Raw genomic sequence first — 115343 nt, 5'->3', positions numbered from 1 at the left:
CGAGGCTGTTTGGGGTATCCCGGGTATGGTGCTGGCCGTACCAATGCTTGGTATATTCAAGATCATTTGCGATAACTTTGAACCGCTGAATAATTACGGTTTCCTGATAGGGCCGCCGAGGGAAAAGAAGAATGAACAGGGTAACTTTATTACACGCTTGTTTAAGAGTAGTAAGTAAATCTTCTCAGCGCAGCCTGCAAAATTGATTTTTAGTAATATAAAACCTGTTTCAATATAGCTTCGTCCAAAAAATTGGGGATGATGGTTGCCTGCGTATGAACTATTTTATCAGGGTCTTCCAGGCGTTCCAGCATCTCATCGTATTTAGCCTGGCCGTGTTCATGTATTACATCTTGTTTTTTGTCTTCGCGCTGTAACATAACGCTCATACCGTGGGCATCTGCCTCTGGATGAAACTGAGTAGCAAAAAAATACTCGCTGAAGCGAATAGCCATCATGGCCCTGGGCAGGTCTACATAAGGTCGTTCTTTTTCTAAGGCCAGCAGCTGCATACCCAATTGCTCAAAACGTTTCATATCCGGGTTGATGACCTGCCAACTGCGCGAGTCGACCGCATAAAAGGGATCATTCAGGCCATTAAATACAATATCATTCCTGCCTTCATTTACAATATGTACCGGCAGCACTCCAAACGACGGAGAGCGGCGGGTATTAATATCGCCCAAGCGGTATTTACGGCACATCAGCTGGAAAGAATGACAAACAAAAAAAACATGCTTTTTATCTGTACCATTGCCCAAATTATGATCCTCAAGCTTATCTATCAGGTTAAAATACTGCTTTTCCCATTCGGTACCCTCGGTATCCAGCGGACTGCCCGGGCCGCCGCTTGATATATAAGCGTCAAAGCCAAGTCCCGGTACTTCGGCTTTGCTCCTAACGTCAAAAACCTGGTATGTTAAGTTAAGCTGATGCTGCAGTTTATAGCGTTCCAAAATTTCCCGGAAACCACGCATGCCCTCATTTGCCACGCCATCATACAAATCTAAAATAGCAACCTTTATTTCCGGTTTTTCTGTCTTCATTTAGCACTCTTTAAATCTCCAACAGTAATGGAGCTTAATATTATATTCCTTTTAGTGTTTGTGATGTAATGAAATCACATATATCTGCAGTATATGCTTTGAATTAGCTCTTATATAAGCTTCCTCTAAATCTCCCCCGTAAGGGGAGACTTTAAAACTTGTAACTCTTTCAAAGCCTTACTTCATGGGGAGGATTAGGTGAGGCTGATAGTAGACTTCAATTTATTTCATACCTAAATCACCCCAACATAAGCCCCCTCTAAATCTCAGACTTTCTTTAAAGCCCTCCCTTATGGAGAGGGTTGGTGGGCTACAATCTTATATTCCCTTTAATGTTTGTGATGTAATAAAGTCCACCACGTCTACAAAGTTATGGTTTTGATTGTAAACCGCCAGCTGCCTGTCGGCGCCAGTGCCATGTTCTAATATTTTATGCACGTATTGCAGGTCATCGCGACAGCCTAAATCGTCAACCACATCATCAATAAAATCCAGCAGTTCCAGCACCAACGATCGGGTGTTTACCTCCAGCTCTTTGCCAAAATCTATCATTTTACCATCAATGCCATAACGGGCTGCGCGCCATTTATTTTCGTTGATCAGTGCCCTTGTATAATTAATGAACTTCATATTCTGCGACCTTAGTTTATAAAGCTTGGCACATAATGCCTGGAAAAGAGCTGTAAACGCGATGGTCTCATCTATTAGCATGGGGCAGTCGCAAATGCGGAATTCGATGGTTTCAAAGAAAGGATGCACGCGGATATCCCACCATATTTTTTTAGCATTGTCTATACAGTTGGTTTTTACCAGCAGTTTGATATAGCGGTCATATTCTTCAATGCTACTGAAATAGTCTGGAATGCCGGTACGCGGGAACTTATCAAACACCTTGGTGCGAAATGATTTGAAACCTGTATTACGCCCTTCCCAAAAAGGCGAATTGGTTGACAGCGCATAAACATGCGGTAAAAAGTAACGCACCTGGTTAGCAATATGTATGGCCATATCGCGCGATTGAATGCCCACATGCACATGCAAACCAAATATAAGGTTTGAGCGCGCGGCCTCCTGCATCTCATCCACGATCTCAAAATACCTCGGGTGGTCTGTTATCAGCTGATGCTGCCAGTGCGAAAAGGGATGCGTACCGGCAGCGCCAATACGCAGGCCAATATCGCCGGCTAACTGGGCAACGGTGCCCCGCAATTTAGTAACCTCCGTACGGGCTTCCTGGGTGTTGCGGCAAATGTGTGTGCCTACCTCAACCACGGCCTGGAGCATTTCGGCCTTTACCTGGTCTTCATGTATCTTTTGCGCAGCGTCAACAATCTTTTGTTCATGCGAGGTAAGCTCCCGTGTCACCGGGTCAATTACCATAAACTCTTCTTCAACACCTAAGGTAAACTCGTTCATAATTGGTTAGTGTCTAAATATATATTTAGAAAGCTGTCATTCGAACGAGCGGTAGCGAAAGAAATCTTGTTAAACAATGCGTTTATATACTACTTCGCAGCATATCTATCAAGATTTCTCACTGTCGTTTCGAAATGACAAGGTTTTATTTTTTCGGCTTTTTCACAGCCGGTTCTTTCGCCGCCTTTTTATCAACAACTTCTTTAGCCGGTTTTTTTGGTGAAGCTCCCTTTTTCTTTGGCTTAGCCTCGTCCGTTATGGCATGATCAACCTCGCCTACGCTTACATCTGCGGCTTTAGCTGCCTTTGCCGGGGCAATTAACGCTTTACCTGCTACAGATGAACGCAGGTATTCGCCCCAGGTAAGGTTGTCAACACCGTCTTTCTGGGCTTTGGCGCGTTCAATAGCATAAGTAGCGGCAGTTTCTACCACCCATTCAAAGTTGTCCTGGCCAACACTGTTTACATCAGCATCAGGGGCAGGGTTGCAAAAATCAATGGCGTAAGGTATGCCATCCCTAACCGCAAACTCTACTGTATTAAAGTCATAGCCTAAATACTGGTTCAGTTTAAGCACATAATTGGTTATGGTATCCAGCAACTTTTGTGATGCCGGCGCTTTGCCATGCTCGTAACGCAGGTGGTGCGGGTTGCGCGGCTCGTATTGCATAATACGTACATGCTTGCCGCCAATGCAATAGCAGCGGAAATAATCGTCAAAAATTATCTCTTCCTGCAATAGCATCACCAGCTGACCGGTTTTATCAAACTTTTCCCAAAGGTCTTCAGCGCTGCTGATCTTGTAAACATCGCGCCAACCGCCGCCGTCAAAAGGTTTCATGTATGCCGGGAAGCCAACATAATTAAATATTCCCTCCCAATCCAGCGGGTAAGCTAAATTACGAAATGATTTATCAGTGGTGCTATCCGGATGATCTTTTGAAGGTAGCAATACTGTTTTAGGCACAGGTATACCCAGTTTTACAGCAAGTGCGTTGTTAAAAAACTTTTCGTCGGCACTCCACCAAAACGGGTTGTTAATCACTGCAGTCCCGGTAATAGCAGCATTTTTTAGCGCTGCGCGGTAGAAAGGCACATCCTGCGATATACGGTCGACTATCACGGAATAGCCCAACGGTTCGCCCTGCATTATTTTGTCGATACGTACAAACTCAGCGCTGATATCCTTTTCACCTTTTTGATTGATACGGTCTATAAATGCCTGCGGAAACGTATTTTCCTGCCCGAATAGAATGCCTATTTTTTTCATGTATGGTAGTGTGTTAAATTCTAAATCCTTAAATATTAAATACTAACTTTTTAAATTTTAAATCTTTAAATTCTGCATTAAATTCAGTTTTGATAAATCTAATGCCCAATTTACTTAATTGTGCTTAAATAATGTGGGAACATTTCGCGCCAGATGGGCCAGTCATGATCTGCAAAGGGCCTGATATCCAACCAGTGATTAATATTTTTCTGATTGAGCATGCCCGAAAGCTGAATATTATAATCTTTGCACATATCATGCTCTGATGTACCTAAAATGATATTCATGTTCCAAAGCGCTGGGTTATTGCTGCCTGGCAGATAATCAACCGGGTTGTTATAAAATATGTTGTCATCATAATACCCATCCGTAAACATTTTGATATCAAAAGCGCCACTCATTGTAAATAGGTGCCCTACCATATCCGGGTGTTTAAAAGCAAAGTTGGCGGCGTGGTAACCCCCAAAGCTGCATCCGGCAACGGCTACTTTGTCAACACCAGTTTCTTGCATGGCCCAGGGAGCCAGCTCATCCACCAGCATTTTATCGTACCAGGAGTAATTGCGGGCACGGTCGGCCGGGTGAATACCTTTATCGTACCAGCTTAACGCATCTATAGTATCGGGGCAGTAAATTTTAACAAGGCCTTCATCTATAAACCAGCGTACACTATCAATAAGGCCAAAATCTTTATTTTGATGATAACGGCCTTTGGTGGTAGGAAAAAGTAGTACCGGGTAACCCCTGTGGCCAAAAACCAGCATTTCCAGATCGAGGTTAAGGTTAGGCGAATGCCAACGATGATATTGCTCCTTCAAAATATATTGTTTGTACCTGTAAATTAATATGTTTGACCATAAATGTCAACATTAGGGCAAACATTCTGTTTTAGGCAATTTGTAATAATAACCTTACTTTTGCAGCCCTAATTAACGATACGATATGTACTACAGTACAGAGACAGAGATGAGAATAGAAGCCCAGGAACTGATAGTAAACTCAACCCTGCTTAACCGCGATGTTACCTGTACATTGCTGATGCCCGAAGCCGGCACAATTGCAGAACCGCTTAACCTGCTTTTACTTAACGACGGACAGGAGCTCGAAGCGCTTGGCTTAACCGATACTTTAGAAAACCTTTACGAACGAAATTGCCTTAAACCGCTGCTGGTTGCTGCTATACATGCAGGCGAGGAGCGTTTACAGGAATACGGCGTAGCCGGTAAGCCCGATTTTAAAAAACGCGGAGCAAAAGCCGGTTTATATACTCAATTTATTACGAAGGAGTTACTGCCATTTATAACAAAGCATACCGGTATTGAGCATTTTGAAAGTACGGCTTTTGCAGGTTTCTCGTTAGGCGGACTTTCGGCTTTTGATATTGCCTGGAATAACCCGCAGCTTTTTGATAAGGTAGGCGCATTCTCAGCTTCGTTCTGGTGGAGAAGTAAAGACCTTACCAAGGGCTATACTGATGACGACCGTATAATGCATAATGTTATAAAAGGCACATCAAACAAACCAGCGCTTAAGTTCTGGCTGCAAACAGGCACAAAAGACGAAATTGCTGACCGCAATAACAACGGCATTATTGATTCTATTGACGATACCATAGATATAATAAAAGAGCTGCTTGCCAAAGGTTACCATCGCCCTGCCGATATACAGTATCTTGAAATGCTTGGCGGCACGCATGATACAGCTACCTGGGGTAAGGCTATGCCTAAATTTTTATGCTGGGCGTTTGGAAAGTAATTAAAGAACAAGATAATTACTAAAATTTTTAGCAATTATCTTGTTAGATGTTTACCTTTGATGCAAATTCCCTGCATCATGAATACCATTGAAAAACTAAGCGAAGAACGCCTTAAACTATTACATGAAGCCATGGAAATGCTGGAAGATATGAAAGTTAAGATGGCTATGTTTGAGCGGCAACACTACAGCAAATTTAAAGCCCGGGTAGAAAGCCATAAACAACTGAATACCTGCCTGCATCAGGTTTTTAATGGTATTAAGGTAAGTGACGAATAAATTATTGGCTAATAAACAGTCTGTTAAAATTAAAACCTGATCTTAAAGTCTTCCTTAGCCTGGCCCGGTTTAAAAAAAACCAATCCTATCCAGAAAAGGTCGACAGTTGCGGTGACTTGTTGATGGGCCTTGATTTCTGCCCAGGCCCGTTTCATGCCGGCACTCCAGTAAATGTCATCAAAAATAAGCATAGTGCCCTCGTGTACCTTAGGCAGGCACCAGTTAAAATAGCGCATTGTAGCATCATATTGATGGTTACCATCCACATACACAAAGTCGAGTTTTGCATTTGAGGCAATAACATCCGGTAAGGTATCATCAAAATTTCCTGTTACTACATTAATATTATTTGCATCGGCTTTGCTAAACAGCTCCTGCGCCACACCGGCGGTTTGGGGGCATCCTTCCAGGGTATAAACTGTAGCTTCGGGAGCTGCACGGCGCAGGTATAAAGTAGTTATACCCAGGCAGGTGCCTAACTCAATAATGTTGTTTGGCCTGGTAAAAGCTGCTAACCGGTAAATAAGTTTGGCCAGTTTTGGCGTTTTAAGCGAGTTAAGGGCTATATCGCTGATTTTGCGCTGCCTGTTTTTGTTGACCTGAGATCCTGCCCCTAAATCGGTAACGGTTATTAAACGCTCATCAAGTAAAAGGCGGTCCCTCTCCTGTTCAATGGTTTCATACTCATGCTTTTCAGCGCTGTCGTAAATCACCTCATCTACCAATCGGTATACAAACGGCGAATGTAAACCATGACGGTTTTTTGACGTTAGGCGGTGCAACAGAAAATCTTTGGCAAACGTTATATTGAACATAGCTGTAAAAATATTAAAAGCATTAAGTATTTTAGCATAACAAGATATATGATCAACCCAACCGAAGTCAATTCGCTTATTAAACTATTGGACGATCCGGACGCAGAGATATACAATCATGTGCATCAAAAGTTGTTATCGTATGGTGCAGCAGCCATACAATACCTGGAAAACGCCTTTGGCGAAGCTTTTGACCCTATACAGCAGGAGCGTATTGCCAACCTTGTACATGAGATACAATTAGGCATCATCAAAAACGACCTGAAGCTTTGGTACCAGGGCGGCGCGTTCGATCTGCTGCAGGGTATCCTGATCATCAACCGGTACCAGTATCCCGACCTTGACGAGCAAAAGGTGATCAACCAGATCGAATCTATCAAGCGGGATATATGGATACAGATGAACAACGAGGCCAGCCCGGTGGAGCAAGTAAAGCTGATCAACCATATACTTTACAATATACATGGCTTCAGCGGCAATACCACTAACCACCGCGACCCGCAGAACAGCTACATCAGCCAGGTATTGGAAACAAAAAAAGGCAACCAGATATCACTGGCCATTATTTATTCTATCATTGCTCAAAAGCTGGATATCCCTGTTTATGGGGTTAACCTACCGCAGCACTTTATACTGGCTTATGTAGATGAAAGCCTGGAAACAGAGTTTGAAGGCGGGATATTGTTTTATATCAATGCTTTTAACAAGGGCTTTATATTTGGCCGCAGAGATGTAGATATGTTTTTAAAACAGCTTAACCTGCAATACGATAAGCAATTTTACGAGCCCTGTTCAAATACCGATATTATCAAACGCGTTATACGCAATCTGATCAGTGCCTATGAGCATCTGGGCTCGTCGGAAAAGGTAGATGAGCTGAATGAACTGCTGGAGATTGTTAACTCCTGAATTATTTACCTAACCATCCGTTATCCTGCATCCAGGTGTTAGCCCAATCAAACCACAAGCCTTTGCTTTTGGGGTTGATCAAACCAAAACCATGGCCGCCTTTAGGGAACAAGTGCATTTCTGCCGGTATCTTATTTTGCAGCAAAGCGCTATACATCATTAATCCGTTCTCTACCGGTACAACATCATCATCTTCAGCAAAAACGATAAAAGTTGGCGGCGTGTTAGCAGTCACCTGCTTTTCGTTGGAGTACAGATCTATCTGCTGCTGTGTGGCATCTTTCCCGATCAGGTTTTCGCGTGAACCTACGTGTGCTTTCTCCCCAAAAGTAATTACAGGGTAGATCAGCATCATAAAATCAGGCCGAAGGCTGATGTTATCTTTATTATCAATAACAACCTTATCAAAATGGGTACCGGCTGTTGATGCCAGATGCCCTCCGGCCGAAAAGCCTATGATACCTACCCTGTTAGCATCAATACCCCATTGTTTAGCATTTTGCCTTACTAGTTGTATGGCGCGTTGAGCATCCTGCAGTGGCCCAATGCTTTTATCAGCCATAATGCTGTCGCTTGGCAGGCGATATTTCAGCACAAAGGCAGTAACACCTATTTTGGTAAACTGCTGAGCCACCAAACTACCCTCATGCGCAGAGGCAAGGCCAACATAGCTGCCACCAGGGCAAATAATTATCGCCGTACCATTAGCTGTACCTTTTGCCGGGAAATAAGGTGTAATTGTTGGTATGCTGACTTTGGAAATCCATGAGGTTTCGTTTATGGTTTCTTTATACGTTACCGGTGTAGGTTTAGCATTCGGAACGGTTTTATAAAGTGGGATAGGTTGTTGCTGACTGTAGCTTTTAAGCGTGGCTGCTGCCACCACCAAAACAGTTAATAAAAGTTTCATAATATCAGTTATCGGCTCAGGCAATATACAATTTAGCGCATAAAAAAACGATACTGTGTACGCAGTATCGTTTTTTCTGAATGTTATGATGATGATTATTTATCGCCGCCAAACTCCATAAGGTAGGCTTTCAGGAAATCGTCCAGGTCGCCGTCTAACACGGCCTGCGCGTTAGAGGTTTCATGATCTGTACGCAGATCTTTCACCAGCTTATAGGGGTGCAAAACATAGTTACGGATCTGCGACCCCCACTCAATTTTCTTTTTGCTGCCTTCTATGGCATTGGTAGTTTCCTGGCGTTTGCGCATCTCAATTTCATACAGCTGCGATTTAAGCAAGCGCATGGCATTTTCCTTATTCTGCAACTGCGAACGCGACTCCTGGTTTTTGATGATAATACCCGATGGCTTGTGGTATAAACGCACGGCAGTTTCCACCTTGTTCACATTTTGGCCACCGGCACCGCCAGAACGGAAGGTTTCAAATTCTATATCGGCAGGATTAACTTCAATCTCAATAGTATCATCTACCAGCGGGTAAACATATACCGAGGCAAATGAAGTATGGCGTTTAGCGTTCGCATCAAACGGCGATACGCGTACCAGCCGGTGCACCCCATTTTCGCCTTTAAGGTAGCCGTAAGCAAACTCTCCCTCAAACTGAAGGGTAACTGTTTTTACACCGGCTACATCGCCTTCCTGGTAATCCTGTTCGGTTACTTTGTAGCCATTCTTCTCGCCCCACATAATATACATACGCATCAGCATGCTGGCCCAATCGCAGCTTTCGGTACCACCGGCACCGGCCGTGATTTGTAAAACAGCATTCAACTGATCCTCTTCGGCGCTGAGCATATTTTTAAACTCCAGCTCTTCAACCGCAGTAACGGCAGTATTATACTGCTCCTGCATCTCGGCCTCGGTAGCATCGCCGCTTTGATAAAATTCAAATAAAACGTTGGTATCTTCTACTATAGACGATACATGCTGAAAAGCATCCGTCCATACTTTTTTTGTTTTAATAGAAGCAAGCACTTTTTCTGCTTCTTTAGGATGATCCCAAAAGTTAGGTCCTATGGTTATATCCTGTTCTTTTTGCATCGCATCGAGTTTGGTATCGATGTCAAAGATGCCTCCTCAGGGACGTTACTCTGTCCCTTAAATCCTGGATGTTTTCTTTAGTCATATAATGGCAAATATATACAGCGCTGGGCTAAATAAAAAAGGGCTTAAATTACAAATGCAATTTAAGCCCTTTTAAAAATTTAATTTAAGCTATGCGCAGCTGGTTTAGCACCAAACTCATATCAAGGTTTCCGCTCAGCTTGCTTAAGATAGCATCAAGGCTGAATACGTTATTGTTTTCCTTTAGTTTGGACTGCTTTATCATTTCATGCATTACAGGCGGAATCAGCTCCTCGGCTATAGCGGTTGCTTCCGGTGTATTGATTTGATAATAATTATTTAATTTATTAGTAAACTTATTTACTGCACTTCCTATAAGCGGATTTTCATAAATATCCGGGTACTGAAAGTATTTAATAAGATCTTTGATTTTTCCGTTTTCCATCTGGTTTTTTAATACCTCTATGATAGAGCTGGAAGCATCATTCATCACTGCATCACGGTCTTTCTCCTGAATAACCGGATTTTCTATAACTGCCTTGCGGGAGTTATCTTTTACAAGCAAAAACAGTTTCTCAAACATAAAAAAATATGTATTAATGGCAGATTAAAATATTCTTGATAAGAAATTACTTTTATTACCAAGAAAACAAATATACTAACTAAAACTTTTGACTTTCAAAAAAATAACCAAAATATTTTATCAAAATGACAATTTTAAGGTGTAAAACAAACACTAAGTGATAACTGTTATTTTCACACTTAAGTCCTTTTTTTATTTTAATGAAAAGCGTAGGTTATAACTTGCTACTTTTGAAAAAACTCATTCAATTATGCTGCCAAATATCGATTTTACCACCACCCAGGCATACAAGTATCTTACAGATCATTTTATAGATATTGTAGCCAAAAGCTTGAAAGAATTATTTGATACTGATAATGAACGCTTTGAAAAGTTTTCGTTACAGTTTGAAGATATCTTGCTTGATTATTCAAAAAATCGCGTTGATGAAGAAACTATCGCCCTTTTGATACAACTGGCGCGAGAGTGTGGTGTAAACAAGGCAATTGAGGCGATGTTCTCTGGCGAGAAGATCAACGTAACTGAGGGCAGGCCGGTATTGCATATCGCTTTAAGAAACCAGAGCAACAGTCCTATTTTGGTTGACGGTAAGGATGTAATGCCCGATGTAAACCGGGTTTTGCAGCAGATGAAGGATTTTAGTGATAAGATCATCTCTGGTGAGTGGAAAGGCTATACAGGCAAAGCGATAACTGATGTAGTGAACATTGGCATAGGCGGCTCTGACCTTGGCCCCGTGATGGTGACTGAAGCTTTAAAGCCTTATAAAAACCACTTAAACCTGCATTTTGTATCAAATGTTGATGGTACGCATATTGTTGAAACCTTAAAAAAGGTTAATCCGGAAACTACTTTGTTCCTGATTGCCTCTAAAACTTTTACCACCCAGGAAACCATGGGCAACGCCCACAGCGCCCGCGACTGGTTCATTAATGCCGGTGCGCAACAAGAGGATGTGGCTAAACATTTCGCCGCCCTTTCTACCAACGCAGATGGTGTTGCCAAATTTGGCATTGATACCGCCAATATGTTTGAGTTTTGGGATTGGGTAGGCGGCCGTTATTCGCTGTGGAGCGCTATAGGCCTATCCATAGTATTAAGCATTGGTTTTGATAACTTTAAACAATTGCTTGCCGGTGCTCACGCCATGGACGAGCATTTCAAAACCGCGCCGTTTGAACAAAACCTGCCCTTGACTCTTGCATTAATAGGCATTTGGCACAATAACTTTTTCGAGGCCGAAACCCAGGCCATATTACCGTACGACCAATACCTGCACCGCTTTGCAGCTTATTTTCAGCAAGGTGATATGGAAAGCAACGGCAAACATGTAGACCGTAACGGCAAGCATGTTGAATACCAAACCGGCCCTGTTATATGGGGAGAGCCAGGCACCAACGGCCAGCATGCTTTTTACCAGCTGATACACCAGGGCACCAAGCTTATCCCCTGCGATTTTATTGCACCTGCACAATCGCATAATCCGCTTGGCGAACATCATCAGATGCTGCTATCAAACTTCTTCGCACAAACCGAGGCCTTAATGAATGGTAAAACCGAAGATGTTGTAATTGATGAATTGAAAAAGGCTGGCAAAAGTGATGAGGAAATTGCTAAAATAGCACCTTTCAAAGTATTTGAAGGCAACAGACCAACCAACTCTATATTGGTTAAAAAGATAACGCCATATACCTTAGGCAGCCTTATAGCCATGTATGAGCATAAGATATTTGTACAAGGCATCATCTGGAATATTTACAGCTTTGACCAATGGGGTGTTGAACTGGGCAAACAGCTCGCCGGTAAAATTTTGCCCGAGCTAAAAACTGATGCTGAAGTATCCAGCCATGATTCGTCAACCAATGGCCTGATCAATCAGTACAAAGCCTGGAGATAATAATATTAGAAAGACCTGTCATTTCCGAACGATTATCGTTAGAAATGACAGGTTTCTCATAACATATCAACACCACACCATTCCTAAATTTTGTGATACTGCAAGGCGCGAGTTGCAGTCGCTCACTTATTGGTTTAAATAAAGGCCTGCCTGCTTTTAACACTATAGGGTGTACCCACAGCCGGTATTCGTCAATCGCATTGAGCCGGGCCAGAGCTATAACCAATTTACCGCTGCCGTAAACCAGTATATCTTTCCCAACAGCACTTTTTAGTAACTGAACTTCGCGTGATATGGGTTTGCCGGCCAACCTGGAATTTAGCCAGTTGCCTGCACGTGTCAATGTTCTGGAAAAAACTATTTTTTCATGCCGCAGCATCAGGTCGGCAAACTCGGCATCATCACGTGCGGCCAGCGGATCAAACTGACGGTTTATCCAATAAGGCGCCATCGCCTCAAAGGTACGACGCCCAAGCAGTATAGTATCGGCCTGGGCCAATTGTGTGGTTACAGCGCGCGCAATCTCATCATTCCAAAACTGAGCATGCCAGGCAAGCCCTCCATTCACATCAGCCATATAGCCGTTAAGCGTTACATTCATGGATACAATGAGCCTGCGCATCGGGTTAAATCAAATGCCTGAGGTATATTTCAGCAGGCTGATGCCACATTCAAATTGTTGGGCTCTTTCCAGCTTAAGGGAAAGTTTCGTATCAAGCGCATTAAAAATACTCATGCCCTTGCCAATTACTGTTGGGTTGATAAAAAAATGATACTCGTCAATCAAGTTATACTTTATTAGCGATGCTGCAAAGCGGGCGCCCCCATAAGCTACTATGTCGCCGCCATCTGCATTCTTCAGTTTAGTCACCTCTTCAACAATATCACCGGTAGCAAGCGTGGTATTTTCCCATCCGTGAGCAGTCAGCGTTTTTGTAAACACAAGCTTGGGGGCGTTTACCATTTTATGCGTAAATGCATCGGCAGATGGGTCGGCACTGCGCTCTTTCCAAACCGGTATAAAGCCTTCGGCAAGTACCCGGCCAAGCAAAATTGTATCAACCGGTTCTGTTACCTCCTGCACATAGGCTTTGATATCGTCGCTCCAGTTCCAGGTTATCCAATCCATCTCGCCATTAGGGCCGGCCACAAAACCATCTACGCTTAGCTGCATCTGTAATTTAAGCTTCCTCATTTGTTTTACTTGCTTTGATAATACAAAGGTATCAACAGTACTTATCACACTTAAGGTGCAAAAAAGACTTTTTAGGGGTTGTTCACGACATTGCTTTTACCTACATTTATAACAGCCATCAACAGTACCTATAAACCAATCTACCTGGCATGAGACACATATCCATCCTTATTACCAACGAAGCCGTACTGGCCAGCATAGCCGACCCACGCATTATGTTTACCGGGGTAAATGATTTCCTGCAAGCTGCTGGCAAAACGCCGTTGTTTGATGTGCAATTGGTAGGCTTGCAAAAAGAGGTGAAGCTGCATGGCGGTTTATTTTCGGTACACACCGACGCGCTGCTCCACGAGGTAAAAAAAACGGACCTGATCATCATCCCGGCCATATCCGGCGATATCAAAACCACCCTTAAACGCAACGAGGAGTTTGTCCCCTGGATAGTTGAGCAGCACCACAAAGGAGCCGAAGCTGCGAGCCTTTGCATCGGCGCTTTCCTGCTGGCGTCTACCGGACTGCTTGACGGCAAAGAGTGCAGTAGCCACTGGCGCACGGCGAATGAATTCCGCGAGATGTTTCCGAAGGTTACACTGGTTGACGACCGGATTGTTACCGAGCAAAACGGCCTGTACAGTAGCGGCGGCGCAACCTCTTACTGGAATTTACTGCTCTACCTGGTAGAAAAATATGCCGGCCGGGATATGTCTATCATGGCGGCTAAGGTTTTTGCGCTGGAGATCGACCGTAAAAGCCAGTCGCCGTTTATTATGTTCAACGGGCAAAAAACGCATGAGGATGAGCCCATTAAAAAAGCGCAGGAGTTTATTGAAGCCAACATCACCGAACGGATATCGGTTGAAGACCTGGCCATGAAATATGCCATAGGCAAACGCCACTTTGAGCGCCGTTTCAAGAAAGCTACCAATAACAGTCCCTTAGAATATATTCAGCGTGTGAAGGTAGAAGCAGCAAAAAAACAATTGGAGTGCAGCCGTAAAAATATCAACGAAGTAATGTACGATTGCGGCTACTCGGACACCAAGGCTTTCCGCACGGTTTTTAAAAAAATCACGGGCCTTTCGCCTGTAGAGTATCGTAATAAGTACAATAAAGTGGGGTAAGCATACGATCGGTGATAACATTTTATAGCGTTCACGAACACACATATGAACTATGTGAACACATATAAATACTTAATAATCAGACCTGTGAAAATTCGGGTGACAGAACGCTGTCAGCAAGGAGTAGGAAGATGGTTCGACAGGCTCACCATGACAAATAAGCGTCAGTCTGAGCTTGTCGAAGACCTATACGCCATCCAATGGTTCGACAGGCTCACCATGACTCGGCTTTTGTGTCAGTCTGAGCTTGTCGAAGACTTATACACCCTCCAATGGTTCGACAGGCTCACCATGACTCGGCTTTTGTGTCAGTCTGAACTTGTCGAAGACCTATACACCCTCCAATGGTTCGACAGGCTCACCATAGCAAACTTCAGCGTATAAAAAATCAATTACTGCGCTTTGAACTTCACCTGGAAAAGCTTGTTCCATTTTTTACCGGTAACAAAAATGCGGCCTGTAGCTTTGTCGTAAGCAATACCATTTAGAACATCAGCTTCGGGGTTGCGCTGGTTTTTAGGGTACAGGTTACTCATATCAGCCCGCTGCACAACGGCGCCGGTTTTGGGGTCGATCACGATGATATCGTCCGAGCCGTAGATATTGGCGTATATTTTTCCGTCGATATACTCCAGCTCGTTGATCTTGTTTACAGCGCCTTTTTCGTCGTAAACATCTATGTAACCCATTTGCCGGTAAGTGTCCTTATTCAGGAACCAGATGCGGTTACTGCTATCATCCATGTAGATCTTGCTGCCGTCGTAGGTCATCCCCCAGCCTTCTATACCTACATTATTATTAAAAGTATCTTTCAGTTCAAACGTTTTTTTATCGTAAACATAACCTATCTTTTCCTTCCAGGTAAGCTGCATTATTTTATCACCGATAACTACTATGCCTTCTGCAAACACCTTGGGATCAACCAGCTTCTGCTGAACCACACGGCCTGTAGCCAGTTGTGTCTTTACCAGTTTCGATTGTCCATCCACCGGCACATCAGGGGGTGGCAACAGGTAGCCGCCGCTGCTTTCGTAAAAGCCGTTATCGCTGTATATCAATCCCTCGGTATACAAGCTGGTGTCATGCGGAAACACTTTCTCTACTGTGTACGTAAGTTGTTGAGGGGCTTTTGCAGGTAGTAATACAATGTTGGTAGTAACCTCCTGACTTGCACCTGCCTGGTAAATTTTTGCCGTTATCACTCTTGCTCCCAAAACCAGGCTATCTGTTTTTAAGGTGATGGCCGATGAATCTTTAGCAGCGCCTATACGGGTTGAATCTAAAAGGTAGACTACCGAATCAACCTTGTTACCTTGTGGTATGCTTAGTTTTACGGAGATGTTCTCGCCCGATTTATAGGTGGATCCCGCTTCGGGCGCCAGTGTAAAATCTTCTTGTTGTTTATTATTATTACAGCTCAGGGCAAAAATGGCCAGCAGGCCAAACAGGGCTAATCTTTTATTCATTTTTACATTGCCGAGGGCCAAAAGGCATCCTCAATATGTTTTAGTGTATGGTTATTATTACGATGGAAAAGTACAGATATTATATCAAACCGCACTTCACCTTTATGGTTCATTAAATAAATGTATTCGTCGGCAGCTTCGGCCAGCAGGCGCTGTTTACGTGCATCTACAAAATCTTCGGGAAGGCCAAAGCCGGTTCCGCTGCGCGTTTTAACTTCGGTAAAGATAATGATACCATCTTTATACGCAATCAGGTCAACCTCCGCTTTACCAAAAGTCCAGTTCTCGTCTATCACCTCATAACCCGATGCTTCCAGGTGTGCTTTGGCAAGGGCCTCACCCGTTCGGCCAAGATCGTTATGGTTTGCCATTATTTAAGAATTACCGAGCCTAAGTAATCAGAGATATGCTTTTCCACCTTTTTCATGTGCATGTACTGGTTCAGTATAATTTCCTGGTCGGCCGCCACGTTGGTTTCCTGCAATTGCTTACGCAGGTTTTCCAGTATCTTGCCTACCTTCTGCTTTTTAAGGTGAAATATGGCACCAAGTATGGTAGCCTTCATATTGGCCTGTTCATCGGGCACAAATATTTTGTGCATTTCGTACCAGTTTTCGCTAAGCATATATTTTGTAGCCAGTGATGTTACTACCAGGTCAACAATATCTTTATCCGGATGATGTATAAAATGCTGCTCCTCGGGTAGCACACCGTTTTCTATCTCCTGCCGGTATAGTTCTACAAATTGCCGGCAAACCGGCTGGTCAAACTCCACATCGCTCAACTCGGCAATCATAAACGGCCCGATATAGGTATTGGCAATACCATCCCAATCTATCATTTTGTTGCCATAGAGCAATAACAGGCGCACAATTTCTTTTTCCTGTGTATCTGGTTCCTTTACGGCTTTTTCTTCCGGCTCATCAAAAAATAACAGGTCTTCAGGCGCAGGTTCAGGGCGGTAGCTTTTTTCGCTATCCTTTTTTGCCTTTGCCTGGCGCATTTTGTTAAGCTCGGATAACAAGGCGCGTTCATCTATCTGTAGCTGCGTACTGCATTCTTTAATAAAAACTGATGCCTTTATCGAATCTGGAATCTTAGCGATACTTTCTACGATCTCGCGTATTACACCCGCTTTCTTTATCGGATCGTTACCGGCATCCTTTAGCAGGATATCGGTTTTATAAAGGATAAAATCCTTCTTGTTATCATCTACATGTTTTTTGAAAACACTGGTGCCAAATTTCTGCACAAAGGAATCCGGATCATGTCCATCCGGAAAAAGTACCACCTTAACGTTAAGGCCCTCCTCCAGTATCATGTCCAGTCCACGGAGTGATGCCTTTATCCCCGCCGCGTCACCATCATAAAGTATCGTGATGTTTTTGGTCAGTCGGCCAATCAGCCGGATCTGCTCAACAGTTAATGATGTACCCGACGAAGCTACCACGTTCTCTATCCCGGCCTGGTGCACCGATATCACATCGGCATAACCTTCTACCAGGTAACAGTTATCTTCCTCGCGTATGGCACGCTTGGCAAAGTATAAACCATAAAGCACGTTTGATTTATGGTAGATCTCCGACTCGGGCGAGTTGACATACTTAGGTACATTCTTATCGCTTTTTAGCGTACGCCCGCCAAAAGCTATTACCCTGCCGGTAAAGCTATGGATAGGGAACATTACCCGGCCACGGTACCTGTCGTACAAAGAGCCGTTATCACGTTTAACCGAAAGCCCGCTCTCCACCAGAAACTCTTCCTGATAACCTTCCTTTAAAGCCTGCCCGGTAAACGCTTCCCATTGGTCGGGCGAGTAACCCAATTCAAACTTTTTGATGGTTTCGGTACTAAAGCCTCGTTCTTTAAAGTAACTTAAACCAATACTTTGGCCTTCCTCAATCTCCAACAGGCTCTCATGAAAAAACTTAGCCGCATAGTTAGATACGATCATCAGGCTTTCGCGCCGGTTATCTTCCTCGCGGTTTTCCTTGCTTTCAACCGTTTCCTCAACCTCTATGCTATACTTTTTGGCCAGCCATTTTAGTGCCTCCGGATAAGTAAACTTTTCCAGCTCCATTAAAAAAGTAACGGCGCTTCCTCCCTTGCCTGATGAAAAGTCTTTAAAAATGCCTTTTGCAGGCGATACGGTAAATGACGGGGTTTTTTCGTTGGCAAACGGCGAAAGCCCGATGTAATTAGCGCCGCGTTTTTTGAGCTGTACAAACTCACCTATCACCTCCACAATATCTGTGGCTTCCATTATACGGTCGATGGTAGGCTTGGTGATCATACAGTGTTGAATATGGGGCTACAAAAGTAGCGTTTGCCTGTTAGATAAAGATAGAAAATTCTAATTAAATGACCCACCCCGACATCGCTCCGCTCGCCGACCCTCTCTCCTGAAGCGGAAAGAGGGTAAAAAAGAACTTTTATAAAAATCAAGAAATAAAAGTCCCTGTCCGAGGAAAGGGATTGAGGCGAGGCTAATTTCCCTCCCTGGGGAGGGGTGCGATTGGTGGCGCGATGGCAGGGAGGGGTTGTCCGCATTGCCGTTAACCTAATCGCAGATTACCCCTTCCTCCTCCTTCCCCGGGGAAGGAATCGCGCAGGTCCACCTCTTTTTTATCTTTAAATTTTTTGATTAAAACACCAAACCAGGCAAAGCCCCTCTCCCCTCGGAGAGGGGTTGGGGAGAGGCTAAACATCCCCCGCATTTCCGTTGGCCTAATCGCAGATTAACCCTACCTCCTCCTTCCCCAGGGAAGGAATCGCACAGGCCCACCTCTTTTTATCTTTCAAATCTTGTGATTAAAACACCTAACCAGGCAAAGCCCCTCTCCCTCGGAGAGGGGGTTGGGGAGAGGCTAAACATCCCCCGCATTTCCGTTAGCCTAATCGCAGATTAACCCTACCTCCTCCTTCCCCAGGGAAGGAATCGCACAGGCCCACCTCTTTTTTATCTTTCAAATTTTGTGATTAAAACACCTAACCAGGCAAAGCCCCTCTCCCTCGGAGAGGGGGTTGGGGAGAGGCTAAACATCCCCCGCATTTCCGTTAGCCTAATCGCAGATTAACCCCTTCCTCCTCCTTCCCCAGGGAAGGAATCGCACAGGCCCACCTCTTTTTTATCTTTCAAATTTTGTGATTAAAACACCTAACCAGGCAAAGCCCCTCTCCCTCGGAGAGGGGTTGGGGAGAGGCTAAACTGCAAATTGCTGTTAAAACCGTATCTTTGCCGTAATGGAAACAGCTGTTGCACAATGGGAGAAGGGTTATAACAATTACGGGCCATGGCTACGTGAAAAGTATAAAGGGGCACGTGTATTTAAAGTGATTGTAGACGGAGGCTTTACCTGCCCCAACCGTGACGGCAGCAAGGGTTACGGCGGCTGCACCTATTGCAATGTCGACTCTTTTACGCCCAGCGTTAGCCGTAATGCCCCTACTGTGCGCCAGCAGGTAATGGAAGGTATAGAACGCGCCCGCAAAGGCAACAAAGCGGATAAATTCATTATTTATTTTCAACCGAATACCAATACTTATGCTCCTGCACATTATCTTAAAATGTTGTATGACGAGGCCCTGAGCTATGGCACTGAAGATATAGTGGGCCTCTCTGTTGGTACCCGGCCGGATTGTATCGACTTTGAGAAGATAGCCTTGTTAGAAAGCTATACCGACCGCTTTGACGTCGACCTGGAGATGGGGATGGAAAGTATTTATAACGATACCCTTGCACAGATCAATAGGGGTTGTACACATGATGAATTGCTAAAAGCGCTGAAGCTGGTAGAAAACAGCCCGCTGGATATTTGCGTGCATACCATTTTTGGCCTTCCCGGCGAAACCCGCGAAATGATGCTGGCCTACGCGGATGAGATCAACCGCCATAAGCAGATCAAATTTGTAAAATTTCATCACCTGCATATTGTAGAGGGCAGCGTTATGGGCGTTAAATACAAGCGCGAGCCTTTTAAACTTTTCGGGTTGGATGAGTACGCCGATTTTTTATGCGACCTGCTCCCGAGGGTAAGGCCGGATATTATCATACAACGCCTGTTTGGCCTTAGCGACCGCGAATTACTCATAGCCCCCAACTGGGGATTAAAAAAAAGCGAGATACAATACCGTATTGATCAGCGCATACTGCAAAGAGGTGTTGTGCAGGGAAGCGCTTTGTAAATGTGCAAATTTCAGATGTGCAGATTACAAATGCTGCTTTAGATATACAGATTACAAATTCTTCTGATTCTTAAATTTCGTAAATTCTGATTCAGACACTTTGTACATGTGCAAATTTCAGATGTGCAGATTACAAATTCTGTAAATTCTTAAATTTTGTAAATTCTGATTCAGACACTTTGTACATGTGCAAATTTCAGATGTGCAGATTACAAATTCTGTAAATTCTTAAATTTTGTAAATTCTGATTCAGACGCCCTCTTTACTCCTGTCTTCTCTAAGCTTATATAAACAAAACACTACTGTTAATTTTTATTGCAAAGGTACCGTTATAGCCAATGGTATTTGGTTTGCATAACTTATACGAACAATTTCCGTAAAAATTAATTTAAAGTATCTGTTTTGGCTCAAAAACCTTTACAAAACTACATCCCGGCGTTAACAGGCGTGCGCGCGTTGGCAGCTTATCTGGTATTTATATCGCATTATGCCTACGCGTTTGATGAAAATTTTCCACATGCTGTGCAACGTTTTCTTAACGAGTTCCATATTGGGGTAACCATCTTCTTTGTGCTGTCGGGTTTTTTAATTGCGTTCAGGTATTTTGATAATTTTAAGTTAACCGGTAATTGGTTTAGGCAGTATCTTAAAAACCGTGTGGCGCGCATATACCCCATGTATTTTCTACTGACGGCCGGTGCTTTTATTGCTTATTATTTCACCCATGATCAAAAAGTAACCAACGGCTTTGGCAGCCCTACAGGTTTGTTTTTAATGAACGTAACCTTTGTGCGCGGTTTTTTCGACCAGCTTAAGTTTACAGGCATAGCCCAGGGATGGAGCCTGACTGTTGAGGAATGCTTTTACTTTTCGGCGCCATTTATATTCTACTTCGCAAAAAAATATAATAAGTTCTGGCTGCAGTGGGCTGTTATAACGCTGTTTGGGGTATTGCTGGTGTTGCTGTTCAGAAACGTAAACTGGTACGGCTTTTTCGGCAATTTTACTTTTATGTTCCTGTATACTTTTTTAGGGCGTTGCTTTGAGTTCTTTGCCGGGATAAAACTGGGCATGATAGTAAAAAAACGTCAGGCTCAAATAGATGGGCAAGCCAAAACATGGTATACTTATCTTGGCTTTCTGATGATTTTTATTTGCGCGGGCATTATGTCGGTACTGTCCATACCCAAAGGAGAAGTAGCCGGCCTGCATCATCCAATGGGTATTTTTACTAATAATTATTTGCTGGCAGCCTCCATCGCGTTGTTTTTTTATGGCCTGCTTACCGAGGGCACTATCCTTAAAAAGATTCTGAGCAACAACTTTGTGCAGTTGTTAGGAAAAAGTTCATATATATTTTACCTGATCCACCTGGGCTATATGTATAATTTCCTGCTACATTACTTTAACAAATGGAACGATGATATATTTGAGCTTTACGATAAATGGGGTAAGGACTGGAACTCCCCTTTTCAGTATGATAACCTGAACGTTCTGTATGCTTTTATCATACTGAACGGCGTGGCCATACTGTTGTTCAAGCTGGTTGAAGAACCGCTTAATCATTATATTCGGCAGTCGGATTTCTTAATAAAGAACAGCCGCCGCAATCCCGAAAACAAATCTGAGGCAATAAAAGCATAGCTATAATAAATAATGCTGATTAAACTACATAAGATATTCACAACCGTTTTTATATTGATATTATCTGCCGGTTTCAACCATGCCGCTGCGCAGGACGAGGCAGACAAGGACATTTCAACTGTGCTTACTGCAGGCAGTAAAAACGCCATTTTTAATGATCATGCCAGCTATACCTTCGAGGTAAAAAACCCTACAAATACCCCACAAACCGGTACGGTATCGTACATCATTACACAACGTGGCAAAACGTTGAAGACAGCTTCCCAAAAGGTTAATATGGGTAAGCAGTCGTCGCAAAAATACAGCTTCGATCTGCCATCGCTTAAAAGTGGTTTTTACAAGGTGAACTTTATGGTAAATATCACCGAGTATGACGATACTACCCGCCGCGTGTTTGGCATACGCCCTGAAGAGATACGCTCACCTTATCAAAAGCCTGTAGATTTCGACGCTTTCTGGAACAAAGCTAAGGCAGAGCTGGCACAAGTGAAGCCTAATTTTAAGGTAACGCCAATGCCAAGGATGAATACTGATAACCGCAATGTTTACTTGATCGAAATGCAGTCGTTAAGCAATTATACGGTGCGCGGATGGATGACAGTACCTAAAACTAATGATAAGGGCCGCAAATTTTCGGTATTGCTGGGCTTGCCGGGTTACCAGGTAAACCTTTTGCCCATTACAGGTTTAGACGAAGACCTGGCTATAATAACACTGAACGTACGCGGGCAGGGCAACAGTCGTGGTCCTATAGATACTCGCCGTGACGAGTTTATCTTCTACCGTATTGAAGACCGCGACAATTACGTAATGCGCGGCGTAATAATGGATTGCGTAAGGGCTATCGACTTTATTTACGCTCAACCAAACCTGAAACACGATAATATACTGGTATCTGGGGGTAGTATGGGCGGTTATCTTGCGCTGGCCACCGCCAGTTTAGATAGAAGGGTGAATTTGTGCTCGGCACAAAATCCTATCCTTTGTGATGTAAATAACCTCGACGGAGAAGTTACCTGGCCGGTTAACGACATGAAAAAGTATGTACGCACACAGCCCGGGCTTACTTTCGATAAGGTGCTTGGCAACCTCAATTACTATGATGGTAAAAACTTTGCGCAGGGCGTAAAATGTTCCACTATTATGGGCATCGGGTTGTTAGACCCTTATGCCCCGCCTTATAATGAATATGCTACCTATAATGTAATTCCGGGTAAAAAAAGGCTGCTGGTATTTAAAGATCTTGGTCACGAGGTAAGCCAGGTTTATAAAGACCTGGAAGGGCGTTGGATGCGCGATGCGTTTGCATTATTTTAAACAGATGAAATGATTGTACTTAAAACCTATTTAAAGTTTTTACTCCTTTCCCTTGGCATATCGGCGATGGCTTACGGCCACAGTTACGCCGGCGGCTTTCCCGTGCGGCCAAAACGACTGCTGTTATCGCCATCGTTCAGCTATTTTTCGGCCAATAAGGGATGGGATTCGCTACGTCGTAAAAATCCTTTCCCCGAGAACGGAAAGTTCACTTCTTTAGGCTTTTCATTATACGCCGAATACGGCCTTAGCCGCAGGTGGACATTAGCTGTATTACTGCCTTATGTACAGAATACTTATGAAGATAACAAAGCAAAAACCATCAGTTCGGGGTTGACCGACCTGGAGATAGGCCTGCGTTATTACCTTGCCAACATTAATTATATCTATTACTTTACAGTACAAGGCACTTACATAACGCCGCTTTATAAAGACTTAAGCCTTGGGTACCGCGAACAAGGCGCGGAAATAAAGTTTGCCTTTGCCGGAAGCGGAAAAGTGTTAGGCAAAAATTACTATTTCACCTTAGAGAATGGCGTACGCCAGTATTTTGGCCCGGATGGCCCCACGCAGGATAGGTATACCGGTACGTTCGGATTAACTTTAGACAGGAAGTTCCGGCACCAGGTATCTGTTTCTTTAGGGGGATTTTATTCGTCGAGTACGTTTACCAAATTTTCGCCTATACAGGCAACAAATAAAAACTTTGCCTTTAACCAGGCATCCATAACTTATGGTCTTACCATGAGCCGGCGTTTTTCGCTTTTCCTGACCGGTGGCCACTTTATAAACGGGCGTAACACCGGTGATGGTACCACAGCTTCGGCATCAATATTAATTAAGCCTTTCAGATAATCATTATCATGACCAGATTAGTCATAGCATTTCTGTTTTTACCTTTCTTTTGTTTCGCCCAGAATGCAGAAACCTACATCGGCGTAGGCAATACTGAAGCCAACCTAAAAAATTACAAACAGGCCATTACAGATTTTAGCAAGGCCATCCAATTGGAGCCCAATAATGCCCGGGCGTATTTTTACCGCGCCAACGCTTATAACAATATTAAAGAAAGGGATAATGCCGTAGCCGATTATACCAAGGCTATTCAGTACGACCCGCAAAATGCAGCGGCTTATTTATACCGGGCAAATATCTATAGCGAACAAGGCAAATACAGCCAGGCCATTGCTGATTTTGATAAGGCCACTGCCATGAAACCATCGGCTGACGCCTATCATTACCGGGCCAATGCCAAAGCTAATATGGGCGACCATCAGGGTGCTGTTGATGATTTTATCAAAGCCATAGCTTTAGACCCCAAAGACGCTTCGCTGTATGAATATCGTGGGGTGGCTAAAAGCAACCTAAAAGATAACGAGGGCGCTATTGCTGATTATGACATTGCTGTACGGCTCGACCCAAAAAACTCCGACCTGATTTATTACCGTGCCAATTCCAAGGGCAACATAGGCGATTATAAAGGAGCTATCACCGATTACACCGCAGCACTGGCCTTAAATCCTAAAAATGCCGAGGCTGTATTTTATCGCGGAAACGCATATAATAATATCAGGAATTACAACGCTGCTATCACCGACTATAAAAAAGCCATTACACTTAACCCCAAGCTGCCTAATTTGTACAGGTACCTGGCTAATGCCTTAAGCAATGTAAACGATAAAAAAGGCGCTTTAGGCTACTTTGGAGAAGCCATAAAACAGGACCCTGATAATGCCGACCTTTATTTATATGATGGTTTGGTTAAATATAACCTGGGCGATAAAGAAGGCGCTATGGCCGATTTTGATAAGTCAATTGAGTTGAAGGAAAGCTCAGAGGCCTATCAGAACCGCGCCGACCTGAAGCTTAGTGCTAAAAACTTTGACGAAGCCCGGGAAGATGCCGACCGCGCTATTGAGCTGGATAGTAAAAATCCTTACGCCTATGTAAGCCGTGCCCGTGCCGAATTGGAGTTGAAAGATACAACCGCTGCACTGGCCGATCTGGATCAGGGTATCAAGATGAATCCTTCTAATGATTATTCTTACGTGTTGTTGGGTAATATTGCCGCCGGCAGGCATAATTATGATAGCGCACTGGGTTATTACAACAAGGCTTTGAGCTACAGCCCGGCCGACCCTGAAACTTTACTGAAACGAGCAGAAGTACGTATCAAAGTGAATGACCGTGATGGAGCCCTGGCCGACTATAAAAAGATAGCTGCCATTGACAAGGATGATGACAACCTGCGCGACAGGTACGTGAAATCATTGATAAGGGCTGGTTTTTATGCCGAGAGTATCCCCCTGTTTAATTCACTGATTGCAAAGAACGGCAAAAATGCCAACTTCTATGTTGGCCGCGGTGTAGCCAAACAACATACGGGCGACTTGCAGGGCGCTATGCTTGATTATAATACTGCTTTAAAGGTCGACACAACATCATCTTTAGCCTATTTTAACCGTGGCAGCGCAAAATTTGATCAAAAGGATTACAACGGTGCCTTGGCAGATATCGCTAAGGGTATAAAAATAAACGACGGACAGGAAGACGCCTATTTTATTCGAGGGCAGATACGCCTTGCGATGAATAATTATCAAGGCGCGGTAGACGATTTTAACAGCGTAGTATTCATCAACCTTGAAAATACCATTGCTTTTGCATGGCGTGGTTATGCCCGCAGTTTTTTAGGCGATACCGAACGTATGAATGCCGATTTTAACTACGCTGTACACATCGAACCAAAAAATCCTGAAATATACCTGTTACGTGGTAAAGCACGCATCAATATCAAGGATGCAACCAATGCCTGTACAGATTTTAAACAAGCGGCAACGATGGGATCTAAAGCAGCAATAACGCAAATGCAGCAGTACTGTAAATAAGTTATTTAACTTAAATCCTCCCTTGGGAGGGATGCTGCGGATCTTGTGATGGCAGGGAGGGTCGTCAACTTTCTGTTGAACTAATCGCTGATTTGCCCCTACCTCCTCCTTCCCCGAGGAAGGAATCGCACAAGTTCCAGGTTTATAGGCCTTATTTCATTTTACCAAACATCTTTTCAATTGCTATGGTTCGGTAAGTGAAAATATTCCGGACTTTTTTACCAACAAAAACGTTGTTAGCTATGGTGCCAATCACACTGTACGGAATGGCGTAATGCAGTATATCGGTCATCTCGATACCTCCGGGAATTTCTTTGAAATGATGCTGATGATGCCACAGCGCATACGGGCCAAACCGCTGCTCATCTACAAAATACTGCTTATCGGCTACGTGGGTTATTTCGGTCATCCAGTTCATTTTGATGCCAAGCAGGGGCGATATCTTATAGGTAATGATCATCCCTGCGTACATTTTGGTCTCGGTGGTGTAGTCGGATGTTACCACAAAACGCATATCCGGCGGGGTGATCTTCGCTAAGTTAAGTGGCGACGAAAAGAAATCCCAGGCCTCATCAATGCTGATGGGAATGTTTTGCTTAAACTTTAAGGCGTATGTTTTCACGAAGAGATAACAGATGGTACAGGTAATTGTTATATTGTTTAATGGCTGTAACCCGTTGGCGGAATTAATTTAAATTATTAAATATATTATAAATAAATTACAGATAAATTATAAATAATTTATAAAAAGTTTATTTTATTAGCGTTTTAATAAAAATTTCGCAATTACTATATTTAGCGTTTAAACTTTAAACGAAATAGATATGGTATAGATACAATCATTATACCTGTTAAGAAATAAAAAAAGCTACTGGTGGAACAGTAGCTTTTAATTCTTTACGAGGTGATCGCTTTTTAACTAACACGGTTTCCAGACCAATTAAACACCGACTTTTTAGCCGGACGGCCACCTCTTTGCCTTTGTCACAAAATAAAGGAAAAGTTTGGGTACGTCCAAATTTTTCTTCATGCATTGTATCAAAGCAACTTTTGATAAAATAATGCGTGTCCTAAAAGAACATTGGGGCAATAGCCTGGCTATTGAAGAAAATATTTTAAGACCAGGTCCAAAACCTAAATTTTCAGACCTTGAAGTTGTAGTTTTAAATTTAACAGCCGAATGCCTGTCAATAGATAGCGAGAACTTATTATTCAATAAGTTAAACGCAAATTATAAAGAGAGCTTTCCTCACCTGATTAGCAGGCGGCAGTATAATGATCGCCGCAAAAATTTATTTAAGTACATAGAGAATGTAAGGCAGACATTAACGAACGAATTTAATGCTATCAATGAGGTCTATGCTGTTGATTCTATGCCTTTAGAATTATGTAAACTTTCACGTATGTCGCGTAACAAGATGGCGGCAGACGGACAGTATTTTGCCCCTGATAAGGGCTACTGTGCCTCTCAAAGTAAATATTACTTTGGCTATAAGCTTCATGCTGTTTGTAACCCATCAGGGGTTATTCATGTCGTAGATCTGACCAAGGCATCGGTGCATGACATACATTTTCTAAAAGACATAAGCAATATATTGCAGAACTGTTTAATAACTGGAGACAGGGGGTATATAAATAGCAAACTAAAAACAGAACTTTTTGAAAAGTCTGCTATTTGCCTTGAAACACCTTTACGCAGTAATCAAAGAGATAAAACCAAACTAATCTATCAGCTAAGAAAAATTCGCAAGCGTATTGAAACTGTGTTTTCCCAGCTGTGCGATCAGTTTATGATACAGCGCAATTATGCAAAGAGCTTCTATGGGTATAGAACTCGAATACTATCAAAGATTACGGGCCTTACGCTGCTGCAGTACATCAATAAAATCAACGGTAAACCGATTGGTCAAGTTAAATATGCATTAAAGTAGCCACTTGCTGTCGAGTCATTTAATTCATTGCTTCGAATAAATAATGCAACCAAAGATCAAATAGGTTCGTTTAAGCAGTATAAATCAGTAATTTGTTTTGGTATGAATAACCTTCCTAAGACTCAATCATTAAGTAAAGCAAAAGCCCATAAAGCAGTTTTGATTGCCTCAAAAGTTGCTCCTATAATTTCAGGATTAACAGAATCTGAATTTGATGATGTGTTTAATTTATTAAAAAGATCGATCTTAGAAACAAAAAATCCAATTGCAATAAACTTTGTGCCTGGCATTGAAAAACTAAAAGCCAAAATGAGTTTATAAGACTTTCTTTTTTACTGATTTTTTAGATATTCGTCTATTTGCTCTAAGATAGAATTTGCATCTTCTGCTAAAGCTCCAAATGAATCTGAATAATGTGCTTCAACGCTATTATCATCTTCCAATCTTTTCAGGTGTCTAAAAACTTTGACTTGATTAGCTAAAATTAGTTCTAATAACTCTCTATCAGTGAAGTCATTTAGTGAGCTTTTGGTGATTAAATTTTCCATGCTACTAATATATAAAACGCACGTGCATTTGCCCGGGTGTTTTATATATTTGGTACAATTTTAATAAGCGAACTCGTTCAGGACACCGAACCCGCCAAAATCGAATCCCTGAAATCATACGAGCCGAGATTTGCCATACGCAACAGCGTGGGGTTATCACTCGTATGTGGGCTCTTGGCGGGGCCTGGTGTCCGGTGAGGCCCCGCGCTTCTTATTATAAAACCGCCAAATAGGGGCTATGGCAATAACCCTTATTACAATGAAACGAATAATTGCTACTCTCCTTCTTTGTTTACTTTTTATCAACAACGTTAGCGCACATTATACTCAAACTTGTAAAATAAAATATCGTCTTTCAAACGGTTATTGGTCTAAATACTATCGCGTTGATGTTAAATTCATGACAGGAAGCGAATTGAATATCCAACTCGGAGGACCAACCTTTTCAATTTTTGATAAATTTGCTTGTATTTTCTGGGCTGATAACAAAATCACTATAATAAAGTTATCTACCACGATAATAGGTGAACTTGATCACGATTCTATCAATAATAGATTAACTAAACTCGAGGGAGTTGATGAAGAAAACAGGTTTTGGGAAATATGCCCAAGTGGAACTTGTTTTTAATTATTTTAATTCCGCCAACAGGTGGCTGTATTACTTTATTATTTCGGTAATCCTTATCATCAACAATACTACACTTAACAATCAAACAATTATTTTTCCGTTGCAATAGGCAAGTCGCGGCGGCTCCATTCGCTCCATGATCCAACATAAAGCTTAGGGCCTGTTATGCCGGCGTGCTCCATCCCTAAAAGCGTATGGCAGGCCGTAACACCCGATCCGCAATGAACGATAACATCTTCCGGATCTGCCTTGCCAATAGTGTCATTATATAATGTTTTAAGTGCTTCGGCTGTCAGATACTTCCCTTCAGGGGACAGGGTGTTGCTATAGAAAAGATTAACCGCGCCGGGAATGTGCCCTGCAATCAGGTCTAATGGCTCGGTATGGCCAAGGTAACGTGCGCCCTCGCGTACATCTATCACCACGCGGCCTTCGGCCTTGGCAGCTGTTTTTACTTCCTCAATATCTACGGTATTTTTATACTCGCTTGCTACAGGGTAAGGCTGGGTTGCAGGTACAGGTTTATATTCTTCGGTACTTAGCTCAATACCTTCGTCTGTAGCTGCCTTTAAGCCACCGTTAATAACCTGTACGTTAGTATGGCCTACCGAGCGGAGCATCCACCATAACCTGGCGCCGCCCATCGCTGCATTTTTATCGTCGTATATTACTACATGGCTGTCGGGTGTAATGCCCCAGCGCTGTAAGGTTTGCGCAAAATCTTCAAGAGACGGCAGCGGATGCCTGCCGCCAATGGCCGGGTTGGCCGGGTGGGCAGCAAGGTCATCATCAAGGGTAGCAAAAATGGCATTAGGCAAATGGCCCTGTAAATAACGTTCGTGCGCATTTGCACCTGCACGTACATCAATCAATATGGTCGATGGGTCAAAAACCCGCGCATCGGTAATTTCAATCAGCGGAGACATAGGCTTGTTGGGTTATAAGCCAAATATAAGATGAAGAAGCAAAATACACTAATGTTGAACACCGAATTACCAATATTGAACACAGAAGTTATTCTGCATTCATCATTCAATATCCGTTATTCGAATTTAGTTATCACTATTGCACCATCTTATTTGCGCAGCATGAACTGGCAAACGCTTCTGGTTTGGCTTTAAATACAAAGCCCATACTTAGTATGTACCCCATAGCTTCGTGCAGGGCCTGGTTGCTTTTAAACATAGGGTTGGTGTTGATGTCGGCGTGTACTTCAAGGTCAACATCATAAAGATCCAGCAGGTCGCAAAGTTTATAGGCAATGTCGATAGATTTTTGCACCTCGTGCAGCATACGTTCTTTAATAGACATCTTTTGCGAGGTACGCTCCTGGTGTATAAACATAAAAGCCCCGCGCTGCTCGCGTATAAAAACAATTACGGTAGCAAAATCTGTAAATGCGCCCTTTACCTGCGAATCAGTACCGATGCAAACTTTTAGTTTGTTACCCAGGTTGGTTTCCCGTTCAATGGCAGCTTCAACTTCTTCCAGGATTGGTGTCTGGATCACCTCTCCGCTAAATTTTCTCCAGGTCATAAAAAATAGGTTTTAGTTAATTTTTATTAATGACCCGTAACAGGTCTATAAAAATAAGCGATTAATTATTTTAATAACGTTAAAGAGCGGTGATTTATTTGTTAACATTTAATTGATTATTAACAGGTTATGCGGAAATTATAAAACTGAAAAAACAAAAAAGCCGCTCCCTTTTACGGAGCGGCTATATAGGTTTGTAATTAATTCTGATTATCGGGCCTTGTAAGGTTTGGCTTTTTTAACCGGTAAATGCGGTTTTCCTTCCGGATGGATCTCTGGGGCACCCACCATGGTCATGGCGCAGCGGAAACCCACCTCGGCACTTGACTGGTCCTGATCCATGTAGCGACGGGTTGAAGGGTTTAGCCAGTAGGCCATATCGTTCCATGAGCCGCCTTTGTATACCTTTGAGCGGTCATGAACCAGCGTTGTAGTACCGTAAAGGCTGGTGTTAACCGTGTCATTATACCCTCTGTAATCGGCAGTATATGCTTTACCTGCCAGCGGATCTTTTGTACCAGGCAACGCGGCAGATGCCCCAGGCTGGGCCGCGCCATTGGCATTATCTGTTTGCGGGGCTTGCTGGTTACCCCCGGCGGCCTGTGCTTGCTGCTGTGCAATCATTTCGCTGTACGATAGTTTTTTATTAGAACGTGCAGGGTCTTTAATTGGCCTGCCGTATTTATCCTTTGCATACAAGCCTTTCTCAGGGTCGGCCATACGTTTGTTTGTAAACTCATTACCGCGGAAAGGGTTAAAATCTTCCACTTCTTCAAAAGAAGTCTGGCGGTAAGTATCAGCCACCCACTCGTTAACATTACCTGCCATGTTATACAAACCAAAATCATTAGGTTCATAAGAACGTACAGGAGCTGTAATGTCGGCCTTATCGTTAAGGCCGCCGCCAACACCGGCGTTATCACCGCTTCCGCGTTTAAAGTTGGCTAATATTAAACCACGGGTTTTGCTTTTTGGTGAGCGTACGCCCAGGCCATTCCATGGATATACTTTACCATCGTTAATGTTTTCAAACTGGGTATTGCCTGCAAGCGCAAGTGCGGCGTACTCCCATTCAGCTTCAGATGGCAAGCGGTAACCCTGTTTAAGTACACCATCTTCCATACGTATGGGCCTTACCGCGCGTCCGTTTTTACCGGTTCCGGTAGCCTTGGCATTAGGGTTAAGGTCGGGCTTCATATTTTTACCGTCTATCCCCTGTCCGCGTATCTGCCCATTAAGGTACATATCGGTATTAAAAGGCTGGTCGGCCCCTGTTCCGGCGGTTGCCGTAGCAGCGCCCTGGCCGTTTTTACCGGCTTTATCTTTCCAGGTAACCATGTACCCGCGTTCGCGCAAAATATTTTCGTTGGTACGGTCGGTACGCCATTGGCAATACTCCTGCGCCTGGTCCCAGGTAACACCCACTACAGGGTAATCCTGAAATGCGGGGTGACGAAGGTAATTATCTACATAAGGCTCATTGTATGACAAAGGCCTGCGCCATACCAGCGTATCCGGCAGTGCGTTATAATAAAGTTCGCGGTCTGTAGGGAAAGTAATATTTATCCAGTGCAGGTAATCCAGCCAGTCCTGGTTAGATACTTCTGTTTCATCCATGTAAAATGAAGGTACGGTTACCCTGCGACGAACGTTGTTATATTCATACATTACGTCCTGATCGGCACTGCCACCCAATACAAACGTACCGCCTTCAATAGGTACAAGACCGGGGCCCGGCGTAGGATGAGTTTGCTTAAACCGCAGATATCCGCCATTGCTCCTGTCGTTATAGGTCATGCCGGTTTTTTGCGATTGCTCTTTTTTACTGCAGCTGCTAAGCATAACACCTAAACCCAACACCACTAAAGCAGTATTAGTAAGTACTCTCATATATTGCAAAAACTATTTGGAGGTAAATTTAAAAAAATCAATTAAAAAACAACGTTAATAAAGCAATTGTGACAGGTACACTCTTTAAACCTATTTAAACGGACATGCTTGCGTTTAAGTTACAATAAATTATACTATACCAACCCTGCGTTTAATACACTGTTAAAAGCTAATTATTAGGGAGCATATTTATAATACTTTTGAATAATAAGAGTAAATTGCACCTTAAATGAAGCTCTTTATCCGTAAAAAGTTTACTTTATATGCTTTACTTGCTACTCCCTTATTTGCAGTAGCACAGAGCAATACAACCACAAGTGGCGGCGGCGTAAATTCCATACCAACGGCCGTTCCATTTTTGAACATCACGCCCGACTCGCGCTCTGGTGCTATGGGCGATGCCGGTGTTGCACTATCGCCGGATGTAAATGCCAATTACTGGAACCCTGCCAAGCTTGCGTTTTTGCAAAACAACCATGAGCTATCGGCATCTTACAGCCCCTGGTTAAGGCATTTGGTGCCCGACGTGAGCCTTTCTTATTTAAGCTACGCCTATAAGATAGACGAGCGCAATACTTTGGGTGCATCATTGCGGTACTTTAACCTTGGGTCGATACAGCTGATAGATGATAACCAAACAGACCAGGGTTCATATAATCCTAATGAGTTTGCATTGGATGTTTCCTTCGCCCGTAAGTTTGGCGACAACCTTTCATTGGGATTACAGGCGCGCTATATTTATTCTAACTTTAGCAATGGCGGCTTTGTTGCGGGCAGCAGGCAAACCAATAAAGCCGGCAATGCCGTTGCAGCAGGCGTATCATTATATTATACCAAGCCATATGCGGACAATTCAACATTTGCCTTTGGCGCCAACATTTCTAACATTGGTACTAAAATAAGCTACTCTGATAACGGGCCAAGCTATTTTTTACCTGCCAACCTTAAACTGGGTGTGGCAAATACCTGGGGTATTGATGATCTGAATAAGTTTAGCCTTGCCTTTGATGTTAATAAGTTGCTGGTACCCACACCACCAATACGCAACAGCGACGGAGATATCACCAGCGGGCACGACGATAATGTATCTGTACCGGCAGGTATTTTTCAGTCATTTGGTGATGCGCCGGGAGGGTTCAGCGAAGAACTGAAAGAATTTACACTTTCGCCTGGTGCGGAATACATGTATAATAATTTACTGGCTATACGCGCGGGTTACTTTTATGAGAATGCGCAAAAAGGCGGCCGCCATTATGCCACAACCGGCTTTGGTGTGGTTTACAAAGATTTCCGGTTTGATTTTTCATACCTTATTGCCAGCCAGCAAAACAGCCCGCTGGCAAACACCCTGCGTTTTACCTTGTCGGCCTCATTTGGCGGTACAACAAATGCTGATATCAGATAATGACAAAAATTAAAGTAGGCTTTGGCTTTGATGTACATCAGCTAAGGCAGAACCATCCTTTTATACTTGGCGGTGTAAACCTTGAGCACACCAGCGGCGCATACGGCCACTCTGATGCCGACGTGATGTTGCATGCGATATGCGATGCATTATTAGGCGCTGCAAACCTGCGCGATATAGGTTATCATTTTTCAAATAAAGACGACCGCTGGAAAGGCATAAGCAGCCATGTACTGTTACAGCATGTTGTTACCATGCTTGCCGAAAAGGGTTGGCAGATAGGCAATATAGATGCCATGGTATGCCTGGAGGCGCCAAAGATCAATCCGCATATACCGGCAATGCAGGCTAACATAGCACAAGCCGCAGGCATCAGCACAGATGATATTTCTATCAAAGCCACCACTAATGAGCAGCTTGGCTTTATTGGCCGCGAGGAAGGCGTAGTAGCTTATGCAGTTTGCCTTATTGAGCGCAAAGCCGACTGATTGCAGCTTAGTTACTGGTAAGTAAGCGCTTCATCAGGAAATCCGGATGTTCGTCGCTTTTATCTTTGATGGTATTCACATAAACCCATCCCTGCCGTGCCATATAGTTAAGCGCATCAGCAAGGCTGTTAAAACGTATCTCGCTACCATTTTCATCGCGCAAGCGCTTATCAAAGCCGGGGCCTTCGCCCCTGTCTATATCAATGCACAGCGTACGCTCAAATATACCGCTATGAGTTTTTACAATACAGTATTCTTCTGCCGCATTAGTATTTTTAGAAGGAGTAAGGTGTGGCGTTTGTGCCATGACCAGGCAAGGTAAAAATGCTATGGACATCCATAATAGCAGCGCTTTCATAATTTGTAATTTGGTTAAGTGTTATAGGTGTAGGATAACAAATGGCGCACGAGGTTTAATGTATACACCAATTGTAAGCGTCTTGTTACAAAGCCTTCAACATCGCAATAATATTATGCTTGCATAGAAAAATATTACTTTTGTTAAATCAACTATTTGTTTGCATGGAAAGCACTGCCCCTTATAAATCTCTACACAAAATCCGCCTGGTTACCGCTGCCTCTTTGTTTGACGGGCATGATGCTACTATCAACATCATGCGGCGTATATTGCAAAGCACCGGTGCAGAAGTGATACACCTTGGCCATAACCGCAGTGTGGACGAGGTAGTGAACTGTGCAATACAGGAGGATGTGCAGGGTATAGCTATCACCAGCTACCAGGGTGGGCATATAGAGTACTTTAAGTACATGCATGATCTGCTGCAAGAGCGCGGCGCAGGACATATCAAAATTTTTGGCGGCGGCGGCGGGGTCTTCCTTCCTGATGAGATTGAAGAACTGCAGGCTTATGGCATCTGCAAAATATATTCACCCGACGATGGCCGGCGCATGGGGCTGCAGGGCATGATCAACCACATTATGCAGGAATGCGACTTTTTACCGCCTGGTGTATCCGATGATAAAGAACGGATAAAAGATAAGGGACACATTGCCAGCCTCATCACTGCTGCCGAGTTGGGTAATCATTCACCACTCACTATCCCACACTCTCAACACCCCATTCCCGTTCTTGGTATTACCGGCACAGGCGGCTCTGGTAAATCAAGCCTGGTTGATGAGATAGTGAGAAGGTATTTAAGGAAAACTGATAAAACCCTCGCCATCATATCTGTCGACCCAAGTAAACGCAAAACTGGCGGTGCCTTACTGGGCGACCGTATCCGCATGAATGCCATCAATGATCCGCGGGTATATATGCGATCGCTGGCCACCCGCCAGGCCAACCTTGCCTTAAGCAAACACGTGCATGAAGCTATAGATATATGTAAGGCAGCCGGCTACGACATGGTTATTGTTGAAACATCAGGCATTGGCCAGTCGGACACCATGATAACCGATTATTGCGACCTGTCGCTATACGTGATGACCCCGGAGTTTGGTGCCGCCACACAACTGGAAAAGATAGACATGCTTGACTTTGCCGACCTCGTGGCCCTTAATAAGTTTGATAAACGCGGCGCTTTAGATGCTCTTCGGGATGTGCGCAAACAATACAAACGCAATCACCGGTTGTTTGATGCCCCTGACGAAGCTTTGCCCGTTTATGGCACCATGGCATCCCAATTTAATGACCCGGGCATGAATACTTTGTTCGCTGCATTAATGCAGCAAATAAAAGAAAAAACCGGTATTGATTTAATGCCGGATAACAGTTACGGGCCCCATGAAACAAATGCTGACAATCCGGAAAAGATATATATCATACCGCCTGACCGGGTGCGTTACCTGGCAGAAATTACAGAAAGCAGCAAGGCTTATACCGACTGGATGAACGAGCAGTGCAGAATTGCGCAGCAAATGTACCAGGTAAAGGGAGCTATTGATATCGTAACCGAACAATCTGACGCATCAACTGATCAGAAATCTGAAAAGATGCGGAACATTGCGTCTTTACAGGACATTTATGATCACCTGGAACAACATCTGCATCCAGATTGCAAAAAGCTGCTGAAACAATGGCCCGAAACTGTGGCCAGGTATAAAGCCGATGATTTTATATATAAGGTGCGTGATAAAGAGATTAAACAGCCGCTGCATTACACATCCTTATCGCAACTAAAAGTACCCAAAATCGCATTGCCAAAGTACGAGGCCTGGGGCGATGTTTTAAGGTGGTTGTTAACAGAAAATGTACCCGGTGAGTTTCCGTATGCCGCAGGGGTATTCCCGCTTAAGCGCGAAGGTGAAGACCCTACACGCATGTTTGCCGGCGAGGGTGGCCCCGAGCGTACAAACAGACGCTTCCATTACGTATCACTTGGACAACCGGCGCATAGGCTGTCAACCGCGTTCGACTCGGTGACGCTTTATGGGGAAGACCCTGATACCCGGCCGGATATTTATGGAAAGATCGGCAATTCTGGCGTAAGCATCGCCACGCTTGATGATGCCAAAAAGCTGTATTCAGGCTTTGATCTGTGCCACCCGTCTACATCCGTATCCATGACCATCAATGGACCGGCCCCTATACTGCTCGGCTTTTTTATGAATGCCGCCATTGACCAGCAATGCGAAAAATACATTATCGAACACAACCTTGAGCACCTTGTAGAAGCCAAGTTTAAAGAATTGTATGACGATAAAGGATTAAACAGGCCGATGTATGGTAAAAAGCTTTACTCTACACTCTCTGGAGATAGCCTCTCCCCAACCCTCTCCAGAGGAAAGGGAGTAAGAGAAGTCTCCCCTAACGTGAGAGATTTAGAGAGGGCTAAAAGTCCGGGGTTTCATACCGCAGACCTTAGACTATGGGATATTTTAAAAGTTAATTCAGCGGAAAACCGTAAAAATCCTAACCTGGCCGAAGATTTGTTATGGCAAAAACTTCGCAATAAACAAACTGGTTTTAAAATAAGGCGACAACATGCGATTGACGGCTATATTGCAGATTTTGTTGCACTATCAAAAGGCCTGGTTATTGAAGTAGACGGCGACTATCACATATTCACTACTGAGCAGGATGAAGTGCGTACTCGCGTACTTAAAGAATATGGCTTTGATGTAGTTCGTTTCACCAACGCTGAAGTTTTAACTGACACAGACAAAGTATTAAAAAAGATTGTTCAGACTCTTCAAGCGCAGCCTGAAAGGAATATTTATGGGAAGGATAGCCTCTCCCCAACCCTCTCCAGAGGAGAGGGAGTAAGAGAAGTCTCCCCTAACGGGGGAGATTTAGAGGGGGCTTCATTCCAAGAGAGCCTCTCCCCAGCCCTCTCCAGAGGAGAGGGAGCAAACCAAGTCTCCCCTAACGGGGGAGATTTAGAGGGGGCTGCACTGCCCCCCGGCAACAGCGGCCTTGGCCTGATGCTTCTTGGCTTAACGGGCGATCAGGTGCTGCCGCTGGATGTATATCAGCAGATAAAACAACAGGCTATAAGCACCGTACGTGGTACTGTACAGGCCGATATATTAAAAGAGGACCAGGCACAAAACACCTGCATCTTTAGTACTGAATTTGCCCTGCGCATGATGGGCGATATACAGCAGTACTTTATTAATAACAAAGTGCGCAATTTCTACTCTGTTTCCATATCCGGCTACCATATTGCCGAGGCCGGGGCCAATCCTATTACTCAGTTAGCCTTTACACTGGCTAATGGTTTTACTTATGTAGAGTACTATTTAAGCCGTGGCATGCATATAGATGAGTTTGCGCCAAACTTGTCATTTTTCTTCAGTAACGGTATCGACCCGGAATACGCTGTAATAGGAAGGGTAGCAAGGCGTATATGGGCCAAGGCTATCAAAAACAAATATAAAGGCAATGATCGGTCGCAAAAGCTTAAATACCATATACAAACCAGCGGCCGTTCGTTACACGCACAAGAAATTGATTTCAATGATATCCGCACAACGCTGCAGGCTTTATATGCCATTTACGATAACTGTAACTCGTTGCATACAAACGCTTATGACGAAGCCATTACTACCCCTACAGAAGAGTCGGTACGCCGGGCGATGGCCATCCAACTTATCATCAACCGCGAATTAGGGCTGGCCAAAAATGAAAATCCGGTTCAGGGAGCCTTTATTATTGAGGAATTGACCGATCTGGTTGAACATGCAGTGCTTGCCGAGTTCAGGGCTATTAATGAACGAGGCGGGGTGTTGGGCGCCATGGAAACCATGTATCAGCGAGGTAAAATTCAGGAAGAATCGCTTTACTACGAAACACTTAAACATAATGGCAAATATCCTATTATCGGTGTAAATACTTTTTTAAATAAAAAGGGCTCTCCTACGATCATCCCTTCTGAAGTGATAAGGGCCACCGAAGAAGAAAAGCAGGTACAAATAAGTAATCTTTCTGATTTCAAGCAACGTAACCAGGATAAAGCTGCCGGACTTTTAAAGCAGTTACAGCAAAAAGCTATAGCCGGCGATAACATTTTTGAAAGCCTGATGGAGATTTGTAAATACTGTTCTCTTGGCCAGATAACCCATGCTTTATATGATGTTGGCGGCCAGTATCGAAGGAATATGTAAATGGAGTAGATTTATACGGTTTAATTTAATGTAGTTCAAATGGCTGCAATGTAAAAAACTGTGTTATAATTTCACATTTTGATACACAACCAATAGATTCAGCTAACTATAAATCAGATAATTAGATAGTTTCATGCTACTATTTGATTATGAAACCTGGTTATTTAAGCTTATTACTTGTTATTGTTGCCGTCCAACTACACGCCCAACCATTAACAAAACTAATATCTGCTGAAAAGACAACAGAAGCGCATAAGGTATTACATCATACGCACTTGCCAGATTCAGCTGCTAATGCGATTGTAAAAACAGAAATGCAATCGTTATCTGCCTTCTTTTTTAAATGGCCTGTTTGCTGGTATACCGATGGACCTGATGTTATTCCCGAAAACAATATGTTGCCAAACAGTAAGGCCGACAATATTTTTATTGATGTTAACCTGTTAGGTACTAATTGCGAGGCAGGTACCCAACATATTAATATAGTAAGCATACTTGCACATCAGTTTGCTGCTATGATGCTTACTAAATACCAGTTAACCCTATCCGAGTCAAAAAAACGCATCTTTACCGATTATGTAGCCGGATACTATTTAAGCTGCAGGTTTGTAAATGATACCAAAGGCAACAATTTAGGATGGCTGTCAGATTATCTTGATCAATATTACAACACCTCTGCTGATAATATGGCAACATCCAGAGGGTTTATAACAGGAGCAAATGATTTTCTGAACCATTACCGGAAGCGGCAGATGTTCACGCTTCAGGATATTATTTATGCCGGTTTGGAAGTAGCGTCAAATTCAGATATGCAGGCAAATCAACTTTCAGCAGAGTAGATGTTATGATACCATCAACTGTTTAATAATGGATATAAAGGTGTTAAACCTATGTCTAATAAATATTACATTGATACAACCAGGCATTAGCTGGTAATTATTTAACTTTATAAAAAAGTTGACACCACATGAAAAAAATTTTAGTAATTGCAGCATTGCTTGCTTTTTCAATTACAACGAAAGCACAGGATGCAACTAAGCCCGAAAGCCCTAAGATCTACAATCCGGCTGCAGATGCTAAGGCAGATATTACTGCCGCCGTGAAAAAGGCTGGTTCCGAACATAAAAATGTACTCCTTCAGATTGGTGGTAACTGGTGCGTATGGTGCCTTAGGTTTAATAATTTAGTTACAACAGATGCCGAGCTCAGCAAATACCTTACTGATAATTACGTTGTACAGCACGTTAACTGGAGCCCTGAAAATAAAAATGAAAAAGTACTGGCCGCTTTAGGATATCCGCAACGCTTTGGCTTCCCGGTATTTGTGATACTTGATGGTAAAGGCAATCGCCTGCATACTCAAAACTCCGGATACCTCGAAGAAGGTAAGGGACACAGCAAAGCAAAGGTGATGGAATTTTTGCAGGGATGGTCGCCTGCCGCGCTTGATCCTAAGAGCTACGAAGAAAAAACGAAGGCTAAGTAAATAGTAGTGAATGGTTAATAGTGAGTATTATCAATACTCGCTATTTTTATATAATAAAAGGGTTATGCAAAACATAACCCTTTTTCTATTTCTAAATCTTCGGACTTCCGACCTTAGACTTCCAGACTCATAAACTATTCAATAATGCTTACTCTAAGCATATTGGTTTTACCTTGCTGGTTAATCGGTACAGCTGCAGTATTGATAACTACATCGCCCGGCCTTAATAACTGTTCAGATTTAAGGATGGCGTTAACATCACTGATTGTTTGGTCGGTGCTTTCCAGCTTATCGTAATAAAATGCCCTTACACCCCATACAAGGCTTAGTGCATTTAATAACTGCCTGTTTGAAGTAAAGATATAGGTACCTGCCTTAGGTCGATAGCTCGAAATTTCAAAAGCGGTATATCCAGATGTGGTCATAGATACTATACCAACAGCATTGGTATGTTCTGCCAGGTAAACCGCCGAACCGCAAAGAGCGTCGCTAAGATAGTTTGTGGAACCGGTATCTTTATTTTCAGCTTTCTCGGCATTGAAAGGATAGCCAAGGTCTTCTACATTACGCACTATCTTAGCCATAGTTTCAATAACTATAACCGGAAACTCACCTACGGATGTTTCACCGCTAAGCATTACGGCATCGGCGCCGTCAAGTACCGAGTTAGCTACGTCGTTCACCTCGGCACGGGTTGGGCGCGGGGTGGTGATCATTGATTCCAGCATCTGGGTAGCAACAATAACCGGCTTTGAAGCGTCGCGGCATTTGCGGGCAATCATTTTCTGCAGCAAAGGCACTTCTTCAAGCGGGCACTCAACACCAAGGTCGCCGCGGGCAATCATCACCGCATCGGTAGCAGCAATAATTTCATCTATATTTTCAATCGCTTCAGGCTTTTCAACCTTGGCCACTACACGCGCAGCCTTACCGCTTTCGCGGATGATGCGTTTCAGGTCAATAATATCATGACCGGTACGTACAAAAGAAAGGCCTATCCAATCAACATCCTGCTCTAAAGCAAAATGCAGGTTTTCAAGATCATCGGGCGTTAAACTTGGTATAGATACTTTAGTATTTGGCAGGTTAACACCTTTGCGCGATGTTAATATACCGCCGTGCACTACTTCGCAAACAACGGTATCTTTACGGTTGGTTTCAATAACCCTCAGTTGTAGTTTACCATCATCAAGTAAAATAATCTCATTGGGTTGCACATCCTGCGGGAAGGTTTCATAAGTAATGTAAATCTGGTTATCATCACCTATTGACTCATGGGTAGTTATATTAATGCGGCTCCCATTAATAAGGTGTATCCCGCCGTCTTTTACCAGCCCTATACGAATTTTAGGGCCTTGTAAATCGGCCAGTATCCCAACATTGGTTTTATATTCTTCGTTTATCTCGCGAATGAGGTCAATAACCTTTTTGTGATCTTCGGGCTTACCATGCGAAAAATTGAGGCGGCATACATTAAGTCCTGCCCTAATCATTGCAAGTAATACATCTTTTTTGGCCGAGGCCGGGCCCATTGTAGCAACGATTTTGGTGCGATTATAATAAAAGTTCATATTCTCAGATTAATTCAGGATATATTATACAATGTGTAGTTGATACACATTTAAATTTTGGCTAAAATAACAGATTTTCCCGTGATTTTATTTTTTTTGGGTCAATCTTTACAGCTGCGACAATATCTGGTATTTTATTTAATGCCGAAATGATGTTGTCAAGGTCCTCTTCATCAATATAATTTTTGATCATTATAAAATAGTCTGCCTCGCGCATTTCAGGCACCAGGTAACCTTCTGTGCCTTTATTACTGATGAAATAAAAATCGGTCTCGGTATTATCCCAGCTGTAATGATATAATGAAAACAGCATTTCAGCACCGTTTAAAGCATTATCAAGCCTTAGGTCATCGGTACGGATAAAGTTAAAATTTAAATGCCTGTTTACATAATAGCATATACGGTAATCTTTTAAAGATGTCGTAATAGCTATTAAAACAAAGTCCAGATCGATCTCAAACCTTAAAACTTTTCTGTTCAAAATCATTAAAATTTTGGCTGGTAAAAATACAAACACCTGCACTTACTATAAAGTTTTTATTGATTATCCTGTATTTTTTAATGGATGCTTGTATTTATATGCCTGTATTAAGAAACTCGCATGAGTATGATATATAATTACAAAAGGTTAAAACAGCCTTAATTTACGCACAACTGTTAATCAGGGGCAATCACAATCAGGAAGCTATTATTACAAAATTTACCCTTTCTAACTCTAAGCAAAATCATTACTTTTAGCCCGTTAAAAAATGCAGTTAAAAAACCTTTTGATATAATTAGGTGTTGCCTATTTATTGTCAAAGTTTTTAGATTTGATATTTAACATAAATTATTTTTCTTTGCACTGAATTTATTAATCATTAAACTAAAAAGACTATGTCTGATATCGCTTCAAGAGTAAAAGCTATTATCGTGGAAAAACTGGGTGTTGACGAAAGTGAAGTTACACCAGAAGCAAGCTTCACCAACGATCTTGGTGCTGACTCTTTAGACACCGTGGAATTAATCATGGAGTTTGAAAAAGAATTTAACGTTGCTATCCCTGACGATCAGGCTGAAACCATTGGCACTGTTGGCCAGGCTGTTGCTTATTTAGAAAAAAACGTTAAAGCTTAATTTGCTCCCTAAAACTGTTAAATGGAGTTTAAAAGAGTTGTTGTAACCGGGCTTGGAGCGCTTACTCCAATTGGTAACACTGTTGCAGAATACTGGGACAGCCTTATTAATGGGGTAAGCGGCGCTGCCTTTATTAAGAGTTTTGATGTAACTAACTTCAAAACCAAATTTGCCTGCGAAGTAAAGAATTTTGATGCCGACGGCTTTTTGGGCAGGAAAGATGCCCGTAAGCTGGATCCGTTTGTTCAATACGCTTTATTCTCTACAGAAGAAGCTGTTAAGGATGCCGGTTTAGATTTCGAAAAACTTGATACCAGCCGCATTGGCGTTATCTGGGGCTCGGGCATTGGTGGTTTAAAAACGTTTTTGGATGAAGTTACCAACTTTGCAAAGGGTGATGGTACTCCTAAATTCAATCCGTTCTTTATTCCTAAAATGATCGCCGATATCGCACCCGGCCATATCTCAATCAAATATGGTTTACGCGGGCCAAACTTTACTACGGTTTCTGCGTGTGCATCGTCAAACAATTCGCTTATTGATGCTTTTAATTACCTGCGCCTTGGTAAAGCCAACATGTTTATCACGGGTGGGTCTGAAGCTATTATAAACGAAGCTGGTATTGGCGGTTTTAATGCTATGCACGCGCTTAGTACCCGTAATGACGACCCTGCAACTGCATCGCGCCCGTTTGACCTGGACCGTGACGGCTTTGTTGCCGGTGAAGGCGCCGGTACCATTATTCTGGAAGAATTGGAACATGCTAAGGCACGCGGCGCTAAAATTTATGCAGAAATGGTGGGTGGCGGCATGAGTGCCGATGCATACCACATGACTGCACCGCACCCCGAAGGCCTTGGCGCATGCCTGGTTATGAAAGCTGCACTTGAAGATGCCGGTTTAACACCTGCCGACATTGACTACGTTAACGTGCACGGTACCTCTACACCAATTGGCGACCCGCAGGAAGTTAAAGCAATTACTGATGCATTTGGCGATCGTATATACGACATCAATATCAGCTCGACAAAATCCATGACAGGCCACCTGCTTGGTGCTGCCGGCGCTGTTGAAGCAATCGCATCTATACTTGCAATAAAGCATGATATCATTCCGCCTACCATCAATCACTTCAATGATGATCCGGCGTTTGACCCTAAAATCAATTTTACATTCAACAAGGCGCAAAAGCGAGTAGTTAATGTAGCACAAAGCAATGGCTTTGGTTTTGGCGGCCATAATGCTTCAGTTATATTTAAAAAATACCAGGATTAATCTTATTGGATGCCAATTAGCCGATTTTATAAGCTATACCTTTCACCCAATAGAAAATATGTCAAGGTTTTAAAAAATTTGCTCGGCTTTGTGCCGGGCAATTTGTCGTTATACCGTCTCGCTTTTCGGCATAAATCTGTTGCCCAAAACATCAAAAAAGGGGTAAAAAACAGTAACGAACGCCTTGAATTTTTGGGAGATGCAGTGCTTGGCAGTGTAGTAGCCGAAGTATTGTTTAAGCTATATCCTTATGAAAACGAAGGTTTTTTAACCGAGCTGCGCTCAAAAATAGTAAGCCGTAATAACCTTAATCAACTGGCCCGTAAACTGGGTTTTGATAAACTGGTTGAGTTTGATGCAAAAATACTGGTGAACGGCCGGCAAGGCTCATTGCTGGGCGATGCCTTTGAGGCATTGATAGGCGCCGTTTACCTTGACAAAGGATATGATTTTACACGCAATTTTTTAGTTAATCATATCATCAAATCGCATATTGATATACATACCCTTGAGCAGACTGAAACCAATTTCAAGAGTAAATTGATTGAATGGTGCCAGCGCCATGGCAAAGACATAACCTTTGAGCTGATAACTAATCAGGAAGGTGAAAGCGCCAAACTGTTTACTATAAAGGTAAGTGTAGACGGCGAAACGGTAGGATCTGGCAAGGAGTTTAGCAAGAAGAACGCTGAAAAGCTTGCTGCTGAAAAAGCCTGTACAGCTTTAGGGATTTGAACCCTGCTGTGTTGATAGTTTTGGCAATTTAGGCAAACTACCCCTATCTCCATTTTTCTTGAAATAATCGTATTGAGATTTGGTATGCCGGATAAGATCGTACTCGGCCCAGGTTTTTAGGTCCTCGTACGAAGGACGATAGAATTCCATAAACTTTTGCACTGTTGCAGTATCTGTTTCGCCGGTTACACGCATAATAAAGGGTTTATTATAACGCTTATCCACTTCGGTAGCTTCCAGCTCACGCTTTTGAAATTCTGCGAATCTTTTTGCACGCCCCGGGGTTTTGCCAAATAACTCATAAATGCCGGTTATTGGATTGGTGAGCATTGATAATACGGGCGGCTTGCCGTTATAAAAGGTGCCTTGCTTGCGATAATCGCTCATTATCTCGTTTAGTTCCTGCTTTTTGGTTTGGCCGGTTATACGAACTTCATTAAGCTGCACCTCCGGCTGCATATACACCACCATACCGTAGGTTGAAGCCTGCTGCTTTTGTGGAGTAAAACCTTGCTTACTAAATACCAGGGTATCGCCAGGGGCTGCGGTAATACTAAACCCTCCTTGTATATCACTCATCACAAAAACATCCGTCCGGGTATTGGTAATAGCTACGCCTGCAAGCCGCTCAGAAGATATCCGCTTATAAATAGCGCCCTTGATAATTACCTGCTGCGCAAAAACGCCGGTAACAGGTATCATTAAAGCTAAAACTATAACAGTGAAAAATTTGAAGGGCATAGTTTAAAAACGTAGTAAATGTAAAAAATGTATAGCAGAGTGAAGTGTGAAAAAATGTTAAAGTACTTTAAGATTGAGATAACAAATTACACTTGCAACTTCCCAAAAAGCGTAATTTTCTGAGTTTGCGACTAAAAACTTATCTTTGCACATGATAAAATCAATGACAGGGTATGGTATTGCCACCTCCGACTCGGGCAATGTAAAGTATACCGTCGAGATAAAATCCCTCAACAGCAAATTTCTTGAGCTTTCCCTGCGCCTTCCAAAAATGTTTTCTGAAAAAGAATTTCAGTTACGTAACGATTGCAGTAAACAAATAGAGCGCGGCAAAGTCAACCTTTCTATTAACGTTGAACAGGCCGGTTCAAATGTAAAAGCCGCCGGTATAGATCGTGATCTTCTGAAACATTATTTTAACCAGCTTAAAAACGTAAGCGATGAATTGAACGAGCCGGGCGGCAACCTGCTGCAACTGGCCCTTAGTTTACCGGAAGTTGTAAAATACGAAGAAGATACCATAAACGAGGAAGAGTGGAAACTTGTTGAGAAAACCTTTCAACAAGCGCTTTCGGCGTTTCAGAAATTCAGGAGCGATGAAGGAGAAGTGTTGGAGCAGGACATAAAGCAACGCATTGGTATTATTCTTAAAAACCTGGAACTTGTTGAAGTTGAAGAACCCAAAAGGGTACCGGCTATCCGCGAGCGCCTGAACCAGTTTTTAAGCGAAGCGGTTGGTGCAGAAAGCATAGATAAAAACCGTTTTGAACAGGAACTGATCTATTACATAGACAAGCTGGATATTACAGAAGAAAAGATACGTTTAAAAAGCCACTGTGAGTATTTTTTAGAAACGCTGAAAAATGCTGACGCCAATGGTAAAAAGTTAGGTTTTATTTCCCAGGAGATTGGCCGCGAAATAAACACACTTGGTTCAAAAGCCAACGATGCAAATATGCAGAAGCTGGTTGTGGGCATGAAAGAAGAGCTGGAAAAGATAAAAGAACAATTATTGAATGTATTGTAAGTTCATAAGTTCACTGGTTCATTAGTTTGTTTGTTGCCTGCAGGCAGCTTCCGGCTTTTACCCAATGAACAAATGAGCGAATGAACTAATAAACTAATGACACCAGAAGGAAAACTGATTATATTTTCGGCCCCATCGGGCGCGGGTAAAACCACCATAGTACAGCACCTGCTTCGTAAAATGCCCGAGCTGGAGTTTTCTATTTCGGCTACTACACGTGCACCGCGCGGCGAAGAAAAAGACGGTAAAGATTATTACTTTATCAGCAAAGAAGAGTTTTTACACCGCATAGCAAAAAAACAGTTTGTAGAGTTTGAAGAGGTTTATACAGGTACATTTTACGGCACATTACGTACAGAAATTGAGCGTATATGGGCAACTGGTAAAACTGTAATTTTTGATATAGATGTTGAAGGCGGTATGCACCTTAAACGCAAATACCTGGAACAGGCGCTGGCCATATTTGTACAGCCCCCATCGCTCGAGGTTTTGATAGAACGCCTTACCGGCCGGGGTACCGATAGTGCAGAAAAATTGCAGGAACGTTTTGCCAAAGCCGAAAAAGAGCTTAATTACGCTCCTCAGTTTGATATTATCCTTAAAAATTACGATCTTCAGACAGCTTGCAAGGAAGCGGAAGAGTTGGTGAGAGGCTTTATTGGTTCATAGCTAATGGTTCATAGTTTATAGGCCATTAATATTAATCTTCACCTATGATCTATTAACCATCAACCATAAACAAACTATGAAAATCGGTTTATTATTCGGTTCTTTCAATCCAATACATATCGGGCACCTGATTATTGCCAACTATATGGCTAATCATACCGCTTTGGATAAGGTTTGGCTGGTGGTATCTCCTCAAAATCCTTTAAAAAAATATGGCGATCTCATCAGCACTTATGACAGGCTGGAGATGGCCAAGCTGGCTACTGAAAATGCCAGTAATATATCTGTAAGTGATGTAGAACTACGCTTGCCCCAACCCTCTTATACTATTGATACGCTTACACACCTTAAAGAAAAATATCCTGAACATGACTTCGCGCTGATCATGGGGTCGGATAACCTGGTGACACTACATAAATGGAAGAATTACAAGCTTATACTGCGCAACTATAATATATTTGTTTATCCCCGCCCCGGTTATGAAAATGCCGAATTGGCCTCGCACCCATCCGTAACCATTACCATGACCCCATTGATGGAATTATCTGCAACCTTCATTCGTAAATCCATCAAGGAAAAAAAGAATGTACAATATTTTGTACCAGACCCTGTTCTGAAATTTATAGAGAGTAAGAGTTTGTATAGATAGTTCCTCTAAATCATTGCGAGGGGTTACAACAAAGCAATCTCAGTATAACTACTTGTACCATGAGATTGCTTCACTATCGTTCACAATAACATTTTTCAGATTTCTTGCTTTCAGTTTTAGCCTTTACGCTTTCGGCATTAACGCCTATCTTTGCATTATGAGCGAAAAAACCATTTTAAAACTGCAATTGCCTACAGATCCGCTTTGGGTAAAAAACGTAGTGGAAAGCAATATTGAGGAGCTGCTTACCGATCATGCCTTTTGCGAACAAAAAGCTGCCAGCAATGCTATCACGCTCATAGTGCAAAACCCAAACCTGAGCGATCTGGTTCAGGAAATGGCGCTCCTGGTTCAGGAAGAAATGGATCATTTTAAACGCGTGCATGACATTATTTTACAACGCGGTTTTGTGCTTGGCCGAGAGCGTAAGGACGATTATGTAAATGAACTGCGCAAATTTATGATAACCGGCGGCGGCCGTGAAGCACAACTGATAGACCGTTTATTGTTATCGGCCATGATAGAAGCACGCAGCTGCGAACGCTTTAAAGTACTTTCTGAAAACATAAACGACACCGAGCTATCTGAGTTTTACCATGAGCTGATGATAAGCGAAGCAACCCACTATGCCACCTTTATTCGCCTCGCTAAAAAATACGCCGTTGAAATTGATGTAGATAAACGCTGGAAAGAGTTTTTAGAATATGAAGCCATGGTGATACAAAATTACGGCAAGGCCGAAACCATTCACGGCTAACACTTATATCAAACAGGTATTTATAGATTTACTACCGGCCCGATACATCAGCTGATAAAACCAACCACATTGCGCAGGTAGTTATTCATCATGCTGATGTCTACCGTATCGTTTAAATAACCAATGTGCATATCCGGCCTTACAATTATTGCCTTACGTGTACCCGGAGTAATTTGCATTGTATCAAACAACTTTGAATTACCTTTTGAAAACGGCAAATGGAAAAAATTAAGCAGGCCGTTATAATCCTGCGTTATCCATTTGGCAAGGGTAAAAAGATAATTTTCCGGTATGTCGCCAAAAGTTATTAAGGTAAAGCCCGGCTTACTGCACCAGGCATGTATATCGGTTTTTTGTTGTTTCTTTTCGTCGAATATTTCCAGATACGGCAGGCGGTCGCCTGCTTTGATGTGGGTGTGCCTGCCAAGACCAAGGCTAAGCTTAGCACCACGATAGTTGATACCGGTTTGGGATATACGCTCAAAAAACATATCGCGCATTTTATCAGCCTTCCACAATAAATTAAGCAATTGCGGCGCTATGTACCTTTTGAGCAGATTGCTAAACCAGCTGCGCGACATGATGATGTTAAATACCCTGTCTGTAGTGTTTAGCAGATCTTTTGCAACCGGCATACGTTCTTCTGTATAAGTTTTGAGTATGCCCGGTTGAATTTGTTTATTGATCACTGCAGCAAGTTTCCATGCAAGGTTATAAGCATCTTGAAGGCCGGTGTTCATTCCCTGCCCGCCAACCGGCGAATGTATATGCGCTGCATCGCCAATTAAAAAACAATTACCATCGCTAAATTTATCGGCCATGCGGTGATGCAGTTTGTATACCGTGAACCAGTTAACCTTATCAATGGCTATATCCTTCCTGGTAACATCCTGTAAAAAAGGCAATACTTTTTTCAGATCAGGTGCATCGTCACCTTCTAATGTATCAGGAAGGTTAGCTACTATCCTAAAACTATTTGCCTCTGGCAGCGGGAAAAATCCGGCAAAGCCCTTCCTGTTTAAAAACAGGCTAACCACATTTTCATCCATCTCACCGTAAAGCTGCACATCGGCCAGGTAAAACTGATGCTCATAGGTATCGCCCGTAAAATGCAGCCCTAATTGCTTACGAACGGTGCTATGCGCGCCGTCGGCGCCTATAATATAAGTACAGCTCAACTCAAAAGCAGTATCGCCATTTTGCAAAACCGCGTTATATAAGGTGCCATTCTGCTTAAAACTTCTTAAAGATGTTTGCCAGTAAACCGGGCAGCAAGCCTGTGTAAGATAGTCCAGCAATAAGCGCTCGTTTTTGCTTTGTTGGTAAAGCAATACAAAGGGAAACAAAGTTTTATTTCCACCCATCTGGTTAAGATCAAACTTGACCAGCTGTTCGCCTTCCTGGTAATAAGCAAGTCCCTTTGCCCGCTTGCCCCCTGACAATACGTTATCCACTATACCCATCTGCCGATATATCTCCACTGACCGAGCCTGTACCGCCAATGCTCTTGATTGGTTGGTAGGGCCTTGCCGGTTATCTATAATTACCGGTTGTATGCCATATCTAAGCAACTGGGCAGCCATCATCAACCCCGAGGGCCCCGCCCCTACAATTAAAACGGTAGTATGTTGCGGTGTGGCTATCATTCAATCAGGCATGAAATAACAGGAATATGGCTGGCCTTTTACGCAAATCGGGTATCTGCTTTTGCCAGGCGGATACAGGCATTGTTTTTATGAATTCTGTAGGTGCTGTAATATCGCATGCAATGCAGATACGTGTATTAGGCTTACAGGTTTTTAAGACTTCCTGCAGCATGCTATCGTTGCGGAATGGGGTTTCTATAAAGATCTGCGTTTGCTTATATTTTTCTGCAGCGCTCTCTAACTCTTTGATACGGCGCGTACGGTCCGCCTTATCAATAGGCAAATATCCATGAAAGGTGAAGCTTTGGCCGTTAAACCCTGATGCCATTAAGGCCAGCAGGATTGAGCTTGGGCCAACCAATGGCACAACCTTAATGCCCTTCCAATGCGCTTCGGCAACTATATCAGCGCCCGGGTCTGCAATGCCTGGGCAGCCAGCCTCGCTCATTAAACCTACATCATTGCCTGCAAGCAAGCCTTTAAAAAATTCTTTAAGGCTGGTATCGCGGTTGTGCTTACCATAATCATGTATGATGAGTTCGCTCTGGGGTGTTCTTAAACCGGCCTGTTTCAAAAACTTGCGCGCGGTTTTTTCATTTTCTACAATATACTCCTTAATAGTGTTGATGGTATCAACCAGATAGGGCGTAAATGATTTGGCAACAGCTTCATCAGCAAGGGGTACAGGTACCAGATATAAAGTTCCGTAGGCCATATTTTTAATATAAAGCTGCTTAGCTATTAGTAACTAAACCCAATGTTAGTACAGCAACCTGAATTTTATGGTATGCTCTATAGCTTTCAGTTCGTTAAGCACATGCGTATCATAACCCGCATTAACATCAGTAATTACATAACCGATTTGCGGATTGGTTACCAAAAACTCGCCCACAATGTTAATGTTATGATTAGCGAACACTTCATTTATCTTCGCCAGTATACCAGGCACATTTTTATGGATGTGTATAAGGCGGTGAGCATTATTTACCCTGGGTGGCTGCAGTTCGGGGAAATTACAGCTCATGTGTGTTTTGCCCTCGTTCATAAAAGCCATTACCCTGCGCGGGATAAAATCAACATTATGGGGGTTTTGCTTGGGGTCGTCAAAAATAATAATACCTTTTTCTCCGCCAGCTTCGGCCAGTTTCCGGCTTACTTTACCAAAGCATCCTATTACCTTTAAACGCCCGGCATTTTGCAACTGCTCAGCTGTTGGCTGCGTGTTTTCGTCGCAAAATAAAACGCCCGCCTCCTCCAGGTATTTATCATCAATATGGTTATGATGGCGAATGTTGTAGCCTTCGCGTTTCATTTGTGCTAATGCTTCTTCATCCACATTGCCCGCAACCAGGCATTTGATACGGTTTTTAGGATAAGATATAGCTCTTGGTAGTTTATTGATATATAAAAACTCGTCGAAGCTTGGCGTAATGTGGTCGGCCTTTTCTGCTACAGATTTCCGCTCGATATTCTCTGTAAAGGCAAAAAACTTTTTGATAATGCCTGATTCTTTTAGCTGAAAATCCGAGTAACCATCACCTATACCATAGATATCGCCCTGCAGGTTCATTTCGCGCAGCAGCTTTACCTTTCCGCCCTCCTGCGATAAAGGATTATCCTTATCATAACCAACTATGTTGCCCTCGTCATCAAACACGAATGTGTTGGCGTAAATATTCTCTTTTTTGATGTGGTACTCGGTAACTACTGGTGTAATAAACTCTTTAAAACCGCCCGAAACAATAAGCACCTCATCCTGGTGTTTCTTGAAAAATACAGTATTGCGGGAAAACGATGTGGATACTTTTTTCTTAAGGTGCGTTATCAGCTGTTTCAGGTGATCGCGATTGGCGCAAAGCAGCTTTACACGTTGCTGCAGGCTTTCGGTAAAGGATAGCCGCCCTTCCATTGAAGCATTGGTAAGGTCTTCTATTTTTTTGTAGATATCCTCACGGTCAGGATGGTTTTTTAAGGATATCCTTGCTAACTCATCTAAAGCTTCTACCTGTGTAAAGGTACTGTCAAAGTCAATTATAAAATACTGCTCTGTTTTTTCCGGCTGCGACATAGTATTGCAAATGTGCAAAAAATGCCCGAGGTGACAAGATAAAGCTTACTAAAATCGTCGACATTAAACATAGATAATACGGCTTTGCATTTTGATATTGCATTGTTACACAACAGTGTTTATGTAGTTTAAACCGCTCATAGTAAAACCGATCCGGGTTTTGCGGGTTATATATATCCATTAAATCTGTACGCTATGAGATCTATCTGGAAAGGATCAATTGGTTTTGGTCTGGTAAGCATTCCTATCAAATTATATTCGGCAGTGCAAACTTCGTCCATTGATTTTGATATGCTCGACAGCCGGGACCACGAACGTATACGGTACCAGCGCGTGAACGACAAAACGCATAAAGAAGTGCCCTATGATAAAATTGTAAAGGGTTATAAACTGGATGACGGTTATGTAATTATGGATGAGGCCGACTTTGAGGCAGCGGCACCAGAGAAAAGTAAGATCATAGAAATTGAAAGCTTTGTAGATATTGCCGATGTAAACCCTATGTTCTACGAAACATCTTATTACACTGAGCCTGATACAAAAAATAACAAAGCTTATGCCTTGCTGCTAAACGCGCTGAAAAAATCGGGCAAGGCAGGACTGGCCCGTTTCGTATTGCGTAGTTCAGAAAGCTTGTGTATTGTTCACCCGGTAGAGAATGTACTGGTAGTAACCCGGATACGTTTTGGCCAGCAGATACGCAATACAGAAGATCTGAATATTGCAGATGATGTTAAAGTGAGCAAAAAGGAGCTTGATGTAGGCCTTGCATTGATTAACCAATACGCCGAAAAATTTGATGTATCTAAGTTTAAGGATGAGTACACCAACGAGCTGTTGAATATTATCAAAGCCAAATCCAAGGGCAAACGTGCCACCATCAAAAAGCTTAAACCGCATAAAACCAAGAGCGATGATTTGTATGACCAGTTGATGCAAAGCTTACAAACCAAGAAGGGCGCTTGATTTAGGGGATAAAAATTATCTTAAAAAGTAAAACTATTAAGTTTTGGCAGTGTTCTTGTAATGTAAGAGTTATAAATTAAACATCAACATACCTATGGCAACTATTAAAACAAAAAAAGCACCTGAAACTACAGAGGTTGCTGAAGAGTCGGCTTTAAACGAATTGTTTATCGACGAATTAAAAGACATTTACTGGGCAGAAAAACACCTAACCAAAGCCCTTGAAAAAATGGCCAAAAACGCAACATCTGATGAGTTGCGCCAGGCTCTTGAGCAACATATCACCGAAACTGAAAACCAGGTTACCCGTTTGGAAAGTGTTTTTGAAAGCATTGATGAAAAAGCTACAGCAAAAAAATGCGAAGCAATGGCCGGTTTGATCAAAGAAGGTGAAGAGATCATGTCTGATACCGAAAAAGGTTCGTTAACACGCGATGCAGGCATCATTTCTGCTGCTCAAAAAGCAGAGCATTATGAAATTGCCTCATACGGTACATTAAAAACCCTTGCACAAACATTAGGCTATACCGAAGCGGTTGAATTGCTTGATGCTACCTTGCAGGAAGAAAAAAATACCGATAGCTTACTTACTCAAATTGCCGAAGCTGGGATAAACAGTTCAGCAAAAAGCGAGAAAGAATAAGCTCGAAAATTATTTACTAAAGGGCAGCCTGTAACGGGCTGCCTTTTTTGTTTGTAGCAGAGCCAAGGTCTGCCTACATTTGGGTGTTAATTATAACCGGTCAAATGAAAGTTTCAGGCTTTACCTTTATCAGAAACGCTGTAAAAAACGATTACCCCATTGTAGAGGCAATAACATCTGTTTTGCCTTTGTGCGATGAGTTTATTGCCGTGGTTGGCTTGTCTGACGATGGTACCAGGGAACTGATAGAGGCTATCAACTCGGCCAAGATCAGGATCATTGACTCTGTATGGGACGATACTTTAAAGAAAGGTGGCGAGGTGTTTGCCGTTGAAACCGACAAAGCATTCGCGGCAATATCGCCAGATACCGACTGGGCATTTTATATTCAGGGAGACGAGGTAGTGCATGAGAAGTATTTGCCTGTAATAGAAAAAGAGATGCAGGAAAACCTGAGCGATGCCAATGTTGAGGGCCTGCTGTTTAAATATCTGCACTTTTATGGCTCTTACGATTACTATGGCCAATCCAGACGATGGTACCGGCGTGAAATAAGGCTGATTAAAAATATAAAGGGCATACATGCTTACCGCGATGCGCAAGGTTTCAGGTTGAATGGCCGCAAGATCAAAGTGAAGCTTATTGATGCTTATATCTATCATTATGGCTGGGCAAAACCGCTGAAAGGATTGAATAATAAAATGCGAAATTTTAACCGGTTTTATAACGACGATGAATGGGTTGAAAAGCACATACCTGAAACGTACGAGTTTGATTACAGTAATGCCGACCGTTTAATACACTTTAATGATGCCCACCCGGCGGTAATGCAAAAGCGCATTGAGGCTACGCGCTGGAATATCGATCTTAAATCGAAGGATATAAAAAAACAAATGGATTTGCGGCGAAGGGTATTGCAATTGATAGAAGATTGTACAGGCTGGCGTGTAGGCGAATACCGTAATTATAAACGGGTCAAGTAATTTAAAACTAAATATTTGCAAGCGGTTGTTTTTTACAGCCGCTTTTTTTTAAAATATTTTTTTAATAGTGTAACACTTACACTAAAACGTCCGTCAAGGGTAGTATCATTGCAATAAAAGATATCGGTACCATATCAATTATTGCATGATAAGTAAACAATAAACGAAAAGGCTAAGCCTGCTAATTATCACAAAAAAAATGAAAAAATCAATCCTTATCCTAATAGCGCTTGTTTCAGTATTCAGCGCTTGTAAAAAAGACGATAACAACGGACCTGCCGGCAATGGCGACTACCAGCCGCTTACCAAAGGTTCAAACTGGACTTATGATGTAGAGTACTATTTCCAGGGATCTACCGACAAAGAAACATCTACAAGCACCATTACCGGGAAAACAGAACAATTTAACGGTAAAACTTATCATGAAGTAGAAGTAGTTTCTGAAGGGGATACAGAAACAGGTTACTTTAATATTGATAACCACATTTACAGCACCCGTGTACAAAATGGTGAAGGTACAATAGACATTCCTTATTTTAATGATGCCAAAACACAGGGGGAAACCTTTACGCTTGATCTGAGCAATGACGAGGTAGATGCACGCATTGTAACTACCGTTGCTGAAAAAGGTGTAAAGAAAACTATCGCCGGCAAATCATTTTCAGATGTTACCCATACTGTTAGCCAATTGCAAATAAAGTACGATAACAATTACACTACCGTTACCACCTTTGAGTTTACCTGGCAAAAGGTGTTGGCATAATTGCCACGTATGCAAAAACCGGTGAAACACTGGTTATGAAGTCTGAACTGAAAAGCTACGTTATTAAATAATACAGATTTTAACGCTGCCGCACCACAGTATGGTGTACCTAAACCTTTATCACTTATCTATTGCCATAAAGCAGTAGTATAATACCTAAACCAACCTATCACATAACACTATCTCCGGTTTCTTTCCGGGGATAGGTTAAATACATTTACAATTAAGTACACCCGCTCATAAGGCGGGTTTTTTAATTATTGCAGATTCTTCAAAAATTAACGCAAATTTTTTAATTGCGAATTAATTGTGGCATGGTGGTTGCATTGATAGTATAAACTTATTAATCACTACCATTATGGAAACTACCGTTGAAAAATCAGTCGAAGTATTAAATGATCTAATTGAAATTAACAATGACCGTATAGATGGTTTCACCCGTGCTTCAAAAGATCTTGGAGAAGGCGATGTGGACCTAAAAGCAGTATTTGACAAATTTGCAAGCGACAGCCGCCAAAACGTACAGGAGCTTAGCGCCGCAGTAGGTGCATTAGGCGGCGACCTTGAGACCGGTAACACAGTTACAGGCACCATACACCGTGCATGGCTTGATGTTAAAGCAACTTTTAGCGGCCAGGACCGGAAAGCTATATTAGATGAGTGCGAACGTGGTGAAGATGCCATTAAAAAAGCATATCAGGAAGCATTATCTGCCGATAGCGGTTTATCTGCACAACATATCGAACTGGTTTCGCGCCAGCAGCAGGTGATCAATGAAGGCCATGACAGTATCAAAGCACTGCGTGACGCACAAGCTTAATAGCTAATCTAAATGTAATTAAAAAGCCGCTTGGATAAATCCCAGGCGGCTTTTTTTCTGTTGTTTAACCTTTTTGAAACCAATGCGGGTTAATAATTGTATATTTGTAATCATTATAAATAATCCCCCGAATATATAATCTGTGATCATCTTAATTTTCTTTTTAGCCCACTGGTTCCTGTCGCTGTTCTTTCAGACCTTCTTTTTGCACAGGTATGCCTCACACAAAATGTTTACGACCAATAAGTTTTTTGAGCGTACTTTTTATATCATGACATACCTTTTTCAGGGATCGTCATACTTAAATCCACGCGCGTATGCCATTATGCACCGCGAGCATCATGCTTACAGCGATACGGAAAAGGATCCGCATTCTCCTCATTTTTTTAAAGACGTTTTCCAGATGATGTGGTATACGGCTATGAGCTATAAACTGCATGTAAAACGTCTAAAAGAGCCTGAAGATCGTTTTAAAGGCAATTACCCGGAGTGGAGATTTTTAGACTATGTTGGATCGTCAATGGTATCGCGCATTGCATTCGGGCTGCTATATGTTGCCTTTTATATTCAGTTTGCAACAGCCTGGTGGATGTTCCTGTTATTACCTATTCACTTTTTAATGGGCCCACTGCACGGGGCAATAGTAAACTGGTGCGGCCACAAATACGGATACGCTAATTTTGATAATAACGATAAATCAAAAAACACAACCCCTTTTGACTTTTTAATGCTTGGCGAATTATTCCAGAATAACCACCATAAGCGCCCAAACAGCGCAAATTTTGGTGCAAAATGGTTTGAGATAGACCCGGTTTACCCTATTATGAAACTGATGCACTGGGCACGCATCATCAAACTCAGAAAAGCTTATGCCTGAATAGGTAAAAGAATAAATATCAAAGGCGAAAAGTGATGAACTTTTCGCCTTTCGTTTTACTCACCCCGACTACGCTTCGCTGGTCGACCCTCTCTGCTTTTCAATGAGGGTATAGAAGCTATGATTTTTCGACCCTCTTTGCGCTTGCGGAGAGAGGGTGGTCGAGCGATAGCGATGACCGGGTGAGTCGGCTTATCGCTCAAATTCATTTATCCTTCATCCTTCCGTCCTTTCTCGCTATCTTTGCCGCTCATTAATATTCTATAAATGAAAGTATCAGTATTAGCGCAAAATTTGCATGGGTCGGAGATCATAAAGATAGCGGGAGAAATAAATGAATTGAAAAAGCAGGGCCAGAATATTGCCAACCTTACCATTGGCGATTTTGACTCTAACATTTATCCGATTCCTGCCGAGCTAAAGGATGGAATTATTGATGCTTATAACCGTAATCAAACAAATTACCCGCCTGCTGATGGTATGCTTAGCCTGCGCGAAAGTGTATCTGCATTCCTCAATAAAACTTTAGGATTAAATTATGGGGCTAACGAGATATTGATCTCAGGGGGCTCCCGGCCGTTAATCTATTCAACTTACCTTGCCCTGGTTGATCCGGGCGATAAAGTGGTTTTCCCGGCACCATCATGGAACAATAACCATTACTGTGACCTTACCGGCGCCGAAGCGGTTATAGTAGAGACCGGTCCGGAAAATAACTTTATGCCTACGGCAGATGATATCCGCCCTCATTTAAAAGGTGCAACCTTACTGGCATTGTGCTCTCCGCTTAACCCAACTGGTACGATGTTCGATAAAAAAGACCTGGAAGAGATCTGCGATCTGGTGATTGAAGAGAATAATAGCAGGGCTGCTGATCAAAAGCCGTTGTATGTACTGTATGATCAGATCTATTCGCAATTAACCTTTGGCGACCATAAACACTATGACCCGGTAACTTTAAGGCCGGAGTTGAGGAACTACACTATTTTTATAGATGGCGGCTCCAAATGTTTTGCGGCTACTGGTGTGCGTGTTGGCTGGGGTTTTGGCCCGGCAGCCATCATCAATAACATGAAGGCTATTGTTGGGCACATGGGTGCATGGTCGCCAAAGGCAGAGCAGGTAGCTATGGCTGATTTTTTAATGAATGATGGCTTTGTTGATCATTACCTTACTCATTTAAAAACCGGTATACAAGCCAGCCTTAATGCATTGCACCAGGGTTTTCAGCAATTAAAATCAGAAGGTTTTGCGGTAGATTCTATCGAGCCGATGGGTGCCATATACCTTACGGTTAAGGTTGATTACACGGGTAAAACAACAACCCATGGCAAAGTTTTAAGTAATAGCACCGATGTTAACTTCTACCTGATCAAAGAAGCAGGAGTAGCCCTTGTACCGTTCTCTGCCTTTGGCACCGGAGATGATATTACCTGGTTCAGGGCGTCTGTAGGCGCATGCACATTGGAAGAGATACAGCAAATGATACCACGCATCCGCGAGGCTTTGGCTAAATTGAAATAATTATATCGCCTTTCAGTCAGCTACCTATCTTTTGAATGCCCGATGTTACAGATGAAGGGTTATTTTCCATCCTCTGCCAGCGGCACTACTAAAACGGGTATTTGTGAGTTACGCACGATGGTTTCTGCTACACTCCCCATCAGCAGGCGGTCTATACCGCTGCGGCTGTGTGTGCCTATAACTATCAGGTCTGCCATAAACTCTTTGCTGCAATTCAAAATACCGTCGGCAGTAGAGCCGTATTCATTAAAATGTGTTACCTGTAAACCACCGGCATATTTTTTTATAGTGCGTTCTATCACATTTTCACCCTGGTCTTTCTGGATGTCCATCATCATCACTTCATTATAATCGGCAGCGGGCATAGGCATACCCATTAAATTATCTGTACCTCCGTCAGGTACAACGGCAGGCTCTACAATATGCACCAGCCCTACATGGGCATTAAAGGTCTTGGCAAGGTCAAAGCCATAACTGGCGGCATACTCAGCATATTTGCTGTCATCTATCCCGATAAGTATCTTACTGATCTTCATGTTTAAGGATTTGGGTAACCCTTATTAAACAATCATAACTTAATATGTTTTTGGCTAAGGGCGGTACTTTGAGAATATTTTCTTCAGGTAATTATCATCGGTTTTTGCTGCGGCTACGCGCTGGGCAGCGTAAATGCCACCCTCGCCGCTAAAAAAATAAGCAGTAAAACAAGCTACTGCAAAAAATAAAGCATATTCGCCGCCAAACAGTTCTATACCCATTAAGGTACAGGCAAGCGGGGTGTTGGTAGCCCCGGCAAATACTGCAATAAAGCCCAATGCGGCAAATAAGCTGACCGGAGCGTTCAGTATACCCGCTAATGTGTTGCCCAATGTTGACCCTATATAGAATAATGGTGTTACTTCGCCTCCTTTAAAGCCTGTACCAAGCGTAACAGAGGTATAAATAAGTTTCCAAAGCCAACTAAAAAAATCTGCACCACCCTGGTGAAAGGACGAAACTATGGTGATAGCGTTAGGATACCCGGCATCTACGCCCAGGCCCAGATAGTCAGGCTTGCCCAGTAAAAAAGTAAGTAAAATGATAATTATACCTCCGCAAACAGGTATCAGCCAATTGATCCTAATAACTTTAAGGGCGATGCTTTTCACCTGGTGTACTGCTTTTGCAAAAGCCATACTTGTAAGCCCAAACAACGCCGAGGCTATAAGTACTTTTGCCAGCAGTAAAAAACTAACAGGTAAATGTTTGCCGTAAAACTGTCCGCTAACATCTGTAACATCAATATGGTATAAAGTATGATGAACGCCCCAGGCAGATACTGTTACATCGCCAACCAACCCGGCAATAAGGCATGGCAACAAGGCATTATATTGTATACGGCCAATTGCTATAACCTCAAGGGCGAAGATAGTCCCGGTCAACGGGGTACCAAAAACGGCTCCGAAGCCGGCTGCAACACCTGCCGTAAGTATGATCTTTTTATCAGCCTCATTCAGCTTAAACCAGCTACCAAATAAGTTGGCTATACTCCCACCAATCTGCACGGCGGTACCCTCGCGCCCGGCAGAGCCACCAAACAAATGGGTTATTACAGTTGTAACAAGGATAAGCGGCGCCATCCGCTTAGGTACCCCTGCCCCGGGCTGATGTATCTCGTCTATGATCAGGTTATTTCCACGCTCGGCGCTTTGCCCGTATAGCTTATAAAGTAAATGGATGATAACACCGGCTACTGGCAGCAAATAAAGCAGCCAGGTATGTGCAAAACGGAAATGTATCGCCCAGTTGAGCAGCCATAAAAATAGCGCCACCATACTGCCTATGGCAACGGAAACAGGTATGCTGATCAGCGTCCAGCGGATGAGGTAACTTAAAAGATATAATTGTTTTGAGATGATATTTTTGAACATAACCTACGTGCAAATAAATAAAAAATCCATTTGAGTAGGCGTCATCAGCTTTACAGCGGTTCAAATAGGCAGAACACCATTGCCTTTTATATATGCGAATGTAGGGAAAAAGTCTTAAGTCTGAAGTTATCAATTAAAAAATCGCAGTCAACTTATCCGACTTCAAACTAAGGATTTCAGACTTAAGACTCAATACTCTTATCTTTGCACTATGAGTATCTCTCCCGAAATAGAAAAAAGACTAACGCTGCTGCAGGAAAAATATAATGCTATGGGCCAGGATATGACCTCGTACCTTGATGGCCTGCTGCATGCCGATTTTTTAACCTATTGGGATTACATTCATCTGGACACGCTGTTAAGCCTGCAAAGCCCGAAAACACAGTTCCCAGATGAAGAGATATTTATCATGTACCACCAGATAACCGAGCTGTATTTTAAGCTCTCGCTGCACGAGTGTAAACAGATATCCGGTGCCGAACAATTAACAACCGAGTTTTTTACCGCCCGTGTTAAACGTATTAACCGTTACTTTGAGGCACTTACCAATTCCTTCGAGATAATGGTGGACGGTATGGAAAAAGAGCAGTTCCTGCAATTCAGGATGTCCTTGCTACCTGCCAGCGGCTTTCAGAGCGGGCAGTATCGCATGATTGAAATCCATGCAACCGACTTTATTAACCTGGTAGCGCCCGACCACCGCGAGGCTTTGCGGAGCGCCTCCGTTGAGGAGCAATTTGAACAGATCTACTGGAAATACGGCGCTACCGAACTATCAACCGGTAAAAAAACGCTTACCTTAAACCAGTTTGAAAAAAAATACGCTAAAACCTTTATTGAGTTAGGTAAAAATTTAACAAAAACCAACTTTAATGCGCTTCTTCAGCAGCAAAAATACAAGGGCGAAAGCACAATGGCGCTGGAAGAACAGCTGCGTCAGCTGGATATCAATGTAAACGTTAACTGGCCTTTAAGCCACTATAAATCCGCAGTGCGTTATTTGCACCGCGAACCGGAAGAGATCAAAGCTACCGGCGGTACCAACTGGCAAAAATACCTGCCTCCGCGTTTTCAGAAACGCATTTTCTTTCCATCACTCTGGAGTATTGAAGAGCTGGAAAACTGGGGAAGAGGCTGGGTAGAAAAGGTTGTAAGTGAATTATAAGTCAGGCATTCTGCACAGTCAACCCGGTTTTAGCACGAATTGAACTTTGTATCTCATCAAATCGCTCAAATTTATCCATTATAAATATGGGCTTGGCCTTAGCATCTTTTCTCACCAGGTAAATTCCATGATCACGGGGCTTTACTTCTTTGATGTTATCAAATCTTACAGATTGCTCGGCCTGATTAGCTATGTGCAATATTATCCCGGTTTCAGTAATTTCAAGGATGGTTGTGTTCAGGCCAGAGAAATACTTTTTACGGCCAACAGTAAAAAACCCTACTTCTGCCAGCAAAATGGCGCTGTAAATTATGATGTTAATGCTGTCTAATTTCCGGCCTAACAAGTTAAGCCCTAATATACCGGTAATAGCGGCCAGGCTAAGGCCGGTAGTTATGGTCCATGTTTTTCTTAGTTTTTCTTTACCGCTGTCTGATAAGTGATATTTCATTACATTCTTTTAGTGATTTTTTGTAATATATGCTGTAAGGATATAATCTCAAACTTTAATTTTAAATTCTTATCTTGCCATCTTCTGAATTAATATCTACTGCAATGACCGAGACACTGGACATCAAGATAACAAAAACCGCTCATTCGCGCTTAAACGAGACGGATTTTAACAACCTGCCTTTCGGTAAGGTTTTTTCTGACCACATGCTGGTAGCCGACTATGCTGATGGCGAGTGGAAGAATTTTGAGATATTACCTTACGGCCCTATACAAATGAGCCCGGCAATATCTGCCCTGCATTATGGCCAGGCTTTTTTTGAGGGTATTAAAGCTTATAAGCATGATGACGGCACGGTATCTATCTTTCGCCCGGATAAAAACGCTATACGCTTTAATAAATCTGCCGAGCGCCTGTGTATGCCAACTTTGCCTGAAGAGGTATTTATACAAAGCATAGCCGCATTGGTTGATATTGACCGCGACTGGGTGCCTGCAAAAGCAGACCATGCCATGTATATAAGGCCATTTATGTTTGCTACCGACCCTTACCTGGGCGTAACACCCTCTGCTACTTATAAGTTTATTGTTTTGGTTAGCCCCGTTGGCCCATACTTTTCAAAACCTTTAAGAGTTAAGATAGAAACACACTATACCCGCGCTGCCGAAGGTGGTATGGGTTATGCTAAAGCTGCCGGCAACTACGGCGCATCTATGCTGCCTGGCCGTAAAGCTACTGAAGAGGGTTTTGACCAGTTGATATGGACAGACGCTAAAGAACATAAATACGTTGAAGAAATGGGTGCTGCCAATGCCATGTTTGTACTGGATGGCACTTTAATTACTGCCGAAACCAAGGACACCATTCTTGATGGTGTTACACGTGACACAGTGATTGCCTTAGCTAAAGACTGGGATATACCTGTTGAAGAGCGCAAGGTATCTGTTGAGGAACTTGTTGAAGGCGCAAAGAGTGGCAAATTAACCGATGCATTTGGCGCCGGTACTGCAGCTACTATTGCCCCGGTAGGTTCGTTCTGCGTTGATGGTACCGAATACTTTTTAAGCGACCCTGCAACACGTGAGTTCTCGCAAAAAGTATTTACTACACTTAACGCTATCAAATACGGCACCGCGCCGGACCCACATGGCTGGAATTATATCGTATAATTGGCTTAATTTACTATACTAACAAAAAATGCCTGCATACAACATGCAGGCATTTTTATTTCTATAAGGTTTAGTATTCGCTTATAAACCTTTTTGTATAGCATCATAAATAGCATCCTGTATCCTTGGGCGAATGTTTAAGCTGCCCAGCTTATTGCCCACATTTGGATGTACACGGTTAGATAGGAATACATACACCAGGTTATATTTCGGGTCGACCCAAACACAGGTACCTGTAAAACCAGTATGTCCGTAGGTTAGGTTTGATGCCTGCCTGGATGGATAATGCCGGTCGGCAATAGGGTCCCAACGGTCAAAGCCCAGGCCCCGGCGGCTTACAGCTGATTGTTTGGCCGTCCACAAATCAACCGTTTCTGGCTTTATATACTGTACGCCTCCATAATTACCCCGGTTAAGCAGCATCTGGAAAAGAATGCCTATATCGTTGGCGCTGGCAAACAAACCGGCATGCCCTGCAACGCCTCCCATCAATGCGGCGGTTGGATCGTGCACATAACCATCTATCAATGTTCGGCGGTCTTTACGATCATCTTCGGTTGGGGGTATACGGTTTGCCGGGAAACGGTTAAGCGGTAGAAAGCCTGCGGTTTGCATTCCCAACGGATCGTAAAACTTCTTCTGCACGTACTCATTAAGCGGCGTAGTGGTAATAGTCTCGGCGATCTGCTGCATAAATATCATGCCCACATCGCTGTAAACGTACTGTCCGCGCGTGCGTACTGCCGACCGCAACATGGCAGGCAGCATCACATCCTGAAAATAGTTTTTGCGTAAATAATATCCATCGTTCACTTTGGTAGGAAAAGCTGAAGACGAATCGGCGCTATGATCCGATGGTTTGATCACCTCAAATGTTGATATATCCGGTATCAATCCTGCCTGATGCTCCAGCACTTCACGCACCGTAAGCCCCTTTTTATTGCTATTACGGGCCACAGGAAGATAAGTACCAATAGTGGAATCCAGATTAAGCTTACCCTCATCATATAATTGCATCGCCTCAACAGTTGTAGCTGATACCTTTGTCATCGAGGCTATATCAAAAATATCAGTTATACTATCAGGTATTCCCTTTTGATAAGTATGGTAGCCATAAGCCTTATTGAATATCACTTTGCCATCCTTGGCTACAAACACCACGCAACCGGGGGTAGCTCGCTCAGCAATTGCTTCGGCGGCAATATTATCAATTGCTTTAAGGTTTTCCGAGTTAATGCCCGCATCCTCGGGAACGGTATACTGCAGGCGCATTTTTGTTGTCAAAAAGCCCGTGTTGGTTGTATAACGGGCAGTGTAAGTTTTCGTCAACCTTTGTGTGATGGCCACCCCGCCAAATATAGCCTGTGCGTTAAATAAAGCCGCAACCGGCGATACCCTGGCCGACCATAAGATAGGAACGGTAACATCATTAAGCCTGACAAGCGATGCGCTGTTACCAATGAATGATACCACCACATTCTTCAGCTTTTGGTTATCATTTATAAAGCTAATTATCTGCGGATTATTTACTTCGGCATCGGTTAGCTGTACTATCAGGGTATTATAAAACCGGGTATCCTGGGTAAGCATGCTAAGCGGCTTAGCGCCTAAGTAAGCTTTGCCATCAAAAAGGTCTACCCTGCTGTACTTATTTAACAGGCTGTCAAACCCTTGTGCATAGGCCGTTGTAAAATGGATGCTTGCAACTTTATTGTTATCCAGGTTTTGCAGTGGTATTATATTTTTCTCGTTATTAAGCAATACGGTAGCCTGCTCTACAGATTGCTGCTCCTTTACAAAAGCGGTGCCGGTATAAGGCTGTGGCTGGGCACATGCCGAATGAAAAAATATAACCCCAAACAGAACAGTAAAATAACATCCCCGCTTATTTCTTGTCATAAACCTTAACACCATTGATATATGTTTTTAGCACTTTAACATCAGGCAGATCGCTGCCTTTAGCTTTCATAATGTCGTTGTCAAGTATAACAAAGTCGGCAAACTTACCGGGCTCAAGGCTACCCTTTTCTTTTTCTTCAAAATTGGCCTTTGCCGCCCAAATGGTCATACCCCGAAGTGCTTCCTGCCTGCTCAGCGCATTTTCCATTTGGAAACCGCCTTCCGGGAAGCCTTTCAAATCCTTCCTGACAACTGCTGCATAAAACGTGTATAATGGGTTAATGTTTTCTACAGGAAAATCTGTACCTAAAGGTATCCAGCCGTTTTGTTTAAGTAAGTCCTTGTAAACATAGCCGGTTTTAAGGCGCTGTGCACCCAAACGCTTTATGGCCCATGCCATATCAGATGTAGCATGGGTAGGCTGCACAGATGGTATGATATTGTTTTCGCCAAAAGTGTTTATATCCTGCGGAGATACGATTTGTGCATGTTCAATACGCCAGCGCTTGTCGTTTTTCCCTTTTAGGTTTTCGGCATAAATTTTAAGCATAACGCGGTTGGCCGAGTCGCCGATGGCATGCGTACACATCTGGAAACCATGGGCAGCAATTTTTTTGGCAACTTCTTCAAAATGCGTTTTTTGGCTTAGTAAAAATCCGTTCCATTTAGGCTGATCAGTGTATGATTGGAGCAGGCAGGCCCCGCGCGAACCTAAAGCGCCATCTGCATAAACCTTAAAAGCACGTACATTAAGGCCGGGAGTTTTATATGCGCCGCGCTTAAAAAGGTAATTATAATTCTCCGGCTGATCGGCCAGCATCAGGTACAGTCGCATCTTCAGGTCGCCCTTATGCTGTAACGATGCAATTGTATTGATCAACTGGTAAGGAACGCCGCAATCGTCAACAGTAGTTAAACCTACAGCAACACAATTTTTCTGCGCATCAAGCAATGCCGTTTGTACTATTTGCTCTGTTGGGGCAGGTATTTTGCGGGTCACAATTCCAACTGCATTATCCACCAGGATACCGGTAAGTTTACCGTTAATGGTTTCTATCTCACCCCCTATTATCTTTTGCCCTGGCTTTACGCCAGCTATATTAAGCGCTGCCTGGTTGGCAATAGCGGCATGCCCGTCTATACGGCTAAGAATAACGGGCCGCACCGGGAATAGCGAATCGAGCCTGGCTTTATTTGGGAATGCTTTGTTTGCCCAGATGTTTTGGTCCCAGCCGGCGCCAACAATCCAGCCTTCAGTTTTTTTTATAGCATAATTGCTTACCGTATCTAATATAACGTCCCAACTTTTAAGGCCAACCAGGTTCACATTCTGCAGGCCAAGGCCATATTCCATAAAGTGAGCATGGGCATCAATAAAACCCGGGTAAACCGCTTTTCCACCAGCATCAACTACCTCGCGCGCCAGGTATTTATTCTCAAGTGAGTCAATGCTTCCTACGGCCAGTACTTTACCGCCATTTACTACAATAGCGTTGGCAACTGTAAAGTTGCTGTCAACAGTGTAAACTACAGCGTTCTTTATAAGCAGGTCAGCATTGTATTCTTTCTTTGGAGAGCAGGCAGCGGCAAGTAACAGCAGCGCGGGCCAGAGTTTCTTCATATTGATAAACAGATAGATGTAATATTACAAAAGATAATACTATATACAAGTATAAGCGGGCAAAGTTATGCAATCAAATAATTAATTTAGCATTCAAAACTATCTGCCTAATTTTGGCACAGAAGGGAAGATTTTTTAATGCCAGATATAATTCAACTTTTACCCGATGCCGTTGCTAACCAGATTGCCGCAGGCGAAGTTGTGCAGCGGCCTGCATCAGCCGTAAAAGAATTGATAGAAAACGCTATAGATGCCGGTGCTGATAAAATACAACTGATTTTAAAAGACGCCGGTAAAGCGCTCATACAGGTAATTGATAACGGCTGCGGCATGAGCCTTACCGATGCGCGTATGTGCTTTGAGCGCCATGCCACCTCCAAGATACGCAAGGCCGAAGATTTGTTTGCTATTCGTACAATGGGTTTCAGGGGCGAAGCTATGGCTTCAATAGCCGCTATTGCCCAGGTGGAGTTAAAAACCCGCCGGCACGAAGATGAATTGGGCACCTGTATATTGATAGAGGGATCAGAAGTGGTGAGCCAGGAAGCATGCTCTGCACCCTACGGTACATCTATCTCTGTTAAAAATCTTTTTTATAATACACCTGCACGCCGCAATTTTTTAAAAAGCAACCCGGTAGAAATGCGTCACATCATTGATGAATTTCAGCGGGTGGCGCTGGCTAATCCGCATATATTTCTAACACTGCACCATGATGGCCAGGAAGTTTATCATCTGCCATCGGCTTCGCTTAAACAACGTATAGTGCACTTGTTTGGCAATAACTATAACCAGCGGCTGGTACCGGTTGAAGAAGATACTACCATCATCAAATTACATGGCTTTGTAGGGAAGCCGGAGTTTGCACGCAAAACCCGCGGTGAGCAGTTCTTTTTTGTAAACAATCGTTTTATAAAAGACGCCTATCTTAACCATGCGGTTTTAACGGCATTCCAGGAGCTGCTGCCCGAGGAAACTTATCCGCTATACGTACTTTTTATTGATATCGATCCTGCCAAGATCGACATCAACGTGCATCCTACAAAAACCGAAATAAAATATCAGGATGAAAAGTCGATATATGCCATCATCCGCTCGGCTGTAAAACGCTCGCTGGGTAAATATAACATTACCCCTACGCTTGATTTTGACCAGGAGAACAGCATCGGGCATCTGATTACCCCCAAGCCGTTCGAAGAGATTGTACAGCCAAGTATTGCTGTTAACCCCAACTATAACCCTTTTGCCAACGAAAAGAGAACACAGGAACGGGAGATACCTTTTCTACGCAACACCAATGACCACCGGCAGGCCATTCCCCGTAATTGGGATACACTTTATGAAATAAGTAAGAAGGATGAGGTGGTACAGCACCTGATGCATGAGGAGCCAACTATACCTGTTAACCAGCAGGAAGTTACAAAAGGCAGTGAGAAGCAGTTTTTCCAGGTACATAACAGGTATATCCTGTCGCAGATCAAATCGGGTTTTATGCTGATCAATCAGCAGGCGGCGCACGAGCGTATTTTATATGAGCGCTTTTTACAGCAGCTGCAAAACCACTCGGGTATAAGCCAGCAAAGTTTATTCCCGCAGTCAGTAACACTAAACAGCAGCGATTTTGAGTTATTAAAAGAGTTGTTGGCTGATATACGCGCGCTTGGTTTTGATATACGCGAGTTTGGCCGTAACACAGTTGTAGTAGAAGGCATACCGGCGGATATTACCAATGCTAATGAACATGAATTGCTTGAACAATTACTGGAAGGATTTAAAAACAACCTGGCCGTTTTAAAGTTAGATAAACGCGATAACCTTGCCCGGTCGCTTGCCAGGAACGCAGCTATGAAAAGCGGCTCCAGGTTATCTGTAGAAGAAATGAACCAATTAGTTGATCAGCTTTTTGCCTGCCAGATGCCCAATGTTGCGCTAAACGGCAAACCTGTTATAAGCACTGTTACGTTAGCAGAATTAGCCGAAAGATTTGAAAAATAGCCTTAACTTAATATCATTAGAAAAGAAGAATAATGCAGTCACCTTTTGCCAATTTATCGCCGGTTGTAAAAAACCTGCTAATCATAAATATCATTTTTTTTATTGCCACTTTCGCTTTAGACCGCATGGTTGACCTTACAACCTTGCTTGCTGCCTATTACCCTGCTTCACCCATGTTTAAACCATGGCAAGTGATAACTTATATGTTTATGCATGGTGGTTTTTCGCATATTTTTTTCAATATGCTGGCGTTATATATTTTTGGGCCAATGCTTGAGTACACTCTTGGCTCTAAGCGGTTTTTCAACTATTACTTTATAACAGGTATAGGGGCCTTTGTTTTATACATGGTAGTGCAGGGTATACAAATACATGCTATAACCGGCAGCTTTACCATAGCTAATCCAACGCTTGATGCATCATACCTGCAATATGGCGAGCGGGCCAAAGACCTTTACCTCCTATACAACGTACCTATGTTAGGCGCATCTGGTGCTATTTTTGGAATACTGGTTGGCTTTGCGATGCTATTTCCAAATCTGGAAATGCTAGTGATGTTTATACCGGTACCTATTAAAGCCAAATATGTGGTGATTGGCTACATCGCCATCGAATTATTTTCGGGGGTTGGCCGTTTTGGCGGCGATAATGTTGCCCACTTTGCACATCTTGGCGGAGCTTTGTTTGGCTTTTTGTTAATCAAACTGTGGAACGTTCAACGCCCCAACAATTTCTATTGATAATGGTTTAATATAGTAAATATATTCGTTACGGTTATGAGTACCCTTTGGAAAGACATCCAGTATAAGATGTTAAAATCGCACAGCAGGTTAAGCCTGCTTATAGGCATCAATGTAATTGTTTTTCTGGGCATCAATATCGTCGCGGTTATAGAGCAGTTGTTTACCGGTTTTGGGCAAAGCACTGTACTGTACTATACTAATGAGTATTTACTATTACCAGCCTCATTAACTAAACTGCTTTACCGTTTCTGGACACCTGTTACCTACATGTTTATGCATGCGGGTATTTTCCACATTCTGTTTAATATGCTTTGGCTTTATTGGATGGGGCAGATATTTGAGGAATATTTAGGTAACAAGCGCACAATAGGCCTGTATATATTTGGAGGATTAGCCGGCGGGCTGTTATTTGTTGCAGCTTACAATTTAATACCTGCTTTTACCAGCCTCAACGCTGCATCTACAGCAACAATAGTTGGTGCATCAGCAAGTGTAATGGCTATCATTATTGCGACAGCTACATTACTGCCAAATTACACTATACAACTGTTTTTATTAGGCCCGGTTAAGCTTAAATGGATAGCACTATTTTATGTGGTTGTTGATTTTATTGGTATTGCAGGTGCAAATGCGGGCGGCGAAATTGCGCACCTTGGCGGCGCTTTAATGGGTTTTATTTATATCAAACAACTGCAGCGCGGTAATGACTGGATCGGCGGCATCAGTAAGCTTTTTGAATCTAAGCCAAAATTGAAAGTTGTAAGTAGCACTTATTCACCTAAAAAGGCAGCCGGCGTACCGCGCCAGGAAGATGTTGACCGTATATTAGATAAAATATCTGCAAGCGGGTATGACAGCCTGAGCAAGCAGGAAAAAGAAACCCTTTTCAGAGCAAGTAACAGTAATGAAGTTTAAAAATAAAAAGCTTCCTTTTATTGACAGGTTATTTCTTTGGATCAATTATTTGCTTTGTGCAGCACTATTGCTTAGCTATCTTGCTCCCTTTACAGATCCCCGCAAATTTTGGCCTGTAGCATTTTTCGGTTTGGCTTACCCTCCGCTGCTTCTTTTTAACATTATCATTATTTTTTATTGGGTCATAAGGCGCAGTTGGTTGGTGGCACTTTCTGTAATTACCATACTAATCGGATGGAGTGTGCTGAAAAACAACATTGGCATACGCCTTCCGCCGGGCGAAGGCCAAAACCCGCCCCAAAACGCACTAAAGATCATGACCTATAACGTGCATAATTTTAAGCGCTTTGGTGCTCACAACGATAGTTCTACCAAACACGATATACTCAGCCTTATTGCCGACGAGCGGCCCGATGTAATTGGCATACAGGAGTTTTTTACCAAAAAAAAGGGGCAGTATGATCTGGTGGATTCTGTTAAACAAGCCATGCAGGCAAAGTATTATTATTTTGAGCCTGTAATGGTCAGCCAAAGCGAATCTATCGGGATGGCCATTTTTTCTAGGTATCCTATAAAATCTTATGGGCTTGTGCAATTATCGGCAAAGGGCAACGGTAATCAATGCATTTATGTTGATGTACAAAAAGATAACAAGACCTTTAGAATGTACAGTGTGCATCTGCAGTCCATTAACTTTGAACCGCAGGACTATCAATACTTAGGCAATTTATCAGCTAAAGGTAAAACGGATATCCAGGCAACCAAACGTGTAGGCTGGAAACTAAAACTGGCGTTTCAAAAGCGCAGCGAACATGTGTTTATTATAAAGGACCACGCAAAGCAATGCCCATATCCTTATATCATTTCAGGCGATTTCAACGACACCCCTTCATCATTTGCTGTTAACCAAATGGCCAAAGGTCTTAAAAATGCTTTCAGGGAAAAAGGTGCAGGCTTAGGGCGTACGTATAATGGCGCCTTCCCTAATTACCAGATAGATTATGTGATGGCCAGCCAGCAATTTGATGTATCAGATTATCGCATCATCGAAAAAAAATTGTCAGACCATTATCCTTTAAGCACCGTTCTGGTATTAAAATAAAATTCACCCAAATAAACTCAGCACTTAAAATTGTAAGTTTGCCAAATGGAACAAAAACTATTTGTTTACAATACTTTAACCCGTACAAAAGAAGAATTTATACCGCTTAACCCCGGCCATGTCGGGATGTATGTTTGCGGTCCTACCGTATATAGTGATGTCCATTTAGGCAATTGCCGTACTTTTATTTGTTTTGATTTGATTTACAGATACCTGCTTCATTTGGGCTATAAGGTACGTTATGTGCGTAACATAACAGATGCCGGGCATTTGGAGAGTGATGCCGATGAGGGAGAAGATAAAATTTCAAAAAAAGCCAAAATAGCGCAATTGGAACCTATGGAAATTGTGCAAAAGTATACTGTTGATTTCCATAACGTAATGCAGATATTTAATGTGTTACCTCCAAGTATAGAACCTACCGCCACCGGCCACATTATTGAGCAGATAGAGCTGGTAAAAGCAATCTTGGATAAAGGTTTTGCTTATGAGGTTGACGGCTCTATATACTTTGACGTGGAAAAATACAGTGAAACCAATGATTACGGCGCCCTGAACGGTCGTAAGCTGGAAGATATGCTTAACAACACCCGCACTTTAGGCGGGCAGGAAGATAAACGCGGTAAACTTGATTTTGCGTTATGGATAAAAGCAAAGCCAGAGCATTTGATGAAATGGCCATCCCCCTGGGGGCTGGGTTTCCCGGGCTGGCACCTGGAGTGCTCTGCCATGAGCAATAAATACCTGGGGCATCAGTTTGATATACATGGTGGCGGTATGGATTTGATGCCTACGCATCACACTAATGAAATTGCCCAGAATATTGCCTGCTGCGGTAAAACACCTGCCAACTATTGGATACATACCAACATGCTGACCACCAACGGCCAAAAAATGTCTAAATCATTAGGAAATAGCTTTTTACCTCAAGAACTGTTTACCGGCAGCCATCCATTGCTTAAAAAAGGATATAGCCCTATGGTGGTAAGGTTCTTTTTTATGCAGGCCAGCTACCGCAGTACTGTCGACTTTTCTAACGATGCTATAGATGCCGCTGAAATATTCTACAAAAAATTGGCCGAATCAGCAAAAAAGCAGCCCACATTACAGCAAAACCCGCTTACCGCCATTGATGATGAAACTGATAAGGCTATAAATACATTTTGCGATGATTGCTATAACGGCATGAACGATAATTTTAATTCTCCAAAAACGTTAGAAGCTTTAAACAACCTGTCAAAGTGGATAAACTCTTATGCTGCAAATACACGCAATTCCGGCGAAATAACTGCAGAAACATTTGAGCGTATGCGTAAAACCTACAACGATTTCTTTTTTGATGTTTTAGGATTAAAGCTTGAAGACAGCGATAATGCCGATACCGACGAATTGATGCAACTGATAATCAAATTACGCAACGAAGCAAAAACCAATAAGGACTATGCTACATCAGATAAAATTAGAGAAGGACTAAAAAGCATAGGTTTTCAGCTTAATGATAACAAGCAGGGCACAACAGACTGGTTGCGGATTTAACAAATATTAACCAAACAATTAAGGTGAAGTTACCTTTATGTAATCAGTTTAAAATAATTATTTAATTTGCCTTACCAAATCTACATATCTAACGCATGAAAAAAACATTATTAACCGCTATAGTATTATCCGGATTATCGTTCTCTGCCCTGGCGCAAACCAAAGTAGAGGTAAATAACGTAGTAGCTGCCGAAGAAAACTTTAATAAAATTGTTGAGCGTAAGGGTATAAAAGATGGCTTTTTAGCCGTAGCAGACCCTGAAGGAATTGTTTTTAAACCGAACGCGGTTAAAATCACTGAGTTTTATCGTGGCATTGATAAACAACAGGGTAAACTAATAGCTCATCCTAAATTTGCGCGCATATCAGCCAATGGCGACCTTGGTTTTACCGCAGGACCTTACACTTATCAGAACAGCAAAAACGATGACGATAAGATATATGGCCATTACGTTTCGATATGGCGCCTTGACCTTACCGAAAATAAATTCAAGCTGCTTTTTAATCTGGGTATACAACATCCCGAACCTGATCAGGATGAACCTACAGATTTTAAAGAGCCTGATCTGTCTAAACAAAAAGCTTCAAGCAAAGACCCATTTGCTGGAAAAGATATTTTAATGGGTACAGATAAAACCCTTAATCACTCGCTTGAGTTATCTTCCCTTGCTGCATACAAAGAGTTTTTAAGCCCTGAAGCACGTTACTACTTCCCCGGTTTTGAACCAATGACCGGTACCGATAAAATATTAAAATTTTTAGATAATGAAGGCGTAACCATCACTGCAGAAACAGTTAACGCCGGGCGCTCCAGCAGTAACGATCTGGCTTATACCTATGGCACGGCCCGTATTAAAAAGGGTAATATTGTAAATAACTACAACTATGTACGTGTTTGGGAGATTGATGCCAAACACCGCTGGAATGTTCTTGTAGAGATATTCTCTACTGTAGAATAATACGCAATTAAAATAACTGCTCTATAATGTCGGCGGCCGTAAGGCCGTCGGCTTCAGCATGGTAGCTACGCACTATACGGTGGCTTAATATAGGCTTGGCAACTGCCCTCACATCTTCAATATCCGGCGAATATTTGCCGTTAAGCACAGCATGACATTTTGCACCTAATACCAGAAACTGTGATGCACGCGGGCCTGCACCCCATGTAAGCAAGCGCTTTACCTGGGCATTGGCAAACTCACCGGCAGGGCGGGTTTTGGCAACAAGCTTTACAGCATATTCCAATACATTATCGCTAACTGGTATATTGCGTACCAATTGCTGAAAGTAGATGATCTGTGCCGCGTTAAGCTGCTTTTCAACTTTTACATCAGTAATGCCTGTTGTATTTTTAACAACCTGAAGTTCCTCCTTAAATGAAGGATAACTTAATGAGATGTTAAACATAAACCTGTCCAGCTGCGCTTCTGGCAACGGGTAAGTACCTTCCTGCTCAATAGGGTTTTGGGTAGCCAGCACAAAGAAAGGCTTTGATAGCGAATGAGTAACCCCGGCGGCTGTAACAGCCTTTTCCTGCATAGCCTCTAACAGGGCCGCTTGCGTTTTAGGTGGCGTACGGTTTATCTCGTCGGCAAGTATGATGTTTGAAAAAACAGGGCCTTTTATAAATTTAAAGTTTCTGTCCTCGCCCAATATCTCAGAACCGATGATATCAGAAGGCATCAGATCGGGTGTAAATTGTATCCTTTTAAAATCCAGATCCAGTACCTGTGCAACAGTTTGCACTAACAGTGTTTTAGCCAGCCCCGGCACACCAACTAACAGGCAGTGGCCATTACTAAAAATAGAAACCAGGATAAACTTCACCACCTCATCCTGCCCAACTATGACCTTGCCTATTTCTGCACGAATCTGTTCATATGCGTTTTTTAAAGCATCGGCAGCTTCAACCTCAGAGCGGTATTGCATAACTATTCTGTTTTAGCCTGAGCTGTTGTCTCTGCACTTACCCATCCCTTTAATGGCGGGCAGCCTTGATACTCTTCGTCTATTTTAATGTATGTTTCTTTACGACGTTTGTCGAACCAGTCGGCTATGGTACGGTTTAGTTTTTCGTTAGTAGCATCTTCCTTAAGCTTGGCAAAATCCTGCCCAAGGTTGGCCTTATGCGCATCAGTAACTGATTTTAAATATAATATTTTATAGCTTTTCTTGCCGGTTTGCGCATCAGTAAACAATTGAGGCTTAGAAATGGCCCCTACTTTCATGGTATCTACCACCAAAGCTATCTGTGGATCAAGCTTATCGGTAGGGATATAGGTAGAACGGGTTTGTACATTTTCCAGGTTAAGCAACATCCCGCCGTTGTATTTGGTTTCCTTATCATCAGAGTAGTAGGCCGCCGCGCTTGAGAAATCAAACTTTTTAACTGCAAGCATCGCGTTGTAAACACTATCTGCGGTTTTATGCGCACGCTCAAGGCTGGCGTCTGTAGTAGATGGTATCACCAGTATGTGGCGGGCGTGTACCTGTTCGCCCCGGCGCTCAATTACCTGTAAAAAGTGAAAACCAAATTCTGTTTCAAACACAGGCGAAATTTCACCGGCCTTTAATTTAAAGGCATTGGCTGTAAATTCTTTGGCCATTTGCTGACGGTCGAAAAAACCAAGATCGCCACCCTCTTGCGCCGAACCGGGGTCCTGCGAATATAGTCTTGCCAGGGTAGCAAAGTCCTGACCACCTTTTACTCTGTTTCTTAAGTCGATAGCTTTCTGGCGGGCCGCCTCTTTTTCTTCCTTATTTAATTTAGGGGCAAAAACAATTTCCCCAACCTCAACCTCTTTATTATAGGTAGGTATGCTGTCTTTAGGTATCTTCTCAAAATAGGTTTTAACATCCAGCGGAGTTACATTCACCTTTTCGGTAATTTTGGCCCTCATGCGCTGTGCTACTAAAGATTCTTTAATATCCGGCCGGATTTCATCCTTGTACTGTATGATAGAGCGGCCTAAAAACTGCTCCAATCTTTCCTGACCGCCTGCTCTTTGTATAAACGAGCGCATACGACGATCAACCTCGCCATCAACCTCGTCGTCTTTAACCTGCACACTATCAATAACCGCCTGCTGTGCAAGCAGCTTTTGTGTAAGCTGGTTTTGTAATATATAACATTTTATGCTTGGGTTGGGTTGCTGGCCGCTTACCAGGTATTGCGCGTATTGCAACTCGATATCTGATTTCAATACTATGCTACTGCCAACAACCGCGGCTATTTTATCAATGGTGCGTACCTGTGCTTGTGCAAACGACAGAAAAAGAATAATATTTAAAAGAGACAGTCCTAATTTTCTCATGTAAGTTGTTCGTAATATTGCGGATGGCTTATCCGCTAAGCGTGCAAATTTCGGTAAAATTTATTAATAAAATCGTATAATTAAGCCATTGTGCTAATATGGTTATAATGCAAGAACCAGAATAGGTAATTTTGGTTAAAATTTGTTAAATTATATATGAAAGTTGAATACCCGCAGGCATACCGTTTTATATTACAGGATGACATCTACCTGCTTGAAAATGATAAGGCAATCAAGCATCCAATATCCGGTTCAACAACGCCAGCGGAAGCCACGGAACCTCAAAACAGCCCTGTTACAACTATTGAAACGCCAATTCAGCAGATAGTTCAATCAATAGTAACAACGGATGAACCTGTATTTAATTATCTGGGGAGTAATAATCAAAACTTTTTGATATTGGTTAACTACCCTTCCGATCAGCACATCAGTACAAACCACCTTACAGCGCTCGAAAACATACTTACCCGAAAAGGTTTTGCCCTTGCTGATGTTGCCATCTTAAACATGCATAATTATCGCAGTATAAAATTTGCTGCTATGGCCGCTTTTTTTAAACCAACGCGCATGGTAATTATGGGCAAAGATGCCTTGCCAGACGGTATTGGGAACCTTGCATTAAACAAGCCGATGCAGGGCAAACGCACCCATGTTTTATACAGCTTTAGTTTTGATGAAATGATGAGCAGCAGCGACAACAAACGCACCTTTTGGGAAAACATGAAAATTTTATAACATGCACAAGTTAGTTTTTGCTACCAACAATCATCACAAGCTTACTGAAGTGCAAGCTATACTGACTGACGGTATAAAATTGCTAAGCCTTGATGATATTGGCTGCCATGACGATATTGCCGAAACCGGCTTCACTTTTAACGAAAATGCCTCAATAAAAAGCCATTACATCTATAATAAATATCATCTTAATTGTTTTGGCGACGATAGTGGCCTTGAAATAGAAGCACTGAATAACGAACCGGGAATTTATTCGGCAAGATATGCCGGCACACATGGCAACCATGAAGCTAATATTGATAAGGTGCTGAAAAGCCTTGAAGGTGCAGAGAACAGAAATGCCCGTTTCAGGACTGTAATATCATTGCTATGGAATGGCAGTGAACATTTTTTTGAGGGCATTGTAAACGGCACTATCCGACACGAGCGTTGCGGAACGGCCGGTTTTGGATACGACCCGATTTTTCAGCCTGAAGGGTATGAAATCACCTTTGCAGAAATGAGCCTGGACGAAAAGAACAGCATTAGTCACCGGGGCCTTGCTGTTGCAAAAATGGCTGCCTTTTTAAACACGCCTTCAGCCTGATTAAAACTGCTTTGTAACCGTTGTATCGCGTTTAATGTTCTTTGGCATCAAAGGGGTCTTATTTTCCTGTTGTTGTCTGTTCTTGATAGGCGCTGGTGTATTGTTGGTACTATCCGTGTTAATTTTAACCGGCACCTTTACAGCAACGCTATCCTTGCTGATATTGCCGGCTGGTGCTTTAACATTACTGGTATCGCTTTTTACATTCGCGGGCGATGTTGCCGTCTTCTTGTTTTGCGCTGTATCTGCCGATGATTTGTTCTGGCCATTAGCTGTTGCTGGCGGCTTTGTAGCAGCTGTTTTCTTAGCCTGCCCTGTATTGTTTGCAGCCAGCCTGCGGTTATATGATGGTATGATCGACTCTTTAGATACAGGGCGTTCCTTAGGTTTCCAGATAAAGCCTTTTAACACCTTATCCTCTTCTGTAAATTTATTCAGGGGGCCGTATCTATGCTCCGGCTTTGTGATGAAAAAGATATGCCTGGCTTCGCCATTTTTAAAATAAACGCGCATACGGCTGCTCAACGACCGCTGCATGCCATCTACATTTTTCAGGCTATCCCTACTGAAATATATACTTTCAGAGTTTCCAACAACATACATACGGTCAAGCTTATTCTTGAGGAAAAAACCCTTCATCCGCTTACCGGAAATCTGATTGTAATGTGAGGAGTCCCCCTTTTCAAGGTTTACAATAAATGATGATGGGAAAAGGGTCATGTTATCCAGTTTCTTGTTCTTCATCTGCAGGTTAATGGTATCACCAGACAATTGGGAACCTTGTGTCCATATCAATGGTTGAATATAGCAACGCAGCGTAGAATCACTGTAACTGTAAAACATCGAATCGGATTTGGCCTGAAGATCAGATTTAAATAACTTGGCATGGTGATAGGCTTTTACTATCCTTACACGGGCGGTATCCTTTAAAACAACAGGCGGGGTATAAAATATCGGATCGCTATCCAGGTCTTCATCATCATTACCTGGTTTTTCCTTAGTCGGCGCTTTACCTTTATCCGCAGTCGCCGCGTTTTTGGCTGGCAAAGGTTTAGGTTTTCCAAACAATTCCGGTTGCCATATATGGGTGGTATCACGCCATGGTTTAGGCGCGTTAAGCGTTAAAAACTTTGATGATTGAGCTGTTTTTTTAGCCTGTGCACCGGTTTTATTATTTCCCTTTGCCGAAGTATCTCTGATGCCCGAAAGCCTTTGCCGCTCCTGCATAAGCTTCAGATTTTTGAAAGTCAGCATCTGTGTTTCCAGTGTATCCGCAGATATATAGATCGAGTCGCGCTTTACCTTAGGCGCTGGCGGTACTGCTGCTTTAACAGCTGTATCTGCCGCCGGCTGATTACCTGACAGTACTTTCACCGGCATGGTACCGGCAGGTGGTTTTACAGCCAGGGCATTTGCTCTTTTCACTGTAGTGGGTTTAGCAGCTTTCACTTTACTGCCTTTAGATGACACTGAATCGGCCGCGGCAACCGGTACACTGTCTGTAGCGGTAGTGTCCTTCTCTTCGGTAACCAATATTACATAAGGGTCCTGTGTAACAACGGTGCGTTCTGCTTCCCTGTAATAAGTAGCAAGTTGGCCTCGCAGCGTTATGTTCTGCTCCCTATCTTTAAATATCACATTTTTTACTGCCCGGCCGTAGCCTTTAAGCCTGTCGTAAAAAAGGCTGTCGCCGGTAAGGGTTTTAGTGCCCTGCTTATAAAGATTCTTTTTACCAAAAAAGGCCTGCTCAGTAATGGTGTTATACAAACCGTTTTCGGTATAAAGGGTATCTTTCTTGTCTTTGGTGTCATAAATATTAGTAGGCCCGTAAAAAAAGGCTATACGGGTACCGCTGTTATAACGCAAAGTATCAGTTTTTATCAGCGCGTCCGGGGTTATCAATACAACATTATACCTGAAATAAGCATCCCGCGAATTAGCGAAGTAATAGCCGTTCTTACTGGTAAGGGTGTTGTCTTTATTAACAAGCTTGCCCCCGCCTGTATAAGTGCCAATGCGTGTGCCGGTGTTATAAGTAAGGTAATTAGTGGTTAGCGTGGCATCTTTATCAACCATGGTAACATTATCCGTAAGGATAGCTGTTTTAGTATTACCGTTGTAATTAAGTTTATCCGAATAGATGTTCAATGTATCGCCCTGAGTGATATTTACATGGCCAAAAGCATCAAACGCGTTATCCCGGGCATAAAAATAACCACTGTCTGACCGCATGGTGGAATAATCCTGCGTAAATACTCCCTGGTAAACTTTAACAACATCCTTTCCGTTAAGCTGTATCAGCTGGCTGCTTTTTGATGATATAAGCTTTACAACAGATTTTTTCTGTGCAGATGCTGAAAGGGTAAACAGTATAAAAAGTATACTACAAGTGTATTTTATCACGATGCAAAATTAGTTTTTTGCGGGGGTTATTAAATTAATAATTTTGAGCTATGCTTCCGGTTAAACGCTTCACCGAGTTTATTGAACAAAATAGTTTATTTACACCTGCCAGCAAAATAATGGCGGCTGTAAGCGGCGGCATCGACTCTGTTTTAATGGCACATCTGTTAAAGGCTGCCGGTTACAATTTTGCCATTGCCCACTGCAACTTTAAACTTCGGGGCGATGCTGCTGATGCCGACCAGCAATTTGTTAAAGAACTTGCCCATGAACTTGAGGTGCCATTTCATACCAAAAACTTTGATACGCAGGTTTATGCTGCCGAAAATAAAATATCTATCCAGATGGCCGCGCGTGATCTGCGTTACCAATGGTTCAATAAAATCAGTCAGTCAGCCGGTTATGATACCATTGCGGTTGCACACCATCAGAACGATACTATTGAAACTATATTGTTGAACCTTACACGCGGCACCGGCATTGCCGGACTGCATGGTATATTACCTAAAAACGGTAACATAGCCCGCCCGCTGCTTTTTTTAACCCGTAATGAAATAGAGCATCTTGTAGCTAAAAATAATTTACAGTACGTAGAAGATGCTTCAAACGCTTCAGTTAAATATGCACGTAATAAACTGCGCCATCAGGTTATACCTTTACTTAAAGAATTAAACCCTAACCTGGAAGCGACGTTTGAAAACAACCTGCGTAATTTTCGGGATCTGGAGGTTTTATTAAACCGGCAGGTAGAAAGTTTAAAAAGCGACCTACTGATTTTTGCGGGCGACGAGGTACATATCTTAATCAATAAGATACATTCCCTTTCCCCAAAACGCTTACTGCTATTTAAATTGTTGCAACCATACGGCTTTGGCGAAAGTACGATTGACGACCTGTTAAGCGTTTTACATAAACATGCCGGCAGGGTATTTGAAAGCTACAACTTTACTTTATTGGTAGACCGAGGCAAACTGATAATTAGCCCGAAAGCCGTTAAGCAAGTAGCTGATGCCATCATTAATAACAATACTTCTGCTACTTGTTGGAGCGGATACAAGCTTACCGTTTTACATGATGATACACCGCTTATTATTAAAGATAACCCTATGGCGATATCCGTCGACGCGGCCTTGCTTATTTATCCGCTTAAATTGCGCAGTTGGCAGCAGGGCGATTATTTTTTTCCGTTAGGGATGAAAACCAGGCAAAAACTAAGCGATTTCTTTGTACATCAAAAGGTCCCTGTATCCGCCAAATCTAATGTACCTATATTGGTTAATGGTAATGATGAGATCATCTGGGTGGGTGGGTACCGATTAAGCGACAGATATAAAGTGAGCGATAACACTAAAAAAGTTACTATATTCGAATTATTTAAATTATGAGCGAGAAAGCAGTTTTTATAGAAAAGCAATACCTTGGCCGCGAATGGATACCTATTACTATCCGCCTTGTTTTGGCCATGTTTTGTTTTGCTGCTTACTTTTTCACTGACGAACGCGAGCGCAACGGCGATCTTTTAGCCATTGTTGGCTTCGTAATTATTATCATATCAATAATAATGGGTTTCCTGCTGCACTTTAGCACCAAAGTTATCAATAAAAGCATTTTGCTTGATGGCTTATGGTCTACCCGCCGTGTGAAGATAGACCTGAACAGTATTGTTAATGTTGAAAAAGGGACCTACAGCCGCTACCTGTTTAATAACCCTGTTTATAACCTGCACACCAAGGGCACCATACGTTTTTATGCGGCCGGTAATGACGCTATTCATTTAACAGACCGTGATGGGTTGGTATACATTATTGGCTCGCAGCACGCCAATGAATTCTTAAGAGCCATAAAAAGCGAAATGAGCCTTGTTTAATGCGTTTTGAAACTGCTAATATCCGTGTAAATGCTACGGAATGAACTGCGTACACCAAAGGTTATCATAGCCGTTTTGTCATTAAAGTCGCTGTTCTTTTCGTTACGGTAAATGCCCCCAAGCTCTAACCTAAGATTGTATTTTGGATTGATGATATAACCTACTTTGCCCTGAAGGTATATCATATCAGTTTTCAGGCCCTGTCCGGTAAAGTTTCCGTTCTCCCTTGCAGGAGTGGTATAATGCTGAAAAATATCCTTACCATAATTCAGGTTGTTCATATCAAGGCCGTATTTGCCGTAGTCAACTTCACCCATCAGATCAAACCGCTTGTACGAATAGCTGAGTATGCCAACATACTCCCTGAAATTTGCGCCCCAAGGGTGTGCCAAAGGCTCGCTGTTGGCAGAGTAGCTTAATATGCTTGCCCTTTCTGAGTAAGTGTAAGGTTTAACGGTATTTGTTTCCACCAGGTAATTCAGGTTTTCCACACTAAACAGATCTGCGCCCCTTATACCCAATTGCCAGCCATATTTATTACGTGAACTACCCTTGCCGGAGAAGAAATTGCTGGCTTCAAACTCATCAAGTGAAAACTGCCCGTAAGCGGTAAGGCCATTGGTTACTTTATATTTTGAGGTGAAACCTATTAAAGCGTTGTCTGGTGATCCGTTACTGGCTTCTACCGGGCGCAGAAATATAAAGGGATTGATGTAGTTGAAATCAAAGCCATGTTTATGCCCTTGATCATCAACATCCGCCCATATGACCGAGTCAAAGAAACCAAATGAAAGACGATTGCTGACATTCCAGTCTAAATAATGAAAAACTCCCCACTTATTACGGTTAATATTGATATCGCTTGTACCGGCAGGGTCGGCAAAGTAACCCCACATAGACATGTATTTCACATTACCTAAATTGGCAGTTACCCGGAAAAACGGATATGGTGAGGCATAATCAGAAAGCAACAGCGAACGATACCCATCACCTATAAAGGTTTTATCGCGCCCGGCACTTATGTTAATGTATTTTACGGGAGTATAAGAGGCGGTTGCCGTAATATAATCCCAGCCATATGCATTGGGCTTATTATTGTATGTACCCGCATAGGCCATACCTGGTACAATACCCACCTGCCTTATGTAAGTAGAAATATAATCCGGCACTCCGGCCCGGTTAAGGTAGCCGGTAACATTGTAATAAAACTTATTACTGATGGTACCGCCAATTTGCAAGCCCAGTGAGCTTAGCCACAAATTTTGTTTTTGAGAAAAATCGCGGCCGATGTTGAAATCTGGGAGAAGATCGGCGTAAAAGGTTGAATTCGCGCCTTTAACATCTATCTGATGCTCGTTAAAAAGCTTTTTATAAAATACATCCTTATTATTCTCGCTGCCATAATTCATGATAGAATCATAGCTGTGCATTAACAGCGAATCGTTTAAAAAGTACGGCTTTAAAGCGGTATGTATCCGTGTACCGGTTGAGTAGCTATCCGCATCAAATTTTTGATAAAACTGGTAAGAATAGGGCTGATAAACCGCTTGAGAACGGGCAATGCCCGCTGTAGCCAATATTAAACTAATGCTGATAAATATTCTCTTCATATATACAGATGAGTAAACTACTCAAAGTAGTTTAATGTTTTAAAACCACCTCTTTTCATGTGTTCATCTTTTTTAGCCAGATGAAGGTCTGATTGTACCATATCAGTAACTAAAGCGGCTAAATCATACGTGGGCTCCCAACCCAATTGTTCTTTAGCTTTTGATGGGTCGCCTATCAGTAAATCTACCTCGGTCGGCCTGAAATAACCTACATCAACTTTAACTACAGTCTGGCCAAATTTTAAAGCATCGACATTAAGGCCTAAGCTTTCGGCTTTTTGCTGGTCAATATCAATGATAACGCCTTTTTCATTTTCGTCCTTTCCGCTAAACTCAACCTCTATTCCTAACTCTGCAAATGCCATGCGTATAAAATCCCTAACGGTGGTTGTTATACCAGTGGCTATTACATAATCCTGTGGCTTATCCTGTTGCAGCATCAGCCACATGGCAACAATATAATCTTTGGCGTGCCCCCAGTCGCGTTGTGCGCTCAGGTTACCCATATACAGGCAATCCTGCAGGCCAAGCGCTATTTTAGCAACACCGCGGGTAATTTTGCGGGTGACAAAAGTTTCTCCGCGAATAGGGCTTTCATGGTTAAACAATATGCCATTGCAGGCATACATATCATATGCTTCGCGGTAATTTACAATTATCCAGTAGCCATATAATTTTGCTACTGCATAAGGCGAACGTGGATAAAATGGCGTTGTTTCTGATTGTGGTACATGCTGTACCAAGCCATATAACTCTGATGTGGAAGCCTGGTATAGGCGGGTTTTCTTAGTAAGGCCTAAAAGCCTTATTGCTTCAAGTATTCTTAGTACACCAATACCGTCGGCATTAGCGGTATATTCCGGTGATTCAAAACTTACTTTAACATGGCTTTGGGCACCCAGATTATAAATCTCATCCGGCTGTATCTCCTGAATAAGGCGTGTAAGGTTCATAGAGTCGGTCAGGTCGCCATAGTGCAATATTAACCTTTTACCGCTCTCATGAGGGTCCTGATAAAGATGGTCTATCCTATCGGTATTAAACAAAGAAGAACGGCGTTTAATACCATGCACCTCATACCCCTTTTTAAGCAAAAACTCTGCTAAATATGCCCCATCCTGCCCGGTAATCCCTGTTATTAAAGCTTTTTTCATTAATAAATAATATAAAATACAATATTATCTAAATTAATTGTAAAAGCAGTATTTGCCATTACAGCAAATCATATTACATGTGGGCTACCGCATCCTCCAGTTCGCGGTACCAGGTTTCGCCATATTTGCGGGTAAGTGGTCCTTTTAAAAACTCATGAACGCGTACTTTTAATTCATCGCCAAAGGCACATGCAGGGCTGCATATACTCCACCTGTCGTAATTAAGCACATCAAACTCCGGGTAAGCTGTTATACGTATAGGATATAAATGGCATGAGATAGGTTTTTGCCAGCTGATATCACCGGCTTCGTATGCCTTTTCTATAGCACATTTGGTGATTCCGTTTTCCCAGGTAACATAAGCGCATTCTTTATTAGTATCTACACATGGGGTTGTATAGTCACCTTCAAAATCAGTCACATGGGTACCTTCGGCCTCAATTGTTGCAATGCCCTTGGCCGTCATGTAGGGTTTTACCTTGGGATAGATGTCTTTTAATATCTGTAATTCATCATGGTTCAGTGGCGCACCGGAGTCGCCCTCAAGGCAGCATGCACCTTTACATTTGTTTAAATTACAAACAAAATTATTTGCTACAACATCCTCATGCACCAGCACACTCCCTACTTCTATCATCATCTCTTTTTACTTTTTTACCGGATTAAGCGGATACTTAAGGCCGCTTGCCTGTGTTAGATCCATTGTTAAGCTACCTACAATGATTTCCACATTCGCTTTAATAGGTATGCGGTTTTTATCATCAGTAATCCACAAATATAGCTTACTATTTTTTTTGAATATACGGCCTGGTATAATTGTCGGGCTGAATTTTAAGCAATTGAAAGTTCCAAGCCCACATTTTACCTGTTCTTTACCAAGATAGGTGATAGTCATCGCGTGTATTCCATCTTCCAGAAAGTAACGCATCTGGAGCTTGTCGCCAATTTTAACACCTGTTATATCAACGTTACGTGCAAAATAGTAGCAAGACAAAAAGTCGAACACATCGCCTGTATAAGGAAATGTTCCCTTATCGGCAATTATAGTGTTCTTTTCATGGTCGAAAATTACTTTGTCCGTGTGTTTGTATTTTGACTCCTGCCTTGTTTCTGTATAATAATAAGGCAATAAAGTTTGCGGGTCTATAAAGCTATGGTACTCGTTTTTTACCTTGAACAGAAAATTAAAAGTGCCTACTGTTTTAGCCTGCGCATTAATATGTAAAGCCGGGTGTCCTTCAAATTTTAAAGGCGTATTTTCTACCCTGATAACAGCTTCGGCAGCGCTTAAAAAGCCATAACGTAATTTATATGTTATCTGCTCGCCGGCTTTAAAAGCCACTTCTTTATTTTTCGAAGCTTCATCTACCTGTGCATATGCGGCATTAAGCGATACAAAAACAATAAGGAATAAAAAAAATTTCTTCATGTAATTAATATAGACGCAATTACCGCGTTACGGTTTAATCTTTGCGTTTATAAATGGGTACTGTAGAGCAGGGTTCGCCAAACATGAGGCTTTTGGCAACAGGCGTTAATTTTTGAGTAAGCTCCACGTAAGCCGATACCGGAACGGGCACATCGCCGCAGCCTTTTAGCACTATGCGCTGGTCGCGATATTGCTCAACATCAAAGCTTGCAACCGCCTTTACAAATAAAACTGTTTCAAGTACATCTGCATCACCAAAAACAACCTGTTTAGCATAAGGTGCCAGCCGGTTAGCTAACAACATATATGCCCAGGCAGGTACAATAGCATCGGCTGTGCAAGTTACCGCTACGTATTTATCCTGGTATAGCGACCAGTCATGGTTTTTTACAAACTCTCTAAAATCTTTTTCTTTTAATATCAGCCCATGAAAAAGATTATCCTTTATATCATATACCACACGCTCTCCGGGTGTATAAAATTGCGCCGGATCTAAAGTAACAAGCCCGCTTTGGGCAACTTTATTGATGATATTTTCCTGTATTTCCATGGCTAAACTTATTAAAAAACGCCTTTTATTGGATTGATGCTTATAAACAAAAAATCCGGCATTAGCTTAACGCCGATGCCGGATACAAAATTACTTTAAAATATGTTATAAAAATTTGGCGCGGTAATCTTTTACATTCGCCTTATCTTTCAAAGCATCAAGCACCTGCCCTGCACTACGCTGAGCTATTGCCTGGCTCAATTGCTGTTTCTCTCTTACAGTATTGGTAAGCGGAGCAGGGTTAATAAAGCTATCAACTGTGTAAACATATACACCCTGCTGCCCTATAACCGGCTTGGACAGTTTGTTTGGCTGTGAACCGAACACACTACCTATTAATTTGTATTCTGCAGTTGCGCCTGGGATAACAGGGTTAGCAAACACTATATTTTGTAAAGGGACAACTTTGCTACCTGCTTTTTGCGCAACCTGATCTATACCTGACGCCCCGTTTGCAGCCGCCTGTAGTTTATCTGACAGTTGGTTGCCTTTAACCTGCTGTCTTACCATTGGCTCAATCTGTTTCTTAACTACATCTAACGGTAAAACCCCTTCTGGCTTAACTGATGTTAAACGAGCAACCACATACTGATCACCAACAGCAAACACCTGGTCAGAAAAATCTCCTTTTTTTGCACCAAAGGCCCACTTAACAACCGGACGCGCATTTTCCAAACCCGGGATGCTTGCAGCAACAGCGGTAACATCGTCAGAGTTTTTTATGGGCAGATTTGCTTTTTTAGCTTGTGATTCAAAATTATCTCCATTTAATGAACTTAAGAATTGCTGCGCTTTGCTATATACGCCGTTTTGTGTATCACTGCTTGGAGTTAATGGTTTATCAACCACTGCAACCTTAACAACTTTTGAAGAGCCCTTCTGACTTTCTATCTGAATAAGGTGCACACCAAACTGAGATGTAATAACCTTAAGGTCGCCGGCTTTGCCATTGAAAACTGCATCTTCAAAAGCAGGAACCATAGCGCCCCGGCCAAAAGTGCCAAGGTCACCTCCTTTTTCACCAGATTGCTTATCAACAGAATATACTTTAGCTAAATCTGCAAACGATTTACCGCCCTGTACCAGTTTCTTAAGTGAATCTGCTTTTGCAATGGCTTTGTCCAAACCACCTTCGGCAGCAGTATTTAATAATATATGTTTTGCTTTTACTGAATCCGGGCCTACCCTTGAATCAACCAGCTTAGCAATTTTATAACTCCCGTTACTTAAAAAAGGGCCATATACAAAACCTTTTTCGGCAGTGAACATCACCGAATCCAATTTAGGCTCTAATTGGCCTTTTTTCTGATAAACCAACGGAGCTTTAGTCTCTGCATTCACCTGCACAAAAAGCGAATCATTGCTGCTTGCTTTAAAATCAGCAGCCAATTTATCCACCTGGGCTTTTATAGCAGCGCTATCTGGTTTAGACGGGGCAGCGTTAAAGCTTACGTATTCAAAGCTGCGCAGCTCCTGCTGATTTTTAAACTCACCCTTATGCTCGTTATAATAGGTATTGTAATCATCATCTGTCAGCTTTATCTGGCTATCTGGTACAGATGCATAATCAAGCATGGTATACTTAAAATTAACCAGCTTGTTTTTATTAGTATAATCGTCCTGTGCCTCTAAAGAATTTACATACATGCCATTTGTAACCAAAGCCATGTATTTCTGCGCCTTTTTAGATTCGATTAATTGGATCACAAAATTTCTCCATGCCGCTACCTGGTTAGGGTCTGCTTTGGGCGACTGCATATACTGCAGGAACTGATTTAACTTTGATTTATCAAATTTACCATCCTGGCCAACGAATTGTTGTTGAATTTGAGGATCAGGGTTATTTCCGCTGATCATCGAATTACTTTCAGCCTGGCCAACAGTAAGGCCTAATCTGTTTATTTCGGTATTTAAAAGCTCTTGGCTTAATATCTGGTTCCAGGTAGTTTCCTGCAGATAATTAGATATCTGCGGAGTGATATTCTGCCCAGATTGCTGCCTGAACTGTTGAGTGCTTTGCTCTAATTTTGCATTAAAATCCTGGTAAGGGATAGACTTGCCATTTATTTCGGCCACATCTGTCACGTTACCTCTGAAAAAAGAGCTGCCAGAATGTATCACTTCACCAGCAATAAATGCCAAAAGTGCTACACCAATAAAAATTGCGAGAATTTTTCCCATCCTATCCCGCAAATAACTCATGATACCCATATCAACTGTACTATATATATTTATATTCTCAAAAAGAGGCGCAAGATACAATTTTTACTAAAATTGTACAGCACAAAAATTACGTAATTATTTGAGGTTTATTGTGTAAGACTATCATCCACATGGATGATAGCTGTTGAATTTTGAAATACCGGATTTTTAAGATGATCGTCGCTCGTAAAGCTTGTTCCTGTCATCTGGTCGCCGGTAACTTTGGTCATCAAAACATTCTTAGTAGAATATATTTGCTTTTTAGCCCTGTCCCAGATCAACTCCTCAGATTTATAGGTAGTTCCCTCGTCGTTAGTAGCTACAACGTTTTTTTTAAATTTAATGATCTGCGTTTTGTCGTAATTGTAACCGGTGTCGGCAATTACAGTCCCGTCAACCTTTAAATTGGGATTATATATCAGCACTTTAACGCCTTTAGGCATTTGCTGATAAGAGGAGTCTTTAAAGTCGTATTGTATAAGCAAAGGGGTAATCAGCCTGGCTTTAACAACGCCCGAGTCGCTAAAAATCATGTCTACACCGGTAGTGCGTTGTATAGGTTTGGTAGCATCAGCTGCAGCAATAGCCTTAACCTTGTTAATGTCGTTTTCACAGGCGCTTATCAGCATACCTGTAAAAAGCGCTAATAAAACATAATGTTGTTTCAGCCTGATCCGCATTATTCAATATTAATCAAACCTGTATTTCTGGAACCATTTATCGTTAAGCGTAAATGACAAATGCACGTTAACATAATTTTCTTTAACCAATCCGTTAACTAATGTTCCGCGGCGGCCAATCTCTGCACCTATATTTATCTTATAAAAGCTCAGGTTATTGGCCCTTAAGGGTAAGCCTACGCCAAAGGTAGCGGCATATCTTTTTATGTCGGTATTGTTAATGTTCATGTAGGTTTTGTCGTAAACAAATCCTAAGCGATAATCAACCGATGCAAAATAGTTTGATAAGGAATTGATGTTAGGAGTAAATTGCCCGCCTACATTAATTGTGCGGCTATCCTTTAATCCTTTATTAGTACCTGCAACTGTTAAGTTAGACCACTTTGTCATGGTATAATCTGCGCCTATTAAAAATTTACCATCATTTTGATAAGATATACCAAAACGGTTGCTCATAGGTAACTGAACTTTGGCAGATGGCTGCTGTATGTTCACCAAACTGTCTGTCGCGGGGTTCTCGTCGCCTGTGTTGGTTGTAGTATAGCTACTTACAATATAGCTGTTGGTACTATTAAGTTTTGTACCTGCTGAACCTGCGTAACCAAAGGTTAAATGTTTCTTTTGCGACAGATCTGCAACGTACTGAATTCCGTAGTCATAATTAAAGCCCTTGATACTGTTGCTTTCTTCTATCCGGGAGTTCAATACTCCGGAAAGCGATGGCAATTCTGTGGACTGAGACTCCTTGAGGTTTCCAAATATGTATGAAGCATTAGCACCAATGAAAATATGGCTGCCAATACCAAAGCCGTATCCTAACCAAAACCGCGTTAAGCCACCATCGCCTGCATAAATGTAATTAACAGCGTTTGTATCGGCAGGTAAACCTGTGCCGAAATTATCAGAAATCTGCTTGTAACTGTAACCAAGTTCACTGTATGGCATTAAACCAAAAGTTAGCGCCGATCGTTTACTTACAGGTATACCAAAAGCAATATGACTTAGCCTGAAGCTTGAGTTGGTTTGAGATGACTGCCCTGATTTTTGGAGGGTGTTGAAATTACCATAAACCCCGATATCAATAGTAGTTAAGTTGATACTGCCGTATGATGCAGGATTTAATGGATTAAGGTTATTGAAACCATATATACGATTGATACCTGTGCTTATACCGCCCATCGCTTTATTCTGTGGCAGCAGCATAGGATTAATATCACCGAGACCATAGCGAGAGTACGGAGAACTTGTAGTAGCCGTAGATTGCGCTTTTAGGTTAACTGTAATTGCGCTTAATAAGAACAGTATCGGTATGAACCTTAAATATTTAGTCATTATACTTTTGTATCGCTACGTTTAATCCTCTTAGAACCAGATATGGTTCAATTTTAACATAGGGCGCAAAGATGCTATTTTTCAATAGAGTATCAAAAAAAATACTGTCGCCCCCGTGCAGTATAATGTTGTACCCTGATGTCAGTTTTACATATTCGTTTATGAACCCCAGCAACTCATATTTAATACCGTTTTGTATCCCCGACCGTATGGATGAAGCTGTATCATGCCCATAAGTGGCGGTAAAGCTACCATCAACTGTTAGTAAAGGTAACGCTGCGGTATAATGGTTAACCGCTTTATAACGCATATTTAACCCAGGTGATATACTGCCTCCAAAATAATTTGCCCCTGCATCAACAAAATCATAGGTAATGCAGGTACCCCCACCTATAATAAGGTTGTTTTCCCGGGGGTACAAATTGTACGCTCCGGTTACTGCTGCCAGCCTGTCGGCGCCCAGTGTGGCCGGTGTTTTATAATGGTTATGTATGTTTGTGCTTATACTGCTGTTAAATTGCAACACATTAAGCTTGCCCTCCAGATATTGTTGCCACCCGGGTTTTTCGCTTTTTACTGATGATATAATTGCACGGGCTATCTGGTACTCCTCTAAAATACCCTGTAAAACCTCTGTGCCGGCGTGTTCATATTGTTCGGCCTTAAGCAGGTTGTCGTTATTAAAAACGGCAAATTTTGTTAAGGTATTGCCAATATCAACAACCAGGTTCAACATCAGGCTTTAGCCAGTGATAATATTGATTCAAAAATGGCCAGGCCATCCTGATTACCTACTATACCTTCTGCAGCACGCTCAGGATGAGGCATAAACCCAAAAACATTACGGCTGATGTTGGTAACACCGGCTATGTTTTCAATAGAACCATTTGGGTTACTTTCATCTGTGAAGTTGCCTGATTCATCCGAATAACGGAACAACACCTGGTCGTTATCATTGATCGCTTTCAGCACATCGGCATCTGCAAAATAATTCCCCTCGCCATGGGCAATAGGTATTTTTAAAGCCTGCTGAGGATCAAGCGACTGTGTAACCAACGAGTTTTGTGTTTGAGGTTTTAAATAAATATTACGGCAAATAAACTTACGGTTTTTATTATGCAGCAATGCGCCTGGTAAAAGGCCTGCCTCTGTAAGTATCTGGAAACCGTTGCAAATACCCAGTACCTTACCGCCCTTTGCCGCAAACTGTATAACCTCTTGCATAATAGGCGAAAAGCGCGCAATAGCACCAGAGCGAAGGTAATCGCCAAAAGAAAACCCACCGGGTAACACAATAAAGTCAGCACCCTGCAAATCATGGTCTTTATGCCATAACCGCACTACCTGCTGGCCCATTACATTTTCAAGAACGTGGATGATATCTTCATCACAGTTAGAGCCCGGAAAAATTACTACTCCAAATTTCATGTTACAAAGCTAATATAACCGCTTAAATATGAACGAATGTAAAAGTTAAAAAGTGTTAAACTGAAAATATATGATACTGATAAGCAGCAATAAATATAAGCTCTCGTAAAACCACTTACGGCTTGCATAAGCAAAATAGTAAGATAAAAACACAGCAGCAGGTATTATACAAAGCACAAAATGATTAAGGTTAAAGCGGCCTTTAACGTAGAAAGACACTCCACCCAGTAAAAAAACAAATAACAGCAACTGGAACGACTTACGCACCTGTACATAGCTTTTGTAATAGTTTTGCTGAAAGGTAAATACAAACAAAATCAGCGCAATAATTACAGGTATGAGTACCAAATAATTGTAATTGTTGATGCTGATGCTGTTTGGAAATTTTGAGCCAAGCGGCGCCCAAATATTATAAAAACTGCCTAACCGGTTATTTAAATAATAATATACGCCAAAAAAGAAAAACACGGTAAAATAACCCAATACACCTGAAATCCATTCGCGCCAGTTAAACGGCCTGAAAATAATCAGGGCTATCCATATAGCTAAAAACAGATAGACATAAGGCAGATAAATGATAGACCCCAATGCTGTAATCATCCCCAGATCATACGCTGCAGATTTAGCATCTTCGCCTTTATAAAAGCTGAATAATTTAAACAGCATCCATATGATCAAAAAGTTACATATCAGTGGTGCGCTTAATACCATGAATGGTGGAAAAAGCGACGAGAGCGTAACATACATCAATGAGGGTAAAAAAGTAGCCCGGCCTAAAAGATTGTATTTATTTACAAGGTAATTCAGTAAAACGGCCTGCCCTAACACCAAAACGGCCGCAATACATACATTTTCTATCGGCGAAAAAGCATATTCATAAGCTACTGGGACCAGGAGCCGGGCAAAGGGCTCAACGAATACAAATTGTAATTTATCGGGTGCTTCAACAATGTAACCCAGGCGAAGTATAAAAACCAGGATGGCCAACCATAAAATATTAAGCGGATTAAATGCCCTAAAAATGTTGATCATAATAACGGATGGCCCTGAACCCGCAAAATTAGTACAAAAAGTGCTTACTATGCAATTGCTTATTTACGTGCGTATTGCTTTATCATATTATCCACTATCTGTGCGGTTTCATCCGGAAAATCAACGGCTATGCGTTTATCATCGGCAAGCCAGTTACTTATACGGGGTAAAAAATCCTGGTTAATGGTAGGGATAACTTCTACCCCTAATCTTGAGGCAGATAACGCGTTGCACTGCTGTTCATACTGCCCTTTCATGGGGATCATCAATACCTTTTTTCCTAAGAACAGCGCCTCGGCCGGGCCTTCAAAGCCGCCGCCGGTAAGCAACCCGGTACAACTTGCCAAACTGGCGTTAAAAGCCTCATTGTTTACCGGGAAAATATGCACATTCCCTTCGCGAAATGGCGTTTTCTGACGTTTACTGAATACCTGCCACTCGGCATCTTTTGCCTGCCCAAGGTACTTCACCAGTGTTCTATCGCTATAGGCCGGCAGGTAAACCGCGTAATGGCCCTTATTCGATGTTTCCATCTTACGGATATCGCTGCGGATAACAGGCGTATGGATAAAATCATCATAACGCTCAAAGTGAAACCCGATATGATGAGTTGTAGGCGAATAATATTTAAAAAGCCACTCGGCATAATTCCACTTTTTAGGACGTGGCGTTTTAGGCGATACAAAGGAGCATTGGTGACTTAAAGATACTGATGGTACTTTTTGCAACCGGCAGGCCCAGGCGCTAACAGGTTCAAAATCATTAATGATCAGGTCATAATTATTCAACGGGAGGCTATGCATATCCTTCCATAGCTGCCGCAGGTTCATGATCCTGAATGTTGCCCAGTTATCAACCCCGCCATTTTTACCAAACACAAAGCTGAAACCATGAAATTTATATTGAAGAGGTTGCGAAAGGCTGACCTCGGCCTCGGTGCCGCTTACCAACAAATCAACTTCGCCATATTGCTGCAGCAGGGGTACAATTTCACGGGCACGACTGATATGGCCGTTACCTGTACCCTGTATACCGAACAATATTTTCATGGTGTAGAATTGCGGGCAATTTAATAAAGAAAAGTATAAGCAGAAATGGAAACCACTTTTTATCAGTACAAAGTATTAATGCGTTTCCTGCTTAAATCTTTCTAACAGTACACGTACGTCCAACTTGGCATCAAGGTCTTCCGCGTCGGTATGGTCATCGTCCTCGGTTTCCTGCTTAAAGTCGTCGGGGTTGTATTTAAAAATACGCCACTCACGGTTGTGATATTCTAAAGCGGTAAGGCTTTCCACCCAATCGCCGCTGTTAAGGTAAAGCACCGAACCATTTTTTTCGGTCGATTGTATCTGGCGTATCTCCGCATGGTGAATATGCCCACAGATAACATAACTGTAAGCTTTTTCAACGGCCAGATCGGCAGCCGTTTGCTCAAACTGGTTAATAAACTTAACAGCATCTTTAAACCTGGCCTTTACTTTTTGCGAAAAGCTCATTTTAGGTTTGCCCATTTTGGTAAGTAACCAATTGGTAAAGCTGTTGATCAGTATCAAAGTATCATAGCCCACAGCGCCCAGCTTTGCCAGCCATTTAGAGTGCTGCATGGTAACATCAAATACATCACCATGAAAAATCCATGCTTTTCGGCCGTCAATATTCAGCACTATTTTATCCAGCAACTGAAAAGTGCCCAGGTTAAAATCTGTAAATTTGCGCAGCATCTCGTCGTGGTTACCGGTAAGGTAATATACCGGTACACCATCGGTAACAAATTTTAAAATACGGCGCACTACTTTCATGTGGGTTTCTGGCCAGTATGATTTGCTGAATTGCCAAATATCAATGATATCCCCGTTCAGGATAAGCATTTTTGGCTTTATACTTTTAAGATATTTAAGGAGTTCTTTGGCGTGACAGCCATATGTGCCAAGGTGCACATCAGATATGATAACTATATCTACTTCGCGTTTTGCCATTAAAAATTACGTGGCCTAAAATTCATAAACGCTGGTTTGCGGGTGGCGGTTCAGAAAGATTTTTCTTCCTCGTCGTCTTCATTAACCTTTAGTTCGTAAGGGCTTAGATAGAATGCACCGAGCAAAACCAGTAATCCTATTACAAACAAGTAAGCAAATTCAAAATTCATCTTTCCTTATTTTATACAAATATCGGGCAATCAAGTTATTATAATGTTAAGACTGCATTAAATGTAAAAGGTTACGCCCTAACAGCAAATATTTTTTTACTCTCTTTACATCGAGCAAAAACAACATTTTGATAAAAGTATAACGCGATTATGAAAATGTAATGAAAGGTATGCGACTTGTAAGTGTAGATTATTTATTTTATTGACTTCTTACACTAATATGAGTAAATAAAATCCCAATAACCATTGTTAGCGCACTTGTAACCCAAAGCCAATAGCCAAAACCATTAAAAATAATTATACTATATTGACCAGCTTCATTTATCATCACTCGTTTGAAGAACAACAAGAATGACAAGCACATAACTGAAGCGGCAAAACTTATATATAAAGACGCTTTGATGTTTTTATTTAAATAATACCACGAAAGAAATATCAAAGGATTAGCAAACCATGTTATAGCTGCACCTCCCAATAAAAAGCTGAAACATCCACCTATCAAACACCAAAATGATTTGATGCAGTCAAGTTCAGTACAAAAAGCATTTTGAGTTAATGATATTAAGTATAAAAAACAACTAACAAAGCGCAACCGATTGTGAAAAGACATATGAATAGTTAAAATTTAAAGTCTTTTCGTTATCCGGTTTAATTGTTTCAAATGATGCTCCAAATGTATGCGGATAAACTTTAACCATTGCCCCGCATTTAACATTCCCATGCGCGGGTGTTTGTAGCGAGCGTACGGCAAAGCATCTTTAATTTTATCAGTTATACCATCAATCCGCTTGCGCGACTTAATAATAAGGTTTCTGGCTTCTTCCTTATCGATCTTTTTCACGCTGTCTTCCAGTTCGGCGGGTGCCTTGGTTTTAAATGGCGGAAAACTACCCATCAGCAGCATGTACCGCCCCATAAGGGTAAGCCCTCCCTTTGCAGATTGGCCGTTATTATGCGTGCAACGTTCAAGCGCAATGCTGGCGCCAAGTGTAGATCTCAATATGTGATCATAAACCTCGGCATAGCTCCAGCCTCCGCCTGATGGAGTTTGAGTAAACTGCTCGTCGTTTATGGTATCAAGCATACTGCGATAATTGTTCAGTGCTTCGTCAATAGCCCGGCGCTCTTTTGCGGTGTTCATGTATTAAAGATAAGAAAAGGGATCGACTTTATATCTTACTGCTCAATCTGTTATCTATTTATCTGTTATGCTAAATCGCTGATAAGCATCTATTCATTTGCTCTTCGTTAGGAAAGGCAATAGTCAATATCATCGTTAGTGGAGGTTCTTTTTCTTTTCTCTCAAAAGAAAAAGAACGAAAAAGAAAAGTCGCGGCTGCGCCAGCTTGCTATGGAAGGTAGTAGTAAAGCAGTGCCTGTGCTACCCGCAATCTGCCAATGCCGCATTAAGGAAGGTTGCGTTAAGGTTGTCCGAGCACTCTTTAAAAAACCTCATTAGGAAAAGCAATCTCCTAATCGTTGTTGATCCAAGGGGGTCTAACGTTTTTCTTGTTGACCAATTCATCTTATTATAGTACGCCAAACTAAAGTCTCCTATAGAATCTGCGTCAACTCTTTCAGATGATGTATCTGCAAAGTAACATCAGCGGGTTTATCTAAATGGAAAGGGTTAAAATATATGGCATCCATACCAACACCCATGGCGCCCCTGATGTCGGCCTCTATACTATCGCCTATCATAACGCTCTCTTCGATAGTACCGCCTGCAAGCTCAATAGCATGACGAAATATCTGCGGATCTGGCTTGTTAACACCCACATCTTCAGATATGATGATGTTTGCGAAATACTCACCCAGATTACAGCCATTGATCTTTAGCTGCGACGAATCTTTGAACCCGTTGGATATCAAATGCAGTGTGTACTTACCCTTTAGATAGGCCAGCGTTTCATGCGCGTGAGGAAAGAGATTGGTTTTTGTGGGGCAAAGATTTACATAAGCATCCTCAAAATCGGCGGGTATCAAATCGGGATGCAGGCCAAGTTCCATAAAAGTAGTTTTAAACCGGGCGTCGCGAAGCTCCAGCTTGGTTATCTCACCCAAATGATATTGCGCCCATAGCTTATGGTTGTTTCGTGTATAAGTTTCAATAAACAGATCGGCCGAGTGCAGGCCAACCCCCCTGAGTTTGTAAACGCCGTAAAGTTCATGCAGTGTTTCTTCGGCATTTTTATCAAAATCCCAGATGGTATGGTCAAGGTCGAAGAAAATATGCTTGTAGATTTTAGAATCACGATTTACAATTTCAGATTGTGGCATAAGGCAAAGGTACCATTACCAAATCGTAAATCTAAAATCGTGCATCTTAAATCTTATTAAGCTTTCTCACCAAACGCCAGATCGCCAGCATCACCTAAGCCCGGTACTATATAAGCTTTGCTGGTCATTTCCTCATCTACGGCGCAGGTCCATATTTGCGCTTTTGGCAGGTTGGCACGTACGTGGGCAATACCTTCTGTACTGGCAATAACTGCTGCAATATGCAGGGCCTTAATGTTATACTGTGCTATTAACTCCTTACATACCATCACAACGCTTTGCCCGGTAGCCAACATGGTATCGCACATAATCACTACTTTGTCGTCAAGGTCTGGACTGGAGATGTGGTTCAATTGAATAGTAAAATCACCGCTTTTTTTCACCTTCCGAAAGGCTGTTATAAATGCAGCCGGCGAACGGTCGAAAAAGTTCATGAAGCCCTGGTGAAAGGGCAAACCTGCACGCATAATTACAGCAATTACCGGCTGTTCTACCGGCAGGTTTACGTTAGCAATACCCAGGGGCGTTTGTACATCTGCGGGGGTATACTTTAAAGTTTTACTGATTTCATACGCTAAAATACCACCAAGCCGCTCCTGGTTCTGCCGAAAGCGAAACTTATCCTGCTGAATGTTTACATCGCGTAACTCAGCCAGGAACTGGTTAGCGATGCTGTTAGTTTTGTTGAGTATAAACGGCTGTGTTGAAGGCATGGTTTAAAGATAAGTATTTCAATGTTAATTAGTCGACTTATCCCCCTCTCCTCTCTGCTACACAAAGAGTGGAGATTCAAGTTTTTTCAATGAAAAGGAAGTTTTTAAAGTCCTTTCCTCTCGAGAGGTTAATTGAAGGGTAGTCAACCCCTGCTGACATACCGTTGTCATTAAACGCAACGAACATTGCACAGTCAAAATCGTTATCACTAATTGCTAACTGCTGATTTACTAATTGTTTAATCCGTATTTTTGTTAAACGCATGGATTTTAAAATAACCTCTCAATACGTACCTACCGGCGACCAGCCTAATGCTATTAAACAACTGGTTGAAGGGGTAAACAACGGCGATCCTTTCCAAACCCTGCTGGGTGTTACCGGCTCTGGTAAAACCTTTACCATTGCCAATGTTATTGAACAAACACAAAAACCAACATTAATATTAAGCCATAATAAAACATTAGCTGCACAGCTGTATGGTGAGTTTAAGCAGTTCTTTCCGGACAATGCCGTAAACTACTTTGTTTCTTATTACGACTATTATCAGCCCGAGGCTTTTATCCCCTCATCCAATACTTATATAGAAAAAGACCTCCAGATAAACGAGGAAATAGAGAAACTGCGATTGCGCACAACATCGGCCTTAATGAGCGGACGCCGTGATGTAATTGTAGTATCCTCCATCTCCTGTATATATGGTATGGGCAACCCCGAAGACTTTGCAGCTTCGGTATTTAAGTTTGCCGTTGGTACCCGCATTAGCCGCAACGCTTTTTTACACCGTTTAGTTGAAATACTATACGCGCGTACCACTGCCGATTTTAAGCGTGGAACCTTTCGGGTTAAAGGTGATACGGTTGATATCTTTCCGCCTTACCTGGATTATGCCTACCGGATATCTTTTTTTGGGGATGATATTGAAGAACTAAGCTCGTTTGATATTACCACCGGGAAAACCATCGAGAAAACCACACACATGGTGGTTTACCCGGCCAACTTATATGTTGCGCCACGACAGCGTTTTCAGCAATCTATCTGGGCTATACAGGAAGAGCTGGAAGTGCGGAAAAAGCAGTTTATAGATGATCAGCGCTTTATTGAAGCCAAGCGATTAGAGGAAAGGGTTAATTACGACCTGGAGATGATACGCGAACTGGGCTATTGCAGCGGCATTGAAAACTACTCCCGCTTTTTTGATGGCCGCCAGCCTGGCATGCGCCCGTTCTGCCTGCTGGATTATTTCCCGGAAGATTACCTGATGGTGATAGATGAGAGCCACGTTACCGTACCGCAGATACGTGCGATGTACGGTGGCGACAGATCACGAAAAATATCATTGGTTGATTATGGTTTCCGTCTGCCTGCAGCAATGGATAACCGCCCGCTTAATTTTCAGGAATTTGAGCGTTTGGCGCCGCAAACCATTTATGTGAGCGCTACCCCTGCAGATTTTGAACTGGAAAAATCTGGCGGTGTAGTGGTTGAACAGGTTATACGCCCTACCGGGCTGTTGGATCCGCTGATTGACGTTCGCCCGGTTATTAACCAGGTAGACGACCTGCTGGACGAAGTAGACAAAACCATAAAGGCCGGTGACCGTGTACTGGTTACCACCCTCACCAAGCGCATGGCTGAGGAACTTGCCAAGTACATGGATAGGCTTGGTATAAAATGCCGTTATATACACTCGGAAGTCAAAACCCTGCAGCGGGTGGAAATACTGCGCGGGCTACGCCTCGGCGAATTTGACGTACTGATAGGTATCAACCTACTACGGGAAGGTCTTGACCTGCCCGAAGTTTCACTGGTAGCCATCCTGGATGCTGATAAAGAAGGATTCCTTCGGTCGGAGCGCTCACTGATTCAGACGATAGGCCGGGCCGCCCGTAATGACAGGGGCCGGGTAATTATGTATGCCGATACGATAACCGAATCGATGCAGATCACTATTGAAGAAACTGCCCGCCGCCGTGAGAAACAGATCAAATACAACGAAGAGCATGGCATTGTGCCTAAAACAGTGGGCAAAACAAAATCCGAGATCATGGAGCAGACATCGGTTGTTGACTTTAAAAGCGGTGTACAACAGGCTTATGTGGAAACTGAGGTTGCAACTCTGGCTGCCGACCCGATTGTGCAGTACATGACCAAAGCCGATTTGAAAAAATCAATAGAAAATACACGCAAGGATATGGTTGCCGCTGCCAAAAACATGGACTTCCTGCTTGCAGCCAAACTGCGCGACGAAATGTTTGCGCTTGAAAAAATGATGGAAGAGAAGTTTAGTTGATTTGCAAATATGCAAATGAGCAGATGTATAGATGGTTTAACTGAAATCTGAAGGAGGCATTAAGAGGAACTATCGCTTGAATGAATTGAAAAATCTTTTTATGTTCAACTGGATCACTATCTAACAAGGTCCTATTCGCCCATTCTCAGTCTCTTCACTTGCCCGGGTGATACCGGGCCGGTAAACTATCCAAACAAATAATTCGTTATATGTTTATATTTGTAATACAAAAATTTAAAAATGATATTAATTCGTTTCCTGATCATATCAATCTGTGCTTTATATATCATCCGTAGCCTGGTGCGTATATTTTTGCCGATGCTGTTTCAAAACGTAGTTAACAAAGCGCAGGAACAGGCTCGCCAGCAACAAAATTATCAGCAGCGCCAGCCAGATGGTAAGGTCCGTATCGATCACATGCCCGAGCCTAAAAAAAATTCTGTCCCAGACACTGAAGGAGAATTTGTAGATTACGAGGAAATTAAATAGTCTATGCTGCCCGAGGGAATATATAAACGCAGGCGCAACCACAATAACACGCCACCAACAGTACTTTTAATTATTACTAACTGTATTGTACTGGCTGTACTTATTCAAATTTTTACCGGCTGCAATACGGTTAATAATTACTTTTGGGGAGTTGTTGCCGTTCTTGCGCTGTACAACGTTTATACCATTCGCCGCAACCCTGATGAGTATACCTGGCTTAATGGAATTATTTATGTGGCCAGCATCCTGTTCATGGTTTTTCTTTTCTTTTATTTTCGCGACCAGCCGCATAACTGCTGATCTGTTAAAAACTTATCGCTTTAATCTCGGCCAAATTTTTATTTTTGGAAGATTTTAACATTATATTATTCCCTAAAAGAGTTTAAATGAATAACTGGATCAAGCGTAATAGCGGGCATCTTATAGTTGCGGCCATTTTCTTTGTACTAACTTATGCCTATTTCCTTAGCCCAATTTTACAAGGTAAAGTTTTGTACCAGAGCGACGTTTTGCAGGCCAAGGCCATGCAAAAAGAAATAATGGATGTTAAGGAAAAAACTGGTCATGCACCATTATGGACCAACCAGATGTTTGGCGGTATGCCAAGTTACCAGATATGGGCTAAATATGGAAAAAACCTTACTACTTACGTTATTGATGGCTTAAAAGTCATCTTTCCAAATCCGGTTGATACCGTTTTATTATATCTGTTTGGTGCTTACCTGCTATTTTGCACTTTAAATTTAAACCGCTGGCTGGCAGCAGCAGGTGCAATTGCATTTGCTTTTTCGTCATATAACTTTATATATATTGAGGCCGGCCACGCCAACCAGGCTTACGCCATTGCTTTTTTTGCCCCTATAGTTGCAGGTATAATCATGACACTGCGCGGCCGCTATATTTTAGGGTCTGCTTTAACTGCTTTTTTCCTGGCCATGGAGATACGCTCCAACCACGTGCAAATGACCTACTATTTGTTACTGGCAATCATTATTTTAGTGTTCATAGAGCTTTATCACGCTATAAAAACCAAAGCAAACAGGCCGTTTTTTAAAGCCATAGCTTACTTGTTTGCCGGTACCATTTTAGCCGTGCTGGTTAACGCCGGCAGTTTATGGACTACCTATGAATACAGTAAGTACACCATACGCGGGCAACCGAATTTAAAAAGTGAAAAAACCGAGGCAAGCACCGGTCTTGATAAAGATTATGCCTACAACTGGAGCCAGGGTGTAACAGAAGTGTTTACCTTCTTTATCCCTAATGCTTATGGCGGCGGCTCTGGTACTACAGCCGGGCAAGATTCAAAGGTGGCGAAAGCTTTGATGGAAAAAGGCGTAGACGCCGGACAAGCACAACAGTTTGCCAGCCAGATACCTTTATACTGGGGGAACAAACCAAGCACCAGTGGGCCATGGTATTTTGGAGCTATAGTGTTCTTTCTATTTGTGCTGGGTTTAATTATTGTTAAAAACCGTATCAAATGGTGGTTGTTAGGCGCTGTTTTGTTAAGCGTATTTTTATCGTTCGGTAAAAACCTGCCATTCCTTTCAGATTTGTTTTTTAACTATTTCCCGCTTTACAATAAATTCCGTGCAGTTGAGTCGACACTGGTTATCGCGTCATTATGCTTTCCCGTACTTGCTTTCCTGGCACTTAATGAGGTATATATCAATCCTGATAAAAAGTATATCTGGGACAAAACCAAACTGGCATTTTACATCAGCGGTGGGCTAACCTTATTAATGATCATATTGCCTGGTATTTTCTTGAGCTTTAAATCTACCGAACATCAAAATTTTGTAAATGCGCTTTCCCAGGCATTCAGAGGCGATACCGGTATGGCAAATTCTGTTGCCAACGCACTCATTGAAGACCGCCAGGCACTGGAAAGGCAGGACGCTATCCGTACACTGATTTTTATCGCATTGGCATTCGGCCTGATCTATATCCTGATCAAGCAAAAAATCAATACCACATTTGCTGCTATTGCCTTTATGGGTATTGTTTTGATAGATATGTGGAGCGTTGACAAACGTTACCTGAAAGACGACACCTTTGTTGACCGAAGCCTGATTGACCAAGCTTATGTACCGCGTGAGATAGATGAGTTTATTATGCGCGACAAAGACCCGAATTTCAGGGTAATGGACCTTACCCTTCAGGATCCATTCCGCGATTCACACTCGTCTTATTTTTATAAAACGGTAGGTGGCTTCCACTCTGCAAGGCTTCGCCGTTTTGACGAGCTGATGGAAAACCAGTTTACCAAAAGCATCAACCAGGATGTACTGGATATGCTGAACACCAAATACATTATTACTCCAGACCCTAAAACCGGTGCTGCCAGCATGCGTGCCAACTCAACCGCCTGTGGTAATGCATGGTTTGTAAAAAGCGTAAAGTATGTAAAAGATGCCGATGAAGAGATGGTCGCGATCAGCAGCTTTTCTCCTAAAGATGAGGCGATGATAGATGAGCGCTACAAAAAGCTGGTGGAGGCAAAACCATTAGGTTACGATGCCAATGCTACTATTAAGCTTACCAGTTACACACCGGAGCATTTAACTTACCAAACAGGCTCTACCGCCAACCAGGTAGCGGTATTTTCTGAAATTTATTACGATAAAGGATGGACTATGCTGATAGATGGCGTTGAGCAGCCATACTATCGTGCCGATTACCTGCTGCGCGCAGCTACTATCCCGGTAGGTAACCATAAAATTGAATTTATATTCCACCCTACATCCTACTACACCGGCGAGAACATTTCACTTGCGGGTTCGGTGTTACTGATATTAGCCCTTGGTGGCGCTGTTTATACCGAGCGTAAAAAGAAACAGCCTGAAGTTAAAAAAGGTTAAGGTATTACAATCCAAAAGAAAAGGCGATGAGTACACATCGCCTTTTCTTTTGGATTTACTATTTGCAAATGATAGTAAAGCATTAATCATTGGTCCTTCTGTTCAGCAACCAATACCAGCCAAGGTTAAAAGCAATCACAACATGATTAAATACTGTTGGCACTAACCCGTAATGAAGTTTCATGATATCAAAGCGTTCCATCAAGCTTTGCCGGTGCCTGGCTTTTGACATACCCCCTACCAGATATTTGGCTACATAGCCATCAACCTTCACAATCTTGGCGGCTTTTTTTGCTGCCTTAAGTATCCAGTCGATATCAGCACTGAGCTTATAACGTGGGTCATAAGGTTCAACCAGTGAGCGTTTAATATAAATAGCCTGATGACTAACACTCATACCGTATTTAAAGCTGCGCCAGGTAAATTTTTCCGGGGCTTTATGGCGTCTACGGCCAAGGCTCTCTCTTGCGTCATTCACCATTTCTGTTTCGCCATAATAAATGTCGGTATTTTCGGCAGTGGCAAAAACATTTTCTACCGTGTCATGAGCATAAAACTCATCACCGGAATTCATGAATATTACATAATCTCCTGTTGCCAGGGCAAGCCCTTTGTTCATGGCATCGTAAATACCCTTATCTTTTTCGCTGATGAGTTTAGCTATACCGCTTTCGTATTTTTTGATGATATCCAGCGTACCATCGGTAGAAGCGCCATCAATAACAACATATTCAATGTGGCTGTAAGTTTGATGAATTACAGATAACAATGTACGCTCAATATCCCGAACGTTATTGTAAACAATGGTAATAACGGATAACACGGGCTTCATGCGCTTGTATGGTTTAGGGCCGATTGATACAGTGAGATATATTCACCGGCTACTTTTTTATTATTAAACACCCGCTTCACCTTGTCGCGGGCCGCTTCCGCAAAGCCTGTGCTTTCTTCAGAAAGTAAAAAGCTAATTCCCTTGGCCATATCCTCCGGCGATTTAAAGCTGGCCAGGTAACCATTCACCCGGTGGTCTATCAGGTCTGGTATCCCGCCGGTATCAAAAGCAACAACAGGTGTTGCGCAAGCCATCGCTTCCATAATCATATTGGGCAGGTTATCTTCAACCGCAGGTGACACAAAAACATCCGCCATGCTGTAAATCTCAACCAGTTCTGCAGGAGATTTAATAATACCCAACTGATGCACGAGGAAAGGCAGGGCTGAAACATCAAAGTGCTTATTCTTGCCAAAAATCACAATTTCTATATTATCATCATTGGCGGTGCTCTTCAGGTGATGCAAAGCATCTACCAAGAAGGTAATCCCTTTGCGGCGATCGTTAATATTGGCCGCGCCAAACAGGATAATTTTGGCCGATACGCTGATCTTCCATTTTTCCCTTGCTTTGTTTTGAGGCTTAGGTGCAAAAAAATCAGTATCTATCGGGTTAGGTATCGCCTTCACCATAAAGCCTTTTAATAAAGTGCTTTTCATAGCTTGTTCGCCCAGCCAGTGGCTGCAGGTAACTACCTGCAGATTTTTAGCGGCTGCAAACATCCGGCTTTTACGCAGCCAGCCGTCATGAGAGATATCATCATCGTGCGGGTTACGCAGAAAGTAGCAATTACCACATTGATTTTCAAAATACCTGCACGGGCCTGAGTAATGGCAGCCGCCGGTAAAAGCCCACATATCATGCAGGGTCCATATTACGGGCTTATTAAATGCTAAAAGCTTTTTTATTTCACTGATAGATAAGAAGCCCGCGTTAGTCCAGTGCAGGTGTATAATATCCGCTTCCTTAATTGCTTTTGCGTTATGAATGGTAGTTCCACTTGGCGCAGTTGAAAAAGCGAAACGTACGGCTTTTTCGCGTTCGTAAAACAGGATGAATGGTATACGTTCCCACAGAAAATTAAACTTCTCTCTTAACTTGCCCCAAAAACTGTCATTAACGCCTATCACACTATCTTGTTCGCGCGTTTTGTGTTGAACAACCATGGTTGCTTCAATACCTTGCTGCTTAAGGGCTTTAAGCAAACGTGTACAAGCTTCGGCGGCTCCCCCTCCGGCATCGGATGTGTTTATTAATGCAACCTTCATTTATCGGGGCAAGTATAATGATACTAAAATAAAAATTTTACTTTTGATTGCTTTATTCGTGCCTAAATCACGTTTAATGCTTTTTAAATTGAATGAGCTTTTTTGCCTACATATTTCAGGATTGGAAAGTTAACCGTGGTAATGTAAAAGCACGGCTGGTGCTGGTTATGTTCAGGCTGGTGAATGCCATTAACCGCTACATACTGCTGAAGATTATTTTCTTTCCGTACCTGATGTTTTACCGCTTTTTTGTAGAATGGAATTTAGGTATTGAGTTGCCAAGAAAACTTGTCGCAGGTAAAAATTTGATATTTTACCATGGGCAGGGCCTGGTAGTGAATTATAAAACTGTTTTGGGAGATAATTGCACCCTGCGTAACGGCGTAACCATTGGGCATAAAAAACTGGCCGACGGCACATTAAGCCTGTGTCCACGTTTAGGGAATAACGTTGATGTGGGCGCAAACGTATGTATTATAGGCGATATCAGCATCGGCAACAATGTAACAATAGGTGCAGGGGCTGTGGTGGTTAAAGACCTGCCCGATAATTGCATAGCCGTTGGTAACCCGGCGCGTATTTTAAACAAGGTTGAGGCGGCAGCCCAAATAGTAAATATTTAATGGACAATAATTTAACCGACCGCTCCTTTTGGAAATCGTTTTGGGAATCACGCAAAGGGCTTATATTTAAAATTAAGCCCAATTACGTTTTTGGCGATATACTTGGAAAACTGATAGCCCAAAAAGGCATTAAAAACGCCATTGAGCTTGGTGGCTTTCCAGGCTATTATTCTATTTATCTTAAAAAGTATCAGCATTTAAAAACCACCCTGCTCGATTATTTTATACATCCGGAATTAATCAATCAACTTCTTGCAGCTAATGATCTGCAATCGGGCGATATAGATATCATCGAGACCGACCTGTTTACCTATCAGCCGGCAGATAAATACGATATGGTGTTATCATTTGGGTTGATAGAGCACTTTCATGACACCCAATTCATCATCAATGAACACCTGAAGTTTTTAAAACCGGGCGGTACCCTTTTTATTACGCTGCCCAATTTTAAAAGTGTTAACGGCTGGGTTCAAAAAAATTTTGACAAAGAAAATTACGATAAGCACAACATCAGCAGCATGGACCTGAACCTGCTGGGCAGTAGTTGCCAGGCGCTGGGCTTAAAAGATATAGAAACCTACTACCACGGTAAATTTACGGTATGGCTGGAGAACAAATCGGAGCAAACCAGTGTAGCTAAAGGCATTGTAAAAGCTATATGGGTAGTCGGCAAGGCTTTCACCAAGCTGGTTCCCATAGAAAGTAAAGCCCTCTCTCCGTATATTGTAGTGAAGGCTGTTGCTCCTTTATAAGCTCATTAATCTATCCACTCAAAGCGGGTGTAAGGCACAAGCGCCTCAGGTATTTTAATACCTTTTTCGGTCTGGTTATTTTCCAGCAGGGTTGCTACAATACGTGGTAGTGCCAAAGCGCTGCCATTTAAGGTATGCGCAAGCTGTGTTTTACCTTCTGCATTGCGGAAGCGCAACTTTAAGCGGTTAGCCTGAAAAGTTTCAAAATTAGATACTGATGATACCTCCAGCCAGCGTTGTTGTGCGGCGCTCCAGGTTTCCATATCATAAGTAAGTGCACTCCCAAAACCCATATCGCCACCACAAAGGCGTAATACACGGTAAGGCAAGCCAAGTTTTTGCAGTAAACCCTGCACATGGTTGCTCATTTCTTCCAGCACTTCGTAGGATTTATCAGGATGTGCTACCTGCACAATCTCTACCTTATCAAACTGATGCAGGCGGTTCAAGCCACGCACGTGCGCCCCATAAGAACCAGCCTCGCGGCGGAAGCATGGTGTATGCCCGCAGTTTTTAACAGGCAATTCTTCGCCCTGCAGGATAACATCCCGGTAAAGATTAGTAATGGGAACTTCGGCAGTGGGGATAAGGTAAAGATTATCCAGACCCACAAAATACATCTGACCTTCTTTATCCGGCAACTGGCTGGTACCAAAGCCCGATGCTTCGTTTACCATCAGTGGTACGCTTACTTCACGATAGCCGGCTTTCTCAGCTTCGTCGATAAAAAAGTTGATGAGCGCGCGCTGCAGCTTGGCTCCTTTATTTTTATATACGGGGAAACCCGCGCCGGTTATCTTAACGCCTAATTCAAAATCAATCAGGTTATATTTAGCCGCCAGTTCCCAATGTGGTAATGCGTCGGCAGCCAGTTCGGGCTTGTCACCATTCTCCAGCACCACTTCATTATCTTCGGCGCTTACGCCTTTAGGTACAGATGCATGCGGAAGGTTAGGCAATAGCACAAGTTTATCCTGCAAATCAGCTTCAAGCACTGTTAGCTGCTCATTCAGTTGTTTGATCTCTTCTTTCCACTTACCGGTGTTCGCTTTAACAGCTTCTGCTTCATCCTTTTTCCCGGTACGCATCAATTCGCCAATTTGCTTAGCTGCTGCATTAGCTTGCGACGAAACGTTATCCAACTGGTTTTGTGTCTGGCGGCGTTTTTCATCCAAACCAATCACTTCATCAACCAATTCGGGTTGTTTAAAATTTTTTACAGCCAAACGTTCCAAAACATTCTCCCGATTTTCGCGGATATAACTAACTTGCAGCATTTAATTTAATTTTGAGGCAAAGATATAAATTAGTCCATAGTCCATAGTCGATGGTCGATAGTTTTTCTGGTGCATCGAATTAAGGACGATAGTAGCTTTCATTACCAAATTTATGCTATGGACTATCGACAAACAATAACATGAGCCAAAACAGCACCGGCAAACTTTACTTAGTGCCAACACCTATAGGCAATCTGGAAGATATTACTTTCAGGGCCATTCGTGTATTAAAAGAGGCCGACCTGATACTGGCCGAAGATACACGCACTTCGGCACCCTTGCTTAAACACTTTGATATCCAAAATAAGGTGTTTGCGCATCACCAGCATAATGAGCATCAATCAAGCAACGAGATTATTAAGTTTTTGCTTCAAGGACAAACCATTGCGTTGATATCAGACGCAGGTACGCCTGCCATATCAGATCCCGGCTTTTATCTGGTACGCGAAGCGCTTAAATTTAATATAGCCGTTGAATGCCTGCCCGGCGCGACCGCTTTTGTGCCCGCACTGGTAAACTCGGGCTTCCCAACCGATAAATTTTGCTTTGAAGGTTTTCTACCTCTCAAAAAAGGCCGACAAACACGCTATAAATTCCTGGCGGCAGAAGAGCGTACTATTATTCTTTACGAGTCGCCACACAGGTTATTGAAAACGCTGGAAGAAATGGCTACCTATTTTGGCGCCGACCGGCAGCTATCCGTATCGCGTGAGCTAACGAAAATGTTTGAGGAGACCGTTCGGGGCACGGTGGCAGAAGTTAAAACATATTTTGAAACTCACCCGATTAAGGGCGAGTTTGTGATATGTGTTGCAGGTGCCGAAGCTCCTGAAAGCAGCAAGAAAAAGAAATACGAAGAATAGCTTACGCTTATTCCAACACTATCTTTTGGTGCTGATAAGGAATCTCTATATCAGTAAAGCCTTTTTCTTTTAAGGTTTCGGCAAAGCGTTGCTGCACTTCATATTCGCCGTGTACCAGGAAAACCTTCTTCACCTCTTTAGGATCCTGGCAGGATACAAAACGCAGCAGATCCTCATAATCGCCGTGGGCGCTCATGCTTTTTATCGACCGTACATTGGCGTTCACCTGGTAAGGTTCTCCAAATATGTGCACTTCCTTTTCACCACGGGCTAAACGGCCGCCAAGCGAGTTAGGTTCGGCATAGCCCACCATCAATATGGTATTTTTAGCATTATTGATGTTATTTTTGATATGATGCTTCACTCTGCCGGCCTCAGCCATACCTGATGAAGATATGATTACACAAGGCCTGGTATCGTCATTCAGCGCTATTGATTCAACTGTAGATTCAATGAATTTTAAGCCTTTAAAAGCAAACGGATCAGCATCAACCTTTAAAATCTCTTTTACACCCTTATTATACTCTTCTGGATGATCTTTCAATACCTGGGTAGCTTTTTCCGAGAGCGGACTATCCACATAATAAGGCACATCCGGCAGGTCGCCACGAAGTTCCAGCGCGTTAAGCGCAAATAACAATTCCTGGGTCCGTCCAACACTAAAGGCAGGTATAATTACCTTCCCTTTTTTACGCTCGCACGTTTCTTTAATAACGTCAAGCAAAGCATCTTCAATAGGGCCAATATCCTTGTGCAGGCTGTCGCCATAGGTCGATTCCAGTAAAATATAATCTGCCTGCGGAAAGGTCTGCGGGTTTTTCAGTATCATGTCGCCATAACGGCCAACATCACCGCTGAAAGTAATGCGTGTTTCTTTTCCATCTTCCAACACTGTGATGTGCACGGCAGCACTGCCCAGTACGTGGCCTGCATCGGTAAAATTAAAACGTATACGAGGGGTTATCTCGTACTCCTCATGATAATCAACAATTTTAAAAAGGCGCATAGCAGCTATTGCATCCTCTTCGGTATAAAGGGCTTCAAGCATTGGCTGCCCCCGTTTTTCGCGCTGCCTGTTGCTGTACTCTACATCCTGCATCTGAATTTTGGCCGAGTCCATAAGCAGGATACGGGCCAGGTCCATAGTTGCTGCGGTGCAAAAAATAGTACCCTCAAAGCCCTCGTAAACCAGGCGTGGTATTAAACCGCAGTGATCAATATGCGCGTGTGAAAGTATCAGATAATCTATTTTTTTAGGATTAAAGCCAAAGTGCTCATTCATGTCTTCGGTTTGCTCACCAAGACCCTGAAACATACCGCAATCCAGCAAAACGGTTGTACCATCATTAAGTTGCAATACATGTTTGCTTCCGGTAACATTACGGGCAGCGCCGTGAAAAATTATTTCCATTTATGATTATGTTGTTTTGGACAACCGTACAGAACAAATAAAGTTTATTTAAAAATAAACTAAAAATTTAGTTGCATATGCGGTTATTAAAATTTACCTTAGTATCAACGTACTTAATAAAGTGTAAATAAATGGATATAAAAGAGTTAACCCGGGCCGAAGAACAAATCATGCAGGTATTATGGCAGTTGGGAAAAGGCTTTGTAAAAGATGTATTAGATGTATTGCCCGAACCCAAACCCGCTTACAACACCGTATCAACCATAATAAGGATACTGGAGACTAAAGGTTTTGTTGACCATACCGCGTTTGGTAAAAGCCATGAATACTACCCAGTGATCAGCAAAGATGAATATAAAAACTTCGCTGCTGAAAAACTGCTAAGCGGATACTTTGATAACTCCGTGAACAGGATACTTTCCTTTTTTGTAAAAAAGGAGAAAATTAATCTGAAAGAAGCTGATGAGATTATGAAACTGATTGAAAAATTAAAAGATAAATAGCTATGAACTGGTGGCATTACTTACTGCTGGTAAATATTTACCTGTGCCTGTTTTACGGCTTTTATACCCTGCTTTTACGCCGCGAGACCTTTTTTCAGCTCAATCGTCTGTACCTGGTAGGGTCGTCCATTTTATCCTTTTTTATACCGCTGATACAAAGCGATTGGGTAAAGGACCTGTTTATCACTAAGAAGGTGCAATATACTATTTACGGAAGTAATGCTATCTCGGTTACAGACATAGCCCCTATAAAAGATAATCCAGTAACGGTAGGAGAGGTTTTGACGGTTTTGTACACGGTTGGGGTGTTGTGCCTGTTTATAAGGCTGATTATACAGTTGGTAATGCTTCGTAAAGTGATTAATGATCCGTCGCCAGGAGTATCTTATTCATTCTTTAGTAAAATAAAAGTTAGCGAGGGTATAGACGGACAGGAGGTGATACATAACCACGAACTGGTGCATGCCAGGCAGTTTCACTCTGCCGATGTACTGGTGATCGAAGCTGTTATGATCATCAACTGGTTTAACCCTATAGTTTACCTTTATCGCTATGCTATAAAGTATGTACATGAATACATAGCCGATAAGCATACGCTTGATGCCGGCACCAATAAGGCAGACTATGCCTTGTTGCTGCTAAGCCAAACTTTTGAAGCCCCCACACACCATTTAGTTAATCCTTTTTTCAACCATAGCTTACTAAAAAAACGGATCATGATGCTACACAAAAATAAATCGCAGCGTATTAAACTTATTAAATATGGTTTATCAGCGCCATTATTTATATTGATGATGATACTCTCATCGGCAACTATCAGCGATAGCAAAGCGGTTAATATTATTCATGAAAAAGCAGAGCAGGCTTTTGAGTTCACGCTGCATGATACCTCCTATCGCAGTGCTGTTGTTAGTTATGACCTCAAGAAAGATAAATTACCTGCAAGTTCCGATACCATACCCGATGGTAAAAATCAGGTCTTTAGCGCTGTAGAACATGCACCAGCTTTTCCGGGCGGGGAGGCCGGCTTTAAAGCATATCTGTCTGAAAACATTAAATACCCTGCCGAGGCGGTAAAAAGTAAAGTGGAAGGCCGCTCTGTTTTAACTTTTGTTGTTGAGGAAGATGGTTCACTGTCGGACATTAAAGTAGTAAGATCATTAGGCACCGGTACCGATGAAGAAGCCATCCGGGTTTTAAAAGCCTCGCCCAGATGGATCCCCGGCAAGCAAAATGGGCACACAGTTAGGGTGCAATATACTGTTCCGGTAAGTTTCTCGCTTGCCAAAGGCTCGGCACAAGTAGCGCAACCAAAAAACGAACCAGCTTACTCTGCCGTACAGGAGCTTCCTAGCTTTCCGGGCGGCATGGATGCATTTAGCAAATACGTTTCACATAGTGTTAAATATCCTAAGTCTGCACGTAATGACAATATTCAGGGGCGAGTGATTGTGGGTTTTATAATAGAAGAGGATGGGGCACTATCAAACTTGAAAGTAATAAGAGGAGTACGGAAAGATATTGACGACGAAGCTTTGAGGGTAATGGGCGCATCTCCTAAATGGACCCCGGGTAAACAAGACGGACACGCTGTACGGACACAGTATACTGTACCTATTAACTTTGCCCTTGCGCCTGATGAGGATAAAAATACCAGGACAGGTTATGTACCTGCCAATGAATTAAAAGCTAATCCCTTAGTCGACACAACTTCCAAACCCGTACGGATAACTTTACGGGAAAGTAAAGGACCAGAGCCACTTTATGTGGTCGATGGCAAAACGGTATTGAAAAAATCTCTTAATGATATTAACCCTAACGACATTGAAAGCATAACGGTTTTAAAAGACAAACCAGCAATTGCTCTATATGGAAAAGACGGCGCTAATGGCGTTGTTGAGGTTAAAACTAAGAAAAGTAACAAAACGATAAACAGAATATTCAAACAGTAAAGCCGGCTCAAAACCGGCTTTTGTTATTCTGGCGATCCTTCTGTTTCTGCCCCTTTACGCTCACGCAGATTGCGCATTATTTTTGTAAACCCACGGTGACGGTTAGCTTCATCAAATAAAGGAAAAACCAATCCGCTGCCCCAAAATAAACTACCATCCTTACGTACATGATAACGCTCATTAATGGCCCTGCCATCTTTTGCTGCTAAATTTAATTCAGTTTGTGGTGCCCCCTCGGCGCGGTCATCGGCTGTAAAAAAAATCTCACTGTTACGTCCAATAATTTCCGCTTCGGCGTAACCTAAAATCTTTCCAGCTCCGGTGTTCCAGCTATTTACATCTCCGTTTTTGTCTGTTGTGAAAACAACATAATCTTCAATGCTATCCAGTACCTGGTGAAAAAAATCCTCGCTCATCCGGAAATAGCTATCCTCAAATACATCACTCTCTGTTAAGGACGGATTTTGAGTTGCATATTCAACTTCTACAACTACACCCTCAATACCACATGCAAGTTGCAAAGGTTCGCGGGTTATTTTGTAAAATGTTTCAAAACCTTCCGGCAAATCAGTAAGTCTTGGCTTTTCACGTACAGGTAATAATATGATATGTGTGGTTTCGGCATTTTGCTCATCCGATTTACTGCTGGCCAGCATATAGGTATATCCCTTTTCTATAAGGTCGCCCAGCAACTGTGGTGTAAATGGAATTCTCATCTTTGCTTTACTTAATATAAGAGCATATAAATTAAGGATTCGAGGGAATCTAAACGGCGGTTGGCCTGCGAATGATCCTGAACAAAAGTACTATAATGGCCAGTACCAATAATAAATGAATAAAGCTGCCAACTGCTGCAACAAAAAAACCAATTGCCCAGCCAATAATAAGTATAGCGGCAATAACATAAAGCAATGAATTCATAAGCCTAATTTTAATTGATCTTCAATAGGTATAATAATTCATAATATGAAAAAATGTTTTAACAATAGTTTACATGGGATTATGGAAAAAACATAAAACAAAAAGAAGCTGTCTCAAAAGGGCAGCTTCTTTTAGTTTCAGGTGTATTTTTTGTAACTTAAAGGCATGGGAGGCAAGGTAGTCTTTAAGGAATATGATCCTG

110 protein-coding genes and 1 riboswitch (1 of these 111 running past the window's edge) are annotated in these 115343 nt (G+C 42.4%); of the genes, 54 read left to right on the top strand and 56 right to left on the bottom strand.

The window, feature by feature from the left end; genetic code table 11:
• Positions 1 to 178, top strand: partial view of an AI-2E family transporter gene (locus ACFQZX_RS06395; RefSeq protein ID WP_377112759.1) — the 3' end only. 926 nt of this gene lie to the left of the window's left edge; 178 of the gene's 1104 nt are visible here — the last part of the coding sequence; its start codon lies off the left edge, out of view; it ends in the stop codon at positions 176 to 178.
• 31 nt (positions 179 to 209) lie between these two features.
• Here ACFQZX_RS06395 and ACFQZX_RS06390 read toward each other — a convergent pair whose 3' ends face one another.
• The 4 genes from ACFQZX_RS06390 to ACFQZX_RS06375 form a co-directional block, all read right to left on the bottom strand.
• Positions 210 to 1046 (bottom strand): type 1 glutamine amidotransferase, encoded by an 837-nt coding sequence (locus tag ACFQZX_RS06390; RefSeq protein ID WP_377112756.1) that lies wholly within the window; start codon positions 1044 to 1046, stop codon positions 210 to 212.
• 318 nt (positions 1047 to 1364) lie between these two features.
• Positions 1365 to 2462, bottom strand: coding sequence for a carboxylate-amine ligase (locus ACFQZX_RS06385; protein ID WP_377112753.1), 1098 nt, complete (start codon positions 2460 to 2462; stop codon positions 1365 to 1367).
• A 145-nt stretch (positions 2463 to 2607) separates the two neighbouring features.
• The gene (locus ACFQZX_RS06380) at positions 2608 to 3732 is read right to left on the bottom strand and encodes an ATP-grasp domain-containing protein (RefSeq protein ID WP_377112751.1); all 1125 of its coding nucleotides are present in this window, start codon (positions 3730 to 3732) and stop codon (positions 2608 to 2610) included.
• A 110-nt stretch (positions 3733 to 3842) separates the two neighbouring features.
• A complete protein-coding gene (locus ACFQZX_RS06375) occupies positions 3843 to 4550 on the bottom strand; it encodes an esterase family protein (protein WP_377112749.1) in 708 nt (235 codons plus the stop codon).
• A 124-nt stretch (positions 4551 to 4674) separates the two neighbouring features.
• Here ACFQZX_RS06375 and ACFQZX_RS06370 point away from each other — a divergent pair, with 124 nt between their 5' ends.
• Together ACFQZX_RS06370 and ACFQZX_RS06365 are read left to right on the top strand one after the other, a co-directional pair.
• Positions 4675 to 5487 (top strand): alpha/beta hydrolase, encoded by an 813-nt coding sequence (locus ACFQZX_RS06370; RefSeq protein WP_377112747.1) that lies wholly within the window; start codon positions 4675 to 4677, stop codon positions 5485 to 5487.
• A gap of 78 nt (positions 5488 to 5565) precedes the next feature.
• Positions 5566 to 5766, top strand: a complete 201-nt coding sequence (locus ACFQZX_RS06365; protein WP_377112745.1) for a hypothetical protein — start codon at positions 5566 to 5568, stop codon at positions 5764 to 5766.
• A 29-nt stretch (positions 5767 to 5795) separates the two neighbouring features.
• Here the strand turns inward: ACFQZX_RS06365 and ACFQZX_RS06360 are convergent, their stop codons facing one another.
• Complete coding sequence (locus tag ACFQZX_RS06360) at positions 5796 to 6581, bottom strand: O-methyltransferase (protein WP_377112743.1); 786 nt, start codon at positions 6579 to 6581, stop codon at positions 5796 to 5798.
• Positions 6582 to 6629: 48 nt separating this feature from the next.
• On the opposite strand from ACFQZX_RS06360, the gene ACFQZX_RS06355 reads away from it, so the two are divergent.
• Complete coding sequence (locus tag ACFQZX_RS06355; RefSeq protein WP_377112741.1) at positions 6630 to 7490, top strand: transglutaminase-like domain-containing protein; 861 nt, start codon at positions 6630 to 6632, stop codon at positions 7488 to 7490.
• Between the two features lies 1 nt (position 7491).
• On the opposite strand, the gene ACFQZX_RS06350 is transcribed toward ACFQZX_RS06355, so the two are convergent.
• From ACFQZX_RS06350 to ACFQZX_RS06340, 3 genes are all read right to left on the bottom strand, one after another.
• Positions 7492 to 8400 carry an alpha/beta hydrolase gene (locus tag ACFQZX_RS06350; RefSeq protein WP_377112738.1) on the bottom strand — a complete coding sequence of 303 codons (909 nt, stop codon included), beginning with the start codon at positions 8398 to 8400 and terminating at the stop codon, positions 7492 to 7494.
• Positions 8401 to 8495: 95 nt separating this feature from the next.
• Positions 8496 to 9585, bottom strand: a protein-coding gene (gene prfB, locus ACFQZX_RS06345) for a peptide chain release factor 2 (protein ID WP_377112736.1) whose coding sequence is annotated in 2 segments (ribosomal slippage) — positions 8496 to 9524 and positions 9526 to 9585 — 1089 coding nt in all. Because the reading frame shifts where the segments join, the coding sequence is not laid out codon by codon here.
• Between the two features lie 84 nt (positions 9586 to 9669).
• Positions 9670 to 10107, bottom strand: a complete 438-nt coding sequence (locus ACFQZX_RS06340) for a hypothetical protein (protein ID WP_377112733.1) — start codon at positions 10105 to 10107, stop codon at positions 9670 to 9672.
• A 250-nt stretch (positions 10108 to 10357) separates the two neighbouring features.
• Between ACFQZX_RS06340 and pgi the strand changes: the two genes are divergently transcribed.
• On the top strand, positions 10358 to 12004 hold the full coding sequence (gene pgi, locus ACFQZX_RS06335) for a glucose-6-phosphate isomerase (RefSeq protein WP_377112731.1): 1647 nt from the start codon (positions 10358 to 10360) through the stop codon (positions 12002 to 12004).
• On the opposite strand, the gene ACFQZX_RS06330 is transcribed toward pgi, so the two are convergent.
• Together ACFQZX_RS06330 and ACFQZX_RS06325 are read right to left on the bottom strand one after the other, a co-directional pair.
• On the bottom strand, positions 11979 to 12626 hold the full coding sequence (locus ACFQZX_RS06330) for a dihydrofolate reductase family protein (RefSeq protein WP_377112728.1): 648 nt from the start codon (positions 12624 to 12626) through the stop codon (positions 11979 to 11981). The two genes, pgi and ACFQZX_RS06330, sit on opposite strands and share 26 nt — an antisense overlap.
• Positions 12627 to 12635: 9 nt before the next feature.
• The gene (locus ACFQZX_RS06325; RefSeq protein ID WP_377112726.1) at positions 12636 to 13199 is read right to left on the bottom strand and encodes a dihydrofolate reductase family protein; all 564 of its coding nucleotides are present in this window, start codon (positions 13197 to 13199) and stop codon (positions 12636 to 12638) included.
• A 149-nt stretch (positions 13200 to 13348) separates the two neighbouring features.
• Here ACFQZX_RS06325 and ACFQZX_RS06320 point away from each other — a divergent pair, with 149 nt between their 5' ends.
• Entirely contained in the window at positions 13349 to 14320 is a 972-nt protein-coding gene (locus ACFQZX_RS06320) for a GlxA family transcriptional regulator (RefSeq protein WP_377112723.1), read from the top strand.
• A gap of 392 nt (positions 14321 to 14712) precedes the next feature.
• Here the strand turns inward: ACFQZX_RS06320 and ACFQZX_RS06315 are convergent, their stop codons facing one another.
• From ACFQZX_RS06315 to dnaG, 3 genes are read right to left on the bottom strand one after another with little or no spacing between them, the layout of a single operon-like run.
• The gene (locus tag ACFQZX_RS06315) at positions 14713 to 15786 is read right to left on the bottom strand and encodes a glutaminyl-peptide cyclotransferase (RefSeq protein ID WP_377112720.1); all 1074 of its coding nucleotides are present in this window, start codon (positions 15784 to 15786) and stop codon (positions 14713 to 14715) included.
• Positions 15787 to 15788: 2 nt separating this feature from the next.
• Entirely contained in the window at positions 15789 to 16157 is a 369-nt protein-coding gene (locus tag ACFQZX_RS06310) for a YraN family protein (RefSeq protein WP_377112717.1), read from the bottom strand.
• Entirely contained in the window at positions 16157 to 18079 is a 1923-nt protein-coding gene (dnaG, locus tag ACFQZX_RS06305; RefSeq protein WP_377112715.1) for a DNA primase, read from the bottom strand. Before dnaG ends, ACFQZX_RS06310 begins: the two co-directional genes overlap by 1 nt.
• A 950-nt stretch (positions 18080 to 19029) precedes the next feature.
• On the opposite strand from dnaG, the gene ACFQZX_RS06300 reads away from it, so the two are divergent.
• From ACFQZX_RS06300 to ACFQZX_RS06280, 5 genes are all read left to right on the top strand, one after another.
• Positions 19030 to 19971, top strand: coding sequence for a TIGR01212 family radical SAM protein (locus tag ACFQZX_RS06300; protein ID WP_377112712.1), 942 nt, complete (start codon positions 19030 to 19032; stop codon positions 19969 to 19971).
• Positions 19972 to 20373: 402 nt separating this feature from the next.
• Positions 20374 to 21615: an acyltransferase family protein gene (locus tag ACFQZX_RS06295; RefSeq protein WP_377112710.1), complete on the top strand. Its 1242-nt coding sequence runs from the start codon at positions 20374 to 20376 to the stop codon at positions 21613 to 21615.
• Between the two features lie 12 nt (positions 21616 to 21627).
• Positions 21628 to 22932: an acetylxylan esterase gene (locus ACFQZX_RS06290; RefSeq protein ID WP_377112708.1), complete on the top strand. Its 1305-nt coding sequence runs from the start codon at positions 21628 to 21630 to the stop codon at positions 22930 to 22932.
• 9 nt (positions 22933 to 22941) lie between these two features.
• Positions 22942 to 23787 (top strand): hypothetical protein, encoded by an 846-nt coding sequence (locus ACFQZX_RS06285; protein WP_377112706.1) that lies wholly within the window; start codon positions 22942 to 22944, stop codon positions 23785 to 23787.
• A gap of 8 nt (positions 23788 to 23795) precedes the next feature.
• The gene (locus ACFQZX_RS06280; RefSeq protein ID WP_377112704.1) at positions 23796 to 25817 is read left to right on the top strand and encodes a tetratricopeptide repeat protein; all 2022 of its coding nucleotides are present in this window, start codon (positions 23796 to 23798) and stop codon (positions 25815 to 25817) included.
• Between the two features lie 151 nt (positions 25818 to 25968).
• Here ACFQZX_RS06280 and ACFQZX_RS06275 read toward each other — a convergent pair whose 3' ends face one another.
• Positions 25969 to 26439, bottom strand: coding sequence for an SRPBCC family protein (locus tag ACFQZX_RS06275; protein WP_377112701.1), 471 nt, complete (start codon positions 26437 to 26439; stop codon positions 25969 to 25971).
• Positions 26440 to 26845: 406 nt separating this feature from the next.
• Between ACFQZX_RS06275 and ACFQZX_RS06270 the strand changes: the two genes are divergently transcribed.
• Together ACFQZX_RS06270 and ACFQZX_RS06265 are read left to right on the top strand one after the other, a co-directional pair.
• Positions 26846 to 27748, top strand: a complete 903-nt coding sequence (locus tag ACFQZX_RS06270) for an IS982 family transposase (RefSeq protein ID WP_377112699.1) — start codon at positions 26846 to 26848, stop codon at positions 27746 to 27748.
• A gap of 102 nt (positions 27749 to 27850) precedes the next feature.
• Positions 27851 to 28069 (top strand): hypothetical protein, encoded by a 219-nt coding sequence (locus tag ACFQZX_RS06265; RefSeq protein WP_377112696.1) that lies wholly within the window; start codon positions 27851 to 27853, stop codon positions 28067 to 28069.
• A gap of 11 nt (positions 28070 to 28080) precedes the next feature.
• On the opposite strand, the gene ACFQZX_RS06260 is transcribed toward ACFQZX_RS06265, so the two are convergent.
• Entirely contained in the window at positions 28081 to 28296 is a 216-nt protein-coding gene (locus tag ACFQZX_RS06260) for a hypothetical protein (RefSeq protein ID WP_377112693.1), read from the bottom strand.
• 259 nt (positions 28297 to 28555) lie between these two features.
• Between ACFQZX_RS06260 and ACFQZX_RS06255 the strand changes: the two genes are divergently transcribed.
• Positions 28556 to 28924 carry a hypothetical protein gene (locus tag ACFQZX_RS06255; RefSeq protein WP_377112690.1) on the top strand — a complete coding sequence of 123 codons (369 nt, stop codon included), beginning with the start codon at positions 28556 to 28558 and terminating at the stop codon, positions 28922 to 28924.
• An 89-nt stretch (positions 28925 to 29013) separates the two neighbouring features.
• On the opposite strand, the gene ACFQZX_RS06250 is transcribed toward ACFQZX_RS06255, so the two are convergent.
• The 3 genes from ACFQZX_RS06250 to ACFQZX_RS06240 form a co-directional block, all read right to left on the bottom strand.
• Complete coding sequence (locus ACFQZX_RS06250) at positions 29014 to 29850, bottom strand: sulfurtransferase (RefSeq protein WP_377112687.1); 837 nt, start codon at positions 29848 to 29850, stop codon at positions 29014 to 29016.
• 136 nt (positions 29851 to 29986) lie between these two features.
• Positions 29987 to 30460, bottom strand: a complete 474-nt coding sequence (locus ACFQZX_RS06245; protein WP_377112684.1) for a ribonuclease H-like YkuK family protein — start codon at positions 30458 to 30460, stop codon at positions 29987 to 29989.
• A gap of 210 nt (positions 30461 to 30670) precedes the next feature.
• Positions 30671 to 32350 carry an SUMF1/EgtB/PvdO family nonheme iron enzyme gene (locus tag ACFQZX_RS06240; RefSeq protein WP_377112681.1) on the bottom strand — a complete coding sequence of 560 codons (1680 nt, stop codon included), beginning with the start codon at positions 32348 to 32350 and terminating at the stop codon, positions 30671 to 30673.
• Between the two features lie 229 nt (positions 32351 to 32579).
• Between ACFQZX_RS06240 and porV the strand changes: the two genes are divergently transcribed.
• Positions 32580 to 33755, top strand: a complete 1176-nt coding sequence (porV, locus tag ACFQZX_RS06235) for a type IX secretion system outer membrane channel protein PorV (RefSeq protein WP_377112678.1) — start codon at positions 32580 to 32582, stop codon at positions 33753 to 33755.
• Positions 33755 to 34243 carry a 2-C-methyl-D-erythritol 2,4-cyclodiphosphate synthase gene (gene ispF, locus ACFQZX_RS06230; protein WP_377112676.1) on the top strand — a complete coding sequence of 163 codons (489 nt, stop codon included), beginning with the start codon at positions 33755 to 33757 and terminating at the stop codon, positions 34241 to 34243. Before porV ends, ispF begins: the two co-directional genes overlap by 1 nt.
• 7 nt (positions 34244 to 34250) lie before the next feature.
• Here the strand turns inward: ispF and ACFQZX_RS06225 are convergent, their stop codons facing one another.
• A complete protein-coding gene (locus tag ACFQZX_RS06225; RefSeq protein WP_377112674.1) occupies positions 34251 to 34601 on the bottom strand; it encodes a hypothetical protein in 351 nt (116 codons plus the stop codon).
• A 164-nt stretch (positions 34602 to 34765) separates the two neighbouring features.
• Between ACFQZX_RS06225 and ACFQZX_RS06220 the strand changes: the two genes are divergently transcribed.
• From ACFQZX_RS06220 to ACFQZX_RS06210, 3 genes are all read left to right on the top strand, one after another.
• Positions 34766 to 38809, top strand: coding sequence for a methylmalonyl-CoA mutase family protein (locus ACFQZX_RS06220; RefSeq protein WP_377112672.1), 4044 nt, complete (start codon positions 34766 to 34768; stop codon positions 38807 to 38809).
• Positions 38810 to 38958: 149 nt separating this feature from the next.
• The gene (locus ACFQZX_RS06215) at positions 38959 to 39648 is read left to right on the top strand and encodes a hypothetical protein (RefSeq protein ID WP_377112669.1); all 690 of its coding nucleotides are present in this window, start codon (positions 38959 to 38961) and stop codon (positions 39646 to 39648) included.
• 128 nt (positions 39649 to 39776) lie between these two features.
• Positions 39777 to 40295, top strand: coding sequence for a thioredoxin family protein (locus tag ACFQZX_RS06210; protein ID WP_377112667.1), 519 nt, complete (start codon positions 39777 to 39779; stop codon positions 40293 to 40295).
• A 134-nt stretch (positions 40296 to 40429) separates the two neighbouring features.
• On the opposite strand, the gene pyk is transcribed toward ACFQZX_RS06210, so the two are convergent.
• The gene (gene pyk / locus ACFQZX_RS06205) at positions 40430 to 41866 is read right to left on the bottom strand and encodes a pyruvate kinase (protein WP_377112665.1); all 1437 of its coding nucleotides are present in this window, start codon (positions 41864 to 41866) and stop codon (positions 40430 to 40432) included.
• 61 nt (positions 41867 to 41927) lie between these two features.
• Positions 41928 to 42353, bottom strand: a complete 426-nt coding sequence (locus ACFQZX_RS06200; RefSeq protein ID WP_377112662.1) for an IPExxxVDY family protein — start codon at positions 42351 to 42353, stop codon at positions 41928 to 41930.
• Positions 42354 to 42742: 389 nt separating this feature from the next.
• Here ACFQZX_RS06200 and ACFQZX_RS06195 point away from each other — a divergent pair, with 389 nt between their 5' ends.
• The 3 genes from ACFQZX_RS06195 to rnc are packed head-to-tail and all read left to right on the top strand — an operon-like array spanning position 42743 to position 44992.
• A complete protein-coding gene (locus ACFQZX_RS06195) occupies positions 42743 to 42982 on the top strand; it encodes an acyl carrier protein (RefSeq protein ID WP_067058906.1) in 240 nt (79 codons plus the stop codon).
• A 21-nt stretch (positions 42983 to 43003) separates the two neighbouring features.
• A complete protein-coding gene (gene fabF, locus ACFQZX_RS06190; RefSeq protein ID WP_377112658.1) occupies positions 43004 to 44257 on the top strand; it encodes a beta-ketoacyl-ACP synthase II in 1254 nt (417 codons plus the stop codon).
• A 9-nt stretch (positions 44258 to 44266) separates the two neighbouring features.
• Entirely contained in the window at positions 44267 to 44992 is a 726-nt protein-coding gene (rnc, locus tag ACFQZX_RS06185; protein ID WP_377112655.1) for a ribonuclease III, read from the top strand.
• Here the strand turns inward: rnc and ACFQZX_RS06180 are convergent.
• Entirely contained in the window at positions 44981 to 45733 is a 753-nt protein-coding gene (locus ACFQZX_RS06180) for a hypothetical protein (RefSeq protein WP_377112653.1), read from the bottom strand. The two genes, rnc and ACFQZX_RS06180, sit on opposite strands and share 12 nt — an antisense overlap.
• 151 nt (positions 45734 to 45884) lie before the next feature.
• On the opposite strand from ACFQZX_RS06180, the gene ACFQZX_RS06175 reads away from it, so the two are divergent.
• The 4 genes from ACFQZX_RS06175 (at position 45885) to miaE (ending at position 48835) form a co-directional block, all read left to right on the top strand.
• Positions 45885 to 46760 (top strand): YicC/YloC family endoribonuclease, encoded by an 876-nt coding sequence (locus tag ACFQZX_RS06175; protein ID WP_377112650.1) that lies wholly within the window; start codon positions 45885 to 45887, stop codon positions 46758 to 46760.
• A gap of 96 nt (positions 46761 to 46856) precedes the next feature.
• Entirely contained in the window at positions 46857 to 47429 is a 573-nt protein-coding gene (gene gmk / locus ACFQZX_RS06170) for a guanylate kinase (protein WP_377112648.1), read from the top strand.
• A gap of 76 nt (positions 47430 to 47505) precedes the next feature.
• Positions 47506 to 48078 (top strand): nicotinate (nicotinamide) nucleotide adenylyltransferase, encoded by a 573-nt coding sequence (gene nadD / locus ACFQZX_RS06165; protein ID WP_377112646.1) that lies wholly within the window; start codon positions 47506 to 47508, stop codon positions 48076 to 48078.
• Positions 48079 to 48235: 157 nt separating this feature from the next.
• Positions 48236 to 48835 (top strand): tRNA-(ms[2]io[6]A)-hydroxylase, encoded by a 600-nt coding sequence (miaE, locus tag ACFQZX_RS06160; protein WP_377112644.1) that lies wholly within the window; start codon positions 48236 to 48238, stop codon positions 48833 to 48835.
• 47 nt (positions 48836 to 48882) lie between these two features.
• Here miaE and ACFQZX_RS06155 read toward each other — a convergent pair whose 3' ends face one another.
• Genes ACFQZX_RS06155 through ACFQZX_RS06145 form a run of 3 tightly spaced genes read right to left on the bottom strand, consistent with a single transcriptional unit; the run spans position 48883 to position 52549 of the window.
• Positions 48883 to 50481: an FAD-dependent monooxygenase gene (locus tag ACFQZX_RS06155; RefSeq protein WP_377112640.1), complete on the bottom strand. Its 1599-nt coding sequence runs from the start codon at positions 50479 to 50481 to the stop codon at positions 48883 to 48885.
• Positions 50482 to 50485: 4 nt separating this feature from the next.
• A complete protein-coding gene (locus tag ACFQZX_RS06150) occupies positions 50486 to 51196 on the bottom strand; it encodes an SAM-dependent methyltransferase (protein WP_377112637.1) in 711 nt (236 codons plus the stop codon).
• Positions 51197 to 51241: 45 nt separating this feature from the next.
• On the bottom strand, positions 51242 to 52549 hold the full coding sequence (locus tag ACFQZX_RS06145) for an HAD-IB family phosphatase (protein ID WP_377112634.1): 1308 nt from the start codon (positions 52547 to 52549) through the stop codon (positions 51242 to 51244).
• Between the two features lie 195 nt (positions 52550 to 52744).
• Between ACFQZX_RS06145 and ku the strand changes: the two genes are divergently transcribed.
• The 7 genes from ku (at position 52745) to ACFQZX_RS06110 (ending at position 59125) form a co-directional block, all read left to right on the top strand.
• Positions 52745 to 53515, top strand: a complete 771-nt coding sequence (ku, locus tag ACFQZX_RS06140; protein ID WP_377112631.1) for a non-homologous end joining protein Ku — start codon at positions 52745 to 52747, stop codon at positions 53513 to 53515.
• A gap of 94 nt (positions 53516 to 53609) precedes the next feature.
• Positions 53610 to 54158 (top strand): YciE/YciF ferroxidase family protein, encoded by a 549-nt coding sequence (locus tag ACFQZX_RS06135; RefSeq protein ID WP_377112628.1) that lies wholly within the window; start codon positions 53610 to 53612, stop codon positions 54156 to 54158.
• A gap of 104 nt (positions 54159 to 54262) precedes the next feature.
• A complete protein-coding gene (locus ACFQZX_RS06130; protein ID WP_377112626.1) occupies positions 54263 to 55141 on the top strand; it encodes a glycosyltransferase family 2 protein in 879 nt (292 codons plus the stop codon).
• A 199-nt stretch (positions 55142 to 55340) separates the two neighbouring features.
• Positions 55341 to 55904 (top strand): hypothetical protein, encoded by a 564-nt coding sequence (locus tag ACFQZX_RS06125; protein WP_377112623.1) that lies wholly within the window; start codon positions 55341 to 55343, stop codon positions 55902 to 55904.
• 358 nt (positions 55905 to 56262) lie between these two features.
• On the top strand, positions 56263 to 56724 hold the full coding sequence (locus tag ACFQZX_RS06120; protein WP_377112621.1) for a ferritin-like domain-containing protein: 462 nt from the start codon (positions 56263 to 56265) through the stop codon (positions 56722 to 56724).
• A 142-nt stretch (positions 56725 to 56866) separates the two neighbouring features.
• Positions 56867 to 57601: an acyl-CoA desaturase gene (locus tag ACFQZX_RS06115; RefSeq protein ID WP_377112619.1), complete on the top strand. Its 735-nt coding sequence runs from the start codon at positions 56867 to 56869 to the stop codon at positions 57599 to 57601.
• 267 nt (positions 57602 to 57868) lie between these two features.
• On the top strand, positions 57869 to 59125 hold the full coding sequence (locus tag ACFQZX_RS06110; protein ID WP_377112617.1) for a pyridoxal phosphate-dependent aminotransferase: 1257 nt from the start codon (positions 57869 to 57871) through the stop codon (positions 59123 to 59125).
• Between the two features lie 59 nt (positions 59126 to 59184).
• Here ACFQZX_RS06110 and ACFQZX_RS06105 read toward each other — a convergent pair whose 3' ends face one another.
• A complete protein-coding gene (locus tag ACFQZX_RS06105; protein WP_377112614.1) occupies positions 59185 to 59661 on the bottom strand; it encodes a universal stress protein in 477 nt (158 codons plus the stop codon).
• A gap of 54 nt (positions 59662 to 59715) precedes the next feature.
• Positions 59716 to 61035: a voltage-gated chloride channel family protein gene (locus ACFQZX_RS06100; RefSeq protein WP_377112612.1), complete on the bottom strand. Its 1320-nt coding sequence runs from the start codon at positions 61033 to 61035 to the stop codon at positions 59716 to 59718.
• A gap of 28 nt (positions 61036 to 61063) precedes the next feature.
• A riboswitch (Fluoride riboswitch) is annotated at positions 61064 to 61128 on the bottom strand.
• A 118-nt stretch (positions 61129 to 61246) separates the two neighbouring features.
• Between ACFQZX_RS06100 and ACFQZX_RS06095 the strand changes: the two genes are divergently transcribed.
• Positions 61247 to 62200: a tryptophan 2,3-dioxygenase family protein gene (locus ACFQZX_RS06095; RefSeq protein ID WP_377112610.1), complete on the top strand. Its 954-nt coding sequence runs from the start codon at positions 61247 to 61249 to the stop codon at positions 62198 to 62200.
• Between the two features lies 1 nt (position 62201).
• Here ACFQZX_RS06095 and ACFQZX_RS06090 read toward each other — a convergent pair whose 3' ends face one another.
• Positions 62202 to 62651: a hypothetical protein gene (locus ACFQZX_RS06090; RefSeq protein WP_377112607.1), complete on the bottom strand. Its 450-nt coding sequence runs from the start codon at positions 62649 to 62651 to the stop codon at positions 62202 to 62204.
• A gap of 104 nt (positions 62652 to 62755) precedes the next feature.
• Here ACFQZX_RS06090 and ACFQZX_RS06085 point away from each other — a divergent pair, with 104 nt between their 5' ends.
• On the top strand, positions 62756 to 63820 hold the full coding sequence (locus tag ACFQZX_RS06085) for a branched-chain amino acid aminotransferase (RefSeq protein WP_377112604.1): 1065 nt from the start codon (positions 62756 to 62758) through the stop codon (positions 63818 to 63820).
• An 81-nt stretch (positions 63821 to 63901) separates the two neighbouring features.
• Here the strand turns inward: ACFQZX_RS06085 and ACFQZX_RS06080 are convergent, their stop codons facing one another.
• Both ACFQZX_RS06080 and ACFQZX_RS06075 read right to left on the bottom strand, forming a co-directional pair.
• Positions 63902 to 65719, bottom strand: a complete 1818-nt coding sequence (locus tag ACFQZX_RS06080; RefSeq protein ID WP_377112602.1) for a serine hydrolase domain-containing protein — start codon at positions 65717 to 65719, stop codon at positions 63902 to 63904.
• The gene (locus ACFQZX_RS06075) at positions 65706 to 67340 is read right to left on the bottom strand and encodes an amidohydrolase (RefSeq protein WP_377112600.1); all 1635 of its coding nucleotides are present in this window, start codon (positions 67338 to 67340) and stop codon (positions 65706 to 65708) included. The genes ACFQZX_RS06080 and ACFQZX_RS06075 overlap by 14 nt, the downstream gene beginning before the upstream one ends.
• A 138-nt stretch (positions 67341 to 67478) precedes the next feature.
• Between ACFQZX_RS06075 and mutL the strand changes: the two genes are divergently transcribed.
• The 6 genes from mutL (at position 67479) to ACFQZX_RS06045 (ending at position 74590) form a co-directional block, all read left to right on the top strand.
• Positions 67479 to 69335, top strand: a complete 1857-nt coding sequence (mutL, locus tag ACFQZX_RS06070; RefSeq protein WP_377112597.1) for a DNA mismatch repair endonuclease MutL — start codon at positions 67479 to 67481, stop codon at positions 69333 to 69335.
• Positions 69336 to 69367: 32 nt separating this feature from the next.
• A complete protein-coding gene (locus tag ACFQZX_RS06065) occupies positions 69368 to 70075 on the top strand; it encodes a rhomboid family intramembrane serine protease (protein WP_377112594.1) in 708 nt (235 codons plus the stop codon).
• 36 nt (positions 70076 to 70111) lie between these two features.
• Positions 70112 to 70993: a rhomboid family intramembrane serine protease gene (locus ACFQZX_RS06060; protein WP_377112591.1), complete on the top strand. Its 882-nt coding sequence runs from the start codon at positions 70112 to 70114 to the stop codon at positions 70991 to 70993.
• The gene (locus ACFQZX_RS06055) at positions 70983 to 72095 is read left to right on the top strand and encodes an endonuclease/exonuclease/phosphatase family protein (protein ID WP_377112588.1); all 1113 of its coding nucleotides are present in this window, start codon (positions 70983 to 70985) and stop codon (positions 72093 to 72095) included. Before ACFQZX_RS06060 ends, ACFQZX_RS06055 begins: the two co-directional genes overlap by 11 nt.
• Before the next feature lie 45 nt (positions 72096 to 72140).
• Positions 72141 to 73631 carry a cysteine--tRNA ligase gene (cysS, locus tag ACFQZX_RS06050; protein WP_377112586.1) on the top strand — a complete coding sequence of 497 codons (1491 nt, stop codon included), beginning with the start codon at positions 72141 to 72143 and terminating at the stop codon, positions 73629 to 73631.
• A 95-nt stretch (positions 73632 to 73726) separates the two neighbouring features.
• Positions 73727 to 74590 carry a DUF4440 domain-containing protein gene (locus tag ACFQZX_RS06045; RefSeq protein ID WP_377112583.1) on the top strand — a complete coding sequence of 288 codons (864 nt, stop codon included), beginning with the start codon at positions 73727 to 73729 and terminating at the stop codon, positions 74588 to 74590.
• 7 nt (positions 74591 to 74597) lie between these two features.
• Here the strand turns inward: ACFQZX_RS06045 and ACFQZX_RS06040 are convergent, their stop codons facing one another.
• Together ACFQZX_RS06040 and ACFQZX_RS06035 are read right to left on the bottom strand one after the other, a co-directional pair.
• Positions 74598 to 75560, bottom strand: a complete 963-nt coding sequence (locus ACFQZX_RS06040; RefSeq protein WP_377112581.1) for an AAA family ATPase — start codon at positions 75558 to 75560, stop codon at positions 74598 to 74600.
• A 2-nt stretch (positions 75561 to 75562) separates the two neighbouring features.
• The gene (locus ACFQZX_RS06035; protein ID WP_377112578.1) at positions 75563 to 76945 is read right to left on the bottom strand and encodes a peptidylprolyl isomerase; all 1383 of its coding nucleotides are present in this window, start codon (positions 76943 to 76945) and stop codon (positions 75563 to 75565) included.
• A 156-nt stretch (positions 76946 to 77101) separates the two neighbouring features.
• On the opposite strand from ACFQZX_RS06035, the gene ACFQZX_RS06030 reads away from it, so the two are divergent.
• Positions 77102 to 77680 carry a hypothetical protein gene (locus ACFQZX_RS06030; protein WP_377112575.1) on the top strand — a complete coding sequence of 193 codons (579 nt, stop codon included), beginning with the start codon at positions 77102 to 77104 and terminating at the stop codon, positions 77678 to 77680.
• A gap of 1 nt (position 77681) precedes the next feature.
• On the top strand, positions 77682 to 78266 hold the full coding sequence (locus ACFQZX_RS06025; RefSeq protein WP_377112573.1) for a non-canonical purine NTP diphosphatase: 585 nt from the start codon (positions 77682 to 77684) through the stop codon (positions 78264 to 78266).
• On the opposite strand, the gene ACFQZX_RS06020 is transcribed toward ACFQZX_RS06025, so the two are convergent.
• Positions 78267 to 80669, bottom strand: a complete 2403-nt coding sequence (locus tag ACFQZX_RS06020) for an OstA-like protein (RefSeq protein WP_377112570.1) — start codon at positions 80667 to 80669, stop codon at positions 78267 to 78269.
• Between the two features lie 50 nt (positions 80670 to 80719).
• On the opposite strand from ACFQZX_RS06020, the gene tilS reads away from it, so the two are divergent.
• Together tilS and ACFQZX_RS06010 are read left to right on the top strand one after the other, a co-directional pair.
• Positions 80720 to 82054: a tRNA lysidine(34) synthetase TilS gene (tilS, locus tag ACFQZX_RS06015; protein ID WP_377112567.1), complete on the top strand. Its 1335-nt coding sequence runs from the start codon at positions 80720 to 80722 to the stop codon at positions 82052 to 82054.
• Complete coding sequence (locus ACFQZX_RS06010) at positions 82051 to 82536, top strand: hypothetical protein (protein WP_377112564.1); 486 nt, start codon at positions 82051 to 82053, stop codon at positions 82534 to 82536. Before tilS ends, ACFQZX_RS06010 begins: the two co-directional genes overlap by 4 nt.
• On the opposite strand, the gene ACFQZX_RS06005 is transcribed toward ACFQZX_RS06010, so the two are convergent.
• The 17 genes from ACFQZX_RS06005 to upp form a co-directional block, all read right to left on the bottom strand.
• On the bottom strand, positions 82533 to 84098 hold the full coding sequence (locus ACFQZX_RS06005) for a gliding motility protein RemB (RefSeq protein WP_377113461.1): 1566 nt from the start codon (positions 84096 to 84098) through the stop codon (positions 82533 to 82535). The genes ACFQZX_RS06010 and ACFQZX_RS06005 overlap by 4 nt on opposite strands.
• 65 nt (positions 84099 to 84163) lie before the next feature.
• Positions 84164 to 85300 carry a GDP-mannose 4,6-dehydratase gene (gene gmd, locus ACFQZX_RS06000; RefSeq protein ID WP_377112561.1) on the bottom strand — a complete coding sequence of 379 codons (1137 nt, stop codon included), beginning with the start codon at positions 85298 to 85300 and terminating at the stop codon, positions 84164 to 84166.
• A gap of 73 nt (positions 85301 to 85373) precedes the next feature.
• Positions 85374 to 85937 (bottom strand): DUF3109 family protein, encoded by a 564-nt coding sequence (locus ACFQZX_RS05995; RefSeq protein ID WP_377113459.1) that lies wholly within the window; start codon positions 85935 to 85937, stop codon positions 85374 to 85376.
• A 9-nt stretch (positions 85938 to 85946) separates the two neighbouring features.
• A complete protein-coding gene (locus tag ACFQZX_RS05990; RefSeq protein ID WP_377112559.1) occupies positions 85947 to 86729 on the bottom strand; it encodes a DUF3108 domain-containing protein in 783 nt (260 codons plus the stop codon).
• A gap of 34 nt (positions 86730 to 86763) precedes the next feature.
• Positions 86764 to 87279, bottom strand: a complete 516-nt coding sequence (locus ACFQZX_RS05985) for a DUF2480 family protein (protein WP_377112557.1) — start codon at positions 87277 to 87279, stop codon at positions 86764 to 86766.
• Between the two features lie 105 nt (positions 87280 to 87384).
• Positions 87385 to 89481, bottom strand: coding sequence for a peptidylprolyl isomerase (locus ACFQZX_RS05980; RefSeq protein ID WP_377112554.1), 2097 nt, complete (start codon positions 89479 to 89481; stop codon positions 87385 to 87387).
• A 107-nt stretch (positions 89482 to 89588) separates the two neighbouring features.
• Positions 89589 to 90161, bottom strand: coding sequence for an LPS export ABC transporter periplasmic protein LptC (gene lptC, locus ACFQZX_RS05975; protein WP_377112551.1), 573 nt, complete (start codon positions 90159 to 90161; stop codon positions 89589 to 89591).
• Positions 90162 to 90170: 9 nt separating this feature from the next.
• On the bottom strand, positions 90171 to 91493 hold the full coding sequence (locus ACFQZX_RS05970; protein WP_377112548.1) for a hypothetical protein: 1323 nt from the start codon (positions 91491 to 91493) through the stop codon (positions 90171 to 90173).
• Positions 91486 to 92229 carry a type III pantothenate kinase gene (locus ACFQZX_RS05965; RefSeq protein WP_377112546.1) on the bottom strand — a complete coding sequence of 248 codons (744 nt, stop codon included), beginning with the start codon at positions 92227 to 92229 and terminating at the stop codon, positions 91486 to 91488. Before ACFQZX_RS05965 ends, ACFQZX_RS05970 begins: the two co-directional genes overlap by 8 nt.
• Positions 92229 to 92921 carry a phosphoribosylformylglycinamidine synthase subunit PurQ gene (gene purQ, locus ACFQZX_RS05960; RefSeq protein WP_377112544.1) on the bottom strand — a complete coding sequence of 231 codons (693 nt, stop codon included), beginning with the start codon at positions 92919 to 92921 and terminating at the stop codon, positions 92229 to 92231. Before purQ ends, ACFQZX_RS05965 begins: the two co-directional genes overlap by 1 nt.
• A 45-nt stretch (positions 92922 to 92966) precedes the next feature.
• Positions 92967 to 93953 (bottom strand): DUF6427 family protein, encoded by a 987-nt coding sequence (locus ACFQZX_RS05955; protein WP_377112542.1) that lies wholly within the window; start codon positions 93951 to 93953, stop codon positions 92967 to 92969.
• Positions 93954 to 94012: 59 nt separating this feature from the next.
• Positions 94013 to 95002 (bottom strand): glycosyltransferase family protein, encoded by a 990-nt coding sequence (locus ACFQZX_RS05950; protein ID WP_377112540.1) that lies wholly within the window; start codon positions 95000 to 95002, stop codon positions 94013 to 94015.
• Positions 95003 to 95077: 75 nt separating this feature from the next.
• On the bottom strand, positions 95078 to 95932 hold the full coding sequence (locus ACFQZX_RS05945; RefSeq protein ID WP_377112538.1) for a UDP-2,3-diacylglucosamine diphosphatase: 855 nt from the start codon (positions 95930 to 95932) through the stop codon (positions 95078 to 95080).
• A 369-nt stretch (positions 95933 to 96301) separates the two neighbouring features.
• Positions 96302 to 96712 (bottom strand): hypothetical protein, encoded by a 411-nt coding sequence (locus ACFQZX_RS05940; protein ID WP_377112535.1) that lies wholly within the window; start codon positions 96710 to 96712, stop codon positions 96302 to 96304.
• 15 nt (positions 96713 to 96727) lie between these two features.
• Positions 96728 to 97243, bottom strand: coding sequence for a DinB family protein (locus ACFQZX_RS05935; RefSeq protein ID WP_377112533.1), 516 nt, complete (start codon positions 97241 to 97243; stop codon positions 96728 to 96730).
• 413 nt (positions 97244 to 97656) lie between these two features.
• A complete protein-coding gene (locus ACFQZX_RS05930) occupies positions 97657 to 98382 on the bottom strand; it encodes a YjjG family noncanonical pyrimidine nucleotidase (RefSeq protein WP_377112530.1) in 726 nt (241 codons plus the stop codon).
• A gap of 56 nt (positions 98383 to 98438) precedes the next feature.
• Positions 98439 to 99095, bottom strand: coding sequence for a uracil phosphoribosyltransferase (gene upp, locus ACFQZX_RS05925; RefSeq protein WP_377112528.1), 657 nt, complete (start codon positions 99093 to 99095; stop codon positions 98439 to 98441).
• Positions 99096 to 99358: 263 nt separating this feature from the next.
• Here upp and uvrB point away from each other — a divergent pair, with 263 nt between their 5' ends.
• The 4 genes from uvrB (at position 99359) to ACFQZX_RS05905 (ending at position 104739) form a co-directional block, all read left to right on the top strand.
• Positions 99359 to 101386 carry an excinuclease ABC subunit UvrB gene (gene uvrB / locus ACFQZX_RS05920; RefSeq protein WP_377112525.1) on the top strand — a complete coding sequence of 676 codons (2028 nt, stop codon included), beginning with the start codon at positions 99359 to 99361 and terminating at the stop codon, positions 101384 to 101386.
• Between the two features lie 240 nt (positions 101387 to 101626).
• Positions 101627 to 101875, top strand: coding sequence for a DUF4834 family protein (locus tag ACFQZX_RS05915; RefSeq protein ID WP_377112523.1), 249 nt, complete (start codon positions 101627 to 101629; stop codon positions 101873 to 101875).
• Between the two features lie 3 nt (positions 101876 to 101878).
• Positions 101879 to 102175 (top strand): hypothetical protein, encoded by a 297-nt coding sequence (locus tag ACFQZX_RS05910; RefSeq protein ID WP_377112521.1) that lies wholly within the window; start codon positions 101879 to 101881, stop codon positions 102173 to 102175.
• Between the two features lie 86 nt (positions 102176 to 102261).
• Complete coding sequence (locus ACFQZX_RS05905) at positions 102262 to 104739, top strand: YfhO family protein (RefSeq protein WP_377112519.1); 2478 nt, start codon at positions 102262 to 102264, stop codon at positions 104737 to 104739.
• An 82-nt stretch (positions 104740 to 104821) separates the two neighbouring features.
• Here the strand turns inward: ACFQZX_RS05905 and ACFQZX_RS05900 are convergent, their stop codons facing one another.
• Both ACFQZX_RS05900 and ACFQZX_RS05895 read right to left on the bottom strand, forming a co-directional pair.
• Positions 104822 to 105571, bottom strand: a complete 750-nt coding sequence (locus ACFQZX_RS05900; protein WP_377112516.1) for a glycosyltransferase family 2 protein — start codon at positions 105569 to 105571, stop codon at positions 104822 to 104824.
• Positions 105568 to 106839 carry a glycosyltransferase family 4 protein gene (locus ACFQZX_RS05895; protein WP_377112513.1) on the bottom strand — a complete coding sequence of 424 codons (1272 nt, stop codon included), beginning with the start codon at positions 106837 to 106839 and terminating at the stop codon, positions 105568 to 105570. The genes ACFQZX_RS05900 and ACFQZX_RS05895 overlap by 4 nt, the downstream gene beginning before the upstream one ends.
• Positions 106840 to 106931: 92 nt before the next feature.
• Between ACFQZX_RS05895 and ACFQZX_RS05890 the strand changes: the two genes are divergently transcribed.
• Both ACFQZX_RS05890 and ACFQZX_RS05885 read left to right on the top strand, forming a co-directional pair.
• On the top strand, positions 106932 to 107462 hold the full coding sequence (locus ACFQZX_RS05890; RefSeq protein WP_377112510.1) for a serine acetyltransferase: 531 nt from the start codon (positions 106932 to 106934) through the stop codon (positions 107460 to 107462).
• Positions 107462 to 108214 (top strand): class I SAM-dependent methyltransferase, encoded by a 753-nt coding sequence (locus tag ACFQZX_RS05885; RefSeq protein ID WP_377112508.1) that lies wholly within the window; start codon positions 107462 to 107464, stop codon positions 108212 to 108214. The genes ACFQZX_RS05890 and ACFQZX_RS05885 overlap by 1 nt, the downstream gene beginning before the upstream one ends.
• 5 nt (positions 108215 to 108219) lie before the next feature.
• On the opposite strand, the gene serS is transcribed toward ACFQZX_RS05885, so the two are convergent.
• Entirely contained in the window at positions 108220 to 109491 is a 1272-nt protein-coding gene (gene serS / locus ACFQZX_RS05880; protein ID WP_377112505.1) for a serine--tRNA ligase, read from the bottom strand.
• Positions 109492 to 109631: 140 nt separating this feature from the next.
• On the opposite strand from serS, the gene rsmI reads away from it, so the two are divergent.
• Positions 109632 to 110354 (top strand): 16S rRNA (cytidine(1402)-2'-O)-methyltransferase, encoded by a 723-nt coding sequence (rsmI, locus tag ACFQZX_RS05875; RefSeq protein ID WP_377112502.1) that lies wholly within the window; start codon positions 109632 to 109634, stop codon positions 110352 to 110354.
• A gap of 7 nt (positions 110355 to 110361) precedes the next feature.
• Here rsmI and ACFQZX_RS05870 read toward each other — a convergent pair whose 3' ends face one another.
• Positions 110362 to 111765 (bottom strand): MBL fold metallo-hydrolase RNA specificity domain-containing protein, encoded by a 1404-nt coding sequence (locus tag ACFQZX_RS05870; RefSeq protein ID WP_377112499.1) that lies wholly within the window; start codon positions 111763 to 111765, stop codon positions 110362 to 110364.
• Between the two features lie 131 nt (positions 111766 to 111896).
• On the opposite strand from ACFQZX_RS05870, the gene ACFQZX_RS05865 reads away from it, so the two are divergent.
• Positions 111897 to 112268 carry a BlaI/MecI/CopY family transcriptional regulator gene (locus tag ACFQZX_RS05865; RefSeq protein ID WP_377112497.1) on the top strand — a complete coding sequence of 124 codons (372 nt, stop codon included), beginning with the start codon at positions 111897 to 111899 and terminating at the stop codon, positions 112266 to 112268.
• A 2-nt stretch (positions 112269 to 112270) separates the two neighbouring features.
• The gene (locus ACFQZX_RS05860) at positions 112271 to 114220 is read left to right on the top strand and encodes a TonB family protein (RefSeq protein ID WP_377112495.1); all 1950 of its coding nucleotides are present in this window, start codon (positions 112271 to 112273) and stop codon (positions 114218 to 114220) included.
• 23 nt (positions 114221 to 114243) lie between these two features.
• On the opposite strand, the gene ACFQZX_RS05855 is transcribed toward ACFQZX_RS05860, so the two are convergent.
• Both ACFQZX_RS05855 and ACFQZX_RS05850 read right to left on the bottom strand, forming a co-directional pair.
• Positions 114244 to 114936, bottom strand: a complete 693-nt coding sequence (locus ACFQZX_RS05855) for a PAS domain-containing protein (protein ID WP_377112493.1) — start codon at positions 114934 to 114936, stop codon at positions 114244 to 114246.
• Positions 114937 to 114985: 49 nt separating this feature from the next.
• On the bottom strand, positions 114986 to 115141 hold the full coding sequence (locus tag ACFQZX_RS05850; protein WP_377112491.1) for a lmo0937 family membrane protein: 156 nt from the start codon (positions 115139 to 115141) through the stop codon (positions 114986 to 114988).
• Positions 115142 to 115343 lie beyond the last annotated feature (202 nt).

The organism is Mucilaginibacter litoreus, assembly GCF_042676805.1.
Lineage (GTDB): Bacteria > Bacteroidota > Bacteroidia > Sphingobacteriales > Sphingobacteriaceae > Mucilaginibacter > Mucilaginibacter litoreus.
The sequence above is the reverse complement of the archived record's forward strand: the minus strand, read 5'-3'. Positions and strand labels throughout refer to the sequence as shown.

Excerpts from the sequence above, each read along its gene's own strand:
- ACFQZX_RS06080 (WP_377112602.1), bottom strand. The coding sequence starts at position 65,719 with ATGACAAGAAATAAGCGGGGATGTTATTTTACTGTTCTGTTTGGGGTT.
- ACFQZX_RS05905 (WP_377112519.1), top strand. The coding sequence starts at position 102,262 with ATGAATAACTGGATCAAGCGTAATAGCGGGCATCTTATAGTTGCGGCC.
- serS (WP_377112505.1), bottom strand. The coding sequence starts at position 109,491 with ATGCTGCAAGTTAGTTATATCCGCGAAAATCGGGAGAATGTTTTGGAA.
- uvrB (WP_377112525.1), top strand. The coding sequence starts at position 99,359 with ATGGATTTTAAAATAACCTCTCAATACGTACCTACCGGCGACCAGCCT.
- ACFQZX_RS06125 (WP_377112623.1), top strand. The coding sequence starts at position 55,341 with ATGAAAAAATCAATCCTTATCCTAATAGCGCTTGTTTCAGTATTCAGC.
- ACFQZX_RS05850 (WP_377112491.1), bottom strand. The coding sequence starts at position 115,141 with ATGAATTCATTGCTTTATGTTATTGCCGCTATACTTATTATTGGCTGG.
- ACFQZX_RS05935 (WP_377112533.1), bottom strand. The coding sequence starts at position 97,243 with ATGAACACCGCAAAAGAGCGCCGGGCTATTGACGAAGCACTGAACAAT.
- ACFQZX_RS06220 (WP_377112672.1), top strand. The coding sequence starts at position 34,766 with ATGGAAAGCACTGCCCCTTATAAATCTCTACACAAAATCCGCCTGGTT.
- ACFQZX_RS05915 (WP_377112523.1), top strand. The coding sequence starts at position 101,627 with ATGATATTAATTCGTTTCCTGATCATATCAATCTGTGCTTTATATATC.
- ACFQZX_RS06090 (WP_377112607.1), bottom strand. The coding sequence starts at position 62,651 with ATGAAATATCACTTATCAGACAGCGGTAAAGAAAAACTAAGAAAAACA.
- ACFQZX_RS06145 (WP_377112634.1), bottom strand. The coding sequence starts at position 52,549 with ATGTCGCAGCCGGAAAAAACAGAGCAGTATTTTATAATTGACTTTGAC.
- cysS (WP_377112586.1), top strand. The coding sequence starts at position 72,141 with ATGGAACAAAAACTATTTGTTTACAATACTTTAACCCGTACAAAAGAA.
- ACFQZX_RS06325 (WP_377112726.1), bottom strand. The coding sequence starts at position 13,199 with ATGAGGAAGCTTAAATTACAGATGCAGCTAAGCGTAGATGGTTTTGTG.
- ACFQZX_RS05995 (WP_377113459.1), bottom strand. The coding sequence starts at position 85,937 with ATGATAGAAGTAGGGAGTGTGCTGGTGCATGAGGATGTTGTAGCAAAT.
- ACFQZX_RS06150 (WP_377112637.1), bottom strand. The coding sequence starts at position 51,196 with ATGGCCTACGGAACTTTATATCTGGTACCTGTACCCCTTGCTGATGAA.
- ispF (WP_377112676.1), top strand. The coding sequence starts at position 33,755 with ATGACAAAAATTAAAGTAGGCTTTGGCTTTGATGTACATCAGCTAAGG.
- ACFQZX_RS06215 (WP_377112669.1), top strand. The coding sequence starts at position 38,959 with ATGAAACCTGGTTATTTAAGCTTATTACTTGTTATTGTTGCCGTCCAA.
- ACFQZX_RS06010 (WP_377112564.1), top strand. The coding sequence starts at position 82,051 with ATGAGCGAGAAAGCAGTTTTTATAGAAAAGCAATACCTTGGCCGCGAA.
- miaE (WP_377112644.1), top strand. The coding sequence starts at position 48,236 with ATGAGCGAAAAAACCATTTTAAAACTGCAATTGCCTACAGATCCGCTT.
- ACFQZX_RS06075 (WP_377112600.1), bottom strand. The coding sequence starts at position 67,340 with ATGAAGAAACTCTGGCCCGCGCTGCTGTTACTTGCCGCTGCCTGCTCT.
- ACFQZX_RS05950 (WP_377112540.1), bottom strand. The coding sequence starts at position 95,002 with ATGAAAATATTGTTCGGTATACAGGGTACAGGTAACGGCCATATCAGT.
- ACFQZX_RS06175 (WP_377112650.1), top strand. The coding sequence starts at position 45,885 with ATGATAAAATCAATGACAGGGTATGGTATTGCCACCTCCGACTCGGGC.
- ACFQZX_RS06255 (WP_377112690.1), top strand. The coding sequence starts at position 28,556 with ATGAAACGAATAATTGCTACTCTCCTTCTTTGTTTACTTTTTATCAAC.
- ACFQZX_RS06180 (WP_377112653.1), bottom strand. The coding sequence starts at position 45,733 with ATGCCCTTCAAATTTTTCACTGTTATAGTTTTAGCTTTAATGATACCT.
- ACFQZX_RS05940 (WP_377112535.1), bottom strand. The coding sequence starts at position 96,712 with ATGTCTTTTCACAATCGGTTGCGCTTTGTTAGTTGTTTTTTATACTTA.
- pgi (WP_377112731.1), top strand. The coding sequence starts at position 10,358 with ATGCTGCCAAATATCGATTTTACCACCACCCAGGCATACAAGTATCTT.
- ACFQZX_RS06390 (WP_377112756.1), bottom strand. The coding sequence starts at position 1,046 with ATGAAGACAGAAAAACCGGAAATAAAGGTTGCTATTTTAGATTTGTAT.
- ACFQZX_RS05885 (WP_377112508.1), top strand. The coding sequence starts at position 107,462 with ATGGACAATAATTTAACCGACCGCTCCTTTTGGAAATCGTTTTGGGAA.
- pyk (WP_377112665.1), bottom strand. The coding sequence starts at position 41,866 with ATGAACTTTTATTATAATCGCACCAAAATCGTTGCTACAATGGGCCCG.
- rnc (WP_377112655.1), top strand. The coding sequence starts at position 44,267 with ATGCCAATTAGCCGATTTTATAAGCTATACCTTTCACCCAATAGAAAA.
- ACFQZX_RS06200 (WP_377112662.1), bottom strand. The coding sequence starts at position 42,353 with ATGATTTTGAACAGAAAAGTTTTAAGGTTTGAGATCGATCTGGACTTT.
- ACFQZX_RS06245 (WP_377112684.1), bottom strand. The coding sequence starts at position 30,460 with ATGACCTGGAGAAAATTTAGCGGAGAGGTGATCCAGACACCAATCCTG.
- purQ (WP_377112544.1), bottom strand. The coding sequence starts at position 92,921 with ATGAAATTTGGAGTAGTAATTTTTCCGGGCTCTAACTGTGATGAAGAT.
- ACFQZX_RS06365 (WP_377112745.1), top strand. The coding sequence starts at position 5,566 with ATGAATACCATTGAAAAACTAAGCGAAGAACGCCTTAAACTATTACAT.
- ACFQZX_RS06025 (WP_377112573.1), top strand. The coding sequence starts at position 77,682 with ATGCACAAGTTAGTTTTTGCTACCAACAATCATCACAAGCTTACTGAA.
- ACFQZX_RS06240 (WP_377112681.1), bottom strand. The coding sequence starts at position 32,350 with ATGAGAGTACTTACTAATACTGCTTTAGTGGTGTTGGGTTTAGGTGTT.
- lptC (WP_377112551.1), bottom strand. The coding sequence starts at position 90,161 with ATGCGGATCAGGCTGAAACAACATTATGTTTTATTAGCGCTTTTTACA.
- ACFQZX_RS06280 (WP_377112704.1), top strand. The coding sequence starts at position 23,796 with ATGACCAGATTAGTCATAGCATTTCTGTTTTTACCTTTCTTTTGTTTC.
- ACFQZX_RS06105 (WP_377112614.1), bottom strand. The coding sequence starts at position 59,661 with ATGAAGATCAGTAAGATACTTATCGGGATAGATGACAGCAAATATGCT.
- rsmI (WP_377112502.1), top strand. The coding sequence starts at position 109,632 with ATGAGCCAAAACAGCACCGGCAAACTTTACTTAGTGCCAACACCTATA.
- ACFQZX_RS06030 (WP_377112575.1), top strand. The coding sequence starts at position 77,102 with ATGAAAGTTGAATACCCGCAGGCATACCGTTTTATATTACAGGATGAC.
- ACFQZX_RS06130 (WP_377112626.1), top strand. The coding sequence starts at position 54,263 with ATGAAAGTTTCAGGCTTTACCTTTATCAGAAACGCTGTAAAAAACGAT.
- ACFQZX_RS06290 (WP_377112708.1), top strand. The coding sequence starts at position 21,628 with ATGCTGATTAAACTACATAAGATATTCACAACCGTTTTTATATTGATA.
- ACFQZX_RS06045 (WP_377112583.1), top strand. The coding sequence starts at position 73,727 with ATGAAAAAAACATTATTAACCGCTATAGTATTATCCGGATTATCGTTC.
- ACFQZX_RS05945 (WP_377112538.1), bottom strand. The coding sequence starts at position 95,932 with ATGGCAAAACGCGAAGTAGATATAGTTATCATATCTGATGTGCACCTT.
- ACFQZX_RS06210 (WP_377112667.1), top strand. The coding sequence starts at position 39,777 with ATGAAAAAAATTTTAGTAATTGCAGCATTGCTTGCTTTTTCAATTACA.
- mutL (WP_377112597.1), top strand. The coding sequence starts at position 67,479 with ATGCCAGATATAATTCAACTTTTACCCGATGCCGTTGCTAACCAGATT.
- ACFQZX_RS05955 (WP_377112542.1), bottom strand. The coding sequence starts at position 93,953 with ATGATCAACATTTTTAGGGCATTTAATCCGCTTAATATTTTATGGTTG.
- ACFQZX_RS06315 (WP_377112720.1), bottom strand. The coding sequence starts at position 15,786 with ATGAATAAAAGATTAGCCCTGTTTGGCCTGCTGGCCATTTTTGCCCTG.
- ACFQZX_RS05890 (WP_377112510.1), top strand. The coding sequence starts at position 106,932 with ATGAGCTTTTTTGCCTACATATTTCAGGATTGGAAAGTTAACCGTGGT.
- ACFQZX_RS05895 (WP_377112513.1), bottom strand. The coding sequence starts at position 106,839 with ATGAAGGTTGCATTAATAAACACATCCGATGCCGGAGGGGGAGCCGCC.
- ACFQZX_RS06035 (WP_377112578.1), bottom strand. The coding sequence starts at position 76,945 with ATGAGAAAATTAGGACTGTCTCTTTTAAATATTATTCTTTTTCTGTCG.
- gmk (WP_377112648.1), top strand. The coding sequence starts at position 46,857 with ATGACACCAGAAGGAAAACTGATTATATTTTCGGCCCCATCGGGCGCG.
- fabF (WP_377112658.1), top strand. The coding sequence starts at position 43,004 with ATGGAGTTTAAAAGAGTTGTTGTAACCGGGCTTGGAGCGCTTACTCCA.
- ACFQZX_RS06330 (WP_377112728.1), bottom strand. The coding sequence starts at position 12,626 with ATGCGCAGGCTCATTGTATCCATGAATGTAACGCTTAACGGCTATATG.
- ACFQZX_RS05965 (WP_377112546.1), bottom strand. The coding sequence starts at position 92,229 with ATGTTGAACCTGGTTGTTGATATTGGCAATACCTTAACAAAATTTGCC.
- ACFQZX_RS06385 (WP_377112753.1), bottom strand. The coding sequence starts at position 2,462 with ATGAACGAGTTTACCTTAGGTGTTGAAGAAGAGTTTATGGTAATTGAC.
- ACFQZX_RS06225 (WP_377112674.1), bottom strand. The coding sequence starts at position 34,601 with ATGAAAGCGCTGCTATTATGGATGTCCATAGCATTTTTACCTTGCCTG.
- ACFQZX_RS06270 (WP_377112699.1), top strand. The coding sequence starts at position 26,846 with ATGCATTGTATCAAAGCAACTTTTGATAAAATAATGCGTGTCCTAAAA.
- ACFQZX_RS06100 (WP_377112612.1), bottom strand. The coding sequence starts at position 61,035 with ATGTTCAAAAATATCATCTCAAAACAATTATATCTTTTAAGTTACCTC.
- ACFQZX_RS06265 (WP_377112696.1), top strand. The coding sequence starts at position 27,851 with ATGAATAACCTTCCTAAGACTCAATCATTAAGTAAAGCAAAAGCCCAT.
- ACFQZX_RS06340 (WP_377112733.1), bottom strand. The coding sequence starts at position 10,107 with ATGTTTGAGAAACTGTTTTTGCTTGTAAAAGATAACTCCCGCAAGGCA.
- ACFQZX_RS06120 (WP_377112621.1), top strand. The coding sequence starts at position 56,263 with ATGGAAACTACCGTTGAAAAATCAGTCGAAGTATTAAATGATCTAATT.
- ACFQZX_RS06135 (WP_377112628.1), top strand. The coding sequence starts at position 53,610 with ATGGCAACTATTAAAACAAAAAAAGCACCTGAAACTACAGAGGTTGCT.
- ACFQZX_RS06250 (WP_377112687.1), bottom strand. The coding sequence starts at position 29,850 with ATGTCTCCGCTGATTGAAATTACCGATGCGCGGGTTTTTGACCCATCG.
- ACFQZX_RS06110 (WP_377112617.1), top strand. The coding sequence starts at position 57,869 with ATGAAAGTATCAGTATTAGCGCAAAATTTGCATGGGTCGGAGATCATA.
- ACFQZX_RS06055 (WP_377112588.1), top strand. The coding sequence starts at position 70,983 with ATGAAGTTTAAAAATAAAAAGCTTCCTTTTATTGACAGGTTATTTCTT.
- ACFQZX_RS06085 (WP_377112604.1), top strand. The coding sequence starts at position 62,756 with ATGACCGAGACACTGGACATCAAGATAACAAAAACCGCTCATTCGCGC.
- ACFQZX_RS06350 (WP_377112738.1), bottom strand. The coding sequence starts at position 8,400 with ATGAAACTTTTATTAACTGTTTTGGTGGTGGCAGCAGCCACGCTTAAA.
- gmd (WP_377112561.1), bottom strand. The coding sequence starts at position 85,300 with ATGAAAAAAGCTTTAATAACAGGGATTACCGGGCAGGATGGGGCATAT.
- dnaG (WP_377112715.1), bottom strand. The coding sequence starts at position 18,079 with ATGATCACCAAGCCTACCATCGACCGTATAATGGAAGCCACAGATATT.
- ACFQZX_RS05930 (WP_377112530.1), bottom strand. The coding sequence starts at position 98,382 with ATGCCACAATCTGAAATTGTAAATCGTGATTCTAAAATCTACAAGCAT.
- ACFQZX_RS05985 (WP_377112557.1), bottom strand. The coding sequence starts at position 87,279 with ATGGAAATACAGGAAAATATCATCAATAAAGTTGCCCAAAGCGGGCTT.
- ACFQZX_RS06360 (WP_377112743.1), bottom strand. The coding sequence starts at position 6,581 with ATGTTCAATATAACGTTTGCCAAAGATTTTCTGTTGCACCGCCTAACG.
- ACFQZX_RS05865 (WP_377112497.1), top strand. The coding sequence starts at position 111,897 with ATGGATATAAAAGAGTTAACCCGGGCCGAAGAACAAATCATGCAGGTA.
- ACFQZX_RS06320 (WP_377112723.1), top strand. The coding sequence starts at position 13,349 with ATGAGACACATATCCATCCTTATTACCAACGAAGCCGTACTGGCCAGC.
- ACFQZX_RS05990 (WP_377112559.1), bottom strand. The coding sequence starts at position 86,729 with ATGAAGAAATTTTTTTTATTCCTTATTGTTTTTGTATCGCTTAATGCC.
- ACFQZX_RS06065 (WP_377112594.1), top strand. The coding sequence starts at position 69,368 with ATGCAGTCACCTTTTGCCAATTTATCGCCGGTTGTAAAAAACCTGCTA.
- ACFQZX_RS05870 (WP_377112499.1), bottom strand. The coding sequence starts at position 111,765 with ATGGAAATAATTTTTCACGGCGCTGCCCGTAATGTTACCGGAAGCAAA.
- ACFQZX_RS05860 (WP_377112495.1), top strand. The coding sequence starts at position 112,271 with ATGAACTGGTGGCATTACTTACTGCTGGTAAATATTTACCTGTGCCTG.
- tilS (WP_377112567.1), top strand. The coding sequence starts at position 80,720 with ATGCTTCCGGTTAAACGCTTCACCGAGTTTATTGAACAAAATAGTTTA.
- ACFQZX_RS06040 (WP_377112581.1), bottom strand. The coding sequence starts at position 75,560 with ATGCAATACCGCTCTGAGGTTGAAGCTGCCGATGCTTTAAAAAACGCA.
- ACFQZX_RS06370 (WP_377112747.1), top strand. The coding sequence starts at position 4,675 with ATGTACTACAGTACAGAGACAGAGATGAGAATAGAAGCCCAGGAACTG.
- ku (WP_377112631.1), top strand. The coding sequence starts at position 52,745 with ATGAGATCTATCTGGAAAGGATCAATTGGTTTTGGTCTGGTAAGCATT.
- porV (WP_377112678.1), top strand. The coding sequence starts at position 32,580 with ATGAAGCTCTTTATCCGTAAAAAGTTTACTTTATATGCTTTACTTGCT.
- ACFQZX_RS06060 (WP_377112591.1), top strand. The coding sequence starts at position 70,112 with ATGAGTACCCTTTGGAAAGACATCCAGTATAAGATGTTAAAATCGCAC.
- ACFQZX_RS06355 (WP_377112741.1), top strand. The coding sequence starts at position 6,630 with ATGATCAACCCAACCGAAGTCAATTCGCTTATTAAACTATTGGACGAT.
- ACFQZX_RS06155 (WP_377112640.1), bottom strand. The coding sequence starts at position 50,481 with ATGATAGCCACACCGCAACATACTACCGTTTTAATTGTAGGGGCGGGG.
- ACFQZX_RS05900 (WP_377112516.1), bottom strand. The coding sequence starts at position 105,571 with ATGAAGCCCGTGTTATCCGTTATTACCATTGTTTACAATAACGTTCGG.
- ACFQZX_RS06260 (WP_377112693.1), bottom strand. The coding sequence starts at position 28,296 with ATGGAAAATTTAATCACCAAAAGCTCACTAAATGACTTCACTGATAGA.
- ACFQZX_RS06380 (WP_377112751.1), bottom strand. The coding sequence starts at position 3,732 with ATGAAAAAAATAGGCATTCTATTCGGGCAGGAAAATACGTTTCCGCAG.
- ACFQZX_RS06195 (WP_067058906.1), top strand. The coding sequence starts at position 42,743 with ATGTCTGATATCGCTTCAAGAGTAAAAGCTATTATCGTGGAAAAACTG.
- ACFQZX_RS05855 (WP_377112493.1), bottom strand. The coding sequence starts at position 114,936 with ATGAGAATTCCATTTACACCACAGTTGCTGGGCGACCTTATAGAAAAG.
- ACFQZX_RS06095 (WP_377112610.1), top strand. The coding sequence starts at position 61,247 with ATGAGTATCTCTCCCGAAATAGAAAAAAGACTAACGCTGCTGCAGGAA.
- ACFQZX_RS05980 (WP_377112554.1), bottom strand. The coding sequence starts at position 89,481 with ATGAGTTATTTGCGGGATAGGATGGGAAAAATTCTCGCAATTTTTATT.
- ACFQZX_RS05910 (WP_377112521.1), top strand. The coding sequence starts at position 101,879 with ATGCTGCCCGAGGGAATATATAAACGCAGGCGCAACCACAATAACACG.
- upp (WP_377112528.1), bottom strand. The coding sequence starts at position 99,095 with ATGCCTTCAACACAGCCGTTTATACTCAACAAAACTAACAGCATCGCT.
- ACFQZX_RS06300 (WP_377112712.1), top strand. The coding sequence starts at position 19,030 with ATGGAAACAGCTGTTGCACAATGGGAGAAGGGTTATAACAATTACGGG.
- nadD (WP_377112646.1), top strand. The coding sequence starts at position 47,506 with ATGAAAATCGGTTTATTATTCGGTTCTTTCAATCCAATACATATCGGG.
- ACFQZX_RS06310 (WP_377112717.1), bottom strand. The coding sequence starts at position 16,157 with ATGGCAAACCATAACGATCTTGGCCGAACGGGTGAGGCCCTTGCCAAA.
- ACFQZX_RS06285 (WP_377112706.1), top strand. The coding sequence starts at position 22,942 with ATGATTGTACTTAAAACCTATTTAAAGTTTTTACTCCTTTCCCTTGGC.
- ACFQZX_RS05970 (WP_377112548.1), bottom strand. The coding sequence starts at position 91,493 with ATGACTAAATATTTAAGGTTCATACCGATACTGTTCTTATTAAGCGCA.